The organism is Nocardioides panacisoli (assembly GCF_019448235.1).
Classification (GTDB): Bacteria; Actinomycetota; Actinomycetes; order Propionibacteriales; family Nocardioidaceae; genus Nocardioides; species Nocardioides panacisoli_A.
The window spans coordinates 397,920-511,698 of record NZ_CP080409.1 but is presented as its reverse complement, the minus strand read 5'-3'; the positions used below and the strand labels follow the sequence as shown (position 1 = coordinate 511,698).

The window sequence follows — 113,779 nt, the reverse complement described above, 5'->3', positions numbered from 1 at the left end:
CGACCTGATCGCGCCACGCGGCACGGGTCTCGATACATCCGGCGCTCGTTCCTCACGACGGATACTCGACCCTGCAAGCATCGCGAGCTCGCGCTCCGCTGCGCGATCACTTCAGGTACTTGGAGAAGTCGCTGGGCAGGTCGAGATCGGCCGCGGCCTTCTCGTAATCGATCTCCTCGCCGATGCCGAACGGGTTCGGCGTGGCCTCGCTGGCCTTCTCCTTCTCTGCCGCCGCCTGCTGGGCCGCCTTGGCGGGGTTGCCCGAGCGTCCCTTCTTCTGCTTGGCCTTGCCCTTCTTCTGCTTGGCCTTGGAGCGCTTGCCGGGTCCGGGCGCGCCCGGCATGCCGCCGCCGGGCATTCCCGGCATCCCGGGCATCCCGCCGCCGCGGGCCATCTGCTCCATCATCTTGCGGGCCTCGAAGAAGCGGTCGACCAGCTGGTTCACGTCACTGACCGCGCGGCCGGAGCCCTTGGCGATGCGGGCACGCCGCGAACCGTCGATGATCTTGGGGTTGGCGCGCTCGGCCGGCGTCATCGAGCAGATGATCGCCTCGATCCGGTCGATCTCGCGGTCGTCGAAGTTCTCCAGCTGCTCCCGCATCTGGCCCATACCGGGCAGCATCTGCAGGATCTTGGTCATCGAGCCGAGCTTCTTGACCTGCTGCATCTGCTCGAGGAAGTCGTCGAGGGTGAACTGGCCGTCGCCCCGGCCGGCGAGCTTGTCGGCGGCCTTGAGCGCCTGCTCCTGGTCGAAGGTCTTCTCGGCCTGCTCGATCAGGGTGAGCATGTCGCCCATGTCGAGGATCCGCGAGGCCATCCGGTCGGGGTGGAAGGCATCGAAGTCGGTCAGCTTCTCCCCCGAGGAGGCGAACATGACCGGCTTCCCGGTGACCTGCCGGATCGACAGGGCAGCGCCACCGCGGGCGTCACCGTCGAGCTTGGTGAGGACGACACCGTCGTACCCGACTCCGTCGAGGAACGCCTGCGCGGTCGCGAGTGCGTCCTGACCGATCATCGCGTCGACGACGAAGAGGATCTCGTCGGGCTGGACGGCGTCGCGGATCGCCGCTGCCTGGTCCATCATCTCCGCGTCGACACCGAGGCGACCCGCGGTGTCGACGATGACGACGTCGTGCAGCTTGCGCTTGGCCTCCTCGATCGACTCCTTCGCCACCGCCACGGGGTCGCCGGTGCCGTTGCCCGGCTCGGGCGCGAAGACCGGTACGCCGGCGCGCTCCCCGTTGACCTGGAGCTGGTTGACCGCGTTGGGCCGCTGCAGGTCGCACGCGGCCAGCATCGGTGTCTTGTCCTGGTCCTTGAGCCAGAGCGCGAGCTTGGCGGCCAGCGTGGTCTTGCCGGCGCCCTGGAGGCCGGCGAGCATGATCACGGTCGGGCCGGACTTGGCGAACCGCAGCCGTCGGGTCTCGCCGCCCAGGATGGTCACCAGCTCGTCGTTGACGATCTTGATGACCTGCTGGGCCGGGTTCAGGGCCTGGCTGACCTCCTCGCCGCGGGCACGCTCCTTGACGGCGCGGACGAAGTCCTTGACCACCGGGAGCGCGACGTCGGCCTCCAGCAGCGCGATGCGGATCTCGCGTGCGGTCGCATCGATGTCGGCCTCGGAGAGCTTGCCCTTGCCCCGGAGGTTCTTGAAGGTGTCGGACAGGCGGTCGGACAGTGTGGCGAACAAGAAACTTCCCTCGTGGTGGCAGCGAGCCCAGGGCTCGGTCGGTCAGGGCTCGAGTCTACGGGCGCCGGCTGCCTCGTGCGCAGCCAGCGCCGTGCTCGGCCCCGGCGGGGCGCGTCGGTCAGCCGGCGAGCGCGGCGCGCACCGCGTGGGCGGCGTCCGCGGCACGGGTGTCGGAGAGGGCACCGGCCGCGACCTCCTGGACGTAGAACACGTCGACCGCCTGCGGCCCGAGGGTGGAGACGTGGGCGGAGCGGACGGTCATGTCCAGGGCCGCGAGCGCCGCACTCACCAGGTAGGCGACGCCGACCCGGTCCCCCGCCCGCACCTCGATGACCGTGGCGTGGTCACTGGCCTCGGGGCGGACCACGACCGTCGGGGCGAGGCCACTGGCGTCGGGGCGTGGGGACAGGCGCTCCGCGGGGTCGATGCGACGGTGCACCACCGCGTCGTGCCGGCCGCGGAGCACCCCCGCGGTCAGCTGGTCGTCGGCGACGTCCCACACCGAGACGCCGTACTCCCCCTGTGACCAGACGCGCGCGGCACGGACCGGGATCCGCTGCAGTGCGAACGTGGCGGCGATGTCGGCGAGCAGCCCGACCCGGTCCGGGGCCACCACGGTGACGCGCGCACCGTCGGCCACGTCCTCCACGGTGAAGCTCGTGCCGCCGCCGTGCACCTCGTCGGGGACCGCCACCTCGTCGGTGAGCATCGCCGGCGGCACCGCGCCGTGGGCCAGCGAGGCCTGGGCGCGCTGCGCGAGGTTGTGGACCAGGCCGGCACGCCAAGCCGTCCAGGCCTGGGGCGCCGTCGCCTTCGCGTCGGCCTCGGTGAGCGCGGTGAGCAGGTCGAGCGCCTCGCCGGTCGCGACGCGGTCGGTCAGGGTCGCGATGGTGGCCGGGTCCTCCAGGTCACGGGTGGTCGCGGTGCGGGCGAGCAGGAGGTGCCAGCGCACCAGCTGCGCGATCAACGCGACCTCCTCCTCGGCGAACCCCATCCGGGTGGCGACGTCGCGCGCGATCGGCTCCCCCGCGACGCTGTGCTCGGTGAGCCCGCCCTTGCCGATGTCGTGGAGGAGGGCCGCCACCAGCAGTACGTCGGGCCGCGAGACGCCGCGGATGAGGGCCGAGGCCTCGACGCAGGTCTCGATGACGTGGCGGTCCACGGTGAAGCGATGGATCTCCGAGGCGTGCGGCAGCAGCCGGATGCGCTCCCACTCCGGGAGCACCTGTGCCAGCGCGCCAGTCTCCTCCAGCGTCTCCCAGACCGGCAGCAGCCCGGGACCGGCGGCCAGCAGCCGCACCATCAGGTCGCGTGCCTCCTCCGGCCAGGGATCCCCGAGCGGCGCACCCTCCCGCACGAGGCGGGCGGCCGTCGGTGGCGCCAGCACGAGGTCGCGCTCGGCGGCTGCAGCGGCGGCCCGCAGCAGCAGCGCGGGGTCCTGTGTGGGACGGGCGCTGCGGTCCAGCACGATCTCCCCCCGGGACACCGCCACGCCGCGGGCGACCGGTTCGAGCCGTGGGCGTCGCGGTCGACCGGCGGGACGCCGCGTGACCGCGTCGTCGGCACGCCGCCACACCAGGCGCGAGAGGTGGGAGATGCGCCGTCCGAGGAGTCGCACGTGACGCTGGGCGGCGCGGTCGTCGGCGAGGTCGAGTCCCTCCGCGACCGGTGCCCAGTGCTCCGGCGCGACGCGGTCGGTCGCGCGTCCGGCCGACTCGTGGAGTACGTCGCGGACGTCGAGCAGCTGCTGGCGGCACCGCTCGATGTCGGCAACGGGCACGTCGACCAGCCAGGTCGCGCCGAGCCCCTTCAGGACACCCGCGTCGCGCAGTCCCCCCTCCCCCTCCTTGAGGTCGGGGACGGCGGCGTGGGCGATCTCGCCGATCAACCGGTGGCGGGACCGGACCAGGTCGTGCAGTGCCGGCACCCGTTCACGGGCCCGGTGCCGCCACGCCGCCAGGGTGACGGTGCGCAGGCGCAGCGTGAGGTTCGGGTCGCCGGCGAGGTGACGGATGTCGAGCAGCCCGAACGCGACCTTCAGGTCGGTGCGCGCCACCTCCGACATCTCCGTCATGGTCCGCACCGAGTGGTCCAGGCGGGCCCCGGAGTCCCACAGCGGGTACCAGAGGTCCTGGGCCCACTCGCCCAGCTCGGCGTCCTCGTCGTGGACGAGCACCACGTCGAGGTCGGAGTACGGCGCGAGCTCGCCCCGGCCGTACCCGCCGACCGCGATGAGCGCGACGCCGACGTCGGGGGCGCCGGCGTCGGCGTAGGCACGCGTGCAGAGCTCGTCGGCGGCGGCGGTCCGCTCGGCCCGTCCTGCGGCGCTCACCCAGGAGTCCCGCGGCTCAGATGGCCGCGGAGTCCTTGTCGCCGGTGCGCACCCGGACGACGGTCTCGATCGGGCTGACCCAGACCTTGCCGTCGCCGATCCGGCCGGTCTGCGCGGTCCGGGCGACGATGTCGACGATGTCGGCCACGTCGGCGTCGTCGACGACGATCTCGATGCGGATCTTCGGCACCAGGGCGATGTCGTACTCCGCGCCCCGGTAGACCTCGGTGTGGCCCTTCTGGCGGCCGTAGCCGCTGACCTCACTGACGGTCATGCCGGTGACGCCGAAGGTCTCCAGCGCCTCGCGGACGTCCTCCCACTTGTGGGGCTTGATGACGGCGGTGACGAGCTTCATGCTCAGAATCCTCCCGTGGTGATGCCGGAGCGGCGCGAGCCGCCGAGGTTGACGTAGTCATAGGCGGTCTCCCCGTGCTCGACGAGGTCGATGCCGTTGACCTCGTCCTCCTCGGGGATGCGCCAGCCCAGGGTGTACTTGATGGGCAGGCCGATCAGCAGCGTGGCGGCCGCGCTCCAGATCATCGCGAACACGGCGACCGCGAGCTGGACGACGAAGAGCTTGCCCCCGTCGCCGTAGAGGAGGCCACCGTCGGTGGCCACCAGGCCGATCGCGAGCGTGCCGACCAGGCCCCCGACGAGGTGGACGCCGACGACGTCGAGGGAGTCGTCGAACCCGAAGCGGAACTTCAGGCCCACCGCCAGCGCACACAGCACGCCGGCCAGGGCACCGACGAAGATCGCGCCGACCGGGCTCACCGCACCGCAGGCGGGCGTGATGGCGACCAGGCCGGCCACGATGCCCGACGCGGCGCCGAGCGAGGTGGCCTCGCCGTCGCGCACCTTCTCCACCACGAGCCAGCCGAGGATGGCGGCACAGGTCGAGACCAGTGTGTTGACCCAGACCAGTCCGGCCGAGCCGTCGGCGGCGTACGCCGATCCCGCATTGAACCCGAACCAGCCGAACCACAGCAGTCCGGCGCCGAGCATCACGAACGGCAGGTTGTGGGGCTTCATCGGCTCCTTGCCGAACCCCTTGCGCAGGCCGACCAGCAGCGCGAGCACCAGGCCCGCGACACCGGCGTTGATGTGCACGGTCGTGCCACCGGCGAGGTCGACCGGTGCCACGGCGGCGACCATCTCGCCCCCGGACTCGACGGTGCCGAACAGCAGCGCGGCCAGGCCGCCCTCGCCCTCGCCGAGGAAGCCGCCGCCCCAGACCATGTAGGCCATCGGGAAGAAGGCGAGCGTGACCCACACCGGGACGAACGCCACCCAGGCGCTGAACCGGACGCGATCGGCGATCGCGCCGCTGATCAGCGCGACGGTGATGATGGCGAAGGTCGCCTGGAAGCCGATGTCGACCACCTGGGCGAGGCCGTCGTCGTAGAGGATGTAGGCCCCGTCGGCGTCGGTGACGGAGTCACGCAGGCCGAAGAACTCGAACGGGCTGCCGGAGAACGGTCCGATGGTGCTGTCGACCGGGTAGGACATCGACCAGCCCCACAGCACGTAGACGACACCGACGATGCCCATCGCGGTGAAGGACATCATCATCATGTTCAGCACGGACTTCGAGCGGACCATGCCGCCGTAGAAGAAGGCCAGCGCCGGCGTCATCAACAACACCAGGGTCGCCGACATCAACATCCAGGCGTTCAGGCCGGGATCGACGTCCACCATCGGATTCATCTGCAACGGACCTCACCGTGGTCGGGGTGACGGGCCGCGAGGCGGCACCCGTCCGGATCACCGCCCACCTTCGGGTCCGCAGGTTTCCGGACGCCGCGTGGCATGTTTCAGCCGTGTAACAGGTTCTCCGGCCGCCGCCGGAGCCTCCTCAGGAGCCGCCGAGCAGGGCGTCGACGAAGGCGCCGGGGTCGAACGGAGCGAGGTCGTCGGGCCCCTCGCCCAGGCCGACGAGCTTCACGGGGACCCCGAGCTCGCGCTGGACCGCGACCACGATGCCGCCCTTGGCGGAGCCGTCCAGCTTGGTCAGCACGATGCCGCTGACGTCGACGACCTCGGAGAAGACCTTGGCCTGGATCATGCCGTTCTGGCCCGTGGTGGCATCGAGCACCAGCAGCACCTCGGTGACGGGCACCTGCTTCTCGATGACGCGCTTGACCTTGCCGAGCTCGTCCATGAGGTCCTGCTTGTTCTGCAGGCGTCCCGCCGTGTCGACGACGACGGTGTCCACGCCGGCGGAGGTCCCGCGCTGCACCGCGTCGAACGCCACCGAGGCCGGGTCACCGCCCTCGGGGCCACGGACGACCTCGAGCCCCACACGCTCCCCCCAGGTCTCGAGCTGGTCGGCAGCGGCGGCGCGGAAGGTGTCGGCCGCCGCGAGGAGTGCCGTGCGGTCCTCGGCGACGAGGATGCGGCCGAGCTTGCCGACGGTGGTGGTCTTGCCGGTGCCGTTGACGCCGACCATCATCACCACGCCGGGCTGCTCGCCCTCACCGGAGACCCGGAGCGCACGATCCTCGTCAGGACCGATGAGGTTGATCAGCTCCTCGCGGAGTACGGCCCTGGCGTCGGCGGCCTCGCCCCCCTCGACCCGCAGCCGCGTGCGCAGGCGCTCGACCAGCTCCTGGGTGGGGCCGACGCCGATGTCGGCGCCGATGAGGAGGTCCTCGATGTCCTCCCAGGTGTCCTCGTCGAGCCGGTCGCGGCTGAGGAGGCCGAGCAGGCCCTGACCGAGCGTGCCCTGGCCCGCCAGTCGCTGGCGCAGGCGCACCAGCCGCGACGCGGGGCGTTCGGGCTGCTCCAGCGTCGGCGTCGGCGCCGGGGCCTCGGCGACCTCCGGGGCCTCGGGTGCAGCAGTGTCGGTGCCGGTCGGCGCCGTGTCCTCGCGCGGCGGCGCGAGGGTGTCCCCGCCCGACGCGGGCGGCGTACGACGCGTCCGCGTGGTGACGAACCCGGCGAGGACCAGGACACCGAGGACGGCGAGACCGATGACGAGGTAGAGCCACTCCATGGCGGCAGTGTTTCAGCGGCGTCGACTCAGCGTTGCAGCAGGTGGCGTGCAGCGGTGTCGCGCTGTCCGTCGTCCTGGGCCGGGAGCACGGGCGCACGCGCCACGGTGCGGGTCATCGCCGCACCCAGCCACGACGCGCGTGGCACGTCCTGTCCGCGGTGCGGGAAGGCGACGTAGGTGATGACCAGGCCGGAGACGACCAGGATCAGCACCATCGCAATGATGATGGTCAGCACGAGTTCCCTCCCGAGCGGTGAGTGCAGCCTCGACCAACTGCGGTGACAGCCTACGGGGCGCCGTCACGCGACCGTGCATCCACGAGCCGCTCGAGCGCGAGGAGACCGAGGTCACACCGCCAGGGGTGCGACCGCGGCGCGGATGGCGTCCGGGATCGGCGTCGAGGGACGCGCCGGGTCCTCGTTGTCGACGTAGACGTGGACGAACCGTCCCTCGGCGGCCGCCTCGGCCCCGCTGCCGTCGGGGTCGCCCTGGAAGATGCCGATGCGATAGGTGACCGAGGAGGTGCCGAGCCGCTCGACGGCGAGGCCGAGGTCGATGGGTGCGGGGTAGCCCACCTCGCGGAAGTAGCGGCACGAGACCTCCGCGACGACCCCGATGGCGGGCAGGCGGCGGATGTCGGTGCCGGTCGCCTCGGCCAGGTGCGCGTTGACCGCGGTGTCGATGAGCTCGAAGTACCGGGCGTTGTTCATGTGCCCGTAGACGTCGTCGTCGGCCCACCTGGTCGTCGCGACCCGCCACGCCACGAAGTCGGACCGGGTGGGACGGGGGGCACGTGCCTCGCGAGCCATGGTCAGGCGGACTCCGCCTCGCGCAGGCGCTGGCTGATCACGGTGGTCACACCGTCACCGCGCATCGTGACGCCGTACAGCGCGTCGGCGACCTCCATGGTGCGCTTCTGGTGCGTGATGACCAGGAGCTGGGAGTTCTCGCGCAGCTCCTCATAGATCTGCAGCAGGCGGCCCAGGTTGGTGTCGTCGAGCGCGGCCTCGACCTCGTCGAGGATGTAGAACGGCGACGGGCGGGCCTTGAACAGCGAGACCAGGAAGGCGACGGCCACCAGCGACCGCTCACCGCCGGAGAGCAGCGAGAGCCGCTTGACCTTCTTGCCGGCGGGACGCGCCTCGACCTCCACGCCGGTCGCGAGCAGGTCGTTCGGCTCGGTGAGGACGAGCCGGCCCTCACCGCCCGGGAAGAGCCGGGCAAAGGTCTCGTCGAAGGCGGCCGCCACGTCGCGGTAGGCCTCACTGAAGACCTCCTCGACCTTGGCGTCGACCTCCTTGACGATGTCGAGCAGGTCCTTCCGCGTGGCCTTGAGGTCCTCCAGCTGCTCAGTCAGGAACTTGTGTCGCTCCTCCAGGGCGCTGAACTCCTCCAGCGCGAGCGGGTTGACCTTGCCCAGGGTGCGCAGCTCGCGCTCGGCCTTGCGCAGTCGCTTCTCCTGCTCCTCGCGCACGAACGGCACGGTCGGGACCTCGTCGTCCCCGATGCCGGGCTCGCCGCCCTCGACCGCGCCGGGCTGGGGTACGCCGTCCGCGTCGGTGGCGGCCGGCGGCCCGTCATGCTCCTCGGCGGGCGCCGGCACCGGCTGGTCCGGCCCGTAGTCGGTCACGAGCCCCTCGGGATCGAGTCCGAGCTCGTCCATGACACGGCCCTCGATCTGCTCGATCCGCATCCGCTGCTGGGTCCGGGCCATCTCGTCACGGTGCACGGAGTTGACGAGCTCGTTGTGCTCCTTGTCCAGCTCGCGGGCGCGGCCACGCACGGCGACGAGCTCCTGCTCCCGTCCCCGGCGGGAGGCCTCGATCTCCTCGCGCTCACGGCGGGCGCGTTCCAGCGACCCGTCCAGCTGCTCGAGCACGTAGCCGACGGCGGCCGAGACGACCTCGCCGGCGCGCCCCTCGCGGAGCAGCCGCTCGCGGCGCTCGGCGGCGCGGGCTCGTGCCTCACGCTCGGCACGCGCGGCGGCACGCATCTGGTCGACGCGCCCGTGCAGCGCGCGACCGCGCTCCTCCGACGTGCGCAGGGCGAGCCGGGCCTCCATCTCGCCCTGGCGAGCCGCCTGGGCCGCGTTGGTCAGGCGCTCCTGCTCGTCGGTGTCGGGCTCCTCCTCGTCCTCGTCCTCGGCCGTGGCGAGCCGCTCCTCGAGGTCGCGCAGCCCGGCGAGCGCCTGCTCCCGGGCCGCCCCGGCCTCCTCGATGGCCTCGGCCAGGCGCTCGGCCTCCTCGCGCGCGGAGCGGGCGACCGCGCCGTGCTGGGCCAGCTCCTCGGCGACGGCGGCGAGCGTGGCGTCGGACTCGTGCAGCTTGGCGAGCGCGACGTCGACGCGGTGCTGGACCTCCTCGCGCTCGGACTCCAGCCGGGACAGGTCGAAGGTCAGGCGCTCACTGGCCGCGGTGGCCTCGGTCAGCTGCTCGGCGGCCTCGTCGACGGCGGCCTGGATCTCGATGAGGCTCTGCTCCTCGGTCGAGCCGCCGGAGGCGAAGTGGGTGCCCAACAGGTCACCGTCGCGGGTGACGGCGACGACGTCGGGCAGGTCGGCCACGACGGCCCGCGCAGCGCTGAGGTCGTCGACGACCACGGTCTTGCGCAGCAGCTGGGTGAGTCCGGAGCGGACGTCGGCGGGGCAGTCGACGACGTCGGCGGCGTACGTCGCGCCGGAGGGCAGGGCGGGCCAGTCCGACCGGTCCGTGGCACCGCCGCCGAGGAGGAGACCGGCACGTCCGAGGTCGTCGGTCTTGAGGTGGTCGATCGCGGCGACCGCGGCGTCGGCATCGGTCACCGCCACGGCGTTGGCGGCTGCCCCCAGCGCGGAGGCGATGGCGGTCTCGTGGCCCGAACGGACCGAGATCAGGGCCGCCACCGACCCCAACAGTCCGGAGAGGTCGTCGCTGGCGGCGAGCAGCGCACCGGCGCCGTCCTTGCGGGACAGCCCCATCTCGAGCGCTTCCCGCCGGGCCGTCAGGGCGGAACGGTCGCGCTCGGCCTGCTGGGCCTCCTCGCGCACCTTGGTGAGGCGGTCGTCGACGTCGGCCAGTGCTGCGGCCGCCGCCTCGTGGTCGGCGTCGAGCCCCTCCTCGCCGGCGTCCAGGCCGGCCACCTGGGTCTCGAGCGCGGTGAAGTCGCCCCGGGCGCGCTCGGCGCGGGTGAGTGCGTCGGCGCGGGCGGCCTCGAGGCGGCCGACCTCCTCCTCGGCAGCGGTCGCGCGCGAGCGCAGCGCATTCGCCTTGCCCTGGAGCCGGGCGAGCCCCTCCCGCCGGTCCGCAGCGGCACGCAGGAGTCCGGCGACCCGGCGCTCCTCGTTGGCCGCCGCCTCCTCGGACTGCTTGCGTCCGGCCACCGCGTCGTCGAGCGCGGCCTGCTGCTCGGCGACCAGTGCGGCGATCTCTGCCTCCTGGGCCGCCAGCCGCTCGGCCTCGGCATCGAGCTCCTCGGGATCGCGACCGTGCTCGCCCTGCCCGTCGTCCTCGCTGACCGACGCGGCGTTGCGCATCCGCTCCGCGGCCAGTCCCTGGGTGCCACGCAGCCGCTCGCGGAGGGCGCCGAGCTGCGAGAGCGCGTCCTGGGCCGCCGACAGCGCCGGCAGGTCCTCCCGCAGCGCCGCCTCGAACCCGGCCTCGGCCTCCCGCGCCTGCGCAAGCTGCTGCTCGACCTCCTCGCGGCGGGCGATGAGCACGTGCTCGTCCTCGAGCTCGCGCTCCAGCTCGCCGCGGGCGGTCACCAGGTCGTCGGCGAGGAGGCGGGCCTTCGCGTCGCGGGCCGCGGCCTGGATCGAGACCGCCTTGCGCGCGACCTCGGCCTGGCGCCCCAGTGGCTTGAGCTGGCGGCGGATCTCGCTGAGCAGGTCACTGAGGCGGGTCAGGTTGCCCTCGGTGGAGTCCAGCTTCCGCAGCGCCTTCTCCTTGCGCTTGCGGTGCTTGAGGACGCCGGCGGCCTCCTCGATGAAGCCGCGCCGGTCCTCGGGCGTCGCGTGGAGGATCTGGTCGAGCTGGCCCTGCCCGACGATGACGTGCATCTCGCGGCCGATGCCGGAGTCGCTCAGCAGCTCCTGGACGTCGAGCAGGCGGCAGGTCGAGCCGTTGATGGCGTACTCCGAGCCGCCGGTGCGGAACATGGTCCGGGTGATGGTCACCTCGGCGTACTCGATCGGCAGGGCACCGTCGGCGTTGTCGATGGTGAGGGAGACCTCGGCACGCCCCAGTGGCGGACGGCCGGAGGTGCCGGCGAAGATGACGTCCTCCATCTTGCCGCCGCGCAGCGACTTGGCGCCCTGCTCGCCCATGACCCAGGCGAGGGCGTCGACGACGTTGGACTTGCCGGAGCCGTTGGGACCGACGATGCAGGTGATGCCCGGTTCGAGCTGCAGCGTGGTCGCCGAGGCGAAGGACTTGAACCCCTTGAGGGTCAGGCTCTTCAGGTACAACGTGCAGCTCCCCAAACTCGGTACTGCCGACGGTCATGGCCAGTGTGCTGAGCGCGACATCGTGGCAGACACCGCACGGGGAAGCTCAGCGTGGTCGCCACCCTAGCGTCCCGGAGGCACCGGTCCGGGGAGGCGCCGCGGGGCGACACGGGGTCGCCGCCGGGACCGCTCCACCGTCGTGGAGCGGTCGATCAGCGCGAGAGGTGCGGCGCCGGCCTCAGACCGGCTGCATCTCCTGCGAGCTGTCGGCCAGCAGGTCCGCCGCGCGGCCCGCCATCAGCTCGTCGTTCTCCTCGCTCAGGCGGAGGACGAGCGACTCGAGCTCGGCGACGCGGGTGCGCAGTCGCGCGTTCTCGAGAGCGAGCCGGGGGTCACGCAGATCGCTGTTCAGGTGGCCGACCAACGCCTTGGCCATGAATGTGCAGCCTTCCGTCGAGGGGAACGCGGCCCCAGAGTGGGCCATCTCCAAGAGTCCCACCGGAATCGGGCGTGGTCAAATACACGACGGCGCCGTCGCCGTCACGGCCGGGGGGCCCGCTGGCACCGCGGGCAGAAGTAGGAGGACCGGTTGGTGAACGCGACCCGACGGATCGGCGCACCGCACCGGCCGCAGGGCTCGCCCTCGCGGCCGTAGGCGTGCAGCGAGCGGTCGAAGTAGCCCGACTGGCCGTTGACGTTGACGTAGAGCGCATCGAAGCTGGTGCCGCCCTGGACCAGCGCCTCGACCATGACGTCGCGCACGTGCGCAACGAGCTCGCGCAGCTGCGGTCCCCGCAGCCGGTCCCCCCGCCGCTCACCGTGGAGGCGGGCCCGCCACAGCGCCTCGTCGGCATAGATGTTGCCCACGCCCGAGACCAGCGACTGGTCCAGCAGCAGGCGCTTGATCGCCGACCGGCGCCGCCGGACCCGGCGCACGAAGTCGTCGATGTCGAAGTCCGGGTCGAGCGGGTCGCGCGCGATGTGGGCGATCTCCACCGGCACCTCCGCTCCCCCGCTGCTGACCGAGAGGCCGCCGAACATGCGCTGGTCCACGAACCGCAGCTCGCTGGCGGCCTCGTTGGCGCCGGCGAGGCCGAACCGGACCCGCAGGTGTCGCTCCGGCGGAGCTCCGCCCGGCTGCACCAACATCTGGCCGCTCATGCCCAGGTGCCCCAACAGCGCGTCGCCACTGTCCAGCGGCAGCCAGAAGTACTTGCCGCGGCGCCGGGCGGCCATCACCTGGCGGCCGGTGAGGGCGGCCGCGAACCCCGCGGGACCACGCGGATCGCGGCGTACGGGCCGCGGATGCAGCACCTCGACGCGGGAGATGCGGGCGCCGACGACGTGTCGGGCCAGGCCGGCGCGCACGACCTCGACCTCGGGAAGCTCGGGCACGGCGGAGCTCAGTCCGCGGCAGTGTCGCCGGTGGGGACGCCGTACTCCTCGGCGATGTCGCCGTACGCCGCCTCGGCGGCCCCCTGCTCGGCCTCCTTCTTGGAGCGGCCGGTGCCAGCACCGAAGAGCCGCTCCCCCACGCGCACCTGGGCGGTGAAGGTCTTCTGGTGGTCCGGGCCGTCGTCGGTGATGACGTACTCGGGGACGCCGAGCTCGTGCTCGGCGGTCAGCTCCTGCAGGGAGGTCTTCCAGTCCAGCCCGGCGCCCAGACCGGACGCCTCGTCCAGCAGCGGGTCGAACAGGCGGTGCACGACGACGCTGGAGACCTCGATGCCGCCGCTGAGGTGCACCGCACCGAGCACGGCCTCGGTCGTGTCGGCGAGGATCGAGTCCTTCTGCCGGCCACCCGTCGTCTCCTCGCCGCGGCCGAGCTTGACGTACTCGCCCAGCGCGATGCCGCGAGCGACGCCAGCGAGGGCGCGGGCGTTGACCACGGCCGCCCGCAACTTGGCCAGCCGGCCCTCGGGGAGGTCCGGGTGGGTCCGGTAGAGCGCCTCGGTCACGACCAGTCCGAGCACGGAGTCCCCGAGGAACTCCAGCCGCTCGTTGGTCGGGAGGCCACCGTTCTCGTAGGCGTATGAACGGTGTGTCAGGGCGCGCTCGAGGAGCTCGGGGTCCAACTCAGGGTCCCCGAGCGCCGAACGCAGCTCCTCGTAGTCGGTGATGCCCGGTGCTCCGACCGGTTCAGAGCACCTGACGGCGGTCGGACCGCGCGCCGTACTGACCGCAGGTGCCGCACGCGCGGTGCGGCAGGTGCTTCGCGCCGCAGGTCGGGTTGGCGCAGGTCACCAGGGTCGGCACGGCGGCCTTCCACTGCGAACGGCGGTGCCGCGTGTTGCTGCGCGACATCTTCCGCTTGGGAACAGCCACTGTCTTCTCCTCGTCTCGCCGGGCCTCGCCCGGTGCTTCACCGTCAGTTCTCGTCAGTCGTGCGGTCGGCGTCGCCGTCCAGCCGTGCCAGTTCCGGCAGCTCGGCCAGCTTCGCCCACCGCGGGTCCACGGGTGCCTCGTGCTGGTGGTCGGGCTCATCGGCCAGGCGCACCCCGCACTCGGGGCACAGCCCGGGACAGTCCTCCCGGCACAAGGGCTGGAACGGCAGTGCGAGCACCACCGCATCCCGCAGCAGGGGTTCCAGGTCGAGCAGGTCCCCCTGGAGCATGCTGGTCTCGTCGTCCTCCCCGTCGGGGGTGTCCTGGTCATCGGCATCGTCGTAGACGAACAGCTCCTGCAGCGTCACCTCGACCGGGTCGCGGATCGGCTCCAGGCACCGTGCACATTCGCCCTCGACCACGGCCATGGCCGTGCCGGTGACCAACACCCCCTCCATGACCGCTTCGAGGCGCAGGTCGAGTTCGACCGGCGCTCCCTCGGCGACCGAGAGGACGTCGATGCCCAGATCTGCCGGGGCCGGCACCGTGGGCGACACCTGGCGTTGGGACCCCGCGCGGCGACCGAGCTCGCGGGTGTCGAGCACGAGCGGCGCTCGGGGGTCCAACTCAGTCAGGGGTTCACCTTCGGTTCCGGTCACGACAGATCACCCTGAATGGTACGGCCCGGGCGCTGGGCGCAGCAAAATCGGGTCACTCGCCACGAGCACGCTCGGCGATGCGCTCCGTCAGCGCCGACAGGACCTGCGGCGGCACGAACTCCGCCACGTCGCCGCCGAACGCCGCGACCTCCTTGACGAGGCTGGAGGACACGAACGACATGCTCGGATCGGTCATCAAGAAGACCGTCTCGACCTCGGTCAGGTGGGAGTTCATCTGCGCCATCTGCAGCTCGTAGTCGTAGTCGGTGGCGCCACGGAGTCCCTTGACGATCGCCTGGGCGCCGATCTCGAGGCAGAAGTCGGTCACCAGGCCGCTGAACCCCTGCACCCGCACGTTGTCCCACGGCGCGACGGCGTCGTCGAGCATCGCCATGCGCTCCTCGGGGGTGAAGAACCGGCCCGAGGAGGTCGTCTTGGACTTGTTGACGCCGACCGCGACGACCACCTCGTCGAAGAGGTCGGCCGCTCGCCGGAAGATGTCGATGTGTCCGTTGGTGACCGGGTCGAAGGACCCCGGGCAGACCGCGCGTCGCATGCGGCCACCGTAGTGCGTGGCCCGGATCCACCGCCTCGCGGCGTCACGAGAAGCCTCAATCCGGGCTCAGTGCACTTCGGGGTGCCACTCGGCGAACCAGAGGGCGGTCTCGCCGTAGCGGCGGTGTCCCCGCTTCCCACGGAGCGGCACGAGTCCCGGCGGCCAGGTCGGGGCGGGGCTGCGCGCGCTGCGCTCGACGACCACCAGCGCCTCCGGCGCGAGCCAGTCGTGGGTGGCGAGCGAGGCGAGGTCCTCGGCCAGCACGGCCTCGTCCACGGCGTACGGCGGGTCGGCGACGACGACGTCGTAGGCCCGTGGCGCGGCGGCAGCGAGCACGGCGGCGACGGGCCGGTGGAGCACCTCGGCATCGCGGCACCCGATCGTGGCCGCGTTGGCAGTGATCAGGTCCGCCGCCCGACGATCGGACTCGACGAGGGTCACCGCCTCGGCGCCACGGGACCAGGCCTCCAGGCCCAGGGCACCGGACCCGGCGTACAGGTCGAGGAAGCGCGCGCCGTCGAGGTCCCACCGCGACTCGATCGCGGAGAAGAGCGCCTCCCTGACGCGGTCGCTCGTCGGTCGGGTGCCGCTCCCCCGCGGCGTCTCGAGACGGAGCCCTCCGGCGCTGCCGGCGATGATCCGGGTCACGCCCTGCTCCCCGCTCGTGGCTCCTGCGGTGCCTCGCCCCGGCGCCCCTCGTGCCGCGGTCTCACGACTTGTCCACGAAGTCGCCCTGCTGGGAGAGCTCCAGCTCCCGCACCGCGTCAGCCAGCAGGGGCCACCGGCCCAGGTCCCGGTCCTCGTCCAGCAACTCGGCCGCAGCGTCCCGCGCGTCGACGATGGTGTCCTCGTCGCGCAGCACCTTCAGGTTCGTCAGGCTCGACCGCCGACCTGCCTGGCTCGCGCCGAGCACGTCGCCCTCGCGCCGCTGCTCCAGGTCGATGCGGCTCAACGCGAAGCCGTCCGAGCTCGCTGCCACCGCGTCGAGACGCACCCGGGCCGGCGACTCGGGGTCCTCCGCGTGGCTGACGAGGAGGCACAACCCGTGGTGGCCACCACGGCCGACCCGGCCCCGCAGCTGGTGCAGCTGCGAGACGCCGAAGCGGTCCGCGTCAAGGATCACCATCGTGGTGGCGTTGGCGACGTCGACGCCGACCTCGATCACGGTCGTCGAGACCAGTACGTCGATCTCGCCGGCGGCGAAGGCCCGCATCGTGGCGTCCTTCTCCTCCGCGGGGAGCTTGCCGTGCAGCCGACCGATCCGGCAGTTCGGGAGCGGCCCGGCCGTGAGCCGCGGTACGACGTCCTCGACGGCGGCCGACTCCCCCGGTGCGGTGGTGACCGGCTCACCGTCCTCGTCGTGGTCGATGACGGTGACGCCGAGCTCGAGGTCCTCCGCCGAGATCCGAGGGCACACGACGTAGACCTGGTGCCCGGCCTCGACCTCCTCGCGCACCCGTTGCCACACCCGCTCGATCCACGAGGGCTGCTCGGCGAGCGGAACCACGTTGGTCTGGATGGGGGCGCGCCCGCCGGGCAGCTCACGGAGGGTCGAGACGTCGAGGTCGCCGAAGACCGTCATCGCCACCGTGCGCGGGATCGGGGTCGCGGTCATGACCAGCAGGTGCGGTGGGACGACCGCCTTCTCGGTGAGGGCGGCACGCTGCTCGACGCCGAAGCGGTGCTGCTCGTCCACGACCACCAGGCCCAGGTCGGCGAAGGTGACCTCGTCCTGGAGGAGCGCATGGGTGCCGATCACGATGCCGGCCTCGCCGCTGGCGATGCGCAGCAGCGGCTCCCGGCGCTGGCCCTTGGTCATCGACCCCGTCAGCAGGTCCACCCGCGTACCCTCCGCGGAGCCGAAGATGGTGCCGCCCTCGCCCAGCTCGCCGAGCATCGCGCTGATCGAGCGGTGGTGCTGCTGGGCCAGCACCTCGGTCGGCGCCAGGAGAGCGGCCTGGCCACCGGAGTCCACGACTCGGAGCATCGCGCGGAGCGCGACGAGCGTCTTGCCCGAGCCGACCTCACCCTGGAGCAGTCGGTTCATCGGGTGTGGTGCGGCGAGGTCACGGGTGATCTCCTCCCCCACCTCACGCTGGCCCGTGGTGAGCTCGAACGGCAGCCGGTCGTCGAACGCCGTCACCAGGGCGCCGTCGCCGCCGGTGCGGATCGTGGCGCCCAGCTCCTGCACCGCGCGGCGTCGCCGGCCGAGGACGAGTTGGGTGACCAGGGCCTCGGCGAAGCGGAAGCGGTGCAGCGCGCGGGTGACCTGGTGCCGGTCGGCCGGGGTGTGGACCCAGTCGTAGGCGGTCGCGACGTCGAGCACGGCGTACTTCTCCCGGACCGGGGGCGGCAGGACCTCGGGGATCTCCTCGAGGACCGAGCGGGCGAACCGCACGGCCCGGAGGAGGTCCCAGGACTCGACGCCCTTGGTCAGCGGGTAGATCGGGTAGAGGTCCCCGATCTCGTCGGGCAGGGCGCCCTCCACGGTCTCGTCGGCCATCCCGAAGACGGTCAGCGACGGGTTGACCAGCTGCCACTGGTCGCGGAACCGGTCCGCCTTGCCGAGGAAGACGCCGCGGTTGCCCACCGCGACCCGGCGGGCGTGCCATCCCGCGGTGCCCTTGTTCTTCGCGAAGAAGGTCATCTTCAGACGCGGACCGTCGGTCTGCAGCATCGCCTCCACGCGGTATGCCGTACGCCCCGACCGTCGGTCGCGGTAGGTGCGGGTGTCGCACTGCACGACCTCACCCACCACGCAGAGCATCTGCCCGACCTGCAGGTCACCGACGGCGGTCAGGTTGCCGGTGTCGAGGTACCGCCGCGGGAAGTGGTCGAGCAGGTCGCCGACGGTGTGGAGGCCCAGTCCCTGCTCGACCTTCTTGCGCTTCGCGGCGTTGGCGCCGATCACCGCGGTGATCGACGAGGTGAGGGTGATCATCGGGGGTCGGCCACCTCACTCCACCGACATCAGGAGGGGGTAGCGCTCCTGGCCGCCGTCATAGACCACCACGTCGACGTGGGGGTACTCCGCCTCGACCCAGGCCGCCGTGGTGTCGGCGAGGTCGGCGCCGTCCACACCGGACGCCAGCGTCACCAGCTCCCCGCCGGGCGCCAGCAGCCGGGTCAGCACCCCGCGCGTGACCTCGGCGAGCTCGTTGCCGACGATGACGAAGTCCCCGGAGACCACACCGAGCGCGTCGCCCTCCTCGCACGGCCCGGCGGAGGTCATGGCCGTCCGGGCGGCGAGCGTGACGGCACCGTCGCGCACGTGGCGGGCGGTCGCCGTCATCTCGGTGACGTCCTGGTCGAAGGCGCGCCCCGGCTCGTGCACCGCCAGGGCCGCCAGGCCCTGCACCTGGGCCCGCGTCGGGATGACCGAGACGCGGATCCCCCGGGCATCGGTGTCGTCCAGCTCGGCCGTGCTCGCTGCCATGCGGGCCGCCCGTACGGAGTTCTCGTCGTTGGGCAGCACGATGATCTCGCGGGCGCGGCACTCGGTGATCGCCTCCAGCAGCTCACCGGTCGACGGGCGTACGCCGGGACGCCCCTCGACGACGACGGCACCGGCCTCCCGGAAGATCGCGGCGAGTCCGGGACCCGCTGCGACGGCCACGACGCGGCGCTGGGCGACGGGTTCGCGCCGGTCGGCCTCGGCCTGCTCGGCGAAGTGGGTGACGCGGATCCGGTGGGGCCGCCCCGCGGCCAGGCCGGTCTCGATCACCGCGCCCACGTCGTCGGTGTGGACGTGCACGTGCCAGGTGCCGTCGCCGCCGACGACCACCACCGAGTCGCCGAGCCCACCGAGCCGGACCCGCAGGTCCGGGACGTCGTCGTCCTCGGCCTCGAGGAGGTACATCACCTCGTACGCCGGTCCGTCCGCGCTGAGGTCGGCACCGGTCGCCTGCGGCACCGGGATGGCGTGGGCGCCGATCGCGGCCGGTTCCACGACGGGGCGCTTCCCCGTCAGGGCGGTCTCGGCGGCGTCGAGGATCACGCACAGGCCCCGGCCGCCGGCGTCGACCACGCCGGCGTTGCGCAGGACCTCCAACTGCTCGGGCGTGCGCGCCAGCGCGTCGCGCGCGGCGGCGGTGGCCGCGGTGAACACGTCGCGTGCCCGCGCCCGGTCGTCGTCGCTGACCACGCGCTGGGCGGCCTCCGACGCGGCTCGGAGCACGCTCAGCATCGTGCCCTCGACCGGCTCGCCCACGGCGGCGTAGCTCGCGTCGCTGGCCCGGCGGAGTCCGTCGGCCATCACCACCGCGTTGCGCTCGGAGTCATCGGCGTCGCGCAGTCGTCGCGCGACCGCGCCGAGCATCTCGCTCAGGATGACGCCGGAGTTGCCGCGCGCCCCCAGCAGGGCACCGCGGGCGAAGGCCTCGAGGCCGGCGGACCGGTCGGTCGCGGTCGGCTCGGTGGCGCCGAGCGCATCGCGGGCCGAGGCGACGGTGAGGTACATGTTGGTGCCGGTGTCACCGTCGGGAACGGGATAGACGTTGAGCGCGTCGATCTCCTCACGGGCCGCGGCGAGTGCATCGACGGCGACGTCGACGAAGCGACGTACCGTGTCGAGTTCGATGCCGGCCATGGGTGGCACACTAGTGGGGTCGTCCGCGCCAGTGACGCGGCCGCTCCCGGGTGCCGCGATTTCGGTCGCGAGCCGCTGGTCCGCTACCCTGATGCGGTTGCCCGGACGCTCCCGGGCGACCCCAACGCCTCCAGGGTCCGACCCCTGGCATCCAGCACAAGTATCGATCCGTAGGAGTCAATCGTGGCTGCCGTCTGCGACATCTGCGCGAAGAAGCCGGGCTTCGGCAACAACCGTCCCTGGTCGCGCAAGATCACCAAGCGTCGCTTCAACCCCAACATCCAGCGCGTGCGCGCCAAGGTCGACGGCACGCCCAAGCGGATCAACGTCTGCACCGGCTGCCTCAAGGCCGGCAAGGTGACTCGCTGAGACCACGATCATGACGCCGTGACCCACGGGTCGCGGAAGGTCCTGGATGGCCCCGATGCGCGCGGCGCGTCGGGGCCATCGTCATGTCCGTCGCCGGTGGGCGTTCACGAACCGCTGGCTCGACGCGAGAAAAGTGCTGACTCGACGCGGAAGAAGTGCCGACTCGACCCTCCTCAGAAGTGGGACCAGCCGACCGGGCCGTCGTTGGTGGCGCCGTCGACGGTGACGACGGGCAGGCCGTCGTCGGGCGGGTTGACCACGCCCACCTGGTGCCACCCGTCGGGCAGGTCGGTGCCGGCGGGGAAGGTGGCGAGGAGCGCGTGGTCGTCTCCCCCGCCCAGGACGTACTGCAGCGGGTCGGATCCCGTGGCGGCGGCCACCGCGTGCAGCGGCTCGGCGACCTCGAAGGCCTCGCTGCGCAGGTTGATGCCGACGCCGGACGCACGTGCGAGGTGCGCGGCGTCGGCGAGCAGACCGTCGGACACGTCGATCATGGCGGTCGCGCCGGCCTCGGCGGCGACCAGACCGGCGTCGTACGGGGGCTCCGGGCGCCGGTAGGCATCGACGAGCTTGCGCGGGGACCGGAAGCCCCGACCGAGCACCGCGAGTCCGCCCGCGGCCCAGCCCTGCCGACCGCACATCGCCACGACATCGCCGACCGAGGCACCCGACCGCAGCACCGGTGAGACGGTGCACGCACCGAGCACCGTGACGGCCACGGTGATCTGGTCGGCCTCGCTCAGGTCGCCGCCGACCACGCCGGCACCCACGGCGGCACACTCCTCGGCGAACCCGCGGACGAAGCCCAGGACCCACTGGGCCGGGAGGTTGCTGGGCAACGCCAGTCCGACGGTGAGCCAGGTGGCGCGGCCACCCATCGCGTTGATGTCGGAGAGGTTCTGTGCCGCCGCGCGGTGTCCGACGTCGACGGCGTCGACCCAGTCCCGGCGGAAGTGGCGCCCCTCGACCATCAGGTCGGTCGAGACCACGACGTGCCCGGTGCGCACGCGCAGCACCGCGGCGTCGTCACCGGGGCCGACCAGCACGTTCTCGCCCGGCGCCAGCGACGCGACGAGATCCTCGAGCCGCCCGATGACGCCGAACTCGCCGAGGTCGGCCAGCGTGGTGTCGGGGCCGATGGCTGCGGAGTCGGACACGGCCACATCCCACCAGACGTCCCCGCGGGGGTAGGTTGGGGGGTGACCGACCTTCGCGAGTGACGAGGAGTGCAACCAATGACGGTGCAGGCCTACATCCTGATCCAGACCGACGTGGGCAAGGCCGCCGATGTGGCCTCCGAGATCGCCACCGTCGAGGGCGTCACCCTCGCCGAGGACGTCACCGGTCCCTACGACGTCATCGTCCGCGCCGAGGCCAAGAACGTCGATGAGCTGGGCACGCTGGTGGTGTCGAAGGTGCAGAACCTGCCCGGCATCACGCGCACCCTCACCTGCCCCGTGGTCCACATCTGAGGTGTCGCCCCGACGCGCGTGGCGGACGCGGCACCGTGTCCGCCACCGCCTCGTGGCGCCGCTCGCCGTCGTCGCGGTCGCCACGACGGCCTGTGGCGGCACGCAGATCACCGACCACGACCTCTCCGCCGAGGACGAGTCCGCCTGTGCGGCGTTCGTCGAGTCGCTGCCGGACACGCTGGCCGACCAGGCACGCGGCGAGGTCGACCCCGACGACGCGCTCGGGGCGGCGTACGGCGACCCGGCGATCGTGGTGACCTGCGGCGTCCCCGAGCCGCCTGAGCTCCGCGAGGGTGCGGCCTGCGAGGTCGTCGATGGCGTGCGGTGGTACCTCCCCGACGACCAGTTCGGGACCGAACCGCAGGACCTGGCCCTCACCTCGGCCTGGGACCTCCCCCGCATCGAGGTGGTCGTGCCGGCGGCGTACTGGCCCGAGGGCGGGGCCGCGGTGATGGCGTCGCTGGGACCGCTGGTGGAGGAGCACCTGCGCAGCCAGCCCGGCGAGTGCCTGTGAGCCGGCTGCCGGCCCTCAGCGCAGGCCCGTGCCGCGCTGGAGCGCCAACCCGATGAGCCGGTCGATGAGGTCGGCGTAGGGCAGCCCCGAGGCGGCCCACATCTGCGGGAACATCGACAGCGGTGTGAAGCCGGGCATCGTGTTGAGCTCGTTGACGACCAACGAGCCGTCCGGCATCACGAAGAAGTCGACCCGCGCCAACCCCTCGCACCCGGTCACGGTGAACGCCTGTCGTGCCAGCTCCTGCACCCGCGCCGTGACCTCGTCGGGCAGGTCGGCCGGCACGTCGAGCTCGGTCGCCTCCTCGGGGAGGTACTTGGCGTCGAAGTCGTAGAACTCGTGGTCCCCGGTGATGCGGATCTCGGCGGGCACGCTGGCCTCCGGCTCACCCTCGAGGGACTGCAGGACGCCGCACTCGACCTCGCGTGCGCCCTCCGCCGCCACCTCGACGAGCACCTTGGGGTCGTGGGCGAGAGCACCCTCGACGGCGGCGTCGATCTCGCTGTCGTCGTGGATCTTGGCGATCCCGATGCTCGAGCCGCCCCGCGCGGGCTTGGCGAAGGTCGGGAACCCCAGTCCGCGGATGCGCTCGCGGACGTCGAGCCGGTCGCGCTCCCAGTCGCGCGCGGTCACGGTCACGCTCGGCATCACCGGCAACCCGGCCTCGGTGAGGACGACCTTCATGAAGGCCTTGTCCATCGCCACGGCCGAGGCGAGCACCCCGGCGCCCACGTAGCGGACCCCGGCCATCTCCAGCATCCCCTGGATCGTGCCGTCCTCCCCCCACGGTCCGTGCAGCAGCGGGAAGACCACGTCGACGTCACCGAGCTCGCGTGGCGGGGCACTCGGGTCGCTCACCGTCAGACTGGTGCCCCCCTCGGTCCGCACCAGCGCCACGGTGGGCAGCGAGTCGTCCACCGCCGGCAGCTGGCCGCGCCCGGTGATGCGGTGCCGCTGGGGGTCGTCGGCCTCCAGGACCCACTGGCCGTCGGGGGCGATCCCGATCGGCAGCACCTCGTACTTGTCGCGGTCGATCGCCTCCAGGACGCTGCCTGCAGTGACGCAGGAGATCGCGTGCTCGCTGGAGCGCCCGCCGAAGACGAGGGCGACACGGGGACGGCGGCCGGTGGAGTCGTTCATCGGGCCAGACCCTACCGTTGGGCCATGTCCGCTTCGCGCTCCGACGCCTCCTCCCCCCTGCGCCCCGCCACCCTCGCCGTCACGGCCGGTCGGCCCGCCAAGGAGCCCGACGCGCCGTTCAACGCGCCGATCACGATGGCCTCCACCTACGTCGCCACCGGCGACCTGGAGTACGGCCGCTATGGGAACCCGACGTGGAGCGCGTTCGAGGAGGCCCTCGGTGCGCTCGAGGGCGGCCGGGCACTCGGCTACGCCTCCGGCATGGCCGCCGTGACCGCCGTGCTGGACCTCGTCGGCCTCGGCTCCGGTGTCGTCGCTCCCCAGCACGCCTACACCGGGAGCGTGATGGCACTGGGCGACCTGGAGTCGCGGGGGCGCCTGCACTCGACCCTGGTCGACATCACCGACACCGACGCGGTGATCGCGCGGATGTCGGAGGACGAGGACTGTGCCCTGCTCTGGGTGGAGTCCCCCACCAACCCCGCCCTCGAGGTCGCCGACCTGCCGCGGCTCATCGAGGCCGCCCACGAGCTCAGCATCCGGGTCGTCGTGGACAACACCTTCGCCACCCCGCTGCGGCAGAACCCGCTCGAGTCGGGCGCCGACATCGTGCTGCACTCGGCGACTAAGTTCCTCGCCGGCCACAGCGACGTCCAGATGGGTGCGCTCGTGGTGCGCGACGAGGCCGTGCACAAGGCGCTGAAGGATCGACGCGACCTGACCGGCAACACCCCCGGCCCGTTCGAGACCTGGCTGACGCTGCGGGGCATGCGCACGCTGCACGTGCGCCTGGATCGTGCCGAGGAGACCGCCAAGGACCTCGCCGACCGGCTGGAGCAGCACCGGGCCGTCACCGAGGTGCGCTACCCCGGGTTCGGCGCGATCGTCTCCGTCGTGGTCGAGGGCGGTGGCCCCGCAGCAGACCTGTTGGTGCGCGACACCCGACTGTGGGCGCACGCCACTTCGCTGGGCGGGGTGGAGTCCACCCTCGAGCGGCGGCGGCGGTGGAAGGCGGAGGCCGCCACCATCCCCGAGGGCCTGGTGCGGCTCTCGGTCGGCATCGAGGACGCCACCGACCTCTGGACCGACCTGGAGCGCGCGCTGGACCGCATCGCCCCTCGGTGATGCTCGGCCGGGCTCAGCCGATCTCGGCCTTGGGGTCGCGGTTGATGAACGCCGCCATCATGTCCGAGGTCGTCATCCGACCGTTCACGACCTCGTCGACGGCGTACGCGATCGGTGCGTCGACGTCGGCGCTCTCGGCGAGGGCACGGATCGAGGAGCAGGACTTCGCGCCCTCGGCGACCTGACGCGTGGAGGCGTAGATCTCCTCGGTGGTCATCCCCTGCCCCAGCTTCTCGCCGAACGTGCGGTTGCGCGAGAGCGGCGAGGAGCAGGTCGCGACCAGGTCCCCGAGGCCCGCGAGCCCCATCAGCGTCAGCGGGTTGGCGCCCTGGTTCATTGCCAGACGGGCAGTCTCCGCGAGACCACGGGTGATGAGCGAGGCCGTGGTGTTGTCGCCGAAGCCGAGCCCGACCGCCATGCCGACGCAGAGGGCGACCACGTTCTTGTAGGCACCGCCCATCTCGCACCCGAGGACGTCGACGCTGGTGTAGGGCCGGAAGGCGGGCGAGTGGCACCGCTGCTGCAGCATGGTGGCGACGTCCTCGTCCTCGCACGCGACGACCGAGGCCGCCGGCTCGCGGCGCGCGATCTCCTTGGCGAGGTTGGGGCCGCTGATGACGGCGATCCGCTCCGGCCCGACGTCGGCGACCTCCCCGACCACCTGGCTCATCCGCTTCAGCGAGCCGAGTTCGATGCCCTTCGCCAGCGAGACGAACACCGCCCCCGGCTGCACGTAGGGCAGGAAGTCCGGCAGGTTGTCCCGCAGCGACTGTGACGGCACGCCGAGGACGACCACGTCGGCGCCGGCCAACGCCTGCTCGGGGTCGTGGGTGGCGCTGACAGCGGGTGGCAACTCGATCCCCGGGAGGTAGTCGGAGTTCTCACGGCGCTCGTTGATGCTGACCGCCGCCTCCTCGCGGCGTGCCCACAACGACACGTCGTTGCCGCCGTCGGCGAGCACGATGGAGAACGCCGTCCCCCACGATCCGGCGCCCAGCACCGCCACCTTGCTGTTCATTCAGCGCTCCTCCTGGCCCGGCAGGCCCTTCCTCTTCTTGAACCGATCGCCGTGGATCCGCATGTCGTACCGCTCGGCCGGCGCGGGTTCGCCCCGGATCTCGGCCACCTCGGCGGTGATCGCCGCCATGATGCGTTCCGTCGCCTCGGCGGTCACCTCGGGGGTGCGTTCGCGCGCTGCGAGATCGGCGAGCACGACGGGCTCGCCGGCCCGCATGGTGACCCGTTTGCGCGGGAACAGGTGCGGCCGGGTGGTGTACGGCGGCAGGATCTCCTGCGCCCCCCACTGGCCGACGGGGATGACGGGGCATCCGGTGGCGAGCGCGATCCGGGCCGCCCCGGTCTTGCCGCGCATGGGCCACAGGTCCGGGTCGCGGGTGATGGTCGCCTCGGGATAGACCACCACGCACTGGCCCTCGCGCACGGCGGCCACCGCGGCGTCGTACGCGCCCATCGCGTTGCGGGACTCCCGCTCGACGGGGATCTGACCCGCGCCCCGCATGATCGCGCCGAGGACGGGGTTGTGGAACAGCGCGGCCTTCGCGAGATAGCGCGGGGCCCTGCCGTGGTCATGGACGAAGTGGGCCGCGGTGAGGGGGTCCAGGTGCGAGAGGTGGTTGAGCACCACCACGCATCCCCCGCTCTCGGGGATGCGCTCGCCGTGGGACCACGATCGCTTGGTGAGCGCGAGGAGCAACGGCTTGAGGATGACCACCGCGAGGTTGAAGGCCCAACCACGCTGGTCCTGCATCTTGCGAACGACCACGAGGATGCAGGCTACCGTTCCGCCGCCGGCGTCCGGGTGAGCGACCGTGCGGGTCACCTGACAGGATCCTGCCGTGAGTCCCGCGCACGTCGCCATCGTCCCGGTGAAACCACCCGGCGTGGGCAAGTCGCGTCTGGTCTCGGTGCCCGACGACCAGCGGGGACGCCTCGCCGTGGCGTTCGCCACCGACACGCTGCGCGCCTGCCTCGCCGCCCGACGGGTCGCCGCCGTGCTGGTGGTGACCGACGACGCCGGTCTTGCGGAGTACGCCGCGTCCCTGGGGGCGACGGTCACCGACGAGCCCGGAACGGGCGAGGGTCTCAACGGCGCCTTGCGCCACGGTGCCGCCGTCGCGGCCCGACGGTGGCCGCAGCTGCGCCCGTTCGCCCTGTGCGCCGACCTCCCGGCGCTGCTGCCCGACGAGCTGGATGCCGCGCTCGGTGGGCTGTCCGATGCGCCGGGGTTCGTGGCCGACGCCCACGGGACCGGGACCACGATGTACTCGGCGAGCACCTCGGACTTCGCACCGCATTTCGGCGCCCACTCCGCCGACGCGCACCGGGTGAGCGGCGCCGTCCCGGTGTCCGGCTCACTGGTCGGGCTGCGCCTCGACGTCGACGATGCCGAGGACCTGGCGAGCGCTGTCACCCACGGCGTGGGGGCGGCGACGCGGAACGCCCTGCGAATGCTGCCCGGGCCACGCTGACACGACGAGGGCCGCCCACCGTGTCGGTGGACGGCCCTCGGAGTCGGACTCAGGACTTCTTCGCGGCTGCCTTCTTGGCCGTGGACTTCTTGGCCGTCGACTTCTTCGCCGGCGCCTTCTTCGCGGTCGACTTCTTGGCCGTCGACTTCTTCGCGGTCGACTTCTTCGCGGTCGACTTCTTGGCCGTCGACTTCTTCGCGGTCGACTTCTTCGCGGTCGACTTCTTCGCGGTCGACTTCTTCGCCGTCGACTTCTTGGCCGTCGACTTCTTCGCCGGCGCCTTCTTCGCGGTCGACTTCTTGGCCGTCGACTTCTTCGCGGTCGACTTCTTCGCCGGCGCCTTCTTCGCGGTCGACTTCTTCGCCGGCGACTTCTTCGCCGTCGACTTCGTGGCGGTCGACTTCTTCGCTGCGGACTTGGTCGCCGTCGAGGACTTCACTCCCGGGGTGGCCTTCTTGGCGACAGCCACGGCCTTCTGCGCCGGCTTGGGCAGCTTCGGCAACTTCTTGCTGCCGTCGATGACGTTCTTCAGGTCAGCGCCGGGAGTGAACTTGGGCACGGACTTCTTCTTCGCACGCATCGACTCGCCGGTCCGCGGGTTGCGCACGGTGCGGGCCGGACGGACTCGCTTCTCGAAGGAACCGAACCCGGTGATGGCGACCTTCTCGCCCTTCGCGACCTGACGGGTGATGGTGTCGAGCACGATGTCGAGGGCCTGCGCGGCATCCTTGCGGCTGCCCTCGAAACGCTCGGCGAGCGCGTCAATCAGCTGTGACTTGTTCACTCTGTGTCCTTCCGACGGAACAGCGTCCGTGCCGTTCGTTGGCCGTGCGCCCGGCCCTGCGCCCGACGCTCCTAGCTGGCACGCTAAGCACTGCGCCGCACCGATCACAACGATCTGCCCCGGAATGGCGCGGGTTTTTTCAAGCAGGAAGCGGCAATTCTCGACTTCCCGATTGCCAGGTCACCGCATTGCGGTTGCCCCGTGGGACACCATTCGCGAATGTCCCGCGAGGTGCGGAGAACGTCAGAACCCGCGCACAGCAAGGGAAAACTGGCTCGGCCGACTCGTCCGTCACCGCGAAGCGGGGTCACCGCACGGCGCGCGAACCGCAGGATTCAGAGCGTTGCCGGCTTCCAGGACGGTCGATCGGACTCGAAGGCGCTGATCGCGTCCTCGTGTCCCAGCGTGATCCCGATGTCGTCGAGCCCCTCGAGCAGCCGCCACCGCGTGTAGTCGTCGATCGCGAAGGGTGCCTCGAGCACGACGCCGTCCCCGGACTCGTCCGCACCGGCCCGCACGGTCTTCGCCTCCAGGTCGACGGTGATCGAGGATCCGGGGTTCGCCTCGAGGTGCTCCCACAGCGCGGTGATGGCCTCGGGCTCGACCTCGGCCGCCAGCAACCCGGCCTTGCCGGAGTTGCCGCGGAAGATGTCGGCGAACCGCGAGGAGAGCACCGCCTTGAAGCCGTAGTTCTGCAGTGCCCAGACGGCGTGCTCGCGCGAGGAGCCGGTGCCGAAGTCCGGGCCGGCCACCAGCACCGAACCCGCGGCGTACGCCTCCTGGTTGAGCACGAAGTCAGGGTCGTTGCGCCAGGCGGCGAAGAGCCCGTCCTCAAAACCGGTGCGCGTGACTCGCTTGAGGTAGACGGCCGGGATGATCTGGTCGGTGTCGACGTTGCTGCGGCGCAGCGGGACGCCGACGCCGGTGTGGGTGGTGAACTTGTCCATGGTCTTCCTTCGGGTGATCGAGCCGGATCAGACGGTGGCCAGCGACTCGAGGTCGGCGGGTGCCGACAACGTGCCGCGCACTGCCGTCGCGGCGGCGACGGGCACCGACACCAGGTGGGTGCGACCACCCTTGCCCTGGCGTCCCTCGAAGTTGCGGTTCGACGTCGAGGCGCTGCGCTCCTGCGGCGCCAGCTGGTCGGGGTTCATGCCCAGGCACATCGAGCACCCGGCCCCCCGCCACTCGGCGCCGGCGTCGATGAAGACCTGGTCGAGCCCCTCCTCGATCGCCTGGTTCCGGACGCGCACCGATCCGGGCACCACGAGCAGTCGGGTGTCGGGGGCGACGGTGTGGCCCTTGATGATCTCGGCGGCGAGGCGGAGGTCCTCGATCCGGCCGTTGGTGCAGGAGCCCACGAAGACGGTGTCGACCTTGATCTCGCGCATCGGCGTACCGGCCTCGAGACCCATGTAGTCCAGCGCCTTCTCGCACGAGTACCGGTCGCTGGGGTCCTCGAAGTCCTCCGGGGAGGGGACGGCAGCACCGAGCGGCACGCCCTGTCCGGGGTTGGTGCCCCAGGTGACGAACGGCGTCATCGTCGAGGCGTCGAGCACGATCTCGCGGTCGAAGGTCGCGTCCTCGTCGGTGGCGAGCGAGCGCCAGTGGGCGACCGCGGCGTCCCAGTCCGCGCCCTGCGGCGCCTCGGGGCGACCGTGGATGTAGTCGAACGTGGTCTGGTCCGGGGCGATCATGCCGGCCTTCGCACCCCACTCGATCGACATGTTGCAGATCGTCATGCGGCCCTCCATCGAGAGCTCCTCGATGGCCTGGCCGCGGTACTCCACGATGTAGCCCTGGCCGCCGCCGGTGCCGGTCTGCGTGATCAGGTTGAGGATCAGGTCCTTCGCGGTGACCCCCTCGGGCAGCGAGCCGTTGACCGTGACGGCCATCGTGCGCGGCTTGGCCTGCGGGAGCGTCTGCGTCGCGAGGACGTGCTCGACCTCGGAGGTGCCGATGCCGAACGCGATCGCACCGAAGGCGCCGTGGGTGGAGGTGTGGGAGTCCCCGCACACGATCGTCATGCCGGGCTGGGTCAGCCCGAGCTGCGGGCCGACCACGTGGACGATCCCCTGCTCCACGTCGCCGAGCGGGTGGAGGCGCACCCCGAAGTCCTCGGCGTTCTTGCGCAACGTGTCCACCTGGGTCCGGCTCACGGGGTCCGCGATCGGCTTGTCCCAGTCCAGGGTCGGGACGTTGTGGTCCTCGGTCGCCAGGGTGAGGTCGGGCCGGCGTACGGTCCGGCCGGCGAGTCGCAGCCCCTCGAAGGCCTGGGGGCTGGTGACCTCGTGGATCAGGTGGAGGTCGATGAACAGCAGGTCGGGTTCACCGGCGGTCGATCGGACGACGTGCTCGTCCCAGACCTTCTCAGCAAGGGTCTTGCCCATGTTGCGCTCCTCAGTTCGTGCGGTGTTCGCGAGGCGGCGACGGATCGCGTCACCGCTTCTCGCGCGATGGAACCCACTCTACGTCTTGCATCCCACTCATTGAGACGTCAGTATTGGCATATGGACAACTCGAGCGGAGTGGGCGTCCTCGACAAGGCAGCCCTCGTACTCACGGCCCTGGAGTCCGGCCCCGCCACGCTGGCCGGACTCGTCGCCGGCACCGGCCTGGCGCGTCCCACGGCGCACCGGCTGGCGGTCGCACTGGAGCACCACCGCCTCGTCGCGCGGGACATGCAGGGCCGCTTCGTGCTCGGTCCCCGCCTCTCCGAGCTGTCCGCGGCAGCAGGCGAGGACCGCCTGCTCGCGACGGCCGGTCCGGTGCTGGCGCGGCTGCGCGACATCACCGGCGAGTCGGCCCAGCTCTTCCGGCGCCAGGGTGACCACCGGGTCTGCGTCGCCGCAGCCGAGCGCCCCTCCGGCCTGCGCGACACCATCCCCGTCGGCTCGCAGCTGACGATGCGCGCCGGATCCGCCGCACAGATCCTGCTGGCCTGGGACGACGCCGAGCGGATCCACAAGGGACTCCAGAACTCCTCCTACTCCGCGGCCGAGCTCTCCGCCGTACGCCGTCGCGGCTGGGCACAGTCGATCGGCGAGCGCGAGCAGGGGGTCGCCTCGGTGTCGGCCCCGGTCCGCTCCCCCGGCGGCAAGGTGATCGCCGCCGTGTCGGTCTCCGGCCCGCTCGAGCGTCTGACGCGCCAGCCCGGACGCATGCACGCCCCCGCCGTCATGGCCGCGGCCGAGCGGCTCTCGGAGTCGCTGCGCCGCGCGGCGGCGGAGTGACTCGTCGTCACCAGCGATGTGGTCGTCATCTCTCGGCGCGGACGACGAATTCGCTGGTGACGACGGCTCCTCAGAGCCGACCGAGATGGACCGCGGCACGTAGCAGCGCTGCCAGGGTCTCCCCGTCATCGATCTCGCCGCGGTCGACGCGGGCCATCACCTCGCCCCACGGGACGACCTCGACGCCGGCGATGCCCTCCTCACGCTGGCCTTCCCCCTCCTCGACGCGGGTGAGGTCGCGGGCGAGGAAGGCCGTGCCCGGAGCGTCGGCCAGGCCGTTGAGGGAGTACATCGGCCCCAGCTCGGTCCACTCCTCGGCCACGTAGCCCGACTCCTCGCGCAGCTCCCGAGCCGCGGCGGCCTGCAGTGCCTCGCCGTCGTTGCCGCCGGCCGGGATCTCCAGCGAGTCACGGCCGATCGGGTACCGGTGGAGCCGCACCATCACGACCTCGTCGGCCTCGGTCAACGCCACCACGAAGACCGCGTGGTTCCGCACCTGCACCACGCCGTACTCCCCCGGCCGGCCGTCGGGGCGCGTGACGTCGTCGGCCCGCAGCCGCAGCCACGGGTTCTCGTACGCCGTCCACGACCGGTGGGTCTCCCAGCCGCCGGTCATCGACGGCCCCGCATCGCGGGCGGGATCGGGCAGTGCAGGACACCGCACACCGTGCGGACCAGCTCGAGCTCGGCGACGCGGACGGCATCGTCGGCGCGGGCGGTGGCCACGAGCGCGTCGACCAGGCGGGCCTTCTCCTCCCCCTGCAGGCCGTCCAGGTCGCCCCAGGCGGCGTCGAGCGCGGGCAGCTCGGCCGGTGGCGCGTAGGCGAGGTCTTGGCCCGGGAGGAGCACCGACGCACCGGCGTCGAAGGCAGCGGTCCGCTCCGCATCGGTGCCGTGCCCCGCGGCGGCCACGGCGGAGAGCAGCGCGGCGGCCGCCGGCCGGCAGTCCGCGAGCCGTCGCGACCGGGTCGGCCACGGCGGGCGCCCGGTCAGGAACTCGCTCATCTGCGTCCACAGCAGGGTGCCGAGGCAGTACTCGAAGACGCTCACCCGCTGGTCGGCGCCGATGAGGTCGCCGACGACCGCGATGACGGTGCGGACCTCGTCGCGACCGTGGGCACGCAGCGCCGGGAAGGCCAGCTCGGCGAGCGGGAGCCGGCACGCCGCGTCGATCCCCTCGAGTGACTCCCCGGCCTGCCACGCCTGGTCGGCGACGTCGCGTCCGTGGCCGCGGACCACCAGTTCGTACTGCGCCTGACGGACGTCCGGGTCGCTGGAGAGCAGCAGCCCGTGGACGAGGCCGAGGACGAGGTCCGGGCGCCGTGCGGCATCCAGCAGCGGTGCCGGGATCGCGGCGAGGAGCTCGGCGCCGGCACGGAAGGACTCCTCGGTCGGGTTGCCGACAGTGCCCCGGAGGTCGCGAGGTGCGCCGGGAGTGACGGCGGATTCCGTCGCGGGACGGGCCTCACCGGGCCCCGCGAGCCCGAGTGCGGCGTCCTCCGCCATGCCGTCCGGCGGCGTACGCCGCCACTGCCGTTGCAGGTCCGCCACCTCGGCGGGCTCGAACCCGGGTTCGAGCTGGCGGATCCGCTCGACGAGCGGCGGGTGCGTGGCGAACATCGAGGAGAAGTCCAGCCCCTCCCCGAAGAGCATGTGGCTGACGTCCTCGACGCGTCCGCTGCGGAGCCGGGAGCCGTCCTCGAGTCCCCCGATCTTCTTCAGCGCACCGGCGAGGCCCTCGGTCTGCCGGGTGTACTGCACGGCCGACGCGTCCGCGAGGTACTCGCGCTGCCGCGAGATCGCGGCCTTGATCAGGCGGGCGAAGAAGACACCGATCGACCCCACCACGAGGATCACCAGCCCGGCGATCATGAAGGCGGCCGCGCCGTTGTTGCGTCGCCCTCCCCCGGTGCCGCCGGAGTAGAGCAGGATCCGGCCGATCACCCCGAGCACCGTGATGCCGGCCAGCACGCCGATCAGTCGCATGCTCAGCCGCATGTCGCCGTTGACGATGTGGGAGAACTCGTGCCCGATGACGGCCTGCAGCTCGTCGCGGTTGAGCCGGTCCAGGGTGCCTTGGGTCACGGCGACCGCGGCGTCCGCGGGCGTGGAGCCGGCGGCGAAGGCGTTGATGCCGGGTTCCTCGGGCATCACGAAGAGCTGTGGGACGGGGGTCGCCGAGGCGATGGCGACCTCCTCGACCACGTTGCGGTAGCGCACGAGCGCCGGTGTCGAGGCGAGCTCCTCCAGCGGGACGGCACCGAGCTTGCGGGCCACTGCGGCACCGCCCCCGGCCCGAAGGGCGAGGATCCGCACGACCGAGACCACGCCGATCATCCCGACCACCACGGCAGCGACGACGGCACCGGTCCCGAGCAGTCGTTGCGGGTCCGGCGAGGGATCGGACTGGGCCAGTGCCAGCAGGAACACGCCGTCGATGACGACCACGATCAGCACGACCGCCAGCAGGAACAGCAGCACCAGCCGCGTCGAGGACGTGCGGACGCTGCGTTGACGCTCGAAGAAGTCCATGGGGGCTCAGCTCGCGCGGGGCTCAGAAGGAGACGTCGGGGGCCTCACGCTTCTCCGGGTCGTCGATCTCGAGCAGTGCCGCCTCGTCGAAGCCGAACATGCCGGCGACGATGTTGCCGGGGAAGGCTTCACGCTTGTTGTTGTAGGTCATCACGGTGTCGTTGAAGGCCTGGCGCGCGAAGGCGACCCGGTTCTCGGTGGACGTCAGCTCCTCCGAGAGCTGCATCATGTTCTGGTTCGCCTTCAGGTCCGGGTAGGACTCCGACAGTGCGAAGAGCCGGCCGAGCGCCTGGCCGAGCATGCCCTCGGCGCCGCCGAGCTGGCCCATGGCGCCCGGGTCGCCGGGGTTGTTGCGGGCGCCGTCCTGGGCGTCCACGGCGGCGGTGCGGGCGCGGATGACCTCCTCCAGCGTCTCCCGCTCGTGCTTCATGTAGCCCTTGGCGGTCTCGACCAGGTTCGGGATGAGGTCGTGGCGGCGCGTGAGCTGCACGTCGATCTGGGCGAAGGCGTTCTTGTAGCCGTTGCGGGCACGGACGAGTCCGTTGTAGATCAGCATCGCTGGCACGGCGACCGCGAGGACCAGGACGAGGACGATCACGAGGACGACGACGAGTGCGACGACGCTCACCGGGCTCCCTCTCTCTGCGACGGGGTCGAGGTGTCGTTCACGGTATCGGACCCCCGCTCAGAACAGGGAGTCCTGCTCCAGGTCCAGCAGTGCCTGTTTGCGTTCGACGCCGCCGGCGTACCCGGTCAGCGTGCCGTTCGCGCCGATCACGCGGTGGCACGGGACGACGATCGGGATCGGGTTCGCACCGTTGGCCACGCCCACCGCACGGGAGGCGGCATTGGTCTTGCCGAGCCGGCCGGCGATCTCGCCGTAGGAAGCGGTCTCGCCGTAGTCGATGGCGGTGAGCTGCTCCCACACTGCCCGTTGGAAGTCGGAGCCGTCCGGGGCCAGCGGCAGGTCGAACGTGCGCCGCTCGCGGTCGAAGTACTCCGTCAACTGCTTCGCGGCCTCGGCGAGCACCGGGTGGGCGTCGTCGCGGGCGCCGCGGGGGCGGCCGTCGCCGTCGCGGAACGGGCTGAACTCGATCGCGGTGATGGCGCCGTGGCGCTCCACGATGCGCAGCGGGCCGATCGGTGAGTCGATGACGGTGTGCATCAGTCCTCCTCGAGGGACGTCCAGAGGTGCAGGAGTGCGTAGGAGCGCCAGGGGGCCCAGCGCTGCGGGTCGGCGTCGGGACGCGTGCGCAGCGCGTGACGCACCCCGACGTCGGTGGACAGGAAGACGTCGGGGTCGCCGAGCGCGCGCAGCGCAATGTAGTCCGCCGTCCACGGTCCGACGCCGGGCAGGTCCAGCAGCGCGCGGCGTACGTCGTCGCGTGGCGAGGCGCCGTCGAGGTCGATGGCACCCGCCGCGACTGCCGCCATCGCGCCGACGAGGGCGCGACCCCGGGCTCCGGGCATCGGCAGGGTCGCGGGATCGATGCCCGCGACCGTGGCGGCGTCGGGGAAGAGATGGGTGAGGCCGGGCTCGCCACCGTCGTGGACCCGGCCGTGCTCGGCGACGAGCCGGCCGGCGACGGTCCGCGCGCTCGCGACGCTGACCTGCTGGCCGAGGATCGCGCGCACGGCCACCTCGGCACCGGCGACCTGGCCGGGCACCCGCAGCCCGGGACGCCGGGTTACCAGCGGGGCGAGTGTCGCGTCGCGCCCCAGGTGGTCGGCGATCGGCAGCGGGTCGGCGTCGGCATCGAGCAGGCGGCGTGCCCTGGCGAGGGCTGCCGCGGTGTCGCGCAGGTCATGGAGGGCCAGGGTCACGGGGACGACCGCGGTGCCGGCGTCGTGCTCGTCGCGGAGCCGAAGGCTGATCGTGCCCGGTCCACGGGGCAGGTGGACGGTGCGGGCGTACTCCTCGCCGCGGACCACCTCCACGCCGGGAACGGCACGCGCGGCGAGGAAGTCGCGCAGGCAGCGTCCCGCGAAGGGCGTGCGTACGGCGACGCGCAGGCTGATCGTGCCGGCGCTCGTGCGGCTCCCCCGTCGGTCGCGCAGGGCGGTGGGCGTGGCTTCGTACACCGCGCGGAGGGTGTCGTTGAACTGGCGGATGCTGGCGAATCCCGCCGCGAACGCGATCTCGGCGAAGGGTAGGTCGGTGCTCTCGACGAGGACTCGCGCGGTCTGTGCGCGCTGCGCCCGAGCCAGTGCCAGGGGGCCGGCGCCCAGTTCGGCACCGAGGATGCGGGTCAGGTGGCGCGGCGAGTAGCCCATCCGGTCCGCGAGGCCGGCCACGCCCTCGCGGTCCACGACGCCGTCGGCGATGAGCCGCATGGCGCGGCCCGCGGCGGTGGCCGCGACATTCCACTCCGGGCTTCCCGGGGTCGCGTCGGGCAGGCACCGCTTGCAGGCACGAAAGCCAGCCGCCTGGGCGGCCGCGGCACTCTGGTGGAAGGTGACGTTGTGCGCTGCCGGGGTCCGCGCCGGACAGGACGGGCGACAGTAGATGCCGGTCGTGCGCACACCGGTCCAGAAGACGCCGTCCCACCGCCGGTCACGCGAGCGCACGGCCGCGTAGCAACGGTCCGCGTCGAGTGCGGTGGTGGTCGAGGCCATGGGCACCATCGTGCCCGCCGCCGATGCCCCACGCTAGCGGGAAACGGACACATCGGCGCGCGCCGAGTGCCCGGGCGCCTCCCGAGCACCCGTCCGGTTCTGCCGGTTCTCGCCACGAGGGCGACCGACGATGGGAGACTGCTCTCGGAGGGCTGTCGAGGTACCGCGGGGGGCGTGAATGGAGACTCTCGACGTCTTCAGCCTGCGCGTCGCACTCGGGGCGGTCGCGCTGACGGCCCTCGTGTTGATGTACGCCGCGGTCTTCCGCGCCAACCGGTCTGCCTACTGCGCCTGGTGGTGCTGGGCCCTGGCCGCCTTCATGGCAGGGACGGCGTGCTATCTCCTCAACGGCACCGATCACCAGGTGTGGGCGAACCCGCTCGGCAACGCCCTCACCGTCGGTGGGGCGTGGTGCGTGTGGCTGGCAGCGAGGTCGCTGCGGCGACCGGTCACCAACGCCTGGTGGGCCGTCGTGCCGATGGGGGCGACCGGCGCCGCCGGTCTGTTGGACGACTCCGACGTGGACGTCTGGGCCGGCGGCGCGGTGCTCCTGGCTGCGATGGCACTCCTCTTGGGGCTGGCCAGCCTGGAGCTCCTGGCCCTCGTTCGGGCTTCACGCACCTTTGCGACCCACGTCGTCTACACCCGGTTCGCGCGAGTGATGGGCATCACCTCCACCGGGCTCGCCGCGTACTACGCCTGGCGCTTGGCCCTGTTCGCGCTCGTCGGCCCCGAGCACACCCTCTTCGTCTCCGGTGCCGGGTCCGTCCCCACCACCATCGTCACGATGGTGGTCCTGGTCGTCGTCTCGTTCAGCGCCACCGCGTTGAGCAACGAGGAGCAGACGTTGTCGCTACGAAAGCGCGCCAGTCTCGATCCACTCACGGGTTTGCTCAACCGCGCCGACCTGGAACTGCTCTCGGACCGGGAGGTCCAAAAGGCCCGGTTCACCGGGACGACCGCTGCCGTCGTCCTCGCCGACCTCGATCGCTTCAAGGACATCAACGACACCTTCGGGCACCAGGCCGGCGATCAGGCCCTGCGGCTGTTCGCCGACTCCTGTCGCCACTCGGTGCGATCCTCGGACGTGCTCGGCCGCTACGGCGGCGACGAGTTCGTCATGGTGCTCCCCGCCGCGGACGCCGACACCGTCACCGAGGTGATCACCTCGATCCGCCGGCTCTTCACCGACGGCCAGTCGGGCCGTGACGGTGTCGTGCACAGTGCCAGCTTCGGTGTCGCGTACAGCGATGCCGAGACCGACTTCCCCACCCTGCTGGCGCACGCGGATGCAGCGATGTACCGCGCGAAGGCCTCGGGCAGGGGCGGGGTCGCCGTCCACGAGGGGCCGTGACACCGACCATGGCGACGCAGGGGCCACACAGCACGAAGGGCCCGGTCACCGACCGGGCCCTTCGTGAGTGGTACCCCCGACCGGATTCGAACCGGCGCTACCGCCTTGAGAGAGCGCCCGAGGGGTGTGTTGACGATGATGAACATCGATGAAACCGCAGGTCAGACCGCATCTTGAGGGTTGAACCTCGTTGACACAATCGGACGGTTTTCGAATCTCGTGAGGCCAATCTGTGCCCTTGACGGCGATCAGGCATCCGAACCGCACTTGCTCTGCCAGCCAGTCATACCAACGGCCTCCCTCTACCCGTTCGAGCTCTACTACGACCTGTAGTCACTTCTTCGCGTAAAGCTCGGACTCCGTTCTCGGTGCCCGTCTCCGTTCGTTGCCGCACCAGGGTGCGGGAAGACTCGGCGGCGCCGTTGCGCTTGCTGGGGTCTGGCGGATCCGAACCAGCACTCGAACTGGGAGTCGCGAGAGACGTGTCTGGTTGCGGCCGACGCCAGAACGACGCGCGAGAACCGAGAACTCGCCGAGCTCGCCGTGGCTGCGGTAGACCACGACTTCAGCGTCGACGTCATCGGGACGGAAGCACGGCTGGGTGGCAGCTGATTTGTGGTGCCCGTAATAGGCGCTCACCCCGTACCGCAGCTGGCGCGAGGTCAACGTCCGAGCCCACTCGCGGAGAAGTCAGACGGACATACACGATCGCGCCGAGAGTGAGCCCCCGCGCAGGCCACCCAGAAAGCGGCGGCGTAGCCATCGGCGAACGACGACTGGGCATGTCGGCGAAATCGGTACCCCGTGCATCCGAGGGTGCGGTCGCTGTGGCAAGGGCCGAAAGAGGGACCGCATCGGAGCGACTGGGCGCCTTGATCACCGCGCAGGCCTCGGTCATGCTCGACCATCCGCACCTGTGCGCGCCTTGGTGGGCGACCTGTGCCCCGCCTCTCACCTGCCCGACCTGGCGCTTCCGCTCGACGCCCCCATTTCTCACCCCGATCCAGCAGCTCCTCGATCAGGGCGTGGCGGACGGTTCGATTCGACGTTTCGATGATCCGACCACCGTCGCCGCCAGCATCTTCGGAGCCGTCAGGGTGATCGGGCTGAGCGTGACGGCCGGCCGCGTCCCTTGATGCGTCCTCGCTGTCGGAGTCGATCCACCGGATGTTGGCGCTCGGGATCGCCGCTGACCCCGCGACCTAAGGCCCGCTCCAGTCACGTCAGGTCGTCACGGACCGCTCCGGCGCTGTGAGTCCGAGGTACCGCAAGCCCACCTCGGTGATCTTGCGGGCGGTGTCTTCCCGAGACAGCGTGGGCAGGGCGAGGTGGCTCACGGTGAGCCGGACCAGCGCGTCGGCGGCGTCGGCGGCCTCGCCGCCGCTGAGGCCCGGGACACGAGTCGTCAACCATTTCGCCAGGGAACGCGAGGCAAGCTCGAGCAAGTGCGCGGACGTGGTGAGCAGCGGCAGGATCCCGTTCGCAAGGGGCGCAGCATCGCGGTTGGCGATCAGGACCGCTCTGAGCAGAGTGCTGTCCTCGGCCTCGTGCAGCACGTACTCCACCGAGGCTGCGAGTCCGGCGGCGGCGTCGGCTCCATGGTGGGCGAGAACGTCCTCGATACCGTCGATGAAGCGGGACGCCTCACGCAGCACCACGGCCTCCCCCAGGCCTGGCTTGTCGCCGAACTCCTTGTACAACAGGGCGCGCGAGATGCCGACCGTCTCGGCGATCTCGCCCATGCGCACGCGATCCCACCCACGCTCCGCGATGAGGTCGTGGGCGGTCTCCAGCACCGTCGCGCGGACATGCTCGCGGTAGCGCTCGCGCATGGACGGGGGAGCCATGACAACAGGTTACTTCGTTTGTCCCTCTGCGGACTCATGTCTTCACACGCACGCCATGGGCGACAGGATTCACAGCGGTGCCTATGATTACGACAAAACCCTTCTTTTGTTTGTCTGGAGAGTCTCGTGGAGAACCCGAGCGACACGCGCGTGATTGACTACCCACATCGCCGAGGTGGGCACTGCGGTTCCGGAGCGATGCGAGATCTTCTCGAGTGGGCAGGCCTTGGGTGGGACGGCCCTCCAGACGAGGGTCTGGTCTTTGCCCTGAGCGGATCTCTTGACCTCTCGTACGTGAGGGACGCGACCCTCATGCCGCCGGTCTACCTCGTGGGTCGCGGCGGCGATCTCGAGACTGATCTTCCCAAGCGCCTGGGGGCCAGCGTCTCGGTGCACGCCACTGACGATCCGCTCGAGGGCTGGAGCTGGGTGCGCGACGCTGTGGACGAGGGACGTCCCGCCCTGGTGTGGGCCGACATCGCAGAGCTTCCCTACCTCCGCGTCCGACTACAGATGAGCCGTCACGACATCGTGGTGATCGGGTACGACGAGGAACAGCAGCTCGCCCACGTCGTGGACAACGATCGTGACGAGGTGCAGCTGGTGCCGTACTCGGCATTGGCGAGGGCTCGGTCCTCCCGGGGATTCCCGGTCCCGACACGCCACACGTACTTCGACATCTCCTGGCCTGATGGGCTGCCGGACCTGAAGGAGGTGGCGTCAGAGGCCTTCGCCCAGGCGGCGGTCGCGATGACCACCGCAACCGGCCCTTCGATCGTGAGCGGTCGCGACTCGGCGGTCGGGGCCACCGGACTCGCCGCCGTGGACCTCTTCGCCGAGGACATCGCATGCTGGCCAGATGTCTTCCCCGATGACGTCCTGGACCTGGTCCTCCACGGATTCAGCGCCTTCGTCGAGAAGGCCGGCACGGGCGGTGGCCTCTTCCGTCGGTTGCTCTCCAGCGGTGCGGCGGACATCGCCCGACTGACGGGGGACGCGAGGGCGCGCGAGGTCGCTGTCGCCGCCCACGCGTGCGCCGAGACGTGGTCCCTGGTCGCTTCGCTGGCGCGCGCGGAGGGAAGCGTGCGTGACCGCCTGGAGAAGGCCGCTGTCGCAGCCGCCGCGCTCCCCTCGCTGGAGCGCGGCCTCGTCATCGCCCTCGAGGTCGCCGGCGCACCTCAGGGTCTGCGGGCCCACGCATGACCAGCATTGAACGAGACCCGCAGGAGGCTCTGGCACCGAGTCACTTCGTCAACAGTGACCACCCCGATGTCCGCGACTTCACCGAGTCGACCCTGAGAGGCGTCACGGATCCGCACGAGCGTATCCGCCTGCTGTTCTCAGCGGTTCGCGACCGCTTGCGCTACGACCCCTACAGCGTCACCGCGGACCCATCGGATTACCGGGCCAGCACGATCTTGGCTGGCGGACCCACCTGGTGTGTGCCCAAGGCGGTGCTGCTCACGGCGAGCCTGCGCGCGGCGGGGATCCCGGCAGTGCTCGGTTTCTCAGATGTGCGGAACCACCTCAGCAGTCCCGCACTGCTGGAGCTGATGGGGACCGATCGGTTCGTCTACCACGGCTGGACCAGCGTCTATGTGGGCGGCGCCTGGCGCAAGGGGTCGCCGGCTTTCAACGCCGAGCTGTGTCAGCGCTTCGGTGTGGCTCCGCTGGAGTTCGACGGGACGCAGGACGCGTTGCTCCATGCCGCCGACGGTGCCGGTCGACGTCACATGGAGTACGTAGGCGAGCGCGGCACGTTCCTCGACCTGCCCTTCGATGAGCTGATGGCGACCCTGAGGAGCACCTACGGGCCCGCCATGCTTCGCGGCCACGACAGCCAGCGCCGTGAGGATCCTTCTTTCCGCTCGTGAGTACGGCGTCGAGGCGCCCGCCGTCTCACTGCGGCGAGGGCAGTGTCCCGCTCAGCTCGCGCACCATGGATGTCAGCCTCTCTTCGAGGCGAATGCGACCGAGTTCCACGGCGCGAGCCTGGTCGAGGTCTCGTAGGTCGTGGAGCGGGATGGGTTCGCCGACCAACACAGTGACGCTCCGCCGCCGACCCCAGCGCAGCCTGCCGCTGTAGGCAGGAAGAATCTCTTGCGCGCCCCACTGCGCCACCGGCACGAGCGGAACCGAGGCTTCCAGGGCGATTCGCACCGCGCCCGACTTCATCGCCATCGGCAGACCGTCTGGCCGCTTGGTGATCGAAGCCTCGGGATACACCAGGAGCAGGCAGCCCGCGCGGGCTGCCGTCACCGCGTCGTCGTACGCCGCACGCCCGGCAGCGCGGTCGACCTTGACATGCCCGGCAGCCCGGAACCACCAGCCCAGGACAGGTCCTCGGAACAAGGTGTCCTTCGCCAGGAAGCGCGGCACCCGATCCTGCGCCAGCAGCATCTCCGCGACCAGCAGCGGATCGATGTGCGACACATGGTTGGCGGCCAGCACCGCTCCCCCGGACCGCGGGAGGCGCTCGACACCTCTCCAGTCCGCCCGACGCAGCGCCACCAGGATCGGCTTGCAGACCACCAACGCCAGCCACCACGCGAACCCCCGCCGGTCGCCACGCCGGTCGCGGAACTTCGTGAATGGTCGCACCACACCTACTGTAGACATAACTGAAGCGTTCGTCTTACTAGAAGACAAAAAGTCACTTGATGTCGCACGTGGCCGACATCCCGAACGAGGAGACCTCATGACCGACGCACAGCAGGGTGCTGCTGGGACGGATCGTGTCGATCCGGTCGACAGGTTGCTCGACACCGGCGAGCCGGCCTCGGCCCTGGATGCCTGGATCCGGTCGATGGCGCGCCCGGAGCCGACGTCCCTCGGGCGGCTGCCCTCGCACTCCCCCACGTGCGCGGGCTGCGGGAAGGAGAACCCGGCCGGCCTGGCTCTGGAGGTCGATGCCACCGAGGCCGGCGTGAGTGCCGTCCATCGCTTCGACCGGCGGCAAGAGGGCGCGCCGGGCATCACTCACGGCGGCCTGGTCGCGGCGGCCTTCGACGACCTCTTCGGGTTCCTGCTCTACCGCGTCGGCGAGCTCGCTGTCACCAGGTCACTGACCGTGGAGTATCTCCGTCCTGTGCTGCTGGGCGTGGACTACGAGTTCACGGCGCGAGTCCGCGAGCAGGCAGGCCGGCGACTCCAGGTGGACGCGTGGGCGACGCAGATCGGGGGGCAGCGTGTTGCAACGGCGCATGCCACGTTCGTCATCGTCGACGTAGAGCACTTCCAGCAGGGCAGCCCTACGACCTCCGATTGACTCACTCGAGGACAAATGGCTCCAGCTCGACGTTCAGATCCAGTTCGATGCCTCGAGCGGCCAGGGCGTCCTGGAGCACAAGGACGACGTGACCGGACAGGCGACTCGCCATCAGGTCCAAGCTCTCGTCGCGCTGGTCGAGCCACCAGATGATGGTGGCGTCGACCATTCCCATGACGCCCACCAGGATCCCTTCCGGGAAGGAGCTCGGGGCAGCGTTGGTGTAGCCCCGAGCAGCGACGGCAATTTCATCCAACAGGCGTGAGCGCCCCATGCGCGCTCGGTGCAGGGTACGACTGTGTCCACGCGCGGCCAAGAGGCGGTAGAGGTGGGGATGAGCATCGGCCCAGGTCGCGCAGGCGTGGACCAGGCCCTCGACGACATGTAGGGGCGTCCCGCGCTTCGTCAGGTGCGGCCTGAGCCGATCGTTGAGGTGCTGGGCCGCGAGACGGACCACTTCTCCGTCCAGGTCCTCTCGGCTGGCGAAGTAGCGGTAGACGTGTGGCCGCGGGATCCCGGCCCGCTCCGCGATGACAGCGGTGCCGGCGTCGGCGCCGATCTCGTCGACGACCCCCAGGGCAGCCTCCGCGATCTGGAGCCGTCGCCGGAGGCGCACCGCATCGTCGCGCGACGAGCGGCGCCGCACCGTGGAGTCCACCCATCGCCCTACCTCGACCACGGGGCCAGCCTAGGCCGCGCGCCCACCCCACCGATGGCCGGCATCGAGCGCGCGCGCGATGGAACACCTTGTACCCAGTCCGGCTTTCGTGATCAGATGGGTACACCGTGTACCCGACCTCCTGGGAGTTTCTGATGACGACCACCCGCCGCGCGCCTTGGATGGATGCCGACCTCGACGATGTGCGTGGCCTCGCGCGCACGTTCTGCGAGAAGGAGATCAAGCCGCATATCGAGACATTCATCGCGGACAAGCACGTCGACAGGCAGCTGTGGAACCGTGCAGGAGACGTCGGTCTGCTCTGCTTGTCCATTCCCGAGGAGTACGGCGGCGGTGGCGGCACCTTCGCCCACGAGGCCATCCTGATCGAGGAGCAGGCTCGGGTCGGCGACAGCTCCTGGGGTGCCTCCCTGCACAACGGCATCGTCGCTCACTACCTGCTCGCCTACGGCACCGAGGAGCAGAAGCAGCAGTGGCTGCCGCAGATGGCTTCCGGCGAGGTCGTCGGTGCGATCGCGATGACCGAGCCCGGCACCGGCTCGGATCTGCAGAACATCAAGACCAAGGCGGTACGTGAGGGCGACGAGTACGTCATCAGCGGCTCGAAGACGTTCATCACCAACGGGTCGCAGGCCGATCTGGTGCTGACCGTGGTCAAGACCGACCCGGACGACCGCGCCGCCGGTATCTCGCTGATGCTGGTGCCCACGAGCACCGACGGATTCGCCCGCGGACGGGTGCTCGACAAGATCGGCATGAAGGGGCAGGACACGTCCGAGCTCTTCTTCGACAATGCTCGTGTGCCGGTCACCAACCTGCTCGGTCTCACCGAGGGGCAGGGCTTCGTCCAGCTCATGCAGCAGCTCCCCCAAGAACGGCTGCTGGTCGCCGTCTCGAATGTCGCTGCCATGGAGTTCTGCCTGGCCGAGACACTGGCCTACGTCCGCGACCGCAGCGCCTTCGGACGACCGATCTGGGGGTTCCAGAACACCAAGTTCAAGATGGCGGAGGTTGCCACCGAGGCTCGCGTCGCCCGATCATTCGTCGACGAGTGCATCCAGCTCCACATCGGCGAGGAACTGGACATCCCCACTGCTGCCATGGTGAAGCTGTGGTGCTCCGAGCGCGCCCAGCGGGTGGCCGACACGTGTCTGCAGCTGCACGGCGGGTACGGCTACATGAACGAGTACCCCATCGCCCGGGTATGGGCCGATATGCGCGTCTCGCAGATCTATGCCGGCAGCTCCGAGATCATGAAGGAGATCATCAGCCGGTCCCTCTGAGCCAGGTCACCCGGCCCATGCCCCAGCAGGATCGACGGACGGCATGCGGCTCGACCGGTGGGAGTCGCGAACATCGTCACGTCCGCACCCTTCATCGGAGAGTGCACCCTTGGCGACTCCCGGCGGACGAACGTCATCGCGTCCTCCCATCGGCTCTGCGGATGCGACGGCATCGTCGATGACGGGAAACATCGCGACCAACGGCCCCGGCGGGAGCTGCGATGACAGGGGCCGCGAACGCTTGTGCAGCGTCCGCGGCCCTGAGTCGTGAGAAGGATCAGCTGCGTCCGATCCGCTCCGTGTAGGCCCGGCGAGCGTCGGTGTCCACGCGCTCGAGGAACACGGTGTCGGTCCCGAGCATCGACCCGAGCCGGGTCGCGACCCCTTCAGGCACGAACTTCATCGCTGCCACCATCGTCCCGGCGACCCTTGTCACCCGTACGAAGGGCTGCGGTCGCTCGATGAGCGCAGCGGTCGCCAACGCGATCTCCTGCGGCTCGGCGTTGCGCATGCCCTTGGCTCCGCTCGTTCCCGAGACGAGTTCGGTGTTGGTGAAGGTGGGTCGCACGGTCGACAGGGTGACGCCCGACCTGCGGTACTCCAAGCGGGCGGCTTCGGTGAAACCGATGACTGCGAACTTGGTGCCGCAGTAGGTCGCCAGCCCCGGCACGGGAAGCTCGCCAGCCAGGGAGGCGGTGTTGATGATGTGCCCTTGTCGGCGGGGCAGCATCCGCTGCAGGGCGATCTTGGTGCCGAAGATGACACCGAGCACGTTGATCTCGACCTGCCGACGGGTGACGTCGTCGGTCTCCTCGTGTGCGTGTCCCGTCGGCATGACTCCGGCGTTGTTGATGAGGACGTCGAGGGGGCCCAGGACCTCCTCGGTCACGTCGAGGAAGGAGGAGATGGAGGCGGGGTCGGTGACGTCCAGGCGGACCGCGACGTCGATCCCGAGCTCTTCGGCAGCGATCTTGAGCTGGGCTTCGTCGATGTCGCCGATGGCCACCTTGTGCCCGCACCCGATCAGCTCCCGGGCGGTGTGGAAGCCGATGCCTCGAGCTCCGCCGGTGATCGCGACCACTCGTGCCGACTTTGATGTCGTCATATTCATTCTTCCTCTCAGAGACCGAGACGCTGCCGCAGGCCGCGTCCGGCGGCCAGACGCAGCACGCGTCCGGCGATGGCCGTACGTCGGGCGGAGTACGGGTACCAGGTGAGTTCTTTCGTGGTGAGCGGGAGCCGCGGCTCGGTGATCGCCTGGACGCGGCAGTACTTTCGAAGGCCCTGGGCGCCGCCGAGGCGTGCTCCGAGACCGGAGGACTTCCATCCGTTGTGCGGGAGACCCACGGCGAACAGGTTGCTGAAGACGTCGTTGATGTTGACCGCTCCGACGTCGAGCTGATCGGCGATGCGCCGGGCCCGGGCCGTGTCGCGCGTCCACACCGTGGCCGAGAGACCGTAGGCGGAGTCGTTCGCCAACGCGATCGCCTCAGCCTCGTCAGCCACTCGCATGATCGGCAGCGTGGGTCCGAACGTCTCCTCGGTCATGCAGGACATGCTGTGATCGACGTCGACCAGCAGCGTGGGCGCGAAGAAGTTGCCTCCGTCGCCGCGCTCTCCGCCGACCAGCACACGTGCCCCGCACGCCCGAGCCTCGCGGACGTGCCTCTCGACGGTGTCCACCTGCGCCCGTGTCACCATCGCGCCTACGTCGTCGCGGGCTCCGGAGCCCTGCTTCAGCGCTCCGAGGGCCGCGGCCACCTTCGCCACCAGTTCGTCGTGGACGGCGTCCACCACGTAGACCCGCTCGACGGAGATGCAGACCTGGCCCGAGTTGAAGATGCCGCCCCACACGATGCCGTGCGCCGCCCGATCCAGGTCGGCATCCTCGAGAACGATGGCAGCGTCCTTGCCACCCAGCTCCAGGCTGACCGGCTTGAGGAGCTCGGCGCACCGCATCGCCACCCGGCGGCCCGTGGCGGTCGAGCCGGTGAACTGCACGAAGTCGACCGCTTCCACCACCGCCTCTCCGGTGTCACCGGCGCCGGAGACGTGCTGGAGGACCGGGGGGGCGCCGATCTCCTGCCAGCCTTCGATGACGCGGGCGCAGGTCAGTGGCGTCACCTCCGATGACTTCGTCAGCACTGCGCACCCGGCAGCCAGTGCCGGCGCTGCGTCCATCAGGAACAGGGTGATGGGGAAGTTCCACGGGACGATGAGCCCCACCAGTGGATGGGGTCGGTAGCTGCGGGTGAGCCGCTTGGGCAGGCTGAGCAGGCCGGTGGAGGCGACCCGCTCGGGCGCGAGGAACTGATTGGCGTGATCGGCGTAGAAGGAGATGAACTCGCACGACGCGGTGGTCTCGACCAAGGCGTCGGGTCGGACCTTGCCCGTTTCCGCGACGAGCAGGTCGGTGAGCTCGTCGGTGTGATCGAGGATCCAGGCTCTCCACCTGCGCAGCCAGCCGGCTCGGCCATCGGGTCCCAGGTCGCGCCACGCGATCTGCGCCGAGCGCAGGTCCTGGGCCATGGCATGCACGCGGTCGGCGTCGTCGACAGGGATCGATCTGAGCGCCTCGCCGCTGGCGGGTCGGCGGATGTCCAGGGTAGGGGCTGGCGGAGGGTTCACGGAGTATTCCTTCTGCTGTAGGGGCGGTGCCCGAGTGGGCGAGGCAGAGTTCCGATGTCAGACGCTTGCGGTCACGGACCACTCCGCGACCCGGGCCAAGGGGGAGGCGGAAGTGGCGGTCTCGCTGGCGAACGAGCCCGGCGGGGGGTCACGCCGTGCTCGCGGCACCACGCGCCCGGATCAGGACGCGACCCGATCCTCGAGTTGGGCTCGGTCGACCGGGAGCCCTTTGCCGAGTGCCTGCTTGGCCCACACGAAGTCTCGTGGGCGGTTCACGCAGTCCGCGGCGAGCAGCCGGCCCCGCTGGAGGTAGTAGCAGGTGAAATCGCGCCCACCAGCCGGGTCACCGTTGATCACGACCTCGTCGTACCCGGTGTTCAATCCGGCGATCTGCAACTTGACGTCGTATTGGTCGGACCAGAACCACGGCAGGCCAGCAATGGGTCGCTCTCGGCCACACAGCGTAGCCGCTGCCGTTTTCGCCTGTTCTGCAGCGCTCGGCACGGATTCCAGCCTGACGAGCCTCTCGTAGCGAGCCATCCAATGGCTGGCGCAATCCCCCGCGGCCACGATCTGGGCATCGCTGGTGCGAGCGTGGTCGTCGATGACGATCCCGTCTTCGACATCCAGGCCCGCGTCGGCAGCAAGCTCGGTGTTCGGGAGAAGTCCCACGCCCACGATCACCAGGTCGGTCGGGATTCGCTCACCGCCGACCAGAATCACCTCCATGACGCGCAGCTCGCCGACCAGACCCTCCACGAGAGCACCCGTCCGGACGACCACACCTGCCTCTCGGTGCAGCCGCTCGTAGAAGGTCGACACCTCGGGGGCAGTGACCCTCTCGAGCACGCGCTCGGCAGCCTCCAGGACGGTCACCTCGAGCCCCAGCGCCCGCAGGGACGCGGCTGTCTCCAGACCGATATAGCCGCCGCCGATGACGACAGCGTGGCGACCGGGCAAGGCCGACTCGCGGATCACCTCGACGTCGGCAAACGTCCGGAGATAGTGAACCCCGGGGAGGTCGCTGCCAGGCAGGCTCAGCCTGCACGCGCGGCCACCCGTGCACAGGGCCAGGCCGCCGTACTCCAGCGTCTCGCCCTCGCTCGTCACGACGCATCCGGCAGCTCGATCGATGCCGGTCACGGTTGCTCGCACCAGTCGGATCTCCTGCTTGGCGTAGAACTCCGCCTTGCGGATCGCGAGCTCCTGCAGGCTGCTCCTGCCCGCGAGGTACGCCTTGGAGAGCGGAGGGCGCTGGTAGGGCAGCGCCGCTTCGTCCCCGATCAGGACGACCTCTCCGTCCCAGCCCTCCTGACGCAGGCTGGCCGCTACCTGGGCCCCCGCATGACTGGCTCCCACGACGAGAGCCCTCCCCCGGGTCACCCGGCGGTCTTGGGAGTCAGCTCGACCATCAACCTGCTGATCCCGCGCACGAAGTTCGACTGGACATACTCCGGCTCGGCAACGACCTCGATCTTCTCGAAGCGAGGCAGCAGCTCCTCCCAGAGGATGCGCAGCTGCAGCTCTGCGAGCCGGTTGCCCATGCACCGGTGGACACCGAAGCCGAACGAGATGTGGTTGCGCGCGTTGCCGCGGTCGATGATGAGGTCATCGGGTCGGTCGAAGACACGCTCGTCACGGTTGCCCGAGGCATACCACATGACCACCTTGTCCCCCTTGCGGATGAACTGGCCGTTGAGGATCGTGTCCTTCTTGGCCACCCGGCGCATGTAGGCCAACGGGGTCTGCCACCGGATGATCTCCGAGACCATATTCGGAATCAGGTCCGGGTTCGCCTTGAGCTTCTCGAACTGGTCCGGGAACTGGTTGAGGGCCAGCACCCCACCGCTCATGGAGTTCCGTGTGGTGTCGTTGCCTCCCACGATCAGCAGGACGAGGTTGCCCAAGAACTCCATCGGGCGGTCGATCAAGTCCTTGGTGTCCTCGTTGCTCTGCAACATCGTGATCAAATCGAAGCCAGGCTCCTCACCCGCCGCGAGGCGGGCCTGCTTGTCGCGCCACAGGGCACTGAGCCCCCGCGCCGCGTCGACGAATCCGCGAAAGATCTTGTCGTTGTCCGAGGGGCCACCGTTGGCCTGCTCCATGGAGCTGGCCAGGTCCGACCACTCCACCAGCTTGCGACGCTGGTCGTAGGGGAAGTCCAGCAACGTGGCCAGCATGCGGGCCGTCAACTCGATGGAGACCAGGTCGACCCAGTTGAAGGGCTCACCGACCGGGAGGCCGTCGAGCACCTCTTGGACGCGGGAGCGGATCAGCGCCTCCATCTCCCGCAGGTTCTTGGGAGCCACGACACCCTGCACGGCCGCGCGCTGCCGGTCGTGCTTGGGCGGATCCATGGCGATGAACATGGCCACATCCATGAACCGCGGAGGCTCGCCGATGATGATGAACGGCTCGGCCGAGAAGGTCTCGTGGTCCTTGTCGACCGCAATGATGTCGGCGTGTCGCGTCACCGACCAGAACGGACCGAAGGGGCTGTTGGCCTGGAAGTGGACGGGCGCCTCGTTCCGCACCCGCTCGAAGTAGGACTGCCACTTGCCCTGCCGGTACAGGAACGGGTTGCTCAGGTCGATGTCGGCCAGAGCAACCTCGTCCACGGGCGGGATGGGCCGCTCGACGAAGATCTTCTGCCCGTTGGTCCGCGTCACGAAGCGGCGGGCCCTGTCGTAGAGGTGGGCACCGCGGATCTGGAGCTCCATCGGGACCAAGGATTGAGCTCGCTCGGTCATCGCGTCGGTCACGGCCGTCAATGTCGTCATGGTGTCGGTGTCCTCTCGCAGGTCACATCTGGAACTCGGGGAGCCGGACGACCAGGCCATCGCAGCTCTCACTCATCCTCATCTGGCACGACAGCCGCGAGGTCGCCTCGCGCTCGGGGTTCATCGACAGCATCTCCTCCTCGACCTGGGTGGACCGTCCGACCACGTCGACCCATGCGTCGTCGACCACCACGTGGCAGGTGCCGCACGCCGCCTCCCCGCCGCAGTCGCCGTCGATGCCCGGGATCATGTTGCTCACGGCGATCTGCATGAGGGACTCGCCGTCCTCCAGCGGCGCCTCGTGCTTCTCCCCGCCGTGAGAGATGAAGGTGACTACTGACATCGCGAAACTCCTCACTCGAAACTGGTGCCAGTCTTGGCGGCGAGCCCACGAAGTGGCTATGGTCACCCGCGTCAGAATTTTGTGAATTCGGCTCAGGAGGCTGGGTGAGACGCGAGGAAGCCGGTGTACCTCCCCTGGCTTTCGTCCAGCTCCTCAACAGCGATGCCCTCCAACCTGACGCCGTCGCCCACTTCCGTCGCATCGTGGACCGCGAGGGTTGGTCGGAACTCGAACTGGTCAGACGCGACCAGCAGGTGCCGATCCGATGGTTTCGCGAGGTGTACCCCGACCTCGATCCCGACCGCGCGACCCGCTTCGGACTCGCCTTCGCCGAACAGGCGCAGCTGACTTCCTTCGGACCCCTGAGCCTGCCGCTGGTCAGTGCCGCTTCCGTGGCCGAGGTCTTCGAGCTCCTCGGCTACCTCCCGGTCATCTCGGGAAGCCTCCGGCCCCACTTCCACCAGAGTTCCGCCGGCTTGACGGTGGGGCTCACCGGGCACACCGGCGACCCCGCTCTCGATTGCCTCGTCATCGCCTACGGAGGAGCAGCACTGCTACGGCTGCTCGACATGCTGGCCGGAGAGCTACCCGCCGTGACGCTGCACCTGGCCTGGGAGGCTCCCAGGAGTTCGACGCCGCAGCCCGACACCATCGCCGGACGCCTGGTCTTCGACGCACGTACCTCGTTCATCGACGTGCCCGTCGACACCCTCTCAGCACCCTGCCGGTTCCCGGACCCGGTCGCCTACCGCATGGCCATCACTGAACTGCGCCGCACGCTCGAGCGCGACAAGACACCCACCAGCGTCACCGAGACCGTCAGGCGGGCGATCGAGGAGAACCCTGACCACAGTGGCCGCAATGAGGTCGCGGCCACCTTGGGGATGTCGGTGAGCACCGTGAAGCGGCGCCTCGACGCCGAGGGCACGACTTTTCGCGAGGTACGCCAGACGATACTCCGCGAGCGTGCCATCGTGCGCCTCCTCGACCCCACGCTGCCCATCAGCCAGATCGCCATCGACCTCGGTTACGGCGACGTGGGCAACTTCTCCCATGCCTTCAAACGCTGGACCGGGCAGTCGCCGGGCGAATTCCGCCGAGCGGGTCGCCGCATTCGGACAGAGTCGGAGACGAGTGGCCACCACGTTCCACCCCGCTGATCACGACCTTGATACGACAATCGCTCACCTGTCACGAACGGGACACAGGTAGCCAGACCGAACGGGAGTTCGCACAGATCCCCATGGGTCAGTCAGTACGACGACCGGTAGTACTACCGCGGGTAGGGCTCGGACTCGGTGTTCGGCTCGTGAACTCAGGCTGGGTTCGAAGGCGCACTCGGGCAACACCTGCGCCGCGTCGATATCCTGGAGGCGCGCTGTCTCCATGATGAAGCGGCCCACGGGCGGTCGCCCGGTTAGGTCGTGCCGTTCGTCGCGTCGCCAGGCGGCATCCCGGGGCGGGACATGGCGAGGCCGTCGAAGATGAACATGCAGATCGATTCGGATAGCCGCGCCGCGTCGCGCCGGGGGTCGGTCGAAGGGCCCTCGACCGCGACCCCGAGACCGGTGACGGTGATCGCGCCGAAAACGCTCGCAGCGACGATTCCCGGGTCGGGGACCTGACGGAGGGATCCGTCTCGGACTCCGTCAGCCATGAGCTGCTCGATGGGCTCGTAGAAGGCGGTGCGCAGTGCCACGGCAAGATCGGGTAGCCGGGTTGCGCGCCCAAGGTCGCCGACGAGGGCGCGGCACAGGTACGGGTGCTCCAGCATGACGCCGAGTTGAGCCGCGACAGCGGCCTTCAATCGTGTTCGTGCGTCATCCTCGGTAGCAACGGCGACGCCTACGGCGCCAGCTATCAGATCCAGCAGGTCGCCGAGCAGGAACTCCAGGACCGCGTTCTTGCCGTCGAGGTGGTAGTAGATCGTCGCCTTGGGGATGCCCGTGACTTCCGCGATGTCCTCGATCTTCGTGCCGTCGAGGCCGCGCTCGGCGATGAGCTCGGCCGCTCCGTAGAGCTGGCTGGCGAGTTTTGCCGGGAGTTTCCTCATCGCTGAGTTCACCTGCCTCTCTGCGGACACGGTCTGGCATCACCAAGTCTCTCATGTTGTACTTTTAGTCCAAACTGATGTTCTAAGCACCGGGGGCGTCAATGCGCAGCATGCTTCACCATCGCGCGAAGCGCGAGCCGGTGGTCATGACCGCGGGTCACCGCTCTCCGGTCCTGACAGTGGTCGGGTGGCTCGTGGCCGCGGCCGCCCTCACGTTCCTCGTGACGCCGCTCGGGACGGTGGTGGAGCGCAGCAGAACTGCGTCTCTGCCCGGTAACGCCCTGACACCGCCTGCGCAGCCCTCGTCGAAGACCGCAGCTGGTGGCCACCCCGGAATCCGACCCGCGCACCTTCCGGACCCCAGCCGAAACCCCCAGCCGACGCACGAACATGAACCGATCTCCGATAGAGGTCCCCATGACCAACCAGCAGCCGACCTATAGCCCCTTCGACCCCGAGGTCATCGCAGACCCGTACCCCGTCTACCGCGACCTTCGCCACAACGCACCTGTGTACTGGTCCCCGGACGCGAACTCCTGGGTACTCAGCCGCTACGAGGACGTCTCCGCCGCCCTCGCCGACCCCGCGACGTACTCCTCGGCGTCGGGGATCTTCCCGACCCCGCCCGGAGTCGACATGACCGAGCTGTTCCTGCCAATGCTCATCATGACCGACCCACCCCGGCACACCCAGCTGCGCCACCTCGTCAGCAAGGCCTTCACACCGCGCCGAATCGTCGGGCTCGAGCCACAAATCCAGACCCTTGTCGACGACCTCCTCGATCAAGCCCTTAACGCCGATACCTGGGACTTCGTCTCCGGGTTCGCGGGACCGCTCCCGGCAATCGTCATCGCCGACATGCTCGGTGTCCCGCGCGAGGACCGAGACCGCTTCCGCACCTGGTCCACCACGCTCATCCAGTCCAACCCCACCAGAGGCGAGTTCGGTGCCGGACTGGATGCCGCCGCCGCCCTCTACGACTACTTCAAGACTTTCCTCGAGGAGCGACGCGCCCACCCCCAAGACGACCTCATGACCGCACTCGTTCACGCCGAAGTCGACGGCCAGCACCTCAGCGAGGACGAGCTCCTCGGCTTCTGCCTGCTGCTGCTCGTCGCCGGGCACGAAACCACCACCAACCTGCTCTCCAACAGCGCGGTCGTCCTCGCCCAACACCCCGAGAGTCGACGGCAGCTGGCCGACAACCCAGAGCTCATACCAGCGGCAGTGGAGGAGTTGCTCCGCTACGACTCACCAGTCCAAGGCCTGGCCCGCACCCTGACCCGACAGGCGGACCTGCATGAGCAACGCATGAATGCCGGCGACACAGTGTTGCTGCTCTTCGGATCGGCCAACCGAGACGACCGCGCCTTCCCCGACCCCGACTACTTCAACATCCACCGCGCCCCCGAACGACAGGTCGCATTCGGCCGCGGAATCCACTTCTGCCTCGGCGCAGCCCTGGCCCGCCTCGAAGCACGCATCGCTCTCGAGGCACTGCTTGCCCGCCGGCGTGACTGGGACGTCGACCACGACTCAGCGGTCCGCCTTCGCTCCGGCCCGATCCGCGGCTACGCCTCGCTACTCGTGCAGTAGGACATGCCGACCGCCTCCAATCCAAGAAGAAGAAGAAGCCATGAAGGAACCACCAAAGCCGAGCCGCGCCGGCGTCCTGCACACGGTGATCGAGGAGATCCTCATCCGAAAGGACGGGCAGATTCCCACCGACATCGAAGGCATCGACGCATTTTTCGAAGGCATCGAAGACCTGGCGAATGCGCTCCTCCTTCGATGGCACACCCGCTTGGTGGCATCGTTGGAGCGGAGACTGGCTGACGAACCCGAGGACCGCGCGGAGGCCGTCATCGAGGCATGGCGGCACGCCTCCCGGATCTACTGCGGCGTTCGGAAGGTAATCGACGACCTCACGGACCACCCTCCCACCAAGGAAGTTGCCAGTGCCGTCCGCGCAACCGCGCACAACGACTGGGCCGCCATGGCCCTCGCAGCCGGACTGGCCAGCGCCTTCGACGAACCAGCAGTTCACGTCGGCCACCGTCTCGAACTGGAAGCGCGACGACGCAACCTCGCGGAGCCCAGCACCCCCCGCACGCCCCGGCCGCGAACCTTGCTGGGCAAGGTCAAGGCAACGCTCATCGGCTGAACAAACACCCGCGAAGGCCAGGCGCCTCTCCCACACCCCAGACAAAACCCACCGCGCCACGCACGGGCGACATACCGAGCATCGTCCCCGCTAAGCGCGTAGGGCTCCTACTCGATCCAGGACCACTTGCCAGCCCCTGGCGGCCACAATCCAGGCCTCGCGTCCAAGGCGGGTCGCGCGCACGCTGTTGGACCTTGCCAGCGCGCTACAGCAGTTGCGGGCCTTTTCGACGCAATCTCATGCCTCGCCCCACGGACGGGTCCCGCACCAACGCTGTCGGGTTTATTTCGCCCGCAACCTGCTGATCCAAGTGCAGGCCGAGCTCGTGGCATCATCGACGTTCCGGATGGTCGTTGCCCGGCTCACAGCCGCCGACGTGACCGCGGCGGGGGACAAGACCCGCGACGGGCTCGCTAGTCGCCGCCGTCGAGAGCAGCGACATAGGCACTGAGAATCACCTCAGAGCCCACCACCCCGCGGGCCTCTGCCGCCATCGGTCGTTACAACCGTGATACAAATAGTCAAACATCATCGACGTTTGCGCAGGTCAGGGGCTGTTCGCCGGAGCCGCCTGTCGGAATCGAACCGACGACCTAATCACGTCGGCTTTGCGTCTATCGCTTGATGCGCCCACTGGGCGAACGAGCCGCTGACCTGAAGCTCCTATAGATCGTCAAGCGGCGATCGAGTGGAGCTTCAGGTCAGGGCGCTCTTGGTCGGGGGCCTTGATGAGGGGCAGCAGTTCGCGGACGACGTAGCGCTTGAGGCAGCGGATGATCTCCCGTTTCGACATGCCCTCCTTGGTTCGTCGTTCGACGTAGGCACGGGTCTCGGGGTGCGTCTTCATCCTGACGATTACGACGCGGTGTAGTGCGCTGTTGGCGCCTCGGTTGCCGCCGCGGTTGAGCCGGTGTCGGTTCGTCTTGCCCGAGGACGCCAGCAACGGGCTGACACCACAAAGTGCTGCGAACGATGCCTCGGACTTGAGGCGCTCGGGGTTGTCGCCGGCGGTGATGAGCAACTGCCCAGCGATGTCGGTACCGACACCGTGGACGGCCAAGAGAACCGGGGCTTTCTGGCTGATGAGGGTCTGGAGGTCTTTGTCGGTCTCGGCGAGTTCCTCGGTCAGCATCTGGCAGCGTCGGGCCAAGCGTCGCAGCGTGGCCTTGACTGCCTGCTCGGGGTCGTGGATGTCGCCGGGCCGCAACCGGGCACAGGTGTCGACCAGGCCCTTAGCGCCAAGGCCCGCGAGCCGGGACCGCAGATGTGCGGGCGCGGTGATGACGGTCTGCCGCAGCGCGTTGATCGCGGCCGTATGCGACTTGATCGCACCATTGCGAGCCACCCTGAGCGCTCGGATCGACTCAACGACGCCGTCCCGAGTCTTCGGTGTGCCGGTCGCCGTGCCGGCCTGAACGGCACGCGCGGCAGCGATCGCGTCGGTGGGATCGGACTTGCCCGTCTTGCGTCGGGCGCCTCGGTCCACCTGGTCGACCTCGACGATCCGCAGACCGCCCGCACGAAGATGCTGAAAGAGGCCGGCGCCGTAGGAACCGGTGCCCTCCACCCCAACCGTGACCACGTTTCCGTGGCTCCTCAGCCAGCGCAATAGTTCGCCGAATCCCGCAGGCGTTGCGGGGAAGGTCGCGTGCCCGAGAAGGCGACCCAGACCGTCCAGCGCTGCGACGGTGTGAGTGTCGGCGTGGGTGTCGACCCCGCCAATGATGTCGGTGACCTCGCATGCGAGATCGAGGGTTCCTACCATGGTGATGCACCGCTCTCTTCGTTCTGATGGGACGGGCACACACCGCCGGTCGGGCGGACAGCACAGTGACGAGGCGCGGCCAAGCTCCTATCAGGTCACGCTCCGTCCGGCCGGTGCGTGCGCCCCCGGCCGGCGACAGTTCAGGTCGAAGGCACGAAGCCGGCGCAAACGAGAGTCAACCGACCGGGGACTTCCGCCACGATCCAACAAGACCGGGCAGTCCCGCCATCATCACTGCGCAAACGCCGAGCGTGGGGGACGCCGCCATCCGGTGGTGACCGACGACGACCGACCAGTACCGACCGTTTCACCGGAGCTTGCGGCGGCGTCGAAGCCGAGCAAGCTCCATTCCTTTAGCTCACCGCGCCCTCCTCCTCGCCGGTCCCGTCGTCGTCGAAGACGTTTCAGGGCTCTTCTGACATCGGCGGACGACGTTCAGGCATCAGCCCCGGCACCATCGTTGGGTCGGGGACCGCCGGCTCGTCGCGGCAACTCTTCGCGCGGCACGTCGACCACCTGAACTGATCGTGTCTTCGGAAACTCAAGATCGGCCGGCTCGACCGGGGTTCCGTAGGAGCCCCAGAGGAACTCGCTGTCGGAGATGAACTGCTTGCAAGCCGCGACCTCGGCATCAGTCAGCCCATCCAACGGACGCCACTCCCATAGTGGGAGCCCCGCGTGCCGGTCGGCGAAGTCGAGAATCTTCGGACCCCATTCCCTGCTCAGACCGACGGCGCTCGACCGATACGCCGCGACCGGCAAACCGTCGAGATCCAACACCTCCACTTCTAGAGCTTCACCTTCCACGTACCCGGCGAACGCCTGCACGTACTTCCACTGCTCGTCCATGCCTGGTCGCCCGAGCGCACCCTCAATCGCCTTGCCGAAGAGAAAGAACCTTTCAGCCAGCATCAGTTGAACCAACGGCCGGACGACTTGCTCGCGAGCGCGGGAGATGGAGATCAGGTAGACCTCCCGGAACGGCGAGTCGACGAGGGCTTCCCGTACGCCGTCGCTGAGTAGCGCGGTCACGGAGTACTCGTCCGGCAACGGCTCTCCCGAGAGCAAGTAGCGATCGCGGATGATGAGGTTCACGTGCCCGCCTTCGACGGCGTATCCGCGCGTCCCCTTGCTCTCAATAGTTGCTGCAATGGCCCGTCGGTGATCCGACTCGGATCTCGCCGCCGTGAAGATTCCCGGCATGTTTTCGTGGGTGACGTTCCCATCGAGGTCGGTGATCCTCATGAAGGAGAGCGGCAGGGCCGCCTTGTCGTCCTTATGCATATGCGGCGCGCCGCGGAACAGGGCGTCGAGGTAGTCCGGGTGGCGCACGGACCGGGCGTCAGCTTGGTCCCGGAATAGCTCGGTAACCTCCACGCCGAAAGGCACAGCGCCGTGCCCGTGCTTAGTCAGCAGGAAGTCAGGGCGCTCCGACTCTTCAACGGCCGTGCACTCCTCGATGTCGTACACCGTCCGCAGGATCGACCATTCGTTCGCGCGCTTCTCCACTGGCATCAGCGACCTCCTCGTCGCCGATTGTCCACGCTGCCGCCGAGAGATCGACCGAGCCACTCCTATCCGACGCGAGTGACCGGTGTTGGGCCCTCCTGCACACCTGACTCCTGAGAGCGATCGCCATCCGAGGCATCGCGCGACGGCAGGAGCCAGACCATGACGATTCCCACCCAGATGAGCCTCCAAGGGTTCATCGCTACCGCGCCGGAGCTCAACTTCACCGGCAAGGGCCATGCCCGCTTCTACTGCCGCGTCGGGATCGACCAACACCGCAAGGAAGCCGACGGGTCCTTCACCAAGCTCGACCCGGTCTTCTGCGACCTGGTGATGTTCGACCGCGCCGCCGAGCGCGCGTACACGAGGTTCAAGCCGGGTGACCAGATCATCGCGTCGGGGTACGTGCACGAGTACGAGCAGGAGCGACGCGGCGGCCGGAGCGAGATCCGCGAACAATTCGTCGCCCGACGCATCGGCCACGACTGCGCGAGGACCCGCTACGTCGTCGACCGCCCTGCGGCGAAACAGCCGGACCCGCCAAGCAGCGAGATGGCCGTGGCGAGCGAAACCGCGCCGGCCGTCAACCTCTGAGCGGCACGGACGATGAGCGGCGACGGCGACCGAGGCCAGCAGGCTGTGTTGGATCCGGAGTTCGCGCGGGCCATCGAGTCCGAGTACGGCAACCCCGGCGACCAGTTCGGGGCCGCGGACTTCGATGCTGACGAGCCGCTGCGCCCGATCAACTGGAACTTGCTGACCGCGGATGAGGCGATGGCGGAGTGGCTCGACTTGAACGGTTGGGTCGACTGGCTGCGGCGGTCGTTCGGACTGCCGCCCGCGGTGATTCCGCCGCTCTGGCATCGCCACGACGAGCTGGTGTGGGAGCTCTCGGCGCTGCACACGCACTGGCTCAACGCCTACGACCCCGAGGGTTCACCATCCGGGCCGATCGGGTGGATGCGCGACTTCGCCGAAGCCCGCCACCGGTTGCGCGAGTGGGTCTCGACGGCAGGCTGCCGTCTGGACCGCGACCGCCCGACCAGGCAGACCATCTGGCCCGGCGAAACGCCGGTCGAAGCGGCCGTCGAGGTCGAGATCGTCGACCGGCATGCGGACTTCGTCCAGTTCGTCCACGAAGACGTCGCCGCCCGTCGTCGAATCGAGGAGCAGGTCCATGCTGCGACGTGATCGTTCCACCGCACCTTCCCGGGCGGGGTTCTCCACCGGCCACGGCGCTCGGCTGGGGTCCACCGCACGACCGACAGCACGGTGGCGGCGCCTTCGAACCGATCGACAGGACTCCGCATGTTGCTAGCCCACGCCGCCACCCTCGCCAAAGCCCGCTCGTCCATCGCGGCGCTCGCCGACCACGCTCGCACCGTCGAGGCGTCCTCGGCGTACGAGCGCGCCCTCATCGAGTTGGACTGGCTCCACGGTGACCACGCTCCCGCACTCGACACCTCCGGGCTGACTGATGACCGCGATGCTTTGTTTGCTGCTGCCACATCGGCCGTCGGGCAACTCGCCACCTACGACGTCGATCCGCTTCACGTCGAGCTCCTCCTGGCCGCGCTCGCAGGCGCCGTGGCATTGGACGAACCCTGATGTACGGCGAGAACGGCGGACTGCTGCGAGCAGAGTTGTCGTCGCTGCTCAGACAGCACCGCGTGCAACTCCGGATCGGCGGCGACGGTAGCCACACCGTGCCGGTCTCGACCACAGCCGAGGAACGCCGACAGCTCGGGGAACAGATCCGCCGCTACCGACAGTCGGCGCTGGTCTGGTGCCGGCACGCCACCCGCGCGATCGAGCCGTACGCGTCCAGCAACCTGACGAGGACTGTGGCCAACCCGTTCCGGCTCCCCACCATCCAGCACGGCGGACTTGCGGCACTGGGGCAGGCGCTCCACCACACCGTCGAGGCGTCGACCGCTCCCCTGCCAGGCATGCACGAACTCACGACTCCCCAGAACCTGCCGATGGTGGAGCACTGGCGGCAGGTTGCTCGCGCCGCAGCTCTGGGCGAGCACGACTTCGATGCCGGTCTCGGCGACGGACGCCTCGACAACCAACAGGCCCACACCCTGATCGGCGACGTCGCAGCAACAGTTCGAGCACTCGTCGTCCTCGACCAGCGCTACGCCAACATCCCCGGGTGGGAGAAGCTCCACCACGCCGACCGGCTCGGCTGGAGCGCCCTGGCCTGCGCCGTCGACGCCAGCATGGAACCGCCGGACTACGCCATCGACATGCGCGGCTGGCGCCCCAAAGCGAAGGTCATCGACGGTCCCGCGAAGCCCGGACTGCTCGGCGTACTCCAAGCCGAACACAACCTCGTCATCCGGATGCAGAGCTTCCCCAACGCCATGAACCTGCGCCTCGTCATCGATTCCCAAAGGCTGCTTTCCAGCGACCTCGCCAAGCTCGCGAAGGGGACCGACCCCGAACTACAACAGCAGTGGCACACCCGCGAACGCACCTACGCCGACCTGCAACGGGAACTGCGCAACGTGGGCGGGCGCCTGGGCAAGGGAGGGCTCGCCGTCGCCGAAGGTGCCAACGCCATCGGCAGGCTCAAGGAGATCCGGCCCGACTCGGATCTGGACCCGCGCATGCTGCACGCGTTCACCACCCTCTTCCACCGGCTCGATGACCGGATCGCCGATGTCATCGAGACCGGCATCGACCGCCACGCCTACTTCGCGCGGGTCAAGCTCCCGCGCCTGGACGAGCACAGTGGCGCGATGGTCGCGCCCATCAGGACCCGGTTCATCCCCCTCGCGGAGGCTGACCACCGCGCGATCATCGATCTCGTCCGCGACCGGCTGCGACCACCTCCCGGGCAACCCCCTCTGCGTGGAGCGAAGCGCAGCCGCGCAGAGCTACACGCCGCGATCGTCCACCGGCCAGCGAAAGGGGCGAGCCCCGATGCCCCGTCGCTCTAGTCCCCCAACCAGCCACCCATCGACATCCAAGGAGTCTTCATGAGCGCCAACGGCCACGACGACGACCAGCTCCTCACGATCGCTGAGGTCGCTGCCATCGTGCGAGTCCCGCCCGCCACCCTCCGCTACTGGCGGCATCTCGGCGAGGGCCCGCACAGCTTCCGGATCGGACGCTCCGTGCGCTACTGGCGGACCGAGGTGATGGCCTGGCTCGAGTCCGAGTCGGAGAACAACGCATCTTGCGCCGACCATGGCGCAGCGGTGCGGGAAGGAAGAGGATGAGCCATGGGCAATATCCAGAAGCGGGTCGGCGCCAACGGTCAGGTGACCTGGCGGGCCCGCTACCGCACCCCATCCGGGGTAGAGCGGAACAAGACCTTCGCGAAGAAGGTCGACGCTCAACGGTTCCTCGGGACCGTCCAGCACACCAAGTCGGCCGGCTCATACGTCGATCCCGTGCTTGCCAAGGTGACGGTGGGTGAGTGGGCAACGCGATGGCTCGACGGGCAGGCGCATCTCAAGCCGTCCACCCACGAGCGCTACGCCGGCATCCTCCGCAAGCAGATCCTGCCCAAGTGGTCGAAGGCCCGCTTGAGTGATGTGACCCACTCCGAGGTGCAGCAGTGGGTCACCTCGCTCTCCGTGGATCACGCACCCGCCACCGTGGCCAAGGTGCACCGTGTCCTGTCGCTCATCCTCGACATGGCGGTCAAGGACGGTCGACTCGCCCGCAACGTCGCCAAGGGCGTCAACCTCCCACGCCATCAGAAGCCGGAGCACCGCTACCTGACCCATGAGCAGGTTGAGGATCTGGCGAACGAGTGCGGCTATCCCTCGGACCCCAGCAAGCACAGCAGCCTGGACACCCGTTCGAACGAGACGTACCGCCGCGTCGTGCTCTTCCTCGCCTACACCGGGGTGCGGTTCGGCGAGATGGCGGCACTGCGGGTTGCCCGGCTCGACCTGCATCGCCAGCGCGCCGTGATTGCCGAGTCGGTGACACCGGTCCAGGGCAAGGGACTCGTGTGGGGAACGACGAAGACGCACCAGCGCCGCGAGGTTCCGATCCCACGGTTCCTGTGCATCGAGCTCGCCGAGCACGCCAAGGGCAGGAAGCTCGATGAACTCGTCTTCGGCGGTATCCGCAACGGGCAGCCACTGCGGGTCGCCACGTTCCGCGGTGCCTTCGACGCTGCGGCAGCCGCGATCGGCGTGCCCGGTCTGCACCCGCACCAGCTACGGCACACCGCGGCCAGCTTGGCCATCGCCAGCGGAGCGGACGTGAAGGTCGTCCAGCAGATGCTCGGTCATGCCTCGGCGACGATGACGCTCGACACCTACGGGCACCTCTTCGAGGATCGGCTGAACGAGGTCGGAGACGCCATGGATGCCGCCAGGGAGGCCGCTCGGGCACGACGCTCGCAAGAGTCCACCGTCATTCGCGGGGCCAAATGGGGGCCACGGAGCGGTGGGAGCCGAAACAGAGAAGCGGCCCCGCCCAGCGTTTCCGCTGGTCAGGGCCGCTTTTCTGACTTGTACCCCCGACCGGATTCGAACCGGCGCTACCGCCTTGAGAGGGCGGCGTGCTAGGCCACTACACAACGGGGGCGCTCGCTGGCTGGTGACCAGCCTGCGGAACTCTAGCGAGTGGCCGCCGAGCGGCCAAATCGAGGCCCTCGAGCGACGGTCTCCCGCCAGAACTCGCTGGGATACTAGGACTCGAACCTAGACTAACTGGACCAGAACCAGTCGTGCTGCCAATTACACCATATCCCACTGAAACACTGGTGTTTCGTCGCTCCGGATTGCTCCGGGGCAACGACGAAGAAGCCTACACGCGCCCGTTCGGCGGCTCCAAAACGGGCTCTCCCGTGCGGGTCCCGAGGCCGCGACGACGCGCCACCCACACGGTCAGCGCGACGAACGTGAGGGACTGGACCAGCGTCGTCGGCAACGTCGCCCAGCCCGAGGACGTGGGGTGCAGCGCCGAGTTCATGTCGCCGAACGCCAACGCCAGCGCGAAGGCCAGCCAGTTGTTCAGCACGTGCATGGCCACCGCCGCCTCGAGACCACCGGTCACGATGACCAGGACCCCGGCGACCAGCCCGAAGGCCAGTCGATCGACGAAGACGGGCGGATCCTGGGCACCGTGGGCGAGCGCGAACACGACCGCCGGCACCACCACGGCCAGGAGGATTCCGAGCCGGCCGGCGACCAGGCCGCCGAACGCCTGCGTGAGGTAGCCACGGAAGACGTACTCCTCCCCCGCTGCCTGCAACGGCGTCAGCAGCACGACGACGACCATGAACGCCGCCGTCTCCGAGGTGACGTCGTTGAGGGTGCCACCGACCGGCGCCGTCTCCTGCCGCGGGAGGTACGCCGCCACCACGACCGTCACGGTCAGCGCCGCGGCAGCCAGGCCGAGACAGGTGACGAACCAGCGCCAGCGCACCCGTCCCGCGACCGAGGTGACCCAGCCCCGCGGGATTCGGTGCACCACGCGCGCGATGAGGAACGCGAACGGGATCGCCACCGCCCAGACCAGGTTCACCCAGGCCAGGCCGGCCGGCGAGACCGGATCGGTCTCGATCGACACCCCGAGCGCCGAGGCGATGACGAACACCGGCAGCAGGACCAACTGTGCGCCCACTGCCACCAGCGAGCCGAGCACGAGTACGCCGAGCAGCACCCACAGCAGGTTCGTGCGGCCGAGGCGGTGCAGCTGGTGGAACCCCAAGGACTCAGACGAGGGCACGTTCCAGCCGTTCGAGGCTCCGGTTGCGGCCGAGCAGCTCCATGGACTCGAACAGCGGGGGGCTCACCCGCTTGCCCGTGACCGCGACCCGGACCGGACCGAAGGCCTTGCGGGGCTTGAGTCCCATGCCCTCGACCAGGGCCTGTTGCAGTGCTCCCTGGATGTCCTCGGTCGACCAGTGCGGCAGGTCCTGCAGTGCGTCGACCGAGGCCTGCACGACCTCGCGACCTGCCTCGTCGAGCATCTTGTCGGCGTCCGCCGCGTCGACGGTGAACTCGGTCTCCTCGACGAAGAGGAAACCGAGCATCGCGGAGGCCTCGGAGAGCTTGTTGATCCGTTCGGCCACGATGGGCATCGCCTGCTCGAGCAGCTGCGCGTCGGCGTCGTGCACCGGATCCCCGAGCACACCGTCGGCCTGGAGGAACGGGATCGCCCGACGAGTGATCTCCTCCACCGACAGCTGCCGCATGTGCGAGCCGTTGATGGCGTCCATCTTCTTCTTGTCGAATCGCGCCGGGTTGGGGTTGACGTCGCCGATCTCGAAGGCCGCCACCATCTCCTCGAGGGTGAAGACGTCACGGTCGGCGGCGATGGCCCAACCGAGCAGCGCCAGGTAGTTCAGCAGTCCCTCGGGCAGGTAGCCCTCGTCGCGGTAGGCCAGTGCATGCGCCTCCGGGTCACGCTTGGAGAGCTTCTTGTTGCCCTCGCCCATGACGTAGGGCAGGTGGCCGAACTGCGGGGTGGCTCGGGCGATGCCGAGCTCGATCAGGGCGTCGTACAACGCGATCTGGCGCGGGGTCGAGGAGAGCAGGTCCTCGCCTCGCAGCACGTGGGTGATCTCCATCAGCGCGTCGTCGACGGGGTTGACCAGCGTGTAGAGCGGGTCGCCGTTGGCGCGGCACAGCGCGAAGTCCGGCACGTGGGCGGTGTCGAAGGAGACCTCGCCGCGCACGAGGTCCTGCCAGCTGATGGTGCCCTCGGGCATGCGGAAGCGGACGACGCTGCGGCGCCCCTCCGCCTCGAACGCGGCGCGCTGCTCGTCGGTCAGGTCGCGGCAGTGGCCGTCGTAGCCCATGATCTTGGAGCCGGACGCCTTGCGCCGCGCGTCGACCTCCTCGGTCCGGCAGAAGCAGTCGTAGGTGTGGGCGGACTCGCGCAACCGCGCCAGCGCATCGGCGTAGAGGTCGGAGCGCTCGCTCTGCAGGTACGGCGCGTGCGGGCCGCCGACCTCGGGGCCCTCGTCCCAGTCCAGGCCGAGCCAGCGCATCAGCTCCAGCAGCGCGTTGTAGGACTCCTCGGTGTTGCGCGAGGCGTCGGTGTCCTCGATGCGGAACACGAACGTGCCGCCGTGGTGCCGGGCGAAGGCCCAGTTGTACAGGGCGGTGCGGACCAGGCCGACGTGGGGCGACCCCGTCGGACTGGGAGCCATGCGGACGCGCACGTTGCTGGTGCCTGCGGAGTTCATCGGCGTTCCTTCACGGTGTTGGTCAGTGCGCCGAGGCCCTCGATGGCGACCTCGACCTCGTCGTCGACCTGCATCGGCCCGACGCCCTCGGGCGTGCCGGTGAGGATGACGTCACCGGGCAGCAGCGTCATCACGCTGGAGACGTGGGCGACCAGGCTGGGGATGTCGTGGATCATGTCGGCGGTGGTGCCGTCCTGCACGACGTCGCCGTTGAGGAAGGTCTGCACCCGCTTGCCCTCGGCGAACGCCGCCGGGTCCAGGTCGGTCTCGATCCACGGGCCGAGCGGACAGAAGGAGTCGAAGCCCTTGGCCCGGGTGAACTGGACGTCGGAGCGCTGCAGGTCACGGGCCGTCACGTCGTTGGCGATGGTGTAGCCGTAGATGACGTCGGTGGCCTTCTCCACGGGCACGTCGCGGCAGATGCGGCCGATGACGACGGCCAGCTCGCCCTCGTACTGCACGTTCTCCGACTGCCGCGGGTAGAAGATCGGGTCGTCCGGCCCGACGACGCTGGTGTTGGGCTTGAGGAACATCAGGGGCTCTGCCGGCGCCTCGCCGCCCATCTCGGCGGCATGGGCGGCGTAGTTCTTGCCGATCCCCACCACCTTGCTGCGCGGCAGTACCGGGGCGAGGAACCGCACGTCGGAGGCCTTGTGCTCCTCCTCGAGCAGCTTGATGCCCATGTAGAGCGGGTCGCCGGCGAGGGTGACGATGACCGCGTCGTCGGGGAGCTGTCCGAACTCGTCCAGCTCGCCGCTGACGACGCCGTAGGCGGGACCCTCGTCGTCGGTCCGGGAGTCGGTGGTGAATCTCGCGATGCGCACCCGGTGAGCCTATCGACCTACGCTGGGTGGCCGTGAATGTGCAGCAGGCTCCGGTGCTGCCCGTCCAGGACTGGCGGGCCCGTGCGGCTGCGCACGCGGAGCGGATCGACGCCTACGTCGCTCCCCACCTCGCGCGGCGCCGGGCGAAGGTGAAGCATCCGGTCTTCGACTTCCTGTTCACCTACTACTCCCACCGCCCGGCGCAGTTGCGTCGGTGGCACCCGGGCTTCGGCGTCGCGCTCGCGGACGCGACGGCGTACGCCGACCTCAAGGGCTACGAGGTCGTCGACGATCACGCGACGGTCGGTGCGGCGTACATCGCCACCCAGCGTCCGTTGTTGGAGGCGCTGCGCCGACTGCTGGCCGCCACCGCTGGTCGGGCACCACACCTGGGGTGCTTCGGGCTGCACGAATGGGCGATGGTGCACCGGCTCGGCGAGGACGAGACGCGCCATGCCGACTGGCCGCTGCGCCTCGGGCCGGAGGGCACCGACGAGGTGGTGGAGTCCCACCGCATCACCTGCTCGCACTTCGACGCCTTCCGTTTCTTCACCGAGTCCGCGCGCGGCCTGAACACGCTCTCGCCGGGTCGCGACGACAAGGCCGCCTTCGAGCAACCGGGCTGCCTGCACGCCGGGATGGACCTCTACAAGCACGCCTTCCGGCTCTCGCCGATGGTCTGCTCGGACCTGGTCGCGGACTGCTTCGAGCTCGCGTGGGACATCCGCGTGATGGACATGCGTGCCGCGCCGTACGACCTCACCGACCTCGGCTTCGAGCCCATCCGGATCGAGACGCCCGAGGGCAAGCGGGAGTACGCCGACCTCCAGCGCCACTTCGCCGACCGCGCCGCTCCCCTGCGCCAACGCCTGATCGACGAGTGCGACCGCCTGCTCGCATGCCAGAGTGAACCTCATGGACCGCCCCCTCACTGATCGCGAACGTGCTGTGCTCGACGCGCTTCTCGCTGGGGAGTTCGAGGGCGCCGGCGCCATGCGCGAACAGCGGCAGGCTGCACGAGTAGTCGGGGTGTGCGGGTGCGGCTGCCCTAGCATCGACTTCGCTGTGTTCTCAGGCGTGGGCATGACCGTGCTGGTCGACGCCAACGTAGTGGGTACAGACGACGGCCTCTTCTTATTCGCAATGGGCGATCAACTCGGCGGGATCGAGTACGTCAGCAACTCCGACCAGATGGCAGCCGAACTGCCCGATCCGGCGCAACTTCAGATCTACTGACGATGCCTGCAGTTTGCGCACCGGGATGGACCTCTACAAGCACGCCTTCCGGCTCTCGCCGATGGTCTGCTCGGACCTCGTCGCGGACTGCTTCGAGCTCGCGCGGGACATCCGCGTGGTGGACATGCGTGCCGCGCCGTACGACCTCACCGACCTCGGCTTCGAGCTCATCCGGATCGAGACACCCGAGGGCAAGCGGGAGTACGCCGACCTCCAGCGCCACTTCGCCGACCGCGCCGCTCCCCTGCGCCAGCGCCTGATCGACGAGTGCGACCGCCTGCTCGCCGTCGAGCCCTGACAGGGGCGTCATCGGCGAGGCCGGCGGGCCACCGGCCACGCTGCGGGCGTCCTCCGGCGAATCCGATCGCCCAGGCGCCGAGCGTCAACGACGCAGGCATCCATCCCACCCAGACGAGAACGCTCATCGCGGCCGCCACGCTCTCGGCCCATCCCAGCGCCGCTGCGACCAATGAGGTCCCGGCCACGAAAGCGATGGTCAGCCCGGTCCACACGGCAGGCGCCCACCATCCGAAGACGCGTCGGTGGCCGTCCAGCGCAGCCCACGCCGTGGCCGTCATCGCTGCTGCCGCCAGTGACACGGACACGACAGCGACCCGTCGATCGGCGCCGACCGCAGCAGCAGCGACCAGCGGCACCACCACTGTGACGACTCCCAGTCCGCCCAGGCGGATAACGATGCCCTGCATGGCACCACCCTGCGGCGTCACCTTCGGGAGCGCATGAGTGCGCCTACTCAGCTCGACGCAGTCGGGACCGCCGCCCAGGAGCGTCGGCCTAGAGGCGCGTGACCTTGTCGCCGGGGCGCACCGTGCCGTCGGAGACCACGCGGGCATTGAAGCCGCGCAACCGCATCGCCTGGCCGGTCTCGGAGTTGACGAAGTCGAGCGCGTCCTGGCCGTAGCGGGCACGGAACTTGGCGCAGCCGTTGTGCGGCTTCTTGGTCACCTCGATGACGGCGTCCTCGCCGATCGCGATGCGCGTGCCGGTCGGCAGGTTCTCGTGGGAGAGGTCGAGGTCGAGGAAGAGCTGGTCGCCGGCCAGCGCCCACCGGTCGACGTCGTCGAAGGCGAGGAAGGAGGCCATCCGCGCACTCATGACGTTGATCTGGGCGTCCAGGTGGCGGCCGGACTCGATGGCGCGCGAGGTGGACCGGTCCAGCCAGTTGTCGCCGTCCAGGCCACCGTCCTGGCTCAGCGTGGCCTCGGTGAGCACCTCCCGCTCGTCGACCGCCGGACGGCGTACGACCATGTCCAGGGTGCCGACCTCGGCGGGCGCTTCCCGGAGGTGGGGCAGGTGGGCGTCGAGGGTGGCGGCGTCGCGGAACTCCATGGGCCCAGTCTGCCCCGTCCGGGAGCCGACCGCACCTGAGATCATCGCCACAGGAGGCCGGCGACGCCGCCCCGACGCAGCGACGGCGCGGGGCCCGTCACTCCCGCCAGGTGCGCTCGAAGGGCAGGCGCCAGGTGTGCGGCGCGATCAGGTCGTGGATCGCGTCGGGGCCCCAGCTGCCGCGCTCGTAGGGCAGGACGGGGGTGGGGTCCTCCAGCAGCGGCGTGGACACCTCCCAGAGCCGCTCGATCCCCTCCGCGGAGGTGAACAGCGTCTGGTCGCCACGGATCGCGTCGTAGATCAGCCGCTCGTAGGCCTCCAGGACCGAGCCGGCCCAGCCGGTCTCGGCCATCGCGAACTGCATCGAGAGCTTGTCCAGCACCATCCCCGGGCCGGGCCGCTTGCCGTAGAAGGACAGCGACATCTTCGAGGAGTCGGCCAGGTCGAACGTGAGGTGGTCCGGCCCCTTCTCCCCCAGCCCGGAATCGGCGGGGAACATCGACTTCGGCGGCTCCTTGAACGCGATGGAGATGATCCGCGTCCCCTCGGCCAGCCGCTTGCCCGTGCGCAGGTAGAACGGCACCCCGGCCCACCGCCAGTTGTCGATGAAGCACTTCATCGCGATGAAGGTCTCGGTGTCGGAGCCCGCCTCGACCCCCTCGTGGTCGCGGTAGCCGACGTACTGGCCCCGTACGACGTCGCCGGGGTCGACCGGCTGCATCGAGTGGAAGACCTTCGCCTTCTCGGTCTGGATGGCGCGCGGCGTGAGCGAGGTCGGCGGCTCCATCGCGGTGAACGCCAGCACCTGCGCCAGGTGGGTCACCACCATGTCCTTGTAGGCGCCGGTGTGCTCGTAGAACCCGACCCGGTCCTCGACCCCCAGGGTCTCCGGGACGTCGATCTGGATGTGGTCGATGTGGTTGCGGTGCCAGATCGGTTCGAAGAGGCCGTTGGCGAACCGGAACGCCAAGATGTTCTGGGCCGCCTCCTTGCCCAGGAAGTGGTCGATGCGGAAGATCTGGGTCTCGTCGAAGGTCTGGTGCAGCTCTCGGTTGAGCTCCCGCGCCGAGGAGACGTCGACCCCGAACGGCTTCTCCATCACGATCCGACTGCCCGGCACCAGGCCGGCCTCCTCGATCGTGGACACGACCGCCATCGCCGCACGCGGCGGCACGCTCAGGTAGTGCAGGCGCACGACGTCGTCGCCGCAGTCGGCCTCGACCCGGTCGACCACCTCGCGCAGGCCCTCGGCGCCGGCACGGGATCCGTGGAGCCGGCGCGCGAACTCCGGCCACGCCTCGGTGTCCCCGTCGTCGCCGGTGAACTCGTGCACGGCCTCGTGGGCGAGCTTGACGAACTCCTCGTCGCCCAGGTCGTGGCTGGCGACCCCGATGACCTGGAGCCGCTGGACCAGCCCGCTCTGGAAGAGGTGGAGCAGTCCGGGCAGGAGCTTGCGGCGGGCCAGGTCGCCGGTCGCGCCGAAGAGCACCACGGTGGTGGGTCGTACCGACGCCTCGGTCGCGTTGTCCATGCCGTCCACCCTGACCACACTGCCTCCACTCTGCATCGTCGGTGTTGCGCCGAGGATAGCGAGGAGTGAACACCCTCCGGGATGGTCGTCGGGCTCAGCCGGCCCCGGCCGGGAGGCCCATGCGCGTCGCCAGTCCGTCCAGGACCATCGAGAGCCCGACGGAGAAATCGAGCGAGGCGGGCGGGCCGACCTCCCCGTCCCCGGCGGACTGCTGCTGGGTCTGTTCGTCGGCCACGTGGCCGTAGACGTAGTGGAACAGGGTCCGCGCACCGACGCGGGCCACCTCGTCCTCGGCGCCTGCCCAGCGCAACGCACTCGCCATCCGGTTCATCGGTTCGGCGGCCCCGACGCCGAGCGACCGCGCCCGGGCCATGAGCGCCGCGCCGTCGCGGTGGGCGAGCATGATGTCGCGCAGCTCCACGCAGACCAGTCGCAGCTCGGCCTGCCAGGCCACGACCTCGGTGGGGCGCCGCCCGCGGTCGAGGACCTCGTCGGCCACCGCGCCGAGCAGGGCGTCCTTGCCCGAGAAGTGGTGGTAGAGCGCACTGGGTCGCACGCCGAGCGTGCCGGCGAGCCGGCGCATGGTCAGCGCCTCGAGCCCGACCTCGTCGAGCAGCCGCACTGCAGCGTCGACGACGTCTGCGCGGTGGTGTCCCATCTGCCTCCGTTCGCGACCGGCGCGGACCGTGCCGCGACCGACGTCGCGTGGTCCGCACCCGCACCGGCCGATCGGATCCTATAACCTGAACGACGTTCAGGACGTCCCTCGATCCCCTCCGGAGCCCCGATGAACCGCCGCAACCCCGCCGTCGACCTGGCACTGGTCGCCGGTTTCGCCGCCCTGATCGCCACCGTGGCGATCCTGCCCGACATCAAGACCGGCGTCGGCGTGCCGTTCTCGTTGCAGACCTTCGGCGTCCTGCTGGCCGGCGCCTGCCTGGGCCCCGTCCGCGGCTTCCTGGCCGTGTGCCTCTACCTGGCCGGTGGCGCGATCGGGCTGCCCATCTTCTCCGGCGGCGCCTCCGGCCTGGGCCACTTCACCGGCCCGACGGCCGGGTACCTGGTGGCGTTCCCGCTCGCCGCAGCGCTGTGCGGGCTGATCGTGTGGCGGGCGCGGCGACGGCGTACCGACTTCACGCTGGTGTTCACCGCCGGCCTGCTGAGCAGCTTCCTCTTCATCCACACGCTGGGACCGCTCAACCTCGCGTGGCGCGCGGACCTGGGACTGAAGGAGGCCTTCCTCATCGACACCCAGTTCTTCCCCGGTGACATCCTGAAGAACCTGGTGATGGCACTCGTCGCGACCTCGGTCCACCGCGCGTTCCCGGACCTGCTGGCCCGCCCGGCGGTGAGCGAGGAGCGGGAGACCAGCGCGGCGTGAGCGATCGCAGCATCGTCCTGGACCGGGTGTCGGTGACCGCGCCGACACCCGAGGGCGAGGTGCCCATCCTCGGCGAGACGACACGGGAGCTGACCGAGCACCGGATCGCCCTGATCGGGCCGAACGGGTCGGGCAAGTCCACCCTCGCGCGCCTGCTCAACGGCCTGGTCCACCCCACCACGGGCCGCGTCCGCGTCCACGGCCTCGACGTGGTCCGCCAGGGCCGGGAGGTACGCCGCCGCGTCGCGTTCGCGTTCACCGACCCCGCCGCGCAGCTGGTCATGCCGACCGTCGTCGAGGACGTCGCCCTGTCGTTGCGGCACCACCACAAGCGCAAGGAGGAGCGGACCGCCGCCGCGATGGAGGTGCTCGCCGAGCACGGGATCGCCGACCTGGCGCACCGCAGCGTGCACTCACTGTCGGGCGGCCAGCGGCAACTGCTCGCACTCGCGGGCGTGCTCGCGACCCGCCCGCGACTGCTGGTCGCCGACGAGCCCACGACGTTGCTGGACCTGGCCAACAGTCGTCGCATCGCCGAGATGCTCTTCGGGCTCGAGCAGCAGCTGGTGCTCGCCACCCACGACCTCGACCTGGCCGAGCGGTGCGAGCGGGCCCTGCTGGTCGACGACGGGGCCGTGGTGGCCGACGGCCGACCCGACGAGGTCGTCGCGCACTACCGCGCGACGGCACGGTGACGTCGTGGCGGTGAACCTCCTGGGTGCCTACCAGCCCGGCACCACGCTCCTGCACCGGATGCCGGCCGGGTGGAAGCTGGTCGCCCTCGCCGTGCTCAGCCTGCTCACCGTCGTGCTCCGGTCCGCTGCGACCTCCGGGGCGGTGCTGGCCCTGGCCGTGCTCCTGCTCGTGGTCGCCCGGGCCCGCCCGGCCACCGTGTTCGGCAACGTGCGCGGGCTGCTGATCGTGCTCGCACTACTGGCGGCGTACCAGTCGTGGCAACGCGGCCCCGAGCACGCCTTCACCGTGGTCGGCGCGCTCGCCGCACTGGTGCTGTTGGCGACGGTGCTGACGATCACCACCTCGGTGGACGAGCTGCTCGACACCATCACCGCAGCCCTGCAGCCGTTCCGCCGCATCGGCGTGGACCCCGAGCGGGTGGCACTCGCGTTCGCGCTGATGATCCGTGGCGTCCCGACGACACTGGAGATCGCCTCCGAGACCCGGCAGGCGGCGCTGGGTCGTGGCCTGGACCGGAACCCGCGGGCCTACCTGACGCCGATGGTGATCCGGGTCGTGGCCCACGCTCGCGCCACCGGCGAGGCACTGCACGCGCGCGGGATCAGCGACGACCGCAGCGATCCCACCGACTGAGCCGACTGTCCGCCGCCCTCGCCCGCGACGTAACCTGAACACCGTTCAGTATTTGCCGACGCGGGGAGAGTCATGACCACACAGTTCGACCGGATCGCCGACCGCATCCTCGACGGCGACGCCGCGACGCCGGCCGACGCGCTCGCGGCACTGCGCGCCGACGACGCCGAGTTGATGGCCCTCGTCGCGGCCGCCGGCCGGTTGCGCCGCAAGCACTTCGCCAACACCGTCAAGGTCAACTACCTGGTGAACCTCAAGTCCGGGCTCTGTCCGGAGAACTGCAACTACTGCTCCCAGGCGCTCGGTTCGGACGCCCAGATCCTCAAGTACTCCTGGCTCGACACCGACGAGACGCTGCGACAGGCCGGAGCCGGACTGCGGGGCGGCGCATCCCGCGTGTGCCTGGTCGCCTCGGGGCGGGGACCGAGCGAGCGCGACATCGACCGGGTCACCGAGATGACCAGGGCGCTGAAGGACGAGCACGCCGACGTCGAGGTGTGCGCGTGCCTGGGCCTGCTCAAGGAGGGCCAGGCGGAGCGACTGAAGGACGCCGGCGTCGATGCCTACAACCACAACATCAACACCGCCGAGTCCAACCACGACAACGTCGTCACCACCCACACCTACGGCGACCGCGTCGACACCATCGACAAGGCCAAGCACGCCGGCCTCTCCCCCTGCTCGGGACTCATCGCCGGTCTCGGGGAGAGCGACGAGCAACTGGTCGAGGCGCTCTTCGCGCTCAAGGAGCTCGACTCCGACTCGATCCCGGTGAATTTCCTGATGCCCTTCGACGGGACGCCCCACCACAACACCTGGGAGCTCGCACCCACCCGCTGCGTCAAGATCCTCGCCATGGCGCGGTTCGTCTGCCCCGAGGCCGAGATCCGGATCGCCGCCGGCCGGGAGATGCACCTGCGCTCGCTGCAGGCCGTGGCGCTCCAGGTCGCGAACTCGATCTTCCTCGGCGACTACCTCACCTCCGAGGGGCAGGACGCGAAGGCCGACATCGCGATGCTCAAGGACAGCGGGTTCGTCATCCTCGGCGCCGAGGACGCCCTCGACGAGGACCGCGAGGGTCGCGACCCGGCGATCCGACACCGTGGCGCCGGCACGCAGGCGCCGGCCAACGCGTAGTCCGATGCACACCTCGGCGCCCGACCTCCTCGCGTCCGACCGCGCGCACCTGTGGCACCCCTACACCTCGATGACCGACCCGACGCCGGTCCGGCTGGTGACGCGGGCCAGCGGCGCGCACCTCCGGGTCTCGACAGGCTCGACCACCGAGATCGACGTCGTCGACGGCATGTCTTCGTGGTGGGCAGCGATCCACGGCTACCGCCACCCCGTGCTCGACGCGGCGGTGCGCGAGCAGGTGGACTCCTTCGCCCACGTCATGTTCGGCGGCCTGACCCACGAGCCGGCGGTCCGGCTCGGCGAGCGCCTGGTCGAGATCACCCCCGACGGCCTCGAGCACGTCTTCCTGGCCGACTCCGGCTCGGTCGGGGTCGAGGTCGCCCTGAAGATGGCCCTGCAGTACCAGCGAGGCCGGGGCCGCCCCGAGCGCACCCGGATGCTGACCACCTTCGGCGGCTACCACGGCGACACCTTCGACTGCATGAGCGTCACCGACCCGGTGGGCGGCATGCACACGATGTGGCGCGGGCTGCTGCCCGAGCAGGTCTTCGGGCCGCGTCCACCGGGTTCCCCCGCCGACGTCGGCGCGTGGGCCGAGGAGATGGAGCGCCTGGCAGCGCGCCACGCGCACGAGCTGGCCGGCATCGTGATCGAGCCGCTGCTGCAGGGCGCCGGTGGCATGCACCCCTACCCCGCGGCATGCGTGCGCGTCCTGCGCGAGATCGCCGACGAGCACGACCTGGTGCTGGTCCTGGACGAGATCGCCACCGGCTTCGGCCGCACCGGCACGCTCTTCGCCTGCGACGCCGCGGGCGTGGTGCCCGACGTGTTGTGCTTGGGCAAGGCGCTGACGGGCGGCTACCTGACCGCAGCCGCAGTGGTGGCCACTCCCGAGGTCGCACGGGCGATCTCCGGGACGGAGTCCGGCGTACTCATGCACGGTCCGACCTTCATGGGCAACCCGCTCTCGTGTGCCGTGGCACTGGCCAGCATCGACCTCCTGCTCGCCGGCGACTGGCAGGGCACCGTGGCGCGGATCGAGCGCCGGCTCGCCGACGGCCTCGCCCCGCTGCGCGACGCCCACGGCGTCGCCGACGTCCGCACGCTCGGTGCGGTCGGGGTCGTCCAGCTGGAGGAGCCCATCGACGTGGTGGCCGCCACCGATGCAGCACTGGCCGCCGGGGCGTGGCTGCGCCCCTTCCGCGACATGGTCTACGCGATGCCGCCGTACGTGTGCACCGATGAGGACCTGGACACCGTCGTGGCGGGGATCCACGCGGCGGTGCGGGCATGACGTGGCAGGCCTGGCTGGCCGAGCGGGCCGCCGAACGTGACCGGTCCGGCCTCACCCGGCGCCTCGTGGTCCGTGACGGCTCCGCGGGGCTCCTCGACCTCGCCGGCAACGACTACCTCGGACTCGCGCAGGACTCCGAGGTACGCCGTGCAGCCGCCGAGGCGGCCCTGGCGTGGGGTGCCGGCGCCGGGGCCTCCCGCCTCGTGACCGGCACGCTGCCGGTGCACGACGAGCTCGAGCGCTCCCTCGCCGACTACACCGGCCAGGAGTCGGGCCTCGTCCTGTCCAGCGGGTACGCCGCCAACCTGGCCGCGGTGACGGCACTGGCGGACCGCTCGACCCATGTGATCTCCGACGCCCACGTCCACGCCTCCCTCATCGACGCGGTCCGTCTCTCGCGGGCGGAGGTGAGCATCGTGGAGCACAACGACGTCACAGCAGTCACCGAGGCACTGGGGCGTGACGCGGAGCGCACGCTCGTGGTCGTGGAGTCGGTCTACTCCGTGCTCGGCGACGCCGCGCCACTGGTCGACCTCGCCGAGGCGTGCCGGGCCCGAGGCGCCCTGCTGCTGGTCGACGAGGCGCACGGCCTCGGGGTCCGGGGGCCCGGGCTGGTCGCGGAGCTGGGGCTGGCGGGCCTCCCGCACGTCCTGGTGACGGCCACACTCTCCAAGGCCCTGGGCAGCCAGGGCGGGATCGTGCTCGGCACGCGGGCGGTCCGGGAGCACCTGGTCAACACCGCGCGGCCCTTCATCTTCGACACCGCGCTGTCCCCTGCTGCCACCGCGGCGGCGCACGCGGCGCTGGACATCGCACGGGAACGCCCCCACCTGGCGAGGCGGGTCGCGGGGCGGGTGCGCGACCTCGCCGGGAGGCTCGGCGTGACCGCCCCGGACGGAGCGGTGCTGTCGGTGCCGATGCCCTCTCCCGAACGGGCCGTCGCGGCACGTGACGCGGCTGCTGCGGCGGGCCTGCGGGTCGGCTGCTTCCGGCCACCCTCAGTGCCCGACGGGATCTCCCGCCTGCGGGTGACCGTCAACGCCGGCATCGACGCCGGGGACTGGGAACGTGCGGCCGACGTACTGCAGTCGGTCGTCAAGGAGTTCGGATGACGCGCGTGGTCGTCGTCACCGGGACCGACACCGACGTGGGCAAGACGATCGTGACCGCAGCGCTGGCCGCGGTCTCGCCGCCCGACACCCTCGTGGTCAAGCCCGTCCAGACCGGGATGATCGATCCCGCCGAGCCGGGTGACGCGACCACGGTCGAACGGCTCACCGGACGGGGAGCGCAGACCTTCGTGGTGCTCGACGACCCGCTGGCGCCGGACACCGCGGCCCGCCGACAGGGGGTCTCCCTGCCCGCCGTGGCCGCGCACGCGCAACGGGTCCGGGAGCTCGCCGCCTCCCACGACCGCGTGGTCGTCGAGGGCGCCGGCGGCCTCCTCGTCAGGCTCGATGCCGAGGGCGGCACGCTGCTCGACCTGGTCTGCGAGCTCACCGACCACGGGGTCGCGGTCGAGGTCGTCGTGGTCTGTCGCGCCGACCTCGGAACCCTGAACCACACCGCGCTCACCGTCAGTGCGCTGCGCGGCCGGGGCATCGAGCCCCACGGCCTGGTGATCGGCTCCTGGCCGGCTGCCCCCGGCCTGGCGGAGACGACCAATCGCGCGGACCTGTCGCGGACCAGTGGGGTCCCCCTCCTCGGCGTGGTCCCCGCCGGTGCCGGGACGCTGCCGCGGGAGGAGTTCCTCGACAGCGCCCCGACCTGGTGGGCAGGGGGCTGAACGGCGGCCACGTCACGCGCGGCCGCCGCAGCCCGCCTACGCGTGCCTCACTCGTGCGGGTTGGGCACCGAGTCGCCGCGCTCCCGGATCGTGTCGGCGGGCTCGGTGCTGCGCGTGAACAGCGACCCGTCGGCAGCCGCCGAGAGCACGCTCATGCCGGCGATGTAGGCCTGCTTGGCCAGGTAGCCGCGCGACTTCTGGCCGATGCCACCACGGGCCTCGTAGAGGACCGACCCCGAACCGAGCAGGCCGTAGGCGTTGCGCGCGATGCCCGGTGTCGTCGTCCCGGGGTAGCGAGTGATGTTGGCGTGGCCGAGGTCATTGAGGTTCACCAGCATCTCCGAGACCACGCGCTTGGACAGCGTGACCGTCTCCGCGAACTCCTCGGAGATCCCGAGGTTCTCCGCCTCCTCCTCGGCGTTGGGCCACATCACCGACCCGGTGATCATCCGGCCGTCGTCGTCGACGTAGGTGCCCTGGTGGTGGAAGTCCACCGAGAACTCCGGCTGGCGCTCGTCCCAGAGCAACCGCATCGCGATCGCCTCCGGCACCGGGTTGTTGGTGTCCGGCCCGGGCTCGTAGGGGTGGTCGTAGGCGCTCTCGGTGTAGGAGTGGTAGCGGTTGATGTCGTAGCCGCGTCCGTCGGCGTAGAAGCCGCAGAAGGCGGGGCAGTCGGTGTCGAAGTTCTGCCGCCACGGCGTGGTGTTGCCGGCGAGGTCCACCACGTCGGCGTCGAAGCCATCGACGTTGACCCGCGGCACGATCGTCACCGTCAGGTTCTCGCGGATCTCCCGCGCGGAGGCCGAGTTGCCGGCGAGGGCGCGCACGACCTCGACCATGCCGGTGCTGACGACGTACTCGTTGCCGTGCTGGTTGGCGATGAACATCACCGAGGTCGGTCCGTCACCGACGGTCACCACGGGGATGTCGCGGCCGGTGTTGGACTGCAGCGGTGCCGGCTCGACGCTGAAGGTGCCCTTGGCGCGCTTCTCGATCGACTCCAGGGTGCCCCACAGCTGCTCGTAGCTGTGGATCGAGCTGAGGTTCTCCTTGTCGTTGGGCGGCCACGGCCCGTTGGGGGTCGTGGTCGGATCCGCCTGGGACGAACCGGCGAGCAGCAGGGGGCCGGCGATGGCGACTGCGGCCGCCGCGGCGAGGACGCGCTTCTTCACGGAGGACACCTCCCGATAGGTGACAGGGTCCGCTCAGTCAGTCACGTCGCGCACCGCCCGTCAATGCCTACCTCGGGGTAACCGCCTGTCACCACCCCGGCGGGGTGTGGCCGCGCCACGGGTGCGCCCGCTCGACCTGTGCCGACAGCGAGAGCAGCAGCTCCTCCTCCGCCGGTCGCGCGGCGAGCATCATGCCGATCGGCAGGCCGTTCGCGCTCTGGTGCAGGGGAAGCGAGATCGACGGCATCCCGGTGACGTTCCACGCACTGGTCCAGGGCGTGAAGCGCTTCTGCGCCGCGAAGTCGGCCGCCGGGTCGGCGTCGTTGCGGATCGCACCGACCGGCAACGGTGGCGTCGCCACCGTCGGGGTCAGGACGGCGTCGTACGGCGCCAGCGCGACCAGCGCCTCGGCCGCGTGCCGCCGCAGGGCACCGATCGCGAGGCCGAACTCGGGTCCGCTCCGCGCCTCGCCGCGTTCGCCCAGCCATCGGGTCAGCGGCCGGACCTGGGCACGTTGGTCGGCATCCAGTGGCACCGTCGACAGGGCGGTCAGCACCTCCCAGCAGGTCTCGAAGTCGGCCACGGCGTCGCGGCTGATCGGCACCGGCACGTCGGTCACCGAGTGCCCCAGGTCAGCGAGCATCCGGGTGGTCTCGTCGAAGGCCGCACGGACCTCGGGGTCGACCTGGGCATCGGCGATGATCGGCTCGACCAGCGCACCGATACGCAGCCGCCCCGGCTCACGCTGCGTGGCCCCCAGGAAGGTGCCGGAGGGCTCCGGCGCCCACGACGGGTCGCCCTGCCACCGACCGGCGAGCACGTCGAGGAGCGCCGCGGCGTCGGCCACGGTGCGCGCCAGCGTGCCGTTGGTCGCCAGGCCGACCGGGTCGCCGTACATCGGGAAGCCGCTGATCCGGCCGCGCGTGGGCTTGAGCCCGACGATGCCGCAGCACGACGCCGGGATCCGGATCGAGCCGCCCCCGTCCGAACCCTGCGCGACCGGCACCAGCCCGGCCGCGACCGCGGCGGCCGCTCCCCCGCTGGATCCGCCTGCCATGCGGTCGCGGTCCCACGGCGTCACCGCCGGCGGCCGTCCCTCCGGCTCGGTGTAGCAGGGCGAGCCGAACTCGGGCGTGCTGGTCTTGCCCAGGCTCACCAGTCCCGCCTCGTCCAACGCCAGGGTGACGGCGTCGGAGACCTCGGGCACGTAGCCGCGGAAGACGGGCGACCCGAACTCCGTCGGCACGCCGCGGGTCAGGTTCAGGTCCTTGATCGCCGTCGGTACGCCGGCCAGCGGCGAGGCGCCCTCGCCGACCGGACCGATCGAGGCGATCTCGAAGGCGCGCTGACGGGCGAGGTCGTCGCCGAGATGCACGAACGCGCCCACGTCGTCGAGACGGTGGGCGCGTTCGAGGTAGTGCTCGGTGAGCTCGACCGGGGTGATGTCCCCGGCTCGGATCCGGTCCCCCTGCTCGAGGGCGGTCAGGTCGTGGAGTTCACTCACGATCCGACCGTACCGGTCCTCGCGGGACTCAGGCCGCGGCGGCGTCCGGGTCGAAGTCGACCAGTTGCTGCACGGCGGCCCGCAGCGTGCGGTGCACCTCGGTGTCGGCCAGCACGTCGACCTCGACGCCCGGCTGCGACACCGTCACGTCCTCGACGATGACGGCTCCGGCGATCTTCGCCGAGTGCAGCGTGTGCTCGTGGGCCCACTTGCCGCCGTACGGCGTCGGGGTGGTGCCGATGACCGCGAGCGGGGTGCCCTGCACCGCACCGTCGCCGTAAGGCCGGGAGAGCCAGTCCAGCGCGTTGTTGAGCACCGCCGGCATGGTGCCGTTGTACTCCGGCGTCACCACGAGCACGCGGTCGGCCTCGTCGACGCGGTTGCGCAGCAGCGTGGCGGCCTCGGGGGCGGTGTCGGCGTCGAGGTCCTCGTTGTAGAACGGCACGTTCTCGAGCCCGTCGACGATGTCCAGGACGACGCCCTCGGGAGCGTCGTCGCGCAGCGCCTCGGCGAGCTGTCGGTTGACGGAGTCGGCGCGCAGGCTGCCGACCAGGACGGCGATACGAGTCGTTGCGGTCATGATGGTGGCAACGTCAACCAACTGCCGGGTGTTTCCGCCCGGCACGGTGGCATGGCTCACACCGGCCCCGTCGGACCCCGGTCCGCTCAGTCGGTGTGGTGCCGCACCAGCCCGTAGGTGAAGCCGTCCATGAGCGCGTCCCAGGACGCCTCGATGACGTTGGCGCCGACGCCGACCGTGACCCAGGAGGTCGCACCGTCGCTGGTCTCGATCAGGACCCGGGTGACCGCATCGGTGCCGTGGCCCTGGTCGAGGATGCGGACCTTGAAGTCGATCAGCTCGAACTTGGCAATCTCGGGGTAGGCCTGTCCGATGGCCGAGCGCAGCGCCTGGTCGAGCGCGTTGACCGGGCCGTTGCCCTCCCCGGTGACCACGTACCGCACACCGGCGGCCAGCAGCTTCACCGTCGCCTCCGAGACCGCTTCCTCGTCCTCGCGCGCGTGGGTGAGGGTCTCGGTGATGACCCGCCAGGACTCGACCTCGAAGTAGGACGGCGGACGTCCCTCCACCTCGGCCATCAGCAGCAGCTCGAAGGAGGCGTCGGCGGCCTCGTAGGTGTAGCCGACGGCCTCACGCTCCTTGACCTTCTCGGTGATGCGGGTGACCAGGTCGCGGTCCTCCCCCAGGTCGTAGCCGAGCTCCTTGCCCTTGAGCTCGATCGTGGCGCGGCCGGCCATCTCCGAGACCAGCAGCCGCATGTCGTTGCCGACGCCGGCCGGGTCGGTGTGCTGGTAGAGGTCGGGGTCGACCTTGATGGCGCTCGCGTGCAGGCCGGCCTTGTGGGCGAAGGCCGAGCTGCCGACGTACGGCTGCCGCGAGGTGGGCGGCACGTTGGTGACCTCCGCGACGGCGTGGGCGATGCGGGTGGCCTCCCCCAGCAGTCCCGGCGGCAGGACCTGCCGGTCGAGCTTGAGCTCGAGGTTGGCGACCACGTTGACCAGGTCGGCGTTGCCGGTGCGCTCGCCGTAGCCGTTGATGCAGCCCTGCACGTGGGTCGCGCCGGCGTCGATCGCCGCCAGCGAGTTGGCCACGGCGCAGCCGGAGTCGTTGTGGGCGTGGATGCCGACCCGGACCCCGGTGGACTCGATGACGTCGTGCACGGCGTCGGCCATCCACGCCGGGAGCATGCCGCCGTTGGTGTCGCACAGCGCGATCACGTCCGCGCCGGCGTCGTACGCCGTGCGGAGCACCTCCAACGCGTAGTCGCGGTTGTCGGTGTAGCCGTCGAAGAAGTGCTCGGCGTCCAAGAAAACCTGCTGCCCCTCGGCCCGCAGGTGACCCACGGTGTCGCGGATCATCGCGAGGTTCTCCTCCAGGGTGGTGCGCAACGCCTTCTCCACGTGCTTGTCGTGGGACTTCGCGACCAGCGTCACCACCCCCGCGCCGGAGTCGCGCAGCGCCGCGACCATCGGGTCGTCGGCGGCCCGCATGCCCGCGCGCCGCGTGGAGCCGAAGGCGGCGAGCCGCGCGTGGCGCAGGTCCAGCTCGTCGACCGCGCGGCGGAAGAACTCGGTGTCCTTGGGGTTCGACCCCGGCCAGCCACCCTCGATGTAGCCCACGCCCAGGTCGTCGAGCTGGCGAGCGATCGACAGCTTGTCCGCCACGGAGAGGTTGAGGCCCTCCTGCTGGGCGCCGTCACGCAGCGTCGTGTCGTAGACGTGGAACGCGCCGTGGAGGTCCAGGGCGCTGGCGTCGGTGCTCATCGGTGTCCTCGTTCACTCGGAGGGATCGCTGGTCGATTCGGTTGTCCGGGACCGACGAGGTCGGGACCCCGGGGCAAAAGAAAAACCTCCCGGATACGAGAGGTCGGCGCGTCGGGCAGGTGCTCGACGCGCTAGGTAATGATGCGGATGCTCACGGGTGCCACGCCTCCATCCTGCCACGGTCCACCTCGTTCGGCACCCGATGTCCTTCAGCCGAGACCGAAGGGGGCGCCGGCGGCCGGGAACCACGACGTGCCCCCGACGGCGCTCAGTGCGCCGAGCGCCCCCGCGGCCAGCGCCAGCACTCCGCAACCGATCGCGCATCCGACCGGCCGCCGCGCGACCGGGCGTACGACGCGCGAGAGCGGGTTGCGCAGGCGCAGCGCCCCGGGGCCCGGCCACAGCGCAACGGCGGCCACGGTGCCCGCCGCGAACAGGGTGAGTGTCGGGTCGAAGCCCAGGACGGCACCGACCACGCCCGCCGCCACCCCGAGCCCCGCCGACCACAGCACCAGGGCGGCCGTGCCCACGGTGCCCCGCAGGAGGTGCCACGGCGTGGTCAGCAGGCCGCGGGGGGCGTCGTACCACTTCGGGCCGCGGAGCGTGCGCAGCTCCATCGCCGCCGACGCGGTGAGGGAGGCACTGCGAACCAGCCACACCGTCGCGGCCACCGCGACGGCCGTGACGTAGGGCGCGGCGGCGACCCCGGCACCGACCACGACGGCGGCGAGGACGAGGAGCACCGCGCGGCGCGCCCGCTCGGCGACGCCGATCCGGGCGGGGGCGAGGGCACGCTCGTCCCAGTCCCGCTCCCACTCGGCCACCGCGTCGGCGCCGAGCTCGCGCCCTGACTCCCCGGGTGGTTCGACGCTCGTCGGCACCGGTCGGGCTCCCGGCGGGGGCGGGGGCCAGGCGCCGGGACCGCTCAGCACGCGGGTGCGCGGCGGCGGGTCCTCCACCGCGGTCGGCGGCACCGGCGAGCCCGCCGCCGCGATGGCCAGCGGCAGGGTGAAGTCGTCGTCGGTCGCGGTGTCGACCGGGGGCGGCACCGGCGCTCGCTCCGGCTGCGTGCTCAGCGGGCGGAGCCAGGCCAGGAGCTCACGCAGGATCGGGCGCGCAAGCGGGTCAGGGTCGAGCGCGGCCGCGACGACGTCGGCCAACGGACCGCTCATCCCCGTCAGGTCGTGGTCACCGCGGCGCGTGCGGTCCATGACGGCCATCGACGGCCCCCGGCCGAACGGGTTGTGGCCGGTGGCGGCCCACGCCACCGTGGCCGCCCAGGCGTGGACGTCGGCCGCCGGCGTCGGGGTGTCGCCGTGCAGGATCTCGGGGGCCAGGTAGCCCGGCGTACCCAGCAGCCAGCCGGTCTGGGTCAGCCGCGAGTCGTCGGCGACCCGTGCGAGGCCGAAGTCGATCAGGATCGGCGTACGACCCTCCATGAGCACGTTGGAGGGCTTGACGTCGCGGTGCAGCACCCCGGCCGCGTGCACGGCACCGATGCCCTCGGCCAGGCACCCCGCGAACCACAGCAGGTCCGGGCCCTCCACGGGTCCCTCCTTTCCGACGTGGTCGTGCAGCGACAGTCCCGGGACGTAGCGGGTGACGACGTAGGGCACCTCCCCCCACGGGTCCGCGTCGAGGATCTCGGCCACCCACGGGCTCCGCACCCGCTCCAGGGAGCGGATCTCGCGGGCGAACCGGTGACGGGCCTCCTCGTCGCCGACGACGTGGGGACGCAGCAGCTTCAGCGCCACCCGACGACCGTCGTGGTGCCGCGCCAGGTGCACGATGCCCATCCCGCCCTCACCCAGGCGGGTCTGCACCGTGTAGTCCCCCACGACCAGGGGCTCGCTGGGCTGCGTCGTCACGACCACGAGGGTACCCACGGAGAGGGTCCCCACCCCTCTGTTCGGGTAGTGCGGCACGGGTGTGTCCGGCCGAGAATGACGAGGGAACCCACCGCCGACCCGAGGGGGCGCCATGCCGGACTTCCCAGCGATCTCGCACGCCGCGGTCACCGTGAGTGACCTCGCCCGCAGCACCGAGTGGTACTCCGCCCTGTTCGGCGCCGACCCCGTGCTGGACGAGGACGAGGACAAGGGCGCCTACCACCACACCGTGTGGGCCCTGCCCGGCGGACAGCTCTTCGGCATCCACGCCCACCGCGCCGCCGGAGGCGCCGCGTTCGACGAGACCAGCGTCGGCCTGGACCACCTCGCCTTCAGCTGCGCGACCCGCGCCGACCTCGAGTCGTGGGTGTCCCGGCTCGACGAGCTCGGCATCGGCCACGACGGGATCGACGACCAGCACTACGGGTCCGGGGTCTCCTTCCGCGACCCCGACGGCATCGCCCTGGAGTTCTTCGCCCCGCCCGGCGGCTGACCCGTCTCGGCTGCAGCCGGGCTCAGCCCTCGGCGGCCGCGTCGAGTCGCGCGAGCAACCTCGGCGTGGCCACGCGCCGGTACGACGCGTCCACCAGTTCGGCGACCTCGGTCCAGTCCACGCCGGGGGCGGCGAGGTCGAGGGCGCGGGCGCCGTACGGTCCCCAGTAGGCGGGGACGAGGAACCGCTCGTCCTGCTCGATCGCGGGCAGGTCGACGGCATCGGGCAGGAACACCAGGGCGCTGGGCACCTGGCGGTGCTCACCCGGTCGCAGCTTCTCCGAGGCGCCGAACGCTGCGAACACCTTGGCGGCGCGGAACGTCGGTCGGCCGTGGGAGACGCGCTCCTCGGCGGCCGGGTAGGCCAGGCAGATCTCGCGGAGCTCGGCCAGCCCCGGGTCGTCCTCGCTGAACATCACCTCGTGGGGCACGGCCGGCTCCGTCCTCAGCAGACCTGGTGCATCCAGCCGAAGGTGTCCTCGGCACGGCCGTACTGGATGTCGACCAACGCCTGGCGCAGGCGCGAGGTGAGGTCGGTCGAGGCGGGCGCCGGGGCCTCACCGCCGTCCCACTTCAACGAGCCGACGGGGGTCACGACCGCCGCCGTGCCGCAGGCGAAGATCTCCACGATGCGACCGCTGGCGACGCCGTCGCGCCATTCGTCGATGCTGAACTTCCGCTCGGTGACCGGGTGGCCCATCTTGCCCGCCAGCTCGATGATCGAGGAGCGGGTGATGCCCTCGAGGATCGTGCCGGTCTCGGGCGTCACGATGGTGCCGTCGTCGTGGACGAAGTAGAGGTTCATGCCGCCCAGCTCCTCGATGTAGCGGCCCTCCTGGGCGTCGAGGAACACGACCTGGTCACAGCCCTGCGCCATCGCCTCCTGCTGCGCGACGAGCGAGGAGGCGTAGTTGCCGCCGGTCTTGGCGGCACCCATGCCGCCGCGGCCGGCGCGGGTGTAGTCCTCGGTCAGCCACAGGGTGACCGGCGTCAGGCCGCCCTTGAAGTAGGCGCCCGCCGGGCTCAGGATCACGCTGAAGGTGACGTGGTGGGCCGGCCGGACCCCGAGGAACTTCTCCGAGGCGAACATGAACGGGCGGATGTAGAGGCTCTTCTCCCCCGCGCCGTCGGGGACCCACCGCTGGTCGACGGTCACGATCTCGTCGACCGCGGCGATGAAGTCCTCCGGCTCGAGCACCGGCAGCGCCAGGCGGTGGCTGGAGCGCACCATCCGCTCGGCGTTCTGCTCGGGACGGAAGGTCCAGACCGAGCCGTCGTCGTGACGGTAGGCCTTCATGCCCTCGAAGGTCTCCTGGGCGTAGTGCAGCACCGCCGTCGCCGGGTCCAGCGTGTAGGGGCCGTACGGCGTCACGCGACCGTCGTGCCACCCCTCGTCGGGCGTCCACTCGACGGTGAACATGTGGTCGCTGAAGTGGGTGCCGAAGCCGGGGTTGGCCAGGATCTCGGCCAGCCGTGCGTCCTCGACCGGGGTCGACGTCGGGGTGGTGCTGATCTGCATGGCTGCCAAGGTAGTCGATCTAGTGGAGTCGGGCGGCGATCGCGTCGCCCACCTCGGGGGTGGAGCGCGTCGTGCCGGCGGTGCGCTCGGCCATGTCGGCCAGGACAGCCTCCTCCACGCGTCGCGCGGCGGTGCCGTGGCCGAGGTGGTCCAGCAGCAGGGCGGTGGACAGGATGGCCGCGGTCGGGTCCGCGACGTGCTGTCCGGCGATGTCGGGGGCCGAGCCGTGCACGGGCTCGAACATGCTCGGCGCGGTGCGGTCGGGGTTGACGTTGCCCGAGGCCGCCAGGCCGATGCCACCGGTCACGGCGGCGGCCAGGTCGGTGATGATGTCGCCGAAGAGGTTGTCGGTGACGATCACGTCGAACCGCGCCGGGTCGGTCGAGAGGTGGATCATCGCGGCGTCGATGTGGCAGTAGTCGGTGGTGACCTCGGGGTACTCCGCCGCGACGTGCTGGAAGAGCCGCCACCACAGCGATCCGGCATTGACCAGCACGTTGGTCTTGTGGACCAGGGTGAGCTGCTGGCGCGGACGCCGCTGGGCACGCGCGAACGCGTCGCGGATCACCCGCTCCACGCCGTACGCGGTGTTGACCGAGACCTCGGTGGCGACCTCGGCCGGGGTGCCGACGCGCAACGCGCCGCCGTTGCCGGTGTAGGGACCCTCGGTGCCCTCGCGGACCACCACGAAGTCGATCTCGCCGGGGTCGGCGAGCGGTGAGGTGATGCCGGGGAAGAGCTGCGAGGGACGCAGGTTGACGTAGTGGTCGAGCTCGAAGCGCAACCGCAGCAGCAGCCCGCGCTCGAGGATGCCGGGAGGCAGGTTCGGGTCGTTGGGCCGACCGCCGACCGCACCGAGCAGGATCGCGTCCTGCTGCCGGATCTCCTCCAGCACCGCGTCGGGGAGCACCTCGCCGGTGGCGAGGTAGTTCTCCGCACCGAGCGCGTACTGCGTCCGGGCGAACTTCACGCCGTCCGGCGCCGCCGCGTCGAGCACCTTGAGGGCCTCGGCGGTGACCTCGGGCCCGATCCCGTCGCCGGGGATCACGGCGAGCGAGACGTCGGTGGCAGCGGTGCGGGAGGTGGCGTCCTGGGTCATGCGCCCGACGTTAGTTGTCGTCGGGTCGCGCGATCTCCTCGTCTCGCTGGTCAGTCCCCACGCGGTGGTCGCGGCGGTCGACGGCGACCTGCAGGGACGAGGCGGAGCTGTGGTGCAGCGGGTGGTCCGGGTCGTGCTTGGCCGGTCCCCAGTTGGTGATGGTGTGGTTCATGGCTGGTCCTCTCTCGTACTCGGTGCGCCCCCACCGCGGCGGGTGGAGATCCCCGGGGCCTGTCGAGCCTGCGTGGATCGCACGAGGGTGACTGCCATTCAGTGTGCGGGTCGCGCGTCGCCTGATCGGGGCGACCCGCCGCGGAGGGCGCCGAGCTTTCGATGTGGTGGTCGAGAAGCCGGAAACGGGTACACGCCGCTGACACCGCGGCGAGGTGGCCTCTCTGTGTCAGGCCTCGCCGCGGCGCTCGATGAGTACGAAAACGCTCCGCATGGCGCGATAACGGTACGACGTCCCGTGACGCGGTGTCACGACATCCGGACGGACTGTTCGCCATCCGAGACGACTTGGGTGGGCAGGGTGGCGGTGACCACACTCGACCCCATGAGCGCCCCTCCCGACCTCCCACCGTTGGTGGTGCGCGCGTTCGACGTCTCCCGCAAGGCGGGCTACGTGTCGTTCTGCCGCAACGAGACAGGTCGGCTGCTCGCCACGCTCGCCGCGACCCGCAGCGGGACCATGGCCGAGTTCGGCACCGGGTGCGGCGTGGGGACCGCGTGGCTGCGCTCCGGGGTGCGCAACGGCGACACCCGCATCCTCAGCGCCGAACTGGAGGCCGACCTGGCCTCGGCCGCGGCGGAGATCTTCACCGACGACCCCATGGTCGAGGTGCTGGCCGCGGACTGGTCGACGATGACCGACAAGGGTCCGTTCTCGCTGCTGTTCCTCGACTCCGGCGAACCGGCCGACGTCGGTGTGGACGCGATCGCCGACCTCGTCGAGCCCGGCGGCATCGTGGTGCTCGACGACTTCGTGCCCTGCCAGATGTGGCCGCCGCTCACCGACGGCCGCGTGGACTCGCTGCGCGAGCAGTGGCTCACCGACGAGCGCTTCACCGCCGTCGAGGTGATGATCGCCTCCGACGCGTCCGCGCTGATCGCGACGCGTCGCTGACCGTCGCGTCGGCAACTGCGCACTCGAGCGCAACAAGTGCCGACTCGACGCGCAAGAAGTGCCGACTCAACCCTCCTCGTCGCCGGCCGGCCGGAGGACCAGGCGGGTCCAGGCGCCGAGGTAGAGGCGGTCGCCCTCAGCGAGCTCGCGGCGTTCGCCGGGGCGGAGCGGCTGGTCGGGGACCGCACCGACCGACGGGCCGACATAGGTGCCGTTGGAGGAGGCGAGGTCCTCCACCCACCAGCGGGACCCGTCGGTGGTCAGGCGGCAGTGACGCCGGCTGACGCCGTTGTCGCCCGGCACGTCGACGTCGGGGTCGGACTCGCTGCGCGAGGAGCTGCGGCCGACCAGCACCGACTTGGTGACCAGCGGCACCACGACGGGGGCGCCGGCCGAGGGCAGGTCCTCGGTGCTGTCCTGCTCGGCGTACCAGTCGGGGTCGATCCAGACCTCGACCACCCAGGCGCCCTCGGCCGCGGCGGCGTCGGCCAGGTCCTCGTCGGTCACCACCGGCTGGGGTGCCGTCCGGGGCGCCGCCCCGGTGGTGAAGTCGTAGCCGCAGGCCTCGCAGAACAGCGCATTGGGCGGGCTGGACACGCCGCAGTTGGGACACGTGGAGTCCGGCGCCACCTGCTCGTGGGACTCCTCCAGCGCCGAGGCCGAGACGTGCAGCGGGGCCGGGGCCTCGCTCGCGCCGCTGATCGGCAGGCCGCAGACGTCGCAGTAGTCGTCCGCTGCGGATTCGTGGCCAATCGGGCAGGTCCTCATCGTGATCCTCCTGGTGCCGGCTGCGCCGGTGACGGACCCTTGCGGATCCGGGTCGTCTTCGTCGACGCCGTATCCAGCGCCATCTCATCAGCCTTGTCCACCCCACGCCGGAGCTTGACCGTGCCGGCGTCGTGGTCGATGTCGACGACCTTGCCCAGCTTGGTCGTCGCGTCGTGGTTGCCGGTCTGCTCGGCCAGCTGGACGGCGCGACCGAGCTTGGTGGTGGCGGTGTCCTCGTCGCCGCTGGCCTTGGCGGCGATGCCCTCCTGGATCATCGCGGCGAGCTCGGCCTGGCCGGTGTAGTGGGCGACCTGGTCGTCGATGGTCGCCGTGAGCGCCGCGTCACCGGACCAGGTGGCCTTCACCAGCCCCTGGGCGACGGGACGGTCCCCCAGCACCAGCTGGACCCGAGCGGCGAGCTGCTCCTGCCCGATCGCCTTCGCCCCGACGCGCACCGCCACGTGGTAGTCGCGGGACTCATCGGCCCAGGCGCCGGTCGGGTAGTCACCGGTCAACGCGTCGTGCGGCGTACGCCGGCCGGTGAGGTCCTCGACGGTGGGCGCGACCTGGCGCACGAACAGGACCTGGGCGCCCTGCGGCGTCCAGACCCGCAGCGTGGCGTCGGCGACGCCGCGGGCCATCGAGGCGCGCATGATGCCGGCGAACTGCTCCCGCATCTGCTGCGGCCCGGGGATGATGTCGACGCTGCCCAGCAGGGCCTGGGCGATGCGTCGGATCTCGGCGACCTCCCACTCGGTGCCCGCCCCGCGGCAGTCGCACTGGAAGTAGCCGGTGGCGCGCCGGATGGCGGCGTCCAGCAGGCCCGGACGCTCACGGTTCTCGCCGTCGGTGAGCAGCAGGGCGTGCCGCTGGGTCACGTGCGGCACCGAGCTGAAGAGCTGGCCGGCGAGGTCGAGCCAGGTGCTGATGGCGGTGCCGCCGCTGCCCACCAGCCGGTCGATCGCGGCGGATGCCTCCGCTCGCGTGCGGGCGCTCATCTCGACCAACCCCGGTCCGCTGGAGACCGGCGGGTAGGCCAGCATCGCGCGGTCGGCGCCCGCGACGATCGCGAACCAGGTGCCGTCGACGATCTCGGCCAGTGCCGCCCTCGCGGCCTCCTGGGCGGCCGCCATCGTCGGCGGGCGCATCGATCCGGAGGTGTCGACGATGATCACCTCGCCCGCCGCGCCGGAGCCGGTGCGTCCGGCCGTGCCGGCACCGGAGCAGGTGAGCGTCACGATCGCGTGGACGTCGGTGCCGCCGTCGGGAAGGAACTCGTTCTGGTAGACGGCAGCGCTGAACTCAGCCATCGGTCGCCTCTCCTGCTCGCTCGCTGTCCCCATTGTCGCGGACGGCGCCGACACGGGCGACGGCGACCGTGATGTTGTCGTGTCCGCCCGCCTCGAGCGCGAACCGCCACAGCCCCTCGGCGAGCTCCGCCGCCGAGCCCCCACCGAGGCGCGTCACACAGGCCTGCAGCGCGCTCGCGGCGGAGGCGTAGTGCCACAGCCCGTCGGTGCAGGCGACCACCCATCCCGGGCCGACGACGGTGTCCTCGCCGATGCGCGGCGACGGGTCCTCGCTGTCACGACCGAGCCACTTGGTGATGGCGTGCGCCTGCGGTGAGGCCTCCGCGACGTCCCGGGCGACACCGGCGTCCATCTGCACCCGGGCGAGCGAGTCGTCGGTGGTCAGCTGGACGGCGACGCCCGCGTCGGGGACCCAGTAGGCCCGCGAGTCGCCGACACCGGCATGACGGACGCGGTCGCCGGTGACCGTGACCGCGAGGAACGTCGCCGAGGCCGGGTTGGCCGAGCCCGGCTCCGCGTGCGCGGTGACCGCGTCGGCAGCGGCCTCGGTCGCGCTCACCAACGGGTCCGGTGTCCCGTCCACCACCGGCGCGGACCGGAGGACTTCGCACGCCGCTCGCGCCCCGGCCAGCGAGGCGGCCGCCGAGTCGTCGGCCATGGAGACGCCGTCGAGGACGACCAGGGCGGCGTACTCGCCGGGGGTGGCGGAGGCCGCGAGGGCCAGCGCGTCCTCGTTGCCGGGCTTGTGCCGCCCGCGGTCGCACACGCCGGCGACCCACGACGCCGGCCGCTGCCGGTCGTGGTCGCGCGGGTCGGGCGCACGGACGCCGCACTGCAGGCAGTAGCGGTCGGGAGCGACCTCTCCCCCGCACTCGCCGCACCGGCGGCGCTCGTCCGGATGCGCGGCCGAGGTCACGTCAGGCTCCAGTTGCGCACCGCGTTGGCGCGGTTGACCAGCTCGATGCGCGCTGGACGGTCCTGGGTGGCGCGCGCCAGCCCGCGCAGCGCCTGCTCGAGGCCGTCGCGCACGCCACGCACGGTCGCCGGCCAGCCCCCGATCGTGGCGTCGGATCGGGGCGGTGCGCCGGCCTCCAGTGCGGCGAGGGCCGCGGTGAGCGCCCGGACTGTGAAGTCATCCCGCGTCGCGGCGTCCGCCTGGGCGCCGGCGAGGATGCGCAGCGCCCGGTCGATGCCGCGGAGGTCGTTCCCGGCCGCGACCAGCAGTGCCTCGGCACGCCGGCGCCCGGCCTCGGGGTAGCCGCGACTGGTCTGCGGCACCAGCTCCAGCGCTGCCGCGGCGCCGCCGTGGTCGCCGGCGGTCGCCCGGACGCGCGCGAGCCCGAAGGCCGCCGGGGCGACGTACGCCGCGTCGGTGCGGGCGCAGGTGAGGTAGAAGTGGGCGGCCAGCGCGGGTTGGCCGGTGTGCTCGCACGCCAGCGCGAGCGCCAGCTTCGGGGCGAGCTCGCCGGGGAGCTGCTGGTGGACGGCGTTGAAGGCCGCGGCCGCGGCCGGCCAGTCCCCGGCCTGCACCGCGGCGAGGCCCTGCACCCACACCCCGCGCCACTCCCACGGGTCCTCGGCGAGCAGGCGCTCCGCGCTCTCCCGCGCCAGGTGGGTGCGGCCCAGCAGCAGGGCGGCGCGTGCCCGGGCGAGCCGCACCTCGGCCGAGGAGGCGGGCGCGGCGTCGAGGTGGCGGAGCTGGCGCTCGGGTGCCTCGGCACCGATGCCCGACAGCCAGGTGTACTGCGGGTCGGTGGTGTCGGGCCGCAGGCGTGGGAGCTGGGACCACTCGGTGGGCGGACGCGACGTCTCGGGCAGCTCGAAGTGCGTCGAGGTCGCCGAGGTGGTGGCGACGGTGTCCGCGTCGCGGGCGACGGTCTCGCGCAGCACTCCGAGCACCTGGCCGCGCAGCTCCTCCACCGACGCGAACCGGTCGGCCGGGTCCGGGGCGCAGCAGCGGGCGATGAGCCAGTGCAGCGAGTCGTGCTCGGCGAACAGCGGTGCGGCCGCGACCGGCGGCAGCCGGTGGCGGAAGGTGTCCTGGTAGCCGCGCAGCTCCATGGTCAGCACCAGCAGGGTCCGCCCGACGGTGTAGACGTCGGAGGCGACGCTCGGGCCGACGTCGGCGATCTCGGGCGCCTGGTAGCCGATCGTGCCGTAGATCGGGGACTCCTCGTCGTCGATGCGGCGCACCCCACCCAGGTCGATCAGCTTCACGCTGTCGCGGACTTGGATGATGTTGTCGGGCTTGAGGTCGCAGTAGAGCAGCCCGAGGTCGTGGAGGTAGGACAGCGCCGGCAGCACGCCGAGGACGTAGGCGAGCGCCTGATCGACCGGGAACGGGTCGTACCGGCCGCCGTTGGCCGTCCGCCGCTGCTGCAGCATCTGCTTCAGCGACGTGCCGCCGACGTACTCCATGACGGTGTAGCCGTCGCCGCGGTGGGTGACGAAGTTGAAGATCTCCACGATGGTCGGGTGCTCGACCTGGGCGAGGAACTCCTGCTCGGCGATCGCGACCGCGAGCGCGTCCTCGTCGCCGGTGTTGAGCAGGCCCTTGAGCACCACCCAGCGATCGGAGACGTTGCGGTCCCGGGCGAGGTGGATCCAGCCCAGGCCGCCGTGGGCGAGCGCGCCGCGGACCTCGTACTGGCCCGCGACCAGCTCCCCGGGCTCGAGCTTCGGCGTGAAGGAGTAGGGATGGCCGCAGCGGGAGCAGAACCCCTCGCTGCGCCCCGCGTCACCACGGCCGACCTCGGCGCCGCACCGGCCGCAGTGGCGACGGTGCTCGGGCACCTCCGGATCGGTCAGCAGGGCCGAGGACGGATCGATCGTGGGCGCGGTCGGCACCCGGGTCAGGCCGGCGCCCAGGCCCGGCGCCCGTCCCCGGCCCGACGTACGCCGTCGCCGCGGCGCCGCGGTGGGGGCCATGCGGGCGGTGCCGATGGCGGCGGCGCGCAGGCGGCTGGCCGAGGTCGCGACCGAGCCCGTGGCCTCGTCGGGTGGTGCCGGGACGCCGCCGGGGGCGGGATCACTCGACACACCGCTCGTGGCTCCGGGGCTGCCCGCCATTCCGCACACGTCGCAGTAGCCGTCGAGGAGGGTCCCGTCGCAGCCGGGCTGGGTGCACTTCATAGCCCGCTGACCCCGTCGGTGGTGAGGTGCTCCAGCCAGGCGCGGTGGGTGGCGACGAGCTGTCGGGCCAGCGCCATGGGTGCCGGTCGGCGGTCGAGGACCTCGCGGGCCACGCGCTCCGCGGCGTCGAGGTCGGCGTGACCGCCGAGTCCCGCGGCGCGGGCGGCCTCCGCGCGGTCGTCGAGCTCGGCGAGCAGGTCGTGGTGCTCGCCGAGGGCGGCGGCGTAGCGGTCCTGGGCCCACTCGAGGGCCTCCGAGACCCGGTCGAGACGGCGCCGGTGCTCCTGCAGCCCCGCGGGGTCCTGCGGCACGGGACCGAGGGCGTCGACGTCGGGCACGGCGTAGTGCGGAGCCGTGTCCACGGTGGCGGCGCACCGCGCGGCGAGGCGCTCCAGCGCCGCGGCCCGCGCGACGAGGTCGTCGCGCAGTTCCAGCGTCGCGCGGGCACGATCGCGGGTGTCGCGACGCTCGGCGTGGCCGACGATGAGGTCCCGCTCATGGGTGGCCACCTCGACCTCCAGCGGGGCCAGCAGGCCGCCCACGTCCCCTCCGCGCCGGGCGCGGTCGCTCACGTCCTCCAGCCGGGCCAGCAGGCCGGCGAGTCGCGCCACCTCCGCCTCGCGCGACTCCTCGGGCTCCAGCGCCACCTGGTCCTCGATGCGCACCAGCTGGGCGCGCAGGTCGGCGAGGCGGGTGGTGGTCGCGGCCTCGCCGGGGGCCACCGCGAGTCGGGCCCGCAACTGCCCGGTGAGGGCGTCGTTGAGCCGGCACGCCTCCAGCAGCGAGACCGCGAGGCCGCCGGGCATGTCGACGTTCGCGCCGTCCAGGCGCCCCCACAGCAGGGCGGCGAGGCGCTCACGGTCGGTGACGGTGACCCGGCCGCCGTCGAAGGTGGCGAGCGCGAGCTGGTGCCGGTCGTCGATGGCCTTCCAGGACGCCAGCGCCAGCGACATGTCGGCGGTGATCTCCGCACCACGATCGGTGGCGAGCGCGTGCGCGTCGAGCTGCTCCAGCTCGGTGCGGCGCGCGTGCAGCCAGTCGGTGAGGTCGGCCAGGTAGCGGCGTACGTCCTCGACGTCGAGGGCCTCGCCCAGCCGGCCGGGTGGGCGGGGCGCGGTGTCGGCGGCGGGGCCGCTCACGCGAACTCCCGGCGTCGTACGCCGATCCCGCGGGCGAGGAGGCCGGCCGCAGCGGCCGCGGCGAGCACCGTGGTGCCGGCCAGCAGCAGGGCGACCCATCGGTCGCCGCGCAGCTCGTCGGTGGCGGCCGCAGCGGCCTCGGCGGTCTCTTGCTGGGCCGCCTCGTCGTAGGCGTCCAGCGCCGCCGTCGACCCACCGGACCCGGCGGTCGCAACCTGCCGCGCACCGTCGCGGTCGCCGTCCGCGAGGAGCGCCAGGATCCGCTCGTGCTGGGCGACGTAGTCCTGCCACAGCGGTGCCGCGTCCCCGGCCCCGCGCTCCGCGACGACCTCGGCGGACTCGCGCCAGGCGGCCTCCTGGTCGGCGCCGCTCCCGCCCTGGACCAGGCGCAGGCTCTCGTTGGCCTTGGCGTCGTTGGCGGCCGTGCGGGCGGCCGCCTGGTCGACGGCGGTGCGGAACGGACCGTCGCGGACCTCCTCGTTGCTGGCAGCTGCGGCGAAGGCCGCGGCCGTGGTGCCGGCCGTCGTCGCGACCACGACCAGGGCCGCCAGGAGCAGACCGACGTTGACGTGGCGCCGGAAGGCACGGGCGAGGCGGCGGTGCACCCAGACCAGGGTCCCGAGCGCTACCAGACCGGCCGCGAGCAGCAGCCACGGCTGCTGACCGGCCATGGCGTCCTCCGCGCGCGAGGTGTTGTCCGCGACCAGGGCAGTCAGCAGCGGCAACGCCTCCGCCCGGAGTGTCTCCCCGGCTGCGGCGACGCCGGCGTCGGTGGTCGCGCTCGCGACGGCGGTCACGTAGTCGTTGACCGCGACGGTGAGGGCGACCAGCTCCTCGCTGTCCGCGGGCTGGGCCTCGGCCGCCTCGGTGATGCCCGTGAGCGCCGCGTCGATCGCGACGTCGTACGCCGCGGGCTGCTCGGGTGCGCCCTCTCCCGCCAGCAGAGCGGTCGTCGCCACGGCGTCGGCGCGCAGCAGGGAGGACTGCACCTGCTGGACCCGCACCAGCTGTTCGGTGTCGCCAGCGGCGCGACCGTCGGCGGCATGACCGAGCGCGAGGACGGTGGCACCGGCCAGGCCGAAGAGTGCCAGCGCGGCGGTGCCCAGTGCCTGCCACCGGGTCAGGCGTGCGGGGGTGTCGACGGTGACGTCGGCCCGGTCAGCAGGGTCGGCACGGTCGGCGTGGTCGCGGTCGACGGCGGCGGCCGGGGCGTCACTCATCGGGCTCGCCCCGGTCCGGGGTGAGGTCGACGGGCTCGAGGGTGCGGAGGTCGTCGATGCTGGGGTCCTCGACCTCGCGCAGTCGCCATGCGTGGCGGCCGATCGCCGCCTCGAGGAGGTTCCGCACGTGGCGGGCGTTGCCGAACGCCTCATCGCGCGGGGTCGCGGAGAGGACCGTCCGCAACGCTGCGAGGACGTCCTCATCGGCGTCGTAGTCGGCGCCGTGGGCCATCGACGCGAAGATCTCCACGAGCTCGTCGTCGGTGTAGTCGGCGAACTCGATGGTGGTGCGGAACCGGCTCGCCAGGCCGGGGTTCTGGCCGATGAACCGGGCCATCGGCGCGGGATAGCCGGCCACGATCACCACCAGGTCGTCGCGCTCGTCCTCCATCTCCTTGACCAGCGTGTCGACGGCCTCGGAGCCGTACTGGTCGCCGGTGAGGGCGTAGGCCTCGTCGATGAAGAGCACACCGCCGACGGCCGAGGCCACGACCTGGCTGGTCTTCTCCGCCGTCTGGCCGAGGTAGCCGGCCACCAGGTCGGCCCGGTCGACCTCGACGAGCTGGCCCTGCGAGAGCAGTCCGAGGGCGCGGTAGATCCCGGCGACGAGGCGCGCCACGGTGGTCTTGCCGGTGCCGGGGTTGCCGTTGAACACCAGGTGGCGGGTGATGGTCGTGGTGGCCAGGCCGGCACGCTGGCGCAGCCCCTCGACGCGGAGCACGGCGGCCTGGCGGTGGATCTCGTCCTTGACCTCGCGGAGACCGACGAGGGCGTCCAGCTCGGCGAGCAGCTCCTCGACCGTCGGCGCCGGGGCGACCTCGGCCGTCTCGACCGGACCACCCGCCTCCTCCGCGGCTGCCACACCCGTCGAGTCGGCGCCAACTCGGCCCACGGGGTCGCCGACGGGGGCCGACGACAGCCGAGTTGGCGCCGTCTCGGCATGCTCGACGAGCTGCGCGGCCGATGCCGTGGCGGCGTTGCCCAGGCACCGCGGGGCTCCCTCGCCCAGTCCGGTCGCGGCGTGGGCGACGTCCCCCAGCGCCGCGGCGTACGCCGGCGCGTGCGGTGAGCGCTGCAGCGCGAGCAGCGCCATGCCCGGCGTGGGGGCGACCCGGAACCGGCGCCCGTTGGACGCGGCGTCGTAGAACGCGGTCGCGCCGCCGGGGCTGTCGACCGCGGCGGCCCAGTCGAGGTAGGCGCCGCGGGAGGGTTCCGCGACGGTCGCGGCGAGGGCCTCGCCCTCGGCCCGCGCCGCGGTGGTGTCGAGCCCGGCGGCCGTGGCGACGTCGTGGAGCGCCGCGAGCGCGGTGCGGAGGTCGCGGGGCGCGGTCACGGGGTCCCCAGGCTGAGGTCGGTGCCGCCGTCGGCGTGGTGGCCGAACTTGGCGTCGAGGAAGCGACCGTGTGCGATGAGCGCCTGCGCATCGGCGCGGTTGGCGGCGTCGGCGATCTGGTCCATGGTGACCGTCAGCAGGTCCAGCTGCTCGATCAGCAGCATCAGGGAGGTCTTGGACCCCTCGACCGGTCGCGTGTCGGCCCACTGCCGCGGCAGTCGGAGGTAGCCCCCGACGGCCTCGGGCAGGTAGTCGGTGGCCGTGGCGACGATGCTGTAGCCCTCCTGGCTGGCCAGGCCCAGGCCGCGCAGCCGCGGCAGGGTCTGGTGGATCGTGCGCGCGATGCGCAGCACGCGCGTGGTCACCACCGCGGGCGCGTTGTGCTCCCGCAACATCGCGTTGACGCGGTTGAGGGCAGCGAGGACGTCGGCCTCGGTGGGGGGTGCGGGGACGACGTACTCGTCCTCGGCCGCCTCACCGAACCGTCGTTGCCACCAGTCCTTGACGCCCACCGGTCGCGACGCCTCAACCGATGTCGAGGGCGCCGGTCGCGTTGCGCTGGTCGTGCTGCTGGACGCGGTCGAGGTAGTCACGCGACTTGGCGACCTCGGTCTCCAGCACGCCGATCGTGGTCGACATCGAGTCCAGCGCCTTGACCTTGAAGGAGTCGATGGAGTCCATGGTGGCGTAGATGTTGGCGAACGCCGCCCGCAGCTCCTCCATGCCGATCGTCGAGGAGGCGGCCTGCTCCTGGATGGCCGAGGAGTTCTCGCGCAGCATCTCCGAGGTGCCCTTGATCATCGCCGAGGTGGTCGTGTTGAGCGCGTCGATCTGGTCCAGCACGAGCTTCTGGTTGCCCAGGGCCTGGGCGACGATGACCGCGGTGCGCAGCGCCGAGACGGTCGTCGTGGTCGCACGGTCGACGCCCTTGATGAGCTCCAGGTTGTTCTTGATGATGATGTCGATCGCCAGGTAGCTCTGGATCGACACCGCGAGCTGGGTGAGCAGGTCCTGGTGCTTCTGGCGGACGTAGAACAACACGTCCTTCGACAGCGCCGCCGCGGCCTCGGGGTCGCTGACCTCGAGCTCGGCGACCCGCGCCGAGAGACGGGCGTCGAGCCGCTCGGCGATGTAGACGTACTGGTTGAGCCGTCCCATCGTGGCCCACAGGTTGGCCTTCTCCAGGTTGAGCGCCACGTTGTCGCGGGTGAGCTCGTCCTGGCCGCCCCGCAGGGCGTGCAGGATGCTGTCGAGCTGGCCCTGCGCGGACTGGTACTTGCGGAAGTAGTCCTCGACCTTGCTGGTGAAGGGCAGCTTCTGCCAGAACTTCTTCACCCCGGTGGCCTCGCTGGGGTCGAGGTCCTCCACGGTGCGGCGCAGCGCGGTGAGGGTCTTGCTCACGTCCGAGGCCTCGGCGATGGCGCCCTCCTGCAGCGCGTTGACCGGCTTGTCGAGCATCCGGTTGGAGGTCTCGGCAGCACGCCGGATGTCGCCGTCGCCCATGGTGCGGACCGACTCCGCCTGCTGGGCGAACTCCGGGCTGCCGATCGACTCCTCCGACAGCGCCGCGAGGAAGGTGTCGACCTTCTCGTCCAGCTCCGGCACCATCTCCTCGGGCACCTGCGGCGCCATCTTCGGCGCCTGCGTCTCCGCCACGCGTGGGGGCGCAGCCGGCGCGTTGAGGGTGATGCCGGGGTCGGGCGGGGTCAGTGTGCCCGGCGCCAGCGCGTCGGCACCCGGCTCAGGAGCAGCAGCACCTTCAGAGGTCATGCCTCGAGACTATCCACCCGACCCGCCTGCGAGACATGGCTCGCGGGGATTTTCGGGGACGGTTCAGGGAGGTCCACCAGACTCAGTCCTCGACGTCGAGCCGCACCAGGCACCACGGGAGCAGCGCCTGGGTGAGCGGACCGATGCCCAGCGCGTAGACGATCGTGCCCAGGCCGGCGACGCCCCCCAGCAGGATGCCCACGAGCACCACGCCGAGCTCCAGGGCGGTGCGGACCGCGCGCAGCGACCAGCCGGTGCGCCGGCTCAGCCCCGTCATCAGGCCGTCGCGCGGGCCACGACCGAACTGGGCGCCGATGTAGAGCGCCGAGGCGAAGCCGCACAGCACCACGCCCCCGACCATCAGCGCGACGCGGGCCGCCATGGCCTCGGGGGCGTCGAGCAGCAGCAGCGTCGCGTCGGCGGAGAGGCCCACCAGGAGTGCGTTGGCGATGGTGCCGATCCCGGGACGCTCCCGCAGCGGGATCCAGGCCAGCAGCACCACGAAGCTGAGCGCGATGACGACCTGCCCCAGGCTCAGCGGCAGGTGACGGATCAGGCCGAGGTGGAGCACGTCCCACGGAGCGGTCCCCACGCCGGCGCGGACCATCATCGCCAGGCTCGCCCCGAACAGGTAGAGCCCGATCACCAATTGCGGGAGGCGGAGCAGCAGCCGGCCGGCACGCAGCTGGGCCACCGGCCCCAGGTCCACCAGCACCGCGCCGTCGGGGCGGAGGTCGGCGATCGTCATGCCGTTCAGTCTGCCGCCGAGTGGACTGGTTCTCCATAGCCACTCGTGATCTACTGGACTGCATGACGCAGGCCATTTCCGCGCCGCGAGTCGCCGCGCTCGTCGACGGCTTCGACCGCTCCCCCGCCTACCTCGGACTCGCCACGGCCCTGCGGGAGGTCATCGGCGACGGGCGCATCGGCTACGGCACGCGGCTGCCCAGCGAGCGTGAGCTCACCGCCTCCCTCGGCGTCTCCCGCACCACCGTCACCCGTGCCTACGCCGAGCTCCGCGACACCGGGTACGCCGAGGCCCGCCACGGCGCCGGCACCTTCACCCAGCTGCCCGGCGGCCCGGTCCGCGCCTACGACCGTGCGCTGCGGCCCGGCGAGGTGAGCGGCATCGACCTGACCTGCGCGGCCGCGAGCGCCCCGCCCGGCATCGCGGCGGCATACGCCGAGGCCGCGGCGCGGATGCCGGCCCACCTGGGCAGCCACGGCTACTACCCCGCCGGGCTGCCGGCGCTCCAGGCGGCGCTCGCGGCGACGTACGACGAGCGTGGCCTGCCCACGCGGCCCGAGCAGATCATCGTCACCGCGGGCGCCCTGGCGGCCACCGCGACCGTCGGCCGGGCACTGGCCACCGGTGGCGCACGGGTGCTCGTCGACTCGCCGACCTACCCCAACGCGGTGCAGGCCGTGCGCGCCGGCGGCGGCCGCACCGTCACCACGCCCATCGAGCCCGACGGGTGGGACCTGGACCAGATCGCCTCCACCCTGCGACGCCGCCGCCCGGTGCTCGCGCACGTGATGCCGGAGTTCCACAACCCCACGGGCCTGGTGATGCCCGAGGCCGACCGCCACCGCTACGCCGCCGAGCTGCGCCGCCACGGCGGGGTGGCCCTGGTCGATGAGGCGCACCAGGCGCTGCGCCTCGACGAGGGGACGGATGCGCCGCCCTTCGCCACCCTGGCGCCGGACGCGATCACCATCGGCAGCGCCAGCAAGAGCGTGTGGGGTGGGCTGCGGATCGGCTGGATCCGCTCCCCCGCACCCCTGGTCGACACGCTGGTCCAGTCCCGCATCACCCTCGACCTCGGCGCCCCCGTGCTGGAACAACTCGTGATGCTCCACCTGCTCGAGGACGGCTTCACGCAGGTGCTGGCCGAGCACACCGCCCGGCTCCGCACCCAGCGCGACGCCCTGGTCGCGGCACTCGGCGAGCACCTGCCCGACTGGCGCTTCCGGGTGCCGGAGGGCGGCATGGCGCTGTGGTGCGCTCTGCCGGGATCCTCGCGCCGCCTCGTCGACGCCGCTGCGGCGTACGACGTCCACCTCGCGCCGGGGCCCGCGTTCGCGCCCGCCGGTGGGCTCGACCGCTACCTGCGGCTGACCTTCACCCGCCCCGCCGAGGAGCTCACCGAGGCCGTACGCCGCCTGGCCGCCGCCTGGGCCGACACCGAGGGCACCGCACCCCCGCGGCGTACGACGACCGACCCGGTGATGGTGGCCTGAGCCCGGGGCACGGCTCAGCCGTCGACGAGGTCCACCGCGCGGATCATCGTGGCGTCGATGGCGACGGCGATCCGGTCCAGCGCCTCGCCGGGGATCGCGGAGTCGACCGAGAGCGCGACCAGCGCCTGGCCGCCCTTGGCCTCCCGTGCCACCTGCATGCCGGCGATGTTGACGCCCGCGTCGCCGAGCACCTGACCGACCGTGCCGACCATGCCGGGGCGGTCGGCGTAGGTGAAGAACGCCAGATGGCGCGTCGGCTCGACCTCGATGTCGTAGCCGTTGACCTCGACCAGCCGCTCGCGTCGGTGGATGCCCAGCAGGGTGCCGCTCACCGAAACCTGCGAACCGTCGGGGAGCGTGCCCCGCAGCGTGATCATGTTGCGGTGGTCGGGGCTCTCCACGGCCGTCACGAGCCGGACCTCCGTGCCGCGCTCGGCCGCGAGCAGCGGCGCGTTCACGTAGGAGACCTTCTCCTCCACGATGCCGGTGAAGACGCCCTTGAGCGCGGCCAGCTCGAGCACCTTGACGTCGTGGACGGTGATCTCGCCGCGGACCTCGACGTCGAGCTGCTGGGCGACCTCACCGGCGACGCCGGTGAAGATCTGGCCGAGTCGCTCGGTCAGGCCGATGCCGGGGCGGACCTCCTCGGCGATCACGCCCCCCTGCACGTTGACCGCGTCCGGGACCAGCTCGCCGGCGAGCGCGAGCCGCACGGACCGGGCGACGGCCACGCCGGCCTTCTCCTGCGCCTCCTCCGTGGACGCCCCCAGGTGCGGGGTCGCGACGACGTTGTCGAGCCCGAACAGCGGGCTGTCGGTGCAGGGTTCCTCGGCGTAGACGTCGAGACCGGCGGCGGCGATGCGGCCGTCCTTGAGCGCGGCGTGCAGGGCGTCCTCGTCCACGATGCCGCCGCGCGCCGCGTTGACCAGCACCAGTGACGGCTTGGCGTGGGCCAGCTGCTCGGCCCCGATGAGGCCGACGGTCTCGGGCGTCCTGGGCAGGTGGACGGAGAGGAAGTCCGACTCGGCCATCAGCGTGTCCAGGTCGACCAGTCGCACCCCGATCTGCGCCGCCCGGCCGGCCTGCACGTAGGGGTCGTAGGCGATGACGTCCATGCCGAAGGCGCTCAGGCGCTGGGCGACCAGGACGCCGATCCGGCCCAGGCCCACGATGCCGACGGTCTTCTCGAAGAGCTCGATGCCGGAGTAGCGCGAGCGCGCCCACTCGCCGTGCCGCAGCGCCGCGTGCGCCGGCGAGACGTGCCGGGCGGCCGCCAGCATCAGGGCGATCGCGAGCTCGGCGGCGGACACGATGTTGGAGGTGGGCGCGTTGACGACCATCACGCCCGACTGCGTCGCGGCGCGGACGTCGACGTTGTCCAGGCCCACCCCCGCGCGGGCGACGACTTTCAGCCGGGTGGCAGCGGCCAGGGCCTCGGCGTCGATCGTGGTGGCCGACCGCACCAGGATCGCGTCGGCGTCGACGATGGCGGCGAGCAGCGAGGACCGGTCGGCGCCGTCGCAGGTGCGGATCTCGAAGTCGCCCCCGAGGGCATCGACGGTGGCGGGGCTCAGCTCCTCGGCGAGGAGAACGACGGGGCGGTCGGTCACGGGCGGGTCCTCTGCGGGTGCATACGAGACGTGGAACGTGCACGACACTGTGCCCGACCTCACGGTACCCGAGACGGACCCCGGCGCCGAAGCCCCGCGCTCGCGGTGCCTCCCCCCGGTGCCCCTCAGGGTCGGATCAGGGGTGGGTCCGGGGATCTGCCCGACGCGCGCGGGGGCACTGCCGCGGCAGAGTCGCCGCCATGATCGACATCACCGACCTGACCAAGTCCTACGGCGGCTTCACGGCCGTCGACGGCGTCACCTTCACCGCCCGCCCGGGCCGTGTGACCGGGTTCCTCGGTCCCAACGGCGCCGGCAAGACCACGACCATGCGCGCCATGGTCGGGCTGACCGTGCCCGATGCCGGCAGTGCCACCGTGCTCGACCGGCACTTCGCCGACCTGCCCAACCCCGGCCGGGAGGTCGGCGTACTCCTCGACGCCTCGGCGCAGCACGCCGGCCGCACCGGCCGGGAGGTCCTCAGCATCGCGCAACGGACGATGGGGCTGCCCAAGGAGCGGGTGTCCGCGACCCTGGAGCGGGTCAGCCTCACCGAGCAGGAGGCGGGCCGGCGCGTGCGCAACTACTCCCTCGGCATGCGGCAGCGGCTGGGCATCGCTACGGCGCTGATCGGCGAGCCCGACGTGCTGATCCTCGACGAGCCGGCCAACGGCCTCGACCCGGCCGGCATCCGCTGGATGCGGGACCTGCTGCGGGACTTCGCCGACGCGGGCGGCACCGTGCTGCTCTCCTCGCACCTGCTGCACGAGATCGAGGTCATCGCCGACGACATCGTCGTCATCGGCAACGGCCGCATCGTCGCCCAGGGCACCAAGCAGGAGCTGCTGCTCAGCGGCGACACCCTGGTCCGCGCCGCCGACACCGACGGCCTCCGCCGGGCCCTCACCGGCGCCGGCTTCACCGCCGAGCCGCTCGACGGCGCCCTCCTCACCGACGGGGACCTCGCCGCCGTCGGCCGGACGGCGTACGACGCCGGGATCGTCCTGACCGAACTCCGCGCCGCCGACGGTGCCGGGCTGGAGGAGATGTTCCTGGAGCTCACCGCCGAGAGCCAGCGCGACCACCTCGAAGGAGCAGCAGCATGAGCACCACCACCGCCACCGACAGCGCCACCGACACTCGCCCGGCGCCCACGCGCCCGCAGCAGCGCACCGCTCCCGCCCCGATCCCGTTCACGCGGATCCTGGGCGTGGAGTTCCAGAAGATGTTCGACACCCGCGCCGGGCTCTGGCTCATGGCCAGCGTCGTGATCGTCTCCCTACTGACCACCGCCGGGGTGATCGTCTTCGCCGACGCCGAGGACCTGACGTACGAGACCTTCGGCACCGCGGTCGGCATCCCGATGTCGGTGGTCCTGCCGATCATCGCCATCCTCGCCGTGACCAGTGAGTGGAGCCAGCGCACCGCCCTGACGACCTTCACGCTGGTGCCGAGTCGCGGTCGTGTGATCGCCGCCAAGCTCGTCGACATCCTCGTCATCGGCCTGGCCGGCATGGGCATCGCCATGGGTGCCGGTGCCGTCGGCAACGTCGTCGGCACCGCGATCGCCGGCGAGGACCCGGTGTGGAACCTCGAGACCCAGGTCTTCGGCCAGCTCCTGCTCGCCATGATCATCACGATGCTGGTCGGCTTCGCGCTGGCGGCGCTGTTCCGCAGCACGCCCGCCGCGATCGTGGGCTACTTCGTGTGGGGCATGGTGCTGCCGGGCATCTCCGGCGCGCTGGCGGGCGTGAACCAGTGGTGGTTCGACAACGCCGCGTGGTTCGAGCTCAACACGGCGATGTTCCCGCTGTATGACCAGGTGCCCACCGGCGAGCAGTGGGCGCAGCTGGGCGTCACGACGCTGATCTGGGTCGTGCTGCCGTGCCTGGTCGGCACCCGGCTGCTGCTGCGCTCGGAGGTGAAGTGACCCCTTGACCGGCGGCCGCGGAGCCGCTGGTCAGGAGCAGCCGTCGGGGCCGCAGACGTCGGCCCCGGCGGCTCCGGTCATCTCCACGACCGGGTGCGCGGCCTCCCACGCCTTGTGCAGTACCTCCAGCAACGTGGCGGCGGGCTGGGCGCCGGAGACGCCGTACCGGCCGTCGACGACGGCGAACGGCACCCCGCCGGCGCCGTACTCGTGGGCCTGGTCCTGGTCGGCGAAGACGTCCTGGCGGTACTCACCGGACGCCAGCACGTCAGCGACCCGGTCCGCGGGCAGCCCGGCCTTCTCGGCAGCCGTCCGCAGCACCTCGTGGTCGGCGATGTTCTCCGCACGGACGAAGTACGCCGCCAGCAGCTCCTCCTTCAAGGTGGCCTGCACGGTCGTGCCGCTCTCGGCCAGGGCCAGGTGCAGCAGCCGGTGGGCGTCGACGGTGTTGACCGGGCGCGACTCGTGGTGGCGCCAGACCATGCCCTCCTCGGCCGCGACGGCCTCCATGCGGTCGACCATGTCGCGACCGGCGTCCGACCCCCCGCCGTACTTGCGGCCGAGGTGCTCGGCAGCGACCGGCCCGGGCTCGGTGGACGCGCCCGGGTCGAGCTGGAAGGAACGCCAGACGACCTCCACCTGGTCGGCGTGCTCGAACTCCGCGAGCGCGCCCTCCCAGCGGCGCTTGCCGATGTAGCACCACGGGCACACGACGTCGGACCAGATCTCGATACGCATGTCGGGCAGAACGCCGACACCCCCGGTGGATGTTCCACGCGGGGGTGTCGGGAAGCCGCACGTCGACAGCGCGTGCGGCCGCTGTCGACGCGACTCAGCGGGCGGCGGAGCCCTCGGTGTAGTCGTCGTCGATCTGCTGCCAGGAGAAGTGGCCGCGCAGCGCCTTGCCGGTCGCCTCGATCGGGTGGCCGGCCTCCTTCTCGCGGAGCTGGTTGAACTCCGTCGCGCCGTTGTCCTGGTCGTCGATGAAGCGCTTGGCGAAGGAGCCGTCCTGGATCTCGTCCAGCACGCCCTTCATCGCCTGCTTGACCTCGGGGCCGATGACCCGCGGACCGGAGACGTAGTCGCCGTACTCGGCGGTGTCGGAGACGCTCCACCGCTGCTTGGCGATGCCGCCCTCCGCCATCAGGTCGACGATGAGCTTGAGCTCGTGCAACACCTCGAAGTAGGCGATCTCGGGCTGGTAGCCGGCCTCGGTGAGGGTCTCGAACCCGGCCTGGACCAGGTGCGAGACGCCGCCGCACAGCACGGCCTGCTCACCGAACAGGTCGGTCTCGGTCTCCTCGGTGAAGGTGGTCTTGATGACGCCGGCGCGGGTGCCGCCGATGCCCTTGGCGTAGGACTTCGCCAGCTCCCAGGCCGAACCCGAGGCGTCCTGCTCGACGGCGATGATGTCGGGGATGCCGCGGCCGGCGACGAACTCGCGGCGCACGGTGTGGCCGGGGGCCTTCGGCGCGACGAGGATGACGTCGACGCCCTCGGGCGCCTGGATGTAGCCGAAGCGCACGTTGAAGCCGTGGCCGAAGACGAGGGTGTCCCCCGCGGCCAGGTGCGGCTCGATGGACTCCCGGTAGAGGTCGCGCTGGTACTGGTCGGGTGCGAGGACCACGACGACGTCGGCCTCCTCGACCGCCTCGGCGGGCGTGAGCACCTTCAGACCCTCCTCCTCGGCCTTCGGGCGGCTCCTGGACCCCTCGGGGAGCCCGACGCGCACGTCGACACCGGAGTCACGCAGGTTGAGTGCGTGGGCATGGCCCTGGCTGCCATATCCGATGACCGCCACGTGCTTGTCCTGGATCAGGGACAGGTCGGCATCGTCGTCGTAGTAGATCTCGGCCACGGTCGGGCTCTCCTTCGTCTCGTTCGTTGACCCCGCCGCCTCGGACGGCGGCCGGGGGTTGTCTGGTGTTCACCCACCTTGTCCGGCACTGCAGTGCCGGACAAGGTGGGCGATCCCCGGTCGGCCGGGGATCACTGCTACCCGCCCGCGGCGGGCGGCACGGGTACGGCGACGGGCTTGCCGCGCTCGGAGATCGACCGGGAGCCCCGGCCGATGGCGACCATGCCCGACTGGACCAGCTCACGGATCCCGTAGGGCTCGATGACCCGCAGGAAGTCCTTGATCTTGTCGGGGTTGCCCACGATCTGGATCGTGAGCGCGTCCGGGGCCACGTCGATGACCTTGGCCCGGAACAGCTGGACGCAGTCGAGGACCTCACCGCGTGTCTCGGGCGAGGCGCCGACCTTGACCAGCACGAGCTCCCGGTTGACCGAGGCGTCGTCCTCCAGCTCCACGATCTTGATCACCTCGACCAGCTTGTTGAGCTGCTTGGTGACCTGCTCCAGCGGGTTCTCCGCCACGTTGACGGCAATGGTCATCCGGGACACGTCGTCGTGCTCGGTGGGGCCCACGGCGAGCGAGTCGATGTTGAAGCCGCGCCGGCTGAAGAGTCCTGCGATCCGCGCCAGGACACCGGGCTTGTTCTCGACCAGCACCGAGAGGGTGTGGGTGCTCACAGCTCGTCCTCCTCGAACGTCGGGGCCAGGTCGCGGGCGTACTTGATGTCGTCGTTGCTGGTGCCGGCCGCGACCATCGGCCAGACCATCGCGTCGCGGTGGACACGGAAGTCGACCACGACCGGCGCGTCGTTGATCTCCATCGCCTTGGCGATGGTGGCGTCCACGTCCTCGGGCGAGTCACACGCCAGGCCGACGCAGCCGTAGGCCTCGGCGAGCTTGACGAAGTCCGGGACCCGCTTGGAGTGCAGGTCGGTGTTGGAGTAGCGCTCGTTGTAGAACAGCGTCTGCCACTGCCGCACCATGCCCAGCGACTCGTTGTTGATGACCGCGACCTTGATCGGGATGTCGTTGATCGCGCAGGTGGCGAGCTCCTGGTTGGTCATCTGGAAACAGCCGTCACCGTCGATCGCCCACACCGTGTTGTCGGGCATGCCGACCTTGGCGCCCATCGCGGCGGGCACCGAGAAGCCCATGGTGCCGAGGCCTCCGGAGTTGATCCACCGGTTGGGCGCCTCGTAGCCCACGAAGTGCGCGGCCCACATCTGGTGCTGGCCGACGCCGGCGGTGTAGATCGCGTCCTCACCGGCCAGCGCACCGAGTCGCTCGATGACGTACTGCGGCGCGAGGCCGCCGTCGTCGGGCTCGTCATAGCCCAGCGGGTAGGTCTTCTTCACGCCGGCGAGGAAGTTGACCCACGCCTCGTAGTCACCGGTGTGGCCGGCGTCGGCCTCGGTGCGCAGCGTGGTGATCAGGTCCAGCAGGACCTCGCGGACGTCGCCCACGATCGGGACGTCGGCGTGGCGGTTCTTGCCGATCTCGGCCGGGTCGATGTCGGCGTGGATGACCTTGGCGTCGGGGGCGAAGGACTCCAGGAGTCCGGTGACGCGGTCGTCGAAGCGCGCACCGAGGCTGATCAGCAGGTCACTCTTCTGCATGCCCGCGACCGCGGCGACGGTGCCGTGCATGCCCGGCATGCCCAGGTGCTGCGGGTGGGAGTCGGGGAACGCGCCGCGCGCCATCAGGGTGGTCACGACCGGCATGCCGGTGAGCTCGGCCAGCTCCCGCAGCTCCTTGGCCGCCCCGGAGCGGATGGTGCCGCCGCCGACGTAGAGCACCGGCCGGCGCGCCTCGAGGATCAGCTTCGCCGCCTCGCGGACCTGCTTGGCGTGCGGCCGGGTCACGGGCCGGTAGCCGGGCAGCTGGAGCTCGGTGGGCCAGACGAACTCGGTCTGGGCCTGCAGTGCCGACTTCGCGACGTCGACCAGGACCGGGCCGGGGCGTCCGGTCTGTGCGATGTGGAAGGCCTGCGCCACCGTGCCCGGGATGTCGCGGGGGTCGGTGACCAGGAAGTTGTGCTTGGTGATCGGCATCGTGATGCCGCGGATGTCGGCCTCCTGGAAGGCGTCGGTGCCGATCGCACCCGCACCGACCTGGCCGGTGACCGCGACCATCGGCACCGAGTCCATGTGGGCGTCGGCCAACGGCGTCACCAGGTTGGTGGCGCCCGGCCCCGAGGTCGCCATGCACACGCCGACCCGGCCGGTCGCGGCGGCGTAGCCCTGGGCGGCGTGGCCGGCACCCTGCTCGTGGCGCACCAGGATGTGGCGGATGGAGGAGTCCATCAGGGGGTCGTAGGCGGGGAGGATGGCGCCGCCGGGGATGCCGAAGACGTCGGTGACGCCCGCTGCCTCCAGCGACTTCACCAGGCTCTCCGCGCCCGTCACCGGGGTGCGTGCGCCCGGCTGCTGCTGCTCACTCATCCGTGTCGCTTCCTTCGTCGATCGTGGTGCGTACCCAACAAAAAACCCCTCGGTTGCCGAGCAACGAGGGGTGGACGCGCGTGCTGAACGGTCGTCAGCGTGCGCGTCCGGTGCGTACTACAAGGTCCTGCCGCATACGACCCAGCGTAGCCCTCCGTCCACGCCACCGGACCCCAGTGTGCCACGCGTCCCACGATGCGGACTTCTCGTCCAGCATTCGGAGACTCAGGCCGCGTCCTGCGCCGGCGGCTGCCAGGTGCAGATGCAGGCACGGTTGCCGTCGGGATCGGCCAGCACCCAGAACGACGGCGCCGCGGCCTCGTCCACCATGCGGCCACCGGCCTCGAGCGCCGCGGTGATCCGGGCCTCGGCGTGCTCGGGTGCGACGTGGACGTCGAGGTGGAACCGCTGGTGGGGTGCCTCGTGCGGTCCGGCCTCCTGGAACCACAGCGCCGGGAAGCGGCCCGCCGGGTCGAGCACCTCGTCGGGCCGCGGGGCGTCGGCGTAGCCGAGCACCGCCCGCCAGAACGGCTTGAGGGCCTCGTGGTCGTGGGTGTCGAGGGCCAGCTCGAGATGCTGGACCTGCTCGGGGGCGGGGCTCGCCCCGAGCTCGGCCGCGATCTCGCTGATGCGGCGCGCCAGCCGGACGTCCCGCGCGGTCACGCCGTCCACGTCGTGGCTGGTCAGTGCGACGTCGACGTGCGGGAACCGCAGGTCGAGGTCGGGGTGGTGGTTCATGGCGTCGGCGGCCTCGGCGACGCGACCGGCGAGCTCGGCACCGGTCGAGAAGCTGCCGGTACGGAACCGGGCGCGCAGCGAACGGAGCATCAGGCACCAGTCGCCGAGCTCCTCGGCACGGACCTGGTCGGGGGTCAGCAGCGTGGTGTCGCTCATGTCGCCACTGTGGCACTCGCCGCCGACATGACCAAGGGGCGTGCCACGCTCATCCCTCCTCGGGCAGCACGAGGCGCCCGATCTCACCGGGGTTCCACGCGACCTCCCACCGGAACCCGTCGGGATCGGCGAAGTAGCCGGTGTAGCCGCCCCAGTCGCGGTGCTCCCCCGGCTGCACCACCGACGCACCGGCGCCCCTCGCGGTGGCGAGCACCTCATCGACCTCCGCGGGCGTGGCCACGTTGTGCGCGAGCGTCAGTGGCGGCACGCCGGGGCCCGACTGCAGCTCCCCGACCTCGCGACTGAACGCCGCGCGGTCCCACAGCGAGAGCACCAGGTGCTGGCCGGTGCGGATCATCAGCACCTCCCCGGGCACCTCGACGTGCGCCTCCCAGCCGAGTCCGGTCAGGTAGAAGCGCCGGGTGGCCGGCAGGTCGGCGACCGGGAGGGTGACGAAGCTGATGCGTTGGTCCATGGCGCCAGCCAACCAGCGGCCACCGACATCACCGGGCGCGGAGGGAGGTGCGCTGCCGACCGTCGTCGTCGAAGTTCTCGGGTGCGAGCCACCGGAGGTGGGACTCGCGGACCTGCGGCCACTCCTCGTCGGTGATCGCGTACCAGTCGGTGTCACGCCGGCGTCCCTTGACGACCAGGTGCTGGCGGAAGCGTCCCTCGTGGGTGAACCCGAGGCGCGTCGCGGCGCGACGCGACGCGTCGTTCAGTGCATCGCACTTCCACTCCACCCGGCGGTACCCCAGGTCGTCGAGGGCGTGGGCGGCCAGCAGGTGCAGCGCCTCGGTGGCCGCACGGGTCCGTTGCAGCGAGCGTCCCAGCAGGATCCCGGAGACCTCCACCTGGCCGTGCGCCGGCTCGATGCGGGTGTACGACGCGATCCCGGCCGCACGTCCCGCGTCCGGCCCCTCGCCCGGCACCAGCGCGAAGGTGAGCGCGTCGGGGCGGTCGAGCAGCTCGGCGAGGTGCATCCACAGGCCCGGGAGCGAGGTCGGTCGGTCGATGGTGCGGTAGGTCCACAGGTCGCCGTCGTCCTCGCCGCAGCAGGCGGCGTACAGGTCGGCGTAGTGGGCCGAGCTCAGTGGCAGCACGGTGACGTACCGGCCCCGCAGCGTCACCGGGGCCGGCGCGGGTCGCGGCTCCCAGCCGGCGACGACGTCGCCGACCCGTTGGCCGAACTCGTTGGTGTCCGGCACGCGGTCAGCTGGTGATCGCGCCCAGCGACGCGGACTTCACCGTCTTGGCGTACTTGCCGAGCACGCCACGGTTGAACTTCGGCGGGTTCGGCTCCCAGCCCTCACGGCGCGCGGCCAGCTCGTCGGGGTCCACGTCGAGCTCGAGCGAGCGGTTGGCGACGTCGAGGACGATCCGGTCACCGTCCTGCACGAACGCGATCGGTCCGGCGTCCACCGCCTCGGGGGCGATGTGGCCCACGCACAGGCCGGTCGTGCCGCCGGAGAACCGGCCGTCGGTGACCAGCACGACGTCCTTGCCGAGGCCGGCCCCCTTGATCGCGCCGGTGATGGCCAGCATCTCGCGCATGCCGGGGCCGCCCTTGGGGCCCTCGTAGCGGATGACCACCACGTCGCCGGCCACGATGCGGCCCTCGGCGAGGGCGTCGAGCGCGGCACGCTCACCGTCGAAGACGCGCGCGGTGCCGGGGTAGACGGCCTCGTCGAAGCCGGCGGACTTCACGACCGCGCCCTCCGGCGCCAGGGTGCCGCGCAGGATGGTGAGGCCGCCGGTGCGGTGGATCGGCTCGCTCATCGAGCGGATGACCGCACCGTCCAGGTCGGGTGGGGCGATGTCGGCGAGGTTCTCCGCGACCGTCTTGCCGGTCACGGTGAGGCAGTCGCCGTGCAGCAGCCCGGCTTCGAGCAGCGCCTTCATCACCATCGGGATGCCACCGACGCGGTCGAAGTCCACCCAGACGTACTTGCCGAACGGCTTGAGGTCGGCCAGGTGCGGCACCTTCTCCCCGATGCGGGTGAAGTCGTCGATGCTGAGCTCGACCTCGGCCTCGTTGGCGATGGCCAGCAGGTGCAGCACCGCGTTGGTGGAGCCGCCCAGGGCCATCGCGACCGCGATCGCGTTCTCGAAGGCCTCCTTGGTCATGATCTGACGCGCGGTGATGCCGCGCCGCAGCATCTCGACCACGGCCTCTCCCGAGCGGTGCGCGTAGCCGTCGCGGCGCCGGTCGACCGCCGGCGGCGCGGCCGACCCGGGCAGGGCCATCCCCAGCGCCTCGGCGACCGCGGCCATCGTGTTGGCGGTGTAGGCCCCACCACAGGCGCCCTCACCGGGGCAGATCGCCCGCTCGACCTCGTCGACCTTCTCGCGGCTGATCTTGCCCGCCAGGCAGGCACCCACGGCCTCGAAGGCGTCGATGATCGTGACGTCCTCGCCGTCGACCTTGCCGGGCAGGATGGTGCCGGCGTAGAGGAACACCGAGGCGAGGTCCAGGCGGGCAGCGGCCATCAGCATGCCCGGCAGCGACTTGTCGCAGCCCGCCAGCAGGATCGAGCCGTCGAGCCGCTCGGCCATCATCACCGTCTCGACCGAGTCGGCGATGACCTCCCGGGAGACCAGCGAGAAGTGCATCCCCTCGTGGCCCATCGAGATGCCGTCGGAGACCGAGATGGTCCCGAACTCCAACGGGTAGCCGCCGCCGGCGTGGACGCCGTGCTTGGCGGCCTTGGCGAGGCGGTCCAGGGAGAGGTTGCAGGGCGTGATCTCGTTCCACGAGGACGCCACGCCGATCTGCGGCTTGGCGAAGTCCTCGTCCCCCATCCCGACCGCGCGGAGCATGCCGCGCGCGGCGGCCCGCTCGAGACCGTCGGTGACCTCGCGGGAGCGGGGCTTGATGTCGGGGGTTGCGCCGTCAGTCATGGGCCAAGGATAGGAGACACCCGGGGCCGTCACTCGTCGGTGCCCGAGGTGGCGTCCTCGCCGGCCTCGGCGACGGCGCTGCCCAAGGTCTCCGGCGCCGCCAACCACGGGAGTGCGGCGACCAGGCTGACCAGTGCCGTGACGCCGAACGCCCAGCCGAAGCCGTAGGCGTCGGCGACCAAGCCCACCAGCACCGGGCCGAGGATCGCGCCGCCGTCCTGCGCCATCTGGAAGGTGCTCAGCACCGTGCCCCCGCTGCGCCCGGCGCCGACCACGTCGGCGACCGCCGCCTGCTGCCCGGGATTGACCATGCCGGCCCCGATCCCCGAGACCACCGAGAGCACCAGCAGCACCGCCAGGGAGCCGCTGAGGCCCAGCAGCCCCAGGCCGACCGCGGTGATGACGAGCCCGCCCAGCACCAAGGGACGACGCCCGACGGTGTCGGCCACCCGGCCGGCGACCTGCAGCGTCAGGGCGGTGCCGAGGGCAGCCAGCGCCAGGGCAGCGCCGGCGACCCACGTCTGGTCGGTCAGCGCGACCGCCAGCTGCGGGAGCACCGCCACCCGGACCCCGAAGTTGCACCAGCCGTTGGCGAACGCCGAGACCAGGCTGGCCCGGTACGCGCCGTGACGCAGCGCCTCGCGGACCCGCATCGGGACGACCTCCGGCGCGTCCGCCGGTGGCCGCAGGCGCGCACCGGAGAGTCGCACGCCGACCACGGACGCGGCGATGATCAGCGCACCGGCGTACACCAGGAACGGCAGGCGCAGCCCGAAGGAGGCCAGCGCACCGCCGAGCACGGGGCCGAGCATGCCGCCGACCAGGAAGGAGCTGGCGTACGCCGAGGACACCCGCCCACGGATCGTCGGCGGGGCCAGCCGCACCAGCAGCGACATCGCCGAGACGGTGAACATCGTCGAGCCGAGACCGCCGAGCCCGCGGAAGACCAGCAGCTGCTCATAGGTCTGCGCGAACGCGGTCGCGACCGAGGACGCGGCGACCACCACGAGACCGGTCAGGTACACCGGCCGCTCCCCCAGCCGACTGGAGAGGAAGCCACCCGCGGGTGCGAAGACCAGGCGGCAGAACGCGAACGCCGACACCACCAGGGAGGCCGCCGCGACGCCGACGTCGAAGCTGCGCGCGTAGGACGGCAGCACCGGGGAGACGAGGCCGTACCCGACGGCGATCACGAACGCCGAGGCGATCAGGACGAGGATCTCGCCCGGGATCGGCGGACGGTCGGCTCCTGCCCCGCGGCGTCGGCGGAGCAGGTCACGCACGGTGGGGGCCACCGTCGACGCACGAACGAGCCATGACCCCCACTCTCTCAGGCCGGTCCGCCCACCCGGGCGCGAGGTGGCTCAGCCAGCGGCGTCGACGCCGGCGCGCACCGACATCACGTCGGGGAGGTCGCGCGCGATCTCGCGCCAGCTCCCACCCTCGTCGGTCGAGGCCCAGACCGACCCGTTGCGGGCACCGAAGTAGAGCCCCGCCGGGTCGGCGCCGTCGGTGCAGAACGCGTCACGCATGACGGCGACGTAGAACTGCTCGGGCAGGCCGCGGTCGAGTGGCTCCCACGACTCCCCGGCGTCGCGCGAG

Annotated in this window: 111 protein-coding genes, 2 tRNA genes and 1 pseudogene (1 of these 114 running past the window's edge); 36 read left to right on the top strand and 78 right to left on the bottom strand. The window is 71.0% G+C overall.

Annotated features, from left to right (window positions below; genetic code table 11):
- Positions 1-106 precede the first annotated feature (106 nt).
- From ffh to KUV85_RS02430, 17 genes are all read right to left on the bottom strand, one after another.
- Positions 107-1,690, bottom strand: coding sequence for a signal recognition particle protein (gene ffh / locus KUV85_RS02510; RefSeq protein ID WP_219961642.1), 1,584 nt, complete (start codon positions 1,688-1,690; stop codon positions 107-109).
- A 118-nt stretch (positions 1,691-1,808) separates the two neighbouring features.
- On the bottom strand, positions 1,809-4,022 hold the full coding sequence (locus KUV85_RS02505; RefSeq protein WP_219961641.1) for a [protein-PII] uridylyltransferase: 2,214 nt from the start codon (positions 4,020-4,022) through the stop codon (positions 1,809-1,811).
- Positions 4,023-4,038: 16 nt separating this feature from the next.
- Positions 4,039-4,377, bottom strand: a complete 339-nt coding sequence (locus KUV85_RS02500) for a P-II family nitrogen regulator (RefSeq protein ID WP_219961640.1) — start codon at positions 4,375-4,377, stop codon at positions 4,039-4,041.
- 2 nt (positions 4,378-4,379) lie between these two features.
- Positions 4,380-5,729 carry an ammonium transporter gene (locus tag KUV85_RS02495; RefSeq protein WP_219961639.1) on the bottom strand — a complete coding sequence of 450 codons (1,350 nt, stop codon included), beginning with the start codon at positions 5,727-5,729 and terminating at the stop codon, positions 4,380-4,382.
- 148 nt (positions 5,730-5,877) lie between these two features.
- Complete coding sequence (gene ftsY / locus KUV85_RS02490; RefSeq protein WP_219961638.1) at positions 5,878-7,017, bottom strand: signal recognition particle-docking protein FtsY; 1,140 nt, start codon at positions 7,015-7,017, stop codon at positions 5,878-5,880.
- Positions 7,018-7,043: 26 nt separating this feature from the next.
- Positions 7,044-7,253, bottom strand: coding sequence for a hypothetical protein (locus KUV85_RS02485; protein WP_219961637.1), 210 nt, complete (start codon positions 7,251-7,253; stop codon positions 7,044-7,046).
- A 111-nt stretch (positions 7,254-7,364) separates the two neighbouring features.
- The gene (locus KUV85_RS02480) at positions 7,365-7,826 is read right to left on the bottom strand and encodes an acyl-CoA thioesterase (RefSeq protein ID WP_219961636.1); all 462 of its coding nucleotides are present in this window, start codon (positions 7,824-7,826) and stop codon (positions 7,365-7,367) included.
- A gap of 2 nt (positions 7,827-7,828) precedes the next feature.
- Positions 7,829-11,458, bottom strand: a complete 3,630-nt coding sequence (smc, locus tag KUV85_RS02475) for a chromosome segregation protein SMC (RefSeq protein WP_219961635.1) — start codon at positions 11,456-11,458, stop codon at positions 7,829-7,831.
- A gap of 217 nt (positions 11,459-11,675) precedes the next feature.
- Positions 11,676-11,873 (bottom strand): hypothetical protein, encoded by a 198-nt coding sequence (locus tag KUV85_RS02470; RefSeq protein ID WP_219961634.1) that lies wholly within the window; start codon positions 11,871-11,873, stop codon positions 11,676-11,678.
- A 104-nt stretch (positions 11,874-11,977) separates the two neighbouring features.
- Complete coding sequence (mutM, locus tag KUV85_RS02465; protein WP_219961633.1) at positions 11,978-12,832, bottom strand: bifunctional DNA-formamidopyrimidine glycosylase/DNA-(apurinic or apyrimidinic site) lyase; 855 nt, start codon at positions 12,830-12,832, stop codon at positions 11,978-11,980.
- Positions 12,833-12,840: 8 nt separating this feature from the next.
- Entirely contained in the window at positions 12,841-13,557 is a 717-nt protein-coding gene (gene rnc, locus KUV85_RS02460; RefSeq protein ID WP_237690235.1) for a ribonuclease III, read from the bottom strand.
- A gap of 19 nt (positions 13,558-13,576) precedes the next feature.
- Complete coding sequence (rpmF, locus tag KUV85_RS02455) at positions 13,577-13,762, bottom strand: 50S ribosomal protein L32 (protein WP_219961631.1); 186 nt, start codon at positions 13,760-13,762, stop codon at positions 13,577-13,579.
- Positions 13,763-13,805: 43 nt separating this feature from the next.
- Positions 13,806-14,420 (bottom strand): YceD family protein, encoded by a 615-nt coding sequence (locus KUV85_RS02450; protein ID WP_219961630.1) that lies wholly within the window; start codon positions 14,418-14,420, stop codon positions 13,806-13,808.
- Positions 14,421-14,472: 52 nt separating this feature from the next.
- Complete coding sequence (gene coaD / locus KUV85_RS02445) at positions 14,473-14,976, bottom strand: pantetheine-phosphate adenylyltransferase (RefSeq protein WP_219961629.1); 504 nt, start codon at positions 14,974-14,976, stop codon at positions 14,473-14,475.
- A 66-nt stretch (positions 14,977-15,042) separates the two neighbouring features.
- A complete protein-coding gene (gene rsmD, locus KUV85_RS02440; RefSeq protein ID WP_219961628.1) occupies positions 15,043-15,624 on the bottom strand; it encodes a 16S rRNA (guanine(966)-N(2))-methyltransferase RsmD in 582 nt (193 codons plus the stop codon).
- A 61-nt stretch (positions 15,625-15,685) separates the two neighbouring features.
- Complete coding sequence (locus tag KUV85_RS02435; protein ID WP_219961627.1) at positions 15,686-17,917, bottom strand: ATP-dependent DNA helicase RecG; 2,232 nt, start codon at positions 17,915-17,917, stop codon at positions 15,686-15,688.
- A 15-nt stretch (positions 17,918-17,932) separates the two neighbouring features.
- Positions 17,933-19,564, bottom strand: a complete 1,632-nt coding sequence (locus KUV85_RS02430; RefSeq protein WP_219961626.1) for a DAK2 domain-containing protein — start codon at positions 19,562-19,564, stop codon at positions 17,933-17,935.
- 183 nt (positions 19,565-19,747) lie between these two features.
- Between KUV85_RS02430 and rpmB the strand changes: the two genes are divergently transcribed.
- Positions 19,748-19,933 (top strand): 50S ribosomal protein L28, encoded by a 186-nt coding sequence (rpmB, locus tag KUV85_RS02425; protein ID WP_219961625.1) that lies wholly within the window; start codon positions 19,748-19,750, stop codon positions 19,931-19,933.
- 173 nt (positions 19,934-20,106) lie between these two features.
- Here rpmB and KUV85_RS02420 read toward each other — a convergent pair whose 3' ends face one another.
- On the bottom strand, positions 20,107-21,090 hold the full coding sequence (locus tag KUV85_RS02420) for a thiamine-phosphate kinase (protein WP_219961624.1): 984 nt from the start codon (positions 21,088-21,090) through the stop codon (positions 20,107-20,109).
- 78 nt (positions 21,091-21,168) lie between these two features.
- Between KUV85_RS02420 and KUV85_RS02415 the strand changes: the two genes are divergently transcribed.
- Positions 21,169-21,405, top strand: a complete 237-nt coding sequence (locus tag KUV85_RS02415) for an Lrp/AsnC family transcriptional regulator (RefSeq protein WP_219961623.1) — start codon at positions 21,169-21,171, stop codon at positions 21,403-21,405.
- 1 nt (position 21,406) lies between these two features.
- Complete coding sequence (locus KUV85_RS02410) at positions 21,407-21,919, top strand: DUF3515 domain-containing protein (protein WP_219961622.1); 513 nt, start codon at positions 21,407-21,409, stop codon at positions 21,917-21,919.
- A gap of 15 nt (positions 21,920-21,934) precedes the next feature.
- On the opposite strand, the gene KUV85_RS02405 is transcribed toward KUV85_RS02410, so the two are convergent.
- Positions 21,935-23,059 carry a D-alanine--D-alanine ligase family protein gene (locus KUV85_RS02405; RefSeq protein ID WP_219961621.1) on the bottom strand — a complete coding sequence of 375 codons (1,125 nt, stop codon included), beginning with the start codon at positions 23,057-23,059 and terminating at the stop codon, positions 21,935-21,937.
- 24 nt (positions 23,060-23,083) lie between these two features.
- On the opposite strand from KUV85_RS02405, the gene KUV85_RS02400 reads away from it, so the two are divergent.
- Positions 23,084-24,184 carry a trans-sulfuration enzyme family protein gene (locus tag KUV85_RS02400; protein ID WP_219961620.1) on the top strand — a complete coding sequence of 367 codons (1,101 nt, stop codon included), beginning with the start codon at positions 23,084-23,086 and terminating at the stop codon, positions 24,182-24,184.
- A gap of 13 nt (positions 24,185-24,197) precedes the next feature.
- Here KUV85_RS02400 and KUV85_RS02395 read toward each other — a convergent pair whose 3' ends face one another.
- Positions 24,198-25,202: an NAD(P)H-dependent glycerol-3-phosphate dehydrogenase gene (locus KUV85_RS02395; RefSeq protein WP_219961619.1), complete on the bottom strand. Its 1,005-nt coding sequence runs from the start codon at positions 25,200-25,202 to the stop codon at positions 24,198-24,200.
- Positions 25,203-25,967, bottom strand: coding sequence for a lysophospholipid acyltransferase family protein (locus KUV85_RS02390; RefSeq protein ID WP_219961618.1), 765 nt, complete (start codon positions 25,965-25,967; stop codon positions 25,203-25,205).
- 73 nt (positions 25,968-26,040) lie between these two features.
- Between KUV85_RS02390 and cofC the strand changes: the two genes are divergently transcribed.
- A complete protein-coding gene (gene cofC, locus KUV85_RS02385) occupies positions 26,041-26,673 on the top strand; it encodes a 2-phospho-L-lactate guanylyltransferase (RefSeq protein ID WP_219961617.1) in 633 nt (210 codons plus the stop codon).
- A gap of 49 nt (positions 26,674-26,722) precedes the next feature.
- Here cofC and KUV85_RS02380 read toward each other — a convergent pair whose 3' ends face one another.
- The 3 genes from KUV85_RS02380 to leuC all read right to left on the bottom strand — a co-directional run bounded on the left by KUV85_RS02380 (position 26,723) and on the right by leuC (position 29,847).
- Positions 26,723-27,457: an HU family DNA-binding protein gene (locus KUV85_RS02380; protein ID WP_219961616.1), complete on the bottom strand. Its 735-nt coding sequence runs from the start codon at positions 27,455-27,457 to the stop codon at positions 26,723-26,725.
- 335 nt (positions 27,458-27,792) lie between these two features.
- The gene (gene leuD / locus KUV85_RS02375) at positions 27,793-28,404 is read right to left on the bottom strand and encodes a 3-isopropylmalate dehydratase small subunit (RefSeq protein WP_219961615.1); all 612 of its coding nucleotides are present in this window, start codon (positions 28,402-28,404) and stop codon (positions 27,793-27,795) included.
- Between the two features lie 27 nt (positions 28,405-28,431).
- A complete protein-coding gene (gene leuC, locus KUV85_RS02370) occupies positions 28,432-29,847 on the bottom strand; it encodes a 3-isopropylmalate dehydratase large subunit (RefSeq protein ID WP_219961614.1) in 1,416 nt (471 codons plus the stop codon).
- Between the two features lie 120 nt (positions 29,848-29,967).
- Here leuC and KUV85_RS02365 point away from each other — a divergent pair, with 120 nt between their 5' ends.
- Complete coding sequence (locus tag KUV85_RS02365; RefSeq protein WP_219961613.1) at positions 29,968-30,690, top strand: IclR family transcriptional regulator; 723 nt, start codon at positions 29,968-29,970, stop codon at positions 30,688-30,690.
- Between the two features lie 70 nt (positions 30,691-30,760).
- Here the strand turns inward: KUV85_RS02365 and KUV85_RS02360 are convergent, their stop codons facing one another.
- The 5 genes from KUV85_RS02360 to KUV85_RS02340 are packed head-to-tail and all read right to left on the bottom strand — an operon-like array spanning position 30,761 to position 35,838.
- Positions 30,761-31,306 (bottom strand): NUDIX domain-containing protein, encoded by a 546-nt coding sequence (locus KUV85_RS02360; protein ID WP_219961612.1) that lies wholly within the window; start codon positions 31,304-31,306, stop codon positions 30,761-30,763.
- A complete protein-coding gene (locus KUV85_RS02355) occupies positions 31,303-33,222 on the bottom strand; it encodes a M48 family metallopeptidase (RefSeq protein WP_219961611.1) in 1,920 nt (639 codons plus the stop codon). Before KUV85_RS02355 ends, KUV85_RS02360 begins: the two co-directional genes overlap by 4 nt.
- Positions 33,223-33,244: 22 nt before the next feature.
- Complete coding sequence (locus KUV85_RS02350) at positions 33,245-33,850, bottom strand: LemA family protein (RefSeq protein ID WP_237690186.1); 606 nt, start codon at positions 33,848-33,850, stop codon at positions 33,245-33,247.
- Positions 33,851-33,907: 57 nt separating this feature from the next.
- Positions 33,908-34,387, bottom strand: coding sequence for a methylated-DNA--[protein]-cysteine S-methyltransferase (locus KUV85_RS02345; RefSeq protein WP_273543997.1), 480 nt, complete (start codon positions 34,385-34,387; stop codon positions 33,908-33,910).
- Positions 34,387-35,838, bottom strand: coding sequence for an AlkA N-terminal domain-containing protein (locus KUV85_RS02340; protein ID WP_219961610.1), 1,452 nt, complete (start codon positions 35,836-35,838; stop codon positions 34,387-34,389). The genes KUV85_RS02345 and KUV85_RS02340 overlap by 1 nt, the downstream gene beginning before the upstream one ends.
- A 178-nt stretch (positions 35,839-36,016) precedes the next feature.
- Between KUV85_RS02340 and KUV85_RS02335 the strand changes: the two genes are divergently transcribed.
- Both KUV85_RS02335 and KUV85_RS02330 read left to right on the top strand, forming a co-directional pair.
- On the top strand, positions 36,017-37,192 hold the full coding sequence (locus KUV85_RS02335; protein ID WP_219961609.1) for a GGDEF domain-containing protein: 1,176 nt from the start codon (positions 36,017-36,019) through the stop codon (positions 37,190-37,192).
- 872 nt (positions 37,193-38,064) lie between these two features.
- Positions 38,065-38,328, top strand: a complete 264-nt coding sequence (locus tag KUV85_RS02330) for a hypothetical protein (RefSeq protein WP_219961608.1) — start codon at positions 38,065-38,067, stop codon at positions 38,326-38,328.
- 87 nt (positions 38,329-38,415) lie between these two features.
- Here the strand turns inward: KUV85_RS02330 and KUV85_RS02325 are convergent, their stop codons facing one another.
- On the bottom strand, positions 38,416-39,024 hold the full coding sequence (locus KUV85_RS02325; protein ID WP_219961607.1) for a TetR family transcriptional regulator: 609 nt from the start codon (positions 39,022-39,024) through the stop codon (positions 38,416-38,418).
- A gap of 141 nt (positions 39,025-39,165) precedes the next feature.
- Here KUV85_RS02325 and KUV85_RS02320 point away from each other — a divergent pair, with 141 nt between their 5' ends.
- Complete coding sequence (locus KUV85_RS02320; protein WP_425299378.1) at positions 39,166-40,242, top strand: BtrH N-terminal domain-containing protein; 1,077 nt, start codon at positions 39,166-39,168, stop codon at positions 40,240-40,242.
- The gene (locus KUV85_RS02315) at positions 40,239-40,913 is read left to right on the top strand and encodes a transglutaminase-like domain-containing protein (RefSeq protein WP_219961606.1); all 675 of its coding nucleotides are present in this window, start codon (positions 40,239-40,241) and stop codon (positions 40,911-40,913) included. The genes KUV85_RS02320 and KUV85_RS02315 overlap by 4 nt, the downstream gene beginning before the upstream one ends.
- A gap of 25 nt (positions 40,914-40,938) precedes the next feature.
- On the opposite strand, the gene KUV85_RS02310 is transcribed toward KUV85_RS02315, so the two are convergent.
- Positions 40,939-41,640: a lysophospholipid acyltransferase family protein gene (locus tag KUV85_RS02310; protein ID WP_219961605.1), complete on the bottom strand. Its 702-nt coding sequence runs from the start codon at positions 41,638-41,640 to the stop codon at positions 40,939-40,941.
- A gap of 97 nt (positions 41,641-41,737) precedes the next feature.
- Here KUV85_RS02310 and KUV85_RS02305 point away from each other — a divergent pair, with 97 nt between their 5' ends.
- Positions 41,738-42,307 (top strand): PaaI family thioesterase, encoded by a 570-nt coding sequence (locus tag KUV85_RS02305; RefSeq protein WP_219961604.1) that lies wholly within the window; start codon positions 41,738-41,740, stop codon positions 42,305-42,307.
- Position 42,308: 1 nt separating this feature from the next.
- Here the strand turns inward: KUV85_RS02305 and KUV85_RS02300 are convergent, their stop codons facing one another.
- Positions 42,309-42,986: a TetR/AcrR family transcriptional regulator gene (locus KUV85_RS02300; RefSeq protein WP_219961603.1), complete on the bottom strand. Its 678-nt coding sequence runs from the start codon at positions 42,984-42,986 to the stop codon at positions 42,309-42,311.
- 107 nt (positions 42,987-43,093) lie between these two features.
- On the opposite strand from KUV85_RS02300, the gene KUV85_RS02295 reads away from it, so the two are divergent.
- Positions 43,094-44,269 carry an acyl-CoA dehydrogenase family protein gene (locus tag KUV85_RS02295; RefSeq protein ID WP_337926633.1) on the top strand — a complete coding sequence of 392 codons (1,176 nt, stop codon included), beginning with the start codon at positions 43,094-43,096 and terminating at the stop codon, positions 44,267-44,269.
- Between the two features lie 277 nt (positions 44,270-44,546).
- Here KUV85_RS02295 and KUV85_RS02290 read toward each other — a convergent pair whose 3' ends face one another.
- From KUV85_RS02290 to KUV85_RS02270, 5 genes are all read right to left on the bottom strand, one after another.
- Positions 44,547-45,374, bottom strand: a complete 828-nt coding sequence (locus KUV85_RS02290; protein ID WP_219961602.1) for an SDR family oxidoreductase — start codon at positions 45,372-45,374, stop codon at positions 44,547-44,549.
- Between the two features lie 14 nt (positions 45,375-45,388).
- Positions 45,389-46,897, bottom strand: coding sequence for an aldehyde dehydrogenase family protein (locus KUV85_RS02285; RefSeq protein WP_219961601.1), 1,509 nt, complete (start codon positions 46,895-46,897; stop codon positions 45,389-45,391).
- 180 nt (positions 46,898-47,077) lie between these two features.
- Positions 47,078-48,256: an NAD(P)/FAD-dependent oxidoreductase gene (locus KUV85_RS02280; RefSeq protein WP_237690185.1), complete on the bottom strand. Its 1,179-nt coding sequence runs from the start codon at positions 48,254-48,256 to the stop codon at positions 47,078-47,080.
- Positions 48,257-48,276: 20 nt separating this feature from the next.
- Entirely contained in the window at positions 48,277-49,659 is a 1,383-nt protein-coding gene (locus tag KUV85_RS02275) for a cytochrome P450 (RefSeq protein ID WP_237690184.1), read from the bottom strand.
- 40 nt (positions 49,660-49,699) lie between these two features.
- Positions 49,700-50,020: a 2Fe-2S iron-sulfur cluster-binding protein gene (locus KUV85_RS02270; RefSeq protein WP_219961598.1), complete on the bottom strand. Its 321-nt coding sequence runs from the start codon at positions 50,018-50,020 to the stop codon at positions 49,700-49,702.
- Positions 50,021-50,223: 203 nt separating this feature from the next.
- On the opposite strand from KUV85_RS02270, the gene KUV85_RS02265 reads away from it, so the two are divergent.
- A complete protein-coding gene (locus tag KUV85_RS02265; RefSeq protein ID WP_219961597.1) occupies positions 50,224-51,180 on the top strand; it encodes a helix-turn-helix domain-containing protein in 957 nt (318 codons plus the stop codon).
- A 257-nt stretch (positions 51,181-51,437) separates the two neighbouring features.
- Here the strand turns inward: KUV85_RS02265 and KUV85_RS02260 are convergent, their stop codons facing one another.
- Positions 51,438-52,073 (bottom strand): TetR/AcrR family transcriptional regulator, encoded by a 636-nt coding sequence (locus KUV85_RS02260; RefSeq protein ID WP_219961596.1) that lies wholly within the window; start codon positions 52,071-52,073, stop codon positions 51,438-51,440.
- Between the two features lie 417 nt (positions 52,074-52,490).
- Here KUV85_RS02260 and KUV85_RS02255 point away from each other — a divergent pair, with 417 nt between their 5' ends.
- A complete protein-coding gene (locus KUV85_RS02255; protein ID WP_219961595.1) occupies positions 52,491-53,669 on the top strand; it encodes a cytochrome P450 in 1,179 nt (392 codons plus the stop codon).
- Positions 53,670-53,709: 40 nt separating this feature from the next.
- Positions 53,710-54,237: a hypothetical protein gene (locus KUV85_RS02250; RefSeq protein WP_219961594.1), complete on the top strand. Its 528-nt coding sequence runs from the start codon at positions 53,710-53,712 to the stop codon at positions 54,235-54,237.
- Positions 54,238-54,910: 673 nt separating this feature from the next.
- On the opposite strand, the gene KUV85_RS02245 is transcribed toward KUV85_RS02250, so the two are convergent.
- Positions 54,911-56,002 (bottom strand): IS110 family transposase, encoded by a 1,092-nt coding sequence (locus KUV85_RS02245; protein ID WP_219961593.1) that lies wholly within the window; start codon positions 56,000-56,002, stop codon positions 54,911-54,913.
- Positions 56,003-56,437: 435 nt separating this feature from the next.
- On the bottom strand, positions 56,438-57,517 hold the full coding sequence (locus KUV85_RS02240; protein WP_219961592.1) for a hypothetical protein: 1,080 nt from the start codon (positions 57,515-57,517) through the stop codon (positions 56,438-56,440).
- Positions 57,518-57,673: 156 nt separating this feature from the next.
- Here KUV85_RS02240 and KUV85_RS02235 point away from each other — a divergent pair, with 156 nt between their 5' ends.
- The 6 genes and pseudogenes from KUV85_RS02235 to KUV85_RS17680 form a co-directional block, all read left to right on the top strand.
- Positions 57,674-58,105, top strand: a complete 432-nt coding sequence (locus KUV85_RS02235) for a single-stranded DNA-binding protein (protein ID WP_219961591.1) — start codon at positions 57,674-57,676, stop codon at positions 58,103-58,105.
- A 12-nt stretch (positions 58,106-58,117) separates the two neighbouring features.
- A complete protein-coding gene (locus KUV85_RS02230; RefSeq protein ID WP_219961590.1) occupies positions 58,118-58,702 on the top strand; it encodes a hypothetical protein in 585 nt (194 codons plus the stop codon).
- Between the two features lie 117 nt (positions 58,703-58,819).
- Positions 58,820-59,119, top strand: coding sequence for a hypothetical protein (locus KUV85_RS02225; protein ID WP_219961589.1), 300 nt, complete (start codon positions 58,820-58,822; stop codon positions 59,117-59,119).
- The gene (locus tag KUV85_RS02220; protein WP_219961588.1) at positions 59,119-60,459 is read left to right on the top strand and encodes a hypothetical protein; all 1,341 of its coding nucleotides are present in this window, start codon (positions 59,119-59,121) and stop codon (positions 60,457-60,459) included. Before KUV85_RS02225 ends, KUV85_RS02220 begins: the two co-directional genes overlap by 1 nt.
- A gap of 39 nt (positions 60,460-60,498) precedes the next feature.
- Positions 60,499-60,741, top strand: coding sequence for a helix-turn-helix transcriptional regulator (locus tag KUV85_RS02215; protein ID WP_219961587.1), 243 nt, complete (start codon positions 60,499-60,501; stop codon positions 60,739-60,741).
- A 3-nt stretch (positions 60,742-60,744) separates the two neighbouring features.
- A pseudogene (locus KUV85_RS17680) lies at positions 60,745-61,752 on the top strand (tyrosine-type recombinase/integrase); the annotation flags it as partial.
- 243 nt (positions 61,753-61,995) lie between these two features.
- Here the strand turns inward: KUV85_RS17680 and KUV85_RS02200 are convergent.
- The 5 genes from KUV85_RS02200 to KUV85_RS02180 form a co-directional block, all read right to left on the bottom strand.
- Positions 61,996-62,068, bottom strand: a tRNA-Glu gene (locus tag KUV85_RS02200).
- Positions 62,069-62,163: 95 nt separating this feature from the next.
- A tRNA-Gln gene (locus tag KUV85_RS02195) sits at positions 62,164-62,235 on the bottom strand.
- 55 nt (positions 62,236-62,290) lie between these two features.
- On the bottom strand, positions 62,291-63,214 hold the full coding sequence (locus tag KUV85_RS02190; protein WP_219961586.1) for a CPBP family intramembrane glutamic endopeptidase: 924 nt from the start codon (positions 63,212-63,214) through the stop codon (positions 62,291-62,293).
- Positions 63,201-64,679, bottom strand: coding sequence for a glutamate--tRNA ligase (gene gltX / locus KUV85_RS02185; RefSeq protein ID WP_219961585.1), 1,479 nt, complete (start codon positions 64,677-64,679; stop codon positions 63,201-63,203). Before gltX ends, KUV85_RS02190 begins: the two co-directional genes overlap by 14 nt.
- Positions 64,676-65,503 (bottom strand): fumarylacetoacetate hydrolase family protein, encoded by an 828-nt coding sequence (locus tag KUV85_RS02180; protein WP_219961584.1) that lies wholly within the window; start codon positions 65,501-65,503, stop codon positions 64,676-64,678. Before KUV85_RS02180 ends, gltX begins: the two co-directional genes overlap by 4 nt.
- Before the next feature lie 32 nt (positions 65,504-65,535).
- Between KUV85_RS02180 and KUV85_RS02175 the strand changes: the two genes are divergently transcribed.
- The 3 genes from KUV85_RS02175 to KUV85_RS02165 are packed head-to-tail and all read left to right on the top strand — an operon-like array spanning position 65,536 to position 67,037.
- Positions 65,536-66,438 (top strand): hypothetical protein, encoded by a 903-nt coding sequence (locus KUV85_RS02175; protein ID WP_219961583.1) that lies wholly within the window; start codon positions 65,536-65,538, stop codon positions 66,436-66,438.
- Positions 66,419-66,739 (top strand): hypothetical protein, encoded by a 321-nt coding sequence (locus KUV85_RS02170; RefSeq protein WP_219961582.1) that lies wholly within the window; start codon positions 66,419-66,421, stop codon positions 66,737-66,739. The genes KUV85_RS02175 and KUV85_RS02170 overlap by 20 nt, the downstream gene beginning before the upstream one ends.
- Before the next feature lie 25 nt (positions 66,740-66,764).
- On the top strand, positions 66,765-67,037 hold the full coding sequence (locus KUV85_RS02165) for a hypothetical protein (protein ID WP_219961581.1): 273 nt from the start codon (positions 66,765-66,767) through the stop codon (positions 67,035-67,037).
- 497 nt (positions 67,038-67,534) lie between these two features.
- Here KUV85_RS02165 and KUV85_RS02160 read toward each other — a convergent pair whose 3' ends face one another.
- The 3 genes from KUV85_RS02160 to KUV85_RS02150 form a co-directional block, all read right to left on the bottom strand.
- Positions 67,535-68,089, bottom strand: coding sequence for an MOSC domain-containing protein (locus KUV85_RS02160; RefSeq protein WP_219961580.1), 555 nt, complete (start codon positions 68,087-68,089; stop codon positions 67,535-67,537).
- Between the two features lie 97 nt (positions 68,090-68,186).
- Positions 68,187-69,620: a glucose-6-phosphate dehydrogenase gene (zwf, locus tag KUV85_RS02155; RefSeq protein ID WP_219961579.1), complete on the bottom strand. Its 1,434-nt coding sequence runs from the start codon at positions 69,618-69,620 to the stop codon at positions 68,187-68,189.
- 94 nt (positions 69,621-69,714) lie between these two features.
- Complete coding sequence (locus tag KUV85_RS02150; RefSeq protein ID WP_219961578.1) at positions 69,715-70,278, bottom strand: TetR/AcrR family transcriptional regulator C-terminal domain-containing protein; 564 nt, start codon at positions 70,276-70,278, stop codon at positions 69,715-69,717.
- A 129-nt stretch (positions 70,279-70,407) separates the two neighbouring features.
- On the opposite strand from KUV85_RS02150, the gene KUV85_RS02145 reads away from it, so the two are divergent.
- The 7 genes from KUV85_RS02145 to bioD all read left to right on the top strand — a co-directional run bounded on the left by KUV85_RS02145 (position 70,408) and on the right by bioD (position 76,547).
- The gene (locus KUV85_RS02145; RefSeq protein ID WP_219961577.1) at positions 70,408-71,001 is read left to right on the top strand and encodes a biotin transporter BioY; all 594 of its coding nucleotides are present in this window, start codon (positions 70,408-70,410) and stop codon (positions 70,999-71,001) included.
- On the top strand, positions 70,998-71,696 hold the full coding sequence (locus tag KUV85_RS02140) for an energy-coupling factor ABC transporter ATP-binding protein (protein WP_219961576.1): 699 nt from the start codon (positions 70,998-71,000) through the stop codon (positions 71,694-71,696). Before KUV85_RS02145 ends, KUV85_RS02140 begins: the two co-directional genes overlap by 4 nt.
- 4 nt (positions 71,697-71,700) lie before the next feature.
- On the top strand, positions 71,701-72,330 hold the full coding sequence (locus KUV85_RS02135) for a CbiQ family ECF transporter T component (RefSeq protein ID WP_219961575.1): 630 nt from the start codon (positions 71,701-71,703) through the stop codon (positions 72,328-72,330).
- A 72-nt stretch (positions 72,331-72,402) separates the two neighbouring features.
- Complete coding sequence (gene bioB / locus KUV85_RS02130; protein ID WP_219961574.1) at positions 72,403-73,467, top strand: biotin synthase BioB; 1,065 nt, start codon at positions 72,403-72,405, stop codon at positions 73,465-73,467.
- Positions 73,468-73,537: 70 nt separating this feature from the next.
- Positions 73,538-74,761, top strand: coding sequence for an adenosylmethionine--8-amino-7-oxononanoate transaminase (locus KUV85_RS02125; RefSeq protein ID WP_425299394.1), 1,224 nt, complete (start codon positions 73,538-73,540; stop codon positions 74,759-74,761).
- Positions 74,758-75,873 (top strand): 8-amino-7-oxononanoate synthase, encoded by a 1,116-nt coding sequence (locus KUV85_RS02120; protein ID WP_219961572.1) that lies wholly within the window; start codon positions 74,758-74,760, stop codon positions 75,871-75,873. Before KUV85_RS02125 ends, KUV85_RS02120 begins: the two co-directional genes overlap by 4 nt.
- A complete protein-coding gene (gene bioD / locus KUV85_RS02115) occupies positions 75,870-76,547 on the top strand; it encodes a dethiobiotin synthase (protein ID WP_219961571.1) in 678 nt (225 codons plus the stop codon). Before KUV85_RS02120 ends, bioD begins: the two co-directional genes overlap by 4 nt.
- A 47-nt stretch (positions 76,548-76,594) precedes the next feature.
- Here the strand turns inward: bioD and KUV85_RS02110 are convergent, their stop codons facing one another.
- The 5 genes from KUV85_RS02110 to KUV85_RS02090 form a co-directional block, all read right to left on the bottom strand.
- Complete coding sequence (locus tag KUV85_RS02110; RefSeq protein ID WP_219961570.1) at positions 76,595-77,719, bottom strand: M14 family zinc carboxypeptidase; 1,125 nt, start codon at positions 77,717-77,719, stop codon at positions 76,595-76,597.
- Between the two features lie 88 nt (positions 77,720-77,807).
- Entirely contained in the window at positions 77,808-79,223 is a 1,416-nt protein-coding gene (locus tag KUV85_RS02105; RefSeq protein ID WP_219961569.1) for an amidase, read from the bottom strand.
- A 28-nt stretch (positions 79,224-79,251) separates the two neighbouring features.
- The gene (locus KUV85_RS02100; RefSeq protein WP_219961568.1) at positions 79,252-79,803 is read right to left on the bottom strand and encodes an NADPH-dependent FMN reductase; all 552 of its coding nucleotides are present in this window, start codon (positions 79,801-79,803) and stop codon (positions 79,252-79,254) included.
- An 86-nt stretch (positions 79,804-79,889) separates the two neighbouring features.
- Entirely contained in the window at positions 79,890-81,506 is a 1,617-nt protein-coding gene (gene cimA / locus KUV85_RS02095) for a citramalate synthase (protein ID WP_219961567.1), read from the bottom strand.
- A gap of 209 nt (positions 81,507-81,715) precedes the next feature.
- Positions 81,716-83,374 carry a serine/threonine-protein kinase gene (locus tag KUV85_RS02090; RefSeq protein WP_219961566.1) on the bottom strand — a complete coding sequence of 553 codons (1,659 nt, stop codon included), beginning with the start codon at positions 83,372-83,374 and terminating at the stop codon, positions 81,716-81,718.
- A 112-nt stretch (positions 83,375-83,486) separates the two neighbouring features.
- On the opposite strand from KUV85_RS02090, the gene KUV85_RS02085 reads away from it, so the two are divergent.
- Positions 83,487-83,888 (top strand): VOC family protein, encoded by a 402-nt coding sequence (locus KUV85_RS02085; RefSeq protein ID WP_219961565.1) that lies wholly within the window; start codon positions 83,487-83,489, stop codon positions 83,886-83,888.
- Between the two features lie 22 nt (positions 83,889-83,910).
- On the opposite strand, the gene KUV85_RS02080 is transcribed toward KUV85_RS02085, so the two are convergent.
- The 4 genes from KUV85_RS02080 to KUV85_RS02065 are packed head-to-tail and all read right to left on the bottom strand — an operon-like array spanning position 83,911 to position 86,677.
- On the bottom strand, positions 83,911-84,318 hold the full coding sequence (locus tag KUV85_RS02080; protein ID WP_219961564.1) for an MmcQ/YjbR family DNA-binding protein: 408 nt from the start codon (positions 84,316-84,318) through the stop codon (positions 83,911-83,913).
- A 14-nt stretch (positions 84,319-84,332) separates the two neighbouring features.
- Positions 84,333-85,406, bottom strand: coding sequence for a branched-chain amino acid aminotransferase (locus KUV85_RS02075; RefSeq protein WP_219961563.1), 1,074 nt, complete (start codon positions 85,404-85,406; stop codon positions 84,333-84,335).
- 19 nt (positions 85,407-85,425) lie between these two features.
- Positions 85,426-86,505 carry a 3-isopropylmalate dehydrogenase gene (locus tag KUV85_RS02070; RefSeq protein WP_219961562.1) on the bottom strand — a complete coding sequence of 360 codons (1,080 nt, stop codon included), beginning with the start codon at positions 86,503-86,505 and terminating at the stop codon, positions 85,426-85,428.
- Between the two features lie 10 nt (positions 86,506-86,515).
- Complete coding sequence (locus tag KUV85_RS02065; protein ID WP_219961561.1) at positions 86,516-86,677, bottom strand: hypothetical protein; 162 nt, start codon at positions 86,675-86,677, stop codon at positions 86,516-86,518.
- A gap of 384 nt (positions 86,678-87,061) precedes the next feature.
- On the opposite strand from KUV85_RS02065, the gene KUV85_RS02060 reads away from it, so the two are divergent.
- Complete coding sequence (locus tag KUV85_RS02060) at positions 87,062-87,631, top strand: O-methyltransferase (RefSeq protein WP_219961560.1); 570 nt, start codon at positions 87,062-87,064, stop codon at positions 87,629-87,631.
- 66 nt (positions 87,632-87,697) lie between these two features.
- Here the strand turns inward: KUV85_RS02060 and KUV85_RS02055 are convergent, their stop codons facing one another.
- The 10 genes from KUV85_RS02055 to KUV85_RS02010 form a co-directional block, all read right to left on the bottom strand.
- On the bottom strand, positions 87,698-88,399 hold the full coding sequence (locus tag KUV85_RS02055) for an FHA domain-containing protein (RefSeq protein ID WP_219961559.1): 702 nt from the start codon (positions 88,397-88,399) through the stop codon (positions 87,698-87,700).
- On the bottom strand, positions 88,396-89,709 hold the full coding sequence (locus KUV85_RS02050) for a VWA domain-containing protein (RefSeq protein ID WP_219961558.1): 1,314 nt from the start codon (positions 89,707-89,709) through the stop codon (positions 88,396-88,398). Before KUV85_RS02050 ends, KUV85_RS02055 begins: the two co-directional genes overlap by 4 nt.
- Positions 89,702-90,625 (bottom strand): PP2C family protein-serine/threonine phosphatase, encoded by a 924-nt coding sequence (locus KUV85_RS02045; protein WP_219961557.1) that lies wholly within the window; start codon positions 90,623-90,625, stop codon positions 89,702-89,704. Before KUV85_RS02045 ends, KUV85_RS02050 begins: the two co-directional genes overlap by 8 nt.
- A complete protein-coding gene (locus KUV85_RS02040; protein ID WP_219961556.1) occupies positions 90,622-92,748 on the bottom strand; it encodes a serine/threonine-protein kinase in 2,127 nt (708 codons plus the stop codon). Before KUV85_RS02040 ends, KUV85_RS02045 begins: the two co-directional genes overlap by 4 nt.
- An 89-nt stretch (positions 92,749-92,837) precedes the next feature.
- Positions 92,838-93,980, bottom strand: a complete 1,143-nt coding sequence (locus tag KUV85_RS02035) for a hypothetical protein (protein ID WP_219961555.1) — start codon at positions 93,978-93,980, stop codon at positions 92,838-92,840.
- Positions 93,977-95,200, bottom strand: coding sequence for a hypothetical protein (locus KUV85_RS02030; RefSeq protein ID WP_219961554.1), 1,224 nt, complete (start codon positions 95,198-95,200; stop codon positions 93,977-93,979). The genes KUV85_RS02035 and KUV85_RS02030 overlap by 4 nt, the downstream gene beginning before the upstream one ends.
- A complete protein-coding gene (locus tag KUV85_RS02025; RefSeq protein ID WP_219961553.1) occupies positions 95,193-96,533 on the bottom strand; it encodes an AAA family ATPase in 1,341 nt (446 codons plus the stop codon). The genes KUV85_RS02030 and KUV85_RS02025 overlap by 8 nt, the downstream gene beginning before the upstream one ends.
- On the bottom strand, positions 96,530-97,045 hold the full coding sequence (locus tag KUV85_RS02020) for a hypothetical protein (RefSeq protein WP_219961552.1): 516 nt from the start codon (positions 97,043-97,045) through the stop codon (positions 96,530-96,532). Before KUV85_RS02020 ends, KUV85_RS02025 begins: the two co-directional genes overlap by 4 nt.
- A 13-nt stretch (positions 97,046-97,058) precedes the next feature.
- Positions 97,059-98,303, bottom strand: coding sequence for a toxic anion resistance protein (locus KUV85_RS02015; protein ID WP_219961551.1), 1,245 nt, complete (start codon positions 98,301-98,303; stop codon positions 97,059-97,061).
- 82 nt (positions 98,304-98,385) lie between these two features.
- Positions 98,386-99,051 (bottom strand): YczE/YyaS/YitT family protein, encoded by a 666-nt coding sequence (locus KUV85_RS02010; protein ID WP_219961550.1) that lies wholly within the window; start codon positions 99,049-99,051, stop codon positions 98,386-98,388.
- A 62-nt stretch (positions 99,052-99,113) separates the two neighbouring features.
- Here KUV85_RS02010 and KUV85_RS02005 point away from each other — a divergent pair, with 62 nt between their 5' ends.
- The gene (locus KUV85_RS02005; RefSeq protein ID WP_219961549.1) at positions 99,114-100,544 is read left to right on the top strand and encodes a PLP-dependent aminotransferase family protein; all 1,431 of its coding nucleotides are present in this window, start codon (positions 99,114-99,116) and stop codon (positions 100,542-100,544) included.
- A 14-nt stretch (positions 100,545-100,558) separates the two neighbouring features.
- On the opposite strand, the gene serA is transcribed toward KUV85_RS02005, so the two are convergent.
- Entirely contained in the window at positions 100,559-102,154 is a 1,596-nt protein-coding gene (gene serA / locus KUV85_RS02000) for a phosphoglycerate dehydrogenase (protein ID WP_219961548.1), read from the bottom strand.
- 200 nt (positions 102,155-102,354) lie between these two features.
- Here serA and KUV85_RS01995 point away from each other — a divergent pair, with 200 nt between their 5' ends.
- Complete coding sequence (locus KUV85_RS01995) at positions 102,355-103,260, top strand: ABC transporter ATP-binding protein (RefSeq protein ID WP_219961547.1); 906 nt, start codon at positions 102,355-102,357, stop codon at positions 103,258-103,260.
- On the top strand, positions 103,257-104,084 hold the full coding sequence (locus KUV85_RS01990) for an ABC transporter permease subunit (RefSeq protein ID WP_219961546.1): 828 nt from the start codon (positions 103,257-103,259) through the stop codon (positions 104,082-104,084). Before KUV85_RS01995 ends, KUV85_RS01990 begins: the two co-directional genes overlap by 4 nt.
- A gap of 30 nt (positions 104,085-104,114) precedes the next feature.
- On the opposite strand, the gene KUV85_RS01985 is transcribed toward KUV85_RS01990, so the two are convergent.
- The 10 genes from KUV85_RS01985 to KUV85_RS01940 all read right to left on the bottom strand — a co-directional run.
- Positions 104,115-104,822, bottom strand: coding sequence for a DsbA family oxidoreductase (locus KUV85_RS01985; RefSeq protein WP_219961545.1), 708 nt, complete (start codon positions 104,820-104,822; stop codon positions 104,115-104,117).
- Between the two features lie 94 nt (positions 104,823-104,916).
- Complete coding sequence (ilvC, locus tag KUV85_RS01980) at positions 104,917-105,942, bottom strand: ketol-acid reductoisomerase (protein WP_219961544.1); 1,026 nt, start codon at positions 105,940-105,942, stop codon at positions 104,917-104,919.
- A gap of 137 nt (positions 105,943-106,079) precedes the next feature.
- A complete protein-coding gene (gene ilvN / locus KUV85_RS01975) occupies positions 106,080-106,619 on the bottom strand; it encodes an acetolactate synthase small subunit (RefSeq protein ID WP_219961543.1) in 540 nt (179 codons plus the stop codon).
- The gene (locus tag KUV85_RS01970; protein WP_219961542.1) at positions 106,616-108,382 is read right to left on the bottom strand and encodes an acetolactate synthase large subunit; all 1,767 of its coding nucleotides are present in this window, start codon (positions 108,380-108,382) and stop codon (positions 106,616-106,618) included. Before KUV85_RS01970 ends, ilvN begins: the two co-directional genes overlap by 4 nt.
- A 225-nt stretch (positions 108,383-108,607) precedes the next feature.
- Entirely contained in the window at positions 108,608-109,276 is a 669-nt protein-coding gene (locus tag KUV85_RS01965) for a VOC family protein (RefSeq protein ID WP_219961541.1), read from the bottom strand.
- Between the two features lie 49 nt (positions 109,277-109,325).
- A complete protein-coding gene (locus tag KUV85_RS01960; protein WP_219961540.1) occupies positions 109,326-109,751 on the bottom strand; it encodes a VOC family protein in 426 nt (141 codons plus the stop codon).
- A gap of 28 nt (positions 109,752-109,779) precedes the next feature.
- On the bottom strand, positions 109,780-110,484 hold the full coding sequence (locus tag KUV85_RS01955) for a GNAT family N-acetyltransferase (protein WP_219961539.1): 705 nt from the start codon (positions 110,482-110,484) through the stop codon (positions 109,780-109,782).
- 4 nt (positions 110,485-110,488) lie between these two features.
- Positions 110,489-112,177 (bottom strand): dihydroxy-acid dehydratase, encoded by a 1,689-nt coding sequence (gene ilvD / locus KUV85_RS01950; protein ID WP_219961538.1) that lies wholly within the window; start codon positions 112,175-112,177, stop codon positions 110,489-110,491.
- Positions 112,178-112,206: 29 nt separating this feature from the next.
- The gene (locus tag KUV85_RS01945) at positions 112,207-113,460 is read right to left on the bottom strand and encodes an MFS transporter (RefSeq protein ID WP_219961537.1); all 1,254 of its coding nucleotides are present in this window, start codon (positions 113,458-113,460) and stop codon (positions 112,207-112,209) included.
- 81 nt (positions 113,461-113,541) lie between these two features.
- Positions 113,542-113,779, bottom strand: partial view of a WD40/YVTN/BNR-like repeat-containing protein gene (locus KUV85_RS01940; protein ID WP_219961536.1) — the final stretch only. Its footprint extends 851 nt past the window's final position; 238 of the gene's 1,089 nt are visible here — the last part of the coding sequence; the start codon falls outside the window, past its right edge; it ends in the stop codon at positions 113,542-113,544.

Bases quoted from the DNA above. Each gene is read 5' to 3' on its own strand.
- KUV85_RS02500 (WP_219961640.1), bottom strand. From the start codon at position 4,377: ATGAAGCTCGTCACCGCCGTCATCAAGCCCCACAAGTGGGAGGACGTC.
- KUV85_RS02495 (WP_219961639.1), bottom strand. From the start codon at position 5,729: ATGAATCCGATGGTGGACGTCGATCCCGGCCTGAACGCCTGGATGTTG.
- ftsY (WP_219961638.1), bottom strand. From the start codon at position 7,017: ATGGAGTGGCTCTACCTCGTCATCGGTCTCGCCGTCCTCGGTGTCCTG.
- KUV85_RS02480 (WP_219961636.1), bottom strand. From the start codon at position 7,826: ATGGCTCGCGAGGCACGTGCCCCCCGTCCCACCCGGTCCGACTTCGTG.
- KUV85_RS02470 (WP_219961634.1), bottom strand. From the start codon at position 11,873: ATGGCCAAGGCGTTGGTCGGCCACCTGAACAGCGATCTGCGTGACCCC.
- coaD (WP_219961629.1), bottom strand. From the start codon at position 14,976: ATGCGACGCGCGGTCTGCCCGGGGTCCTTCGACCCGGTCACCAACGGA.
- KUV85_RS02435 (WP_219961627.1), bottom strand. From the start codon at position 17,917: ATGATCACCCTCACCTCGTCGATCACCGCGGTGATCGGCGCCAACGCC.
- KUV85_RS02430 (WP_219961626.1), bottom strand. From the start codon at position 19,564: ATGGCCGGCATCGAACTCGACACGGTACGTCGCTTCGTCGACGTCGCC.
- KUV85_RS02415 (WP_219961623.1), top strand. From the start codon at position 21,169: ATGACGGTGCAGGCCTACATCCTGATCCAGACCGACGTGGGCAAGGCC.
- KUV85_RS02405 (WP_219961621.1), bottom strand. From the start codon at position 23,059: ATGAACGACTCCACCGGCCGCCGTCCCCGTGTCGCCCTCGTCTTCGGC.
- KUV85_RS02400 (WP_219961620.1), top strand. From the start codon at position 23,084: ATGTCCGCTTCGCGCTCCGACGCCTCCTCCCCCCTGCGCCCCGCCACC.
- KUV85_RS02395 (WP_219961619.1), bottom strand. From the start codon at position 25,202: ATGAACAGCAAGGTGGCGGTGCTGGGCGCCGGATCGTGGGGGACGGCG.
- leuD (WP_219961615.1), bottom strand. From the start codon at position 28,404: ATGGACAAGTTCACCACCCACACCGGCGTCGGCGTCCCGCTGCGCCGC.
- leuC (WP_219961614.1), bottom strand. From the start codon at position 29,847: ATGGGCAAGACCCTTGCTGAGAAGGTCTGGGACGAGCACGTCGTCCGA.
- KUV85_RS02365 (WP_219961613.1), top strand. From the start codon at position 29,968: ATGGACAACTCGAGCGGAGTGGGCGTCCTCGACAAGGCAGCCCTCGTA.
- KUV85_RS02360 (WP_219961612.1), bottom strand. From the start codon at position 31,306: ATGACCGGCGGCTGGGAGACCCACCGGTCGTGGACGGCGTACGAGAAC.
- KUV85_RS02355 (WP_219961611.1), bottom strand. From the start codon at position 33,222: ATGGACTTCTTCGAGCGTCAACGCAGCGTCCGCACGTCCTCGACGCGG.
- KUV85_RS02345 (WP_273543997.1), bottom strand. From the start codon at position 34,387: ATGCACACCGTCATCGACTCACCGATCGGCCCGCTGCGCATCGTGGAG.
- KUV85_RS02340 (WP_219961610.1), bottom strand. From the start codon at position 35,838: ATGGCCTCGACCACCACCGCACTCGACGCGGACCGTTGCTACGCGGCC.
- KUV85_RS02335 (WP_219961609.1), top strand. From the start codon at position 36,017: ATGGAGACTCTCGACGTCTTCAGCCTGCGCGTCGCACTCGGGGCGGTC.
- KUV85_RS02325 (WP_219961607.1), bottom strand. From the start codon at position 39,024: ATGCGCGAGCGCTACCGCGAGCATGTCCGCGCGACGGTGCTGGAGACC.
- KUV85_RS02315 (WP_219961606.1), top strand. From the start codon at position 40,239: ATGACCAGCATTGAACGAGACCCGCAGGAGGCTCTGGCACCGAGTCAC.
- KUV85_RS02305 (WP_219961604.1), top strand. From the start codon at position 41,738: ATGACCGACGCACAGCAGGGTGCTGCTGGGACGGATCGTGTCGATCCG.
- KUV85_RS02290 (WP_219961602.1), bottom strand. From the start codon at position 45,374: ATGACGACATCAAAGTCGGCACGAGTGGTCGCGATCACCGGCGGAGCT.
- KUV85_RS02270 (WP_219961598.1), bottom strand. From the start codon at position 50,020: ATGTCAGTAGTCACCTTCATCTCTCACGGCGGGGAGAAGCACGAGGCG.
- KUV85_RS02260 (WP_219961596.1), bottom strand. From the start codon at position 52,073: ATGAGGAAACTCCCGGCAAAACTCGCCAGCCAGCTCTACGGAGCGGCC.
- KUV85_RS02255 (WP_219961595.1), top strand. From the start codon at position 52,491: ATGACCAACCAGCAGCCGACCTATAGCCCCTTCGACCCCGAGGTCATC.
- KUV85_RS02250 (WP_219961594.1), top strand. From the start codon at position 53,710: ATGAAGGAACCACCAAAGCCGAGCCGCGCCGGCGTCCTGCACACGGTG.
- KUV85_RS02245 (WP_219961593.1), bottom strand. From the start codon at position 56,002: ATGGTAGGAACCCTCGATCTCGCATGCGAGGTCACCGACATCATTGGC.
- KUV85_RS02240 (WP_219961592.1), bottom strand. From the start codon at position 57,517: ATGCCAGTGGAGAAGCGCGCGAACGAATGGTCGATCCTGCGGACGGTG.
- KUV85_RS02235 (WP_219961591.1), top strand. From the start codon at position 57,674: ATGACGATTCCCACCCAGATGAGCCTCCAAGGGTTCATCGCTACCGCG.
- KUV85_RS02230 (WP_219961590.1), top strand. From the start codon at position 58,118: ATGAGCGGCGACGGCGACCGAGGCCAGCAGGCTGTGTTGGATCCGGAG.
- KUV85_RS02225 (WP_219961589.1), top strand. From the start codon at position 58,820: ATGTTGCTAGCCCACGCCGCCACCCTCGCCAAAGCCCGCTCGTCCATC.
- KUV85_RS02220 (WP_219961588.1), top strand. From the start codon at position 59,119: ATGTACGGCGAGAACGGCGGACTGCTGCGAGCAGAGTTGTCGTCGCTG.
- KUV85_RS02215 (WP_219961587.1), top strand. From the start codon at position 60,499: ATGAGCGCCAACGGCCACGACGACGACCAGCTCCTCACGATCGCTGAG.
- gltX (WP_219961585.1), bottom strand. From the start codon at position 64,679: ATGAACTCCGCAGGCACCAGCAACGTGCGCGTCCGCATGGCTCCCAGT.
- KUV85_RS02170 (WP_219961582.1), top strand. From the start codon at position 66,419: ATGGACCGCCCCCTCACTGATCGCGAACGTGCTGTGCTCGACGCGCTT.
- KUV85_RS02165 (WP_219961581.1), top strand. From the start codon at position 66,765: ATGGACCTCTACAAGCACGCCTTCCGGCTCTCGCCGATGGTCTGCTCG.
- KUV85_RS02160 (WP_219961580.1), bottom strand. From the start codon at position 68,089: ATGGAGTTCCGCGACGCCGCCACCCTCGACGCCCACCTGCCCCACCTC.
- zwf (WP_219961579.1), bottom strand. From the start codon at position 69,620: ATGGACAACGCGACCGAGGCGTCGGTACGACCCACCACCGTGGTGCTC.
- KUV85_RS02150 (WP_219961578.1), bottom strand. From the start codon at position 70,278: ATGGGACACCACCGCGCAGACGTCGTCGACGCTGCAGTGCGGCTGCTC.
- KUV85_RS02145 (WP_219961577.1), top strand. From the start codon at position 70,408: ATGAACCGCCGCAACCCCGCCGTCGACCTGGCACTGGTCGCCGGTTTC.
- bioB (WP_219961574.1), top strand. From the start codon at position 72,403: ATGACCACACAGTTCGACCGGATCGCCGACCGCATCCTCGACGGCGAC.
- KUV85_RS02125 (WP_425299394.1), top strand. From the start codon at position 73,538: ATGACCGACCCGACGCCGGTCCGGCTGGTGACGCGGGCCAGCGGCGCG.
- KUV85_RS02120 (WP_219961572.1), top strand. From the start codon at position 74,758: ATGACGTGGCAGGCCTGGCTGGCCGAGCGGGCCGCCGAACGTGACCGG.
- bioD (WP_219961571.1), top strand. From the start codon at position 75,870: ATGACGCGCGTGGTCGTCGTCACCGGGACCGACACCGACGTGGGCAAG.
- KUV85_RS02100 (WP_219961568.1), bottom strand. From the start codon at position 79,803: ATGACCGCAACGACTCGTATCGCCGTCCTGGTCGGCAGCCTGCGCGCC.
- cimA (WP_219961567.1), bottom strand. From the start codon at position 81,506: ATGAGCACCGACGCCAGCGCCCTGGACCTCCACGGCGCGTTCCACGTC.
- KUV85_RS02085 (WP_219961565.1), top strand. From the start codon at position 83,487: ATGCCGGACTTCCCAGCGATCTCGCACGCCGCGGTCACCGTGAGTGAC.
- KUV85_RS02075 (WP_219961563.1), bottom strand. From the start codon at position 85,406: ATGCAGATCAGCACCACCCCGACGTCGACCCCGGTCGAGGACGCACGG.
- KUV85_RS02070 (WP_219961562.1), bottom strand. From the start codon at position 86,505: ATGACCCAGGACGCCACCTCCCGCACCGCTGCCACCGACGTCTCGCTC.
- KUV85_RS02065 (WP_219961561.1), bottom strand. From the start codon at position 86,677: ATGAACCACACCATCACCAACTGGGGACCGGCCAAGCACGACCCGGAC.
- KUV85_RS02060 (WP_219961560.1), top strand. From the start codon at position 87,062: ATGAGCGCCCCTCCCGACCTCCCACCGTTGGTGGTGCGCGCGTTCGAC.
- KUV85_RS02055 (WP_219961559.1), bottom strand. From the start codon at position 88,399: ATGAGGACCTGCCCGATTGGCCACGAATCCGCAGCGGACGACTACTGC.
- KUV85_RS02050 (WP_219961558.1), bottom strand. From the start codon at position 89,709: ATGGCTGAGTTCAGCGCTGCCGTCTACCAGAACGAGTTCCTTCCCGAC.
- KUV85_RS02030 (WP_219961554.1), bottom strand. From the start codon at position 95,200: ATGAGTGACGCCCCGGCCGCCGCCGTCGACCGCGACCACGCCGACCGT.
- KUV85_RS02015 (WP_219961551.1), bottom strand. From the start codon at position 98,303: ATGACCTCTGAAGGTGCTGCTGCTCCTGAGCCGGGTGCCGACGCGCTG.
- KUV85_RS02010 (WP_219961550.1), bottom strand. From the start codon at position 99,051: ATGACGATCGCCGACCTCCGCCCCGACGGCGCGGTGCTGGTGGACCTG.
- KUV85_RS02005 (WP_219961549.1), top strand. From the start codon at position 99,114: ATGACGCAGGCCATTTCCGCGCCGCGAGTCGCCGCGCTCGTCGACGGC.
- KUV85_RS01995 (WP_219961547.1), top strand. From the start codon at position 102,355: ATGATCGACATCACCGACCTGACCAAGTCCTACGGCGGCTTCACGGCC.
- KUV85_RS01990 (WP_219961546.1), top strand. From the start codon at position 103,257: ATGAGCACCACCACCGCCACCGACAGCGCCACCGACACTCGCCCGGCG.
- KUV85_RS01985 (WP_219961545.1), bottom strand. From the start codon at position 104,822: ATGCGTATCGAGATCTGGTCCGACGTCGTGTGCCCGTGGTGCTACATC.
- KUV85_RS01970 (WP_219961542.1), bottom strand. From the start codon at position 108,382: ATGAGTGAGCAGCAGCAGCCGGGCGCACGCACCCCGGTGACGGGCGCG.
- KUV85_RS01965 (WP_219961541.1), bottom strand. From the start codon at position 109,276: ATGAGCGACACCACGCTGCTGACCCCCGACCAGGTCCGTGCCGAGGAG.
- KUV85_RS01960 (WP_219961540.1), bottom strand. From the start codon at position 109,751: ATGGACCAACGCATCAGCTTCGTCACCCTCCCGGTCGCCGACCTGCCG.
- ilvD (WP_219961538.1), bottom strand. From the start codon at position 112,177: ATGACTGACGGCGCAACCCCCGACATCAAGCCCCGCTCCCGCGAGGTC.